Origin of the sequence: Bacillus sp. YBWC18, assembly GCF_002998775.1 — a bacterium.
Lineage (GTDB): Bacteria > Bacillota > Bacilli > Bacillales > Bacillaceae > Bacillus.
In genome coordinates this window covers 230,687-344,354 of the sequence record NZ_PVRI01000001.1, presented here as the reverse complement: position 1 = coordinate 344,354, position 113,668 = coordinate 230,687, and the positions used below count along the sequence as shown (strand labels likewise).

Sequence of the window (113,668 nt, the reverse complement as noted above, 5' to 3'; positions counted from 1 at the left end):
GGCATTGTGGGTGGTACGCTAGCATTAGGTGTCTACATCCTTACGCCATATGCCCAGCACGCATCAGACAACACAGCAAACAATTCAGCAGCAAAAACAGAAGCTGTATCGACAATTGATACAAGTGCCAAATCGTCAAAAACAACCGCCGTCCAAACATCACATTCATCAAGCAGCATCTCAAGCATGGTCGAAAATATATCATCAGCCATTGTCGGCATTACAAACTACCAAGCGCAAAGTCAAACAGACATGAGCTTTGGCGATTTCAATACGCCTTTTGATGAATCACAGCAAAACAAAAACAGTCAAGAGGAAAAAACAGGTACAGGCTCAGGAGTGATTTTCAAAAAATCCGGAAGTAAAGCCTATGTCTTAACAAACAACCACGTCATTGAAGGGGCAAATAGACTAACGGTCTCCTTGCACGATGGCAAAACCGTTGAAGGTAAATTAGTCGGAGCTGACCCGCTGACTGACCTAGCAGTTGTAGAAATTAGCAGCAATCATGTAACGAAGGTCGCGGCATTAGGCGATTCCTCCTCGCTGCGTGCTGGGGAAACCGTCATCGCAATTGGAAACCCGCTTGGTGAAGATCTATCAAGAACCGTGACACAAGGAATTGTCAGCGGTGTCGACCGAACAGTCTCTATGAATACATCAGCAGGCGAAAGCAGCATTAATGTCATTCAAACAGATGCAGCCATAAACCCAGGTAATAGCGGCGGCCCGCTTCTTACGACAGACGGAAAGGTTGTGGGGATCACGAGTATGAAAATCTCTGAAACAGGTGTTGAAGGCATTGGATTCGCACTTCCAATCAATGATGTCAAACCAATCGCCGATCAGCTTCTCGCAAAAGGAAAGATTGAGCGTCCATATATCGGCATCAGCATGCTGGATCTCGAACAAGTCCCAGATGTGTATCAGAAAGAAACACTCGGGCTCAAAAATAGTCAGCGGGATAAAGGTGTGTACGTCAAAGAAATCGCCGCAGGCTCACCTGCCGCCAAAGCTGGCTTTAAGTCAGAGGATGTCATTACCGCCATCGATGGGAAACAAATCAAAACCGGAAGTGAATTACGTCATGAGCTATACACGAATACAAAAGTAGGAGACACCGTGAGCATCACACTCATTCGAAACGGAAAAGAAGAAACAAAGAAGGTTACATTAATACAATCTGAATCTAAGCAGGTAAGTTCCTAAAGCAAAAAGCAGCTCATCATGAGCTGCCCAGATTGTTGACAAAGGGCTAAAATCATCTTGATTTTAGCCCTTTGTCTTCTTTTCAGCGTGATAGAAAACCTTTGCAGTCTAGGAAAGGCGAGCACCGGAACGGAGCGAATTGAACATTCGTGAGTACCGGAGCACAGCCCTGACAAAGAATGCGAGGGTTTGTCTACACGCTGAGCAGCTCTTGAATGAGCTGCTTTTTTTATGATGACTGAATTGGCGTTAATCTTTGTTCTATTTCTGCTCGTTTGTGCTCTAGAAATGGCGGAAGGGCTAATTGATCACCAAGCTCATCTACCCCTTCATCGACTGTAAACCCAGGGCCGTCTGTTGAAATTTCAAATAAGATACCATTCGGTTCTCTAAAGTAAAGGGCTTTAAAGTAGAAACGTTCCACAACACCAGAGTTCGTGAAGCCTGCTTTTGATATTTTGTCATACCATTTTTCCAGCTCCTCTGCATCTTCCACGCGAAAAGCTACGTGATGCACACTTCCTCTGCCGGAACGCTCAGAAGGTCCTTCATCTTTTTCGATCACATGAATTTCTGTTCCAGCACCGCCATTTCCTGACTCAAAAATGGTCACGATCTCACCTTCATTTGATTGTTCACGCGCTCTTTCAGTGAAGCCAAGGATGTCTGTTAAAACACGGATCGTTTTGTCCGCTTCTGCAACGGTTAATTCAACTGGACCCAAGCCTCTAATTGCAAACTCTGCCGGAATATCGTCATGCACTGGCGGTGAGCCCGCTTCTTGTGCGTTCGGTTCTACTGTTAAAAATAGCTGCTGCCCTTCTGGATCTTGAAAACGCAAGGCAGGTCTTCCGCCTCTCAAGGAAGCCGTTTCTTGCTGCACACCTGTCTCATCAAACCGCTTTTCCCAAAATGAAAGTGCTTCTTCAGAAGAAACGAGAAGGCCTGTGCTTGTGATGGCGTTTGTTCCTTTCAAACGACGGGCAAGCATTGGAATTTCAAAGAAGGTGAGCTCCGTACCCGGTGAAGCAACCTCATCTCCATAAAACAAATGATACATAGATGGGTCATCCTGATTGACAGTTTTCTTTACAAGTTTTAAGCCAAGAATCTGGCGGTAGAAATCAACATTTTTTTGAGCATTGGCTGTTAATGCAGATACGTGGTGAATCCCATTGATTTTCATTACGTTCACTCCTATTTCAAAATATCTCGAATTCAAGATAATACCCTTATGAATAAAATAGGTCATTTTTCAAGAAAAGTCAACCATTTGGCTAGAAGTTCGGTTTCTGACGATAAAATTAACATTAAATCAAAAATAATCTTTTATCGTTCGTTTTTAAAGCAACGTTCATCCTGATATCTCCAATAAACGAACACTTTTAAATACAAATGCGAAAATCAGAAAATTTTTTTAATTCTTGTTTTCCTAAAATCGTATTACAATGAACAAAATACATGTCACAGTAACGTACGAAAGTGATGCAGGAGGTCGTGTGTAATGAACAAAGAACAACCAGCGTTAAAACAGGACATCGGCTTATTTTTTGCCCTATCTCTTGTCATCGGGACCATTATCGGGTCCGGCGTCTTTATGAAGCCAGGCAACGTCCTTTCCTATTCAGGAAGCTCAGACATCGCCTTATTTGCTTGGCTGCTAGGTGGAATTTTAACCCTTGCAGGCGGACTGACTGTTGCTGAAATTGGTACACAAATCCCTCGGACTGGCGGATTGTATGCCTATCTTGAAGAAGTGTATGGTGAATTTTGGGGCTACTTATGCGGCTGGGTGCAGATTATCATTTACGGACCTGCCATCATTGGAGCGCTCGGTCTTTATTTTGGTTCATTATTAGCCAATTTATTTTCTCTTTCTTCTTTATGGTCGACAACAATTGGCATTATCACTGTTTTATTTTTATGTTTGATCAATATTATGGGAACGAAATACGGCGGTTTTGTACAAGGGCTGACCACCATCGGAAAGCTTGTCCCGATTGCCGCTATTATTGTGTTTGGCTTATGGAAAGGAAACGAAAATATCTTTATGGCTGTCAACGAGAGCATCGCTCAAATGAACTTCGGTGCAGCGATTTTGGCTACGTTGTTTGCCTATGATGGCTGGATATTGCTTGCAGCACTTGGCGGTGAAATGAAAAACCCAGAGAAGCTGCTTCCTCGTGCAATGGCAGGCGGGATTTTAATCGTCACGGCTTGTTATCTCTTTATTAATGTCGCTCTTTTGCACGTGTTACCAGCAGATCAAATCGTCCAGCTAGGTGAAAATGCGACAAGTACTGCTGCGACAATGCTCTTTGGACCAATCGGCGGTAAGATCATTAGTATCGGAATCATCATTAGTATCTTTGGCTGTTTGAACGGAAAGGTTCTTTCATTCCCACGTGTGATTTTCGCGATGGCTGAACGAAAGCAAATTCCTTTCGCAAACGCGATTTCGCGTATTCACCCTACCTTCAAAACACCTTGGATTGCTGTATTTGTGCAAATTTTGATCGCCATTGTGTTTATGATCGTCAGTAATCCAGAAAAACTGTCAGAGGTTTCGATCTTCATGATCTACATCTTTTATGTCATGGCCTTTTTCGCAGTCTTTAAGCTGAGAAAACAAAATAGCGGAATGGAGCGTGCTTATAGCGTACCACTTTACCCGCTCACACCGATCGTTGCGATTATCGGTTCTTTATTCGTCTTAATCAGCACCATGATCACCGACTGGAAAAGCTGTCTAATCTCCATGCTGATCGGGATTGCTGGACTGCCTATTTATTATTATATGAAAAAAGCACAAAAAAAAGCAGAGCGCTAAACAGTGCTCTGCTTTTTTTCCTTCTTCTCAGCGTGATAGAAAACCTTTGCAGCCCTAGGAAGGACGAGTACCGGAGCGGAGCGAATTTGACATTCGTGAGCACCGGCGCGCAGAACTGACAAAGAATGCGAGGGTTTATCCGCTGAAGAAGAGCGCTAAACAGCGCTCTTCTATTTTTTATATTGCTTGATCACTTTGTATGATTCGTTTAAATATCTCATGAGCCGGTATGGCTTACTAAGCACGCGGATTGGGAGTCTTGAGATAAATCCATTCAAATTCGCCTTATATTCCTGCGTCATCCGCTTCGGCTTTGTCGCAATTTTTTCGTATACTTCTTTGTAAAATTCCTTCATGATGTCGACTTGCACACTGATCTTCTGATGACACTCTGTACACTCAACGCTTTTCATCTGATCATTCACATAAACGATGCTGTGGAGGGTCTCTTCTTGGCACCGAGTACAATGTAGGTTTGCTTCCATTTCGGTTTTCTTCAAGATACACAGCTCCTTTCTCGTTTGATGTTGCTCTTTTTATACAATTCGATTGCTATCAGCCGTTTATTGGACGGAAGCTTCCTTTAAAATGGCTGCCGCCGTTAGTTCGTCTGTCACCAGCACTTGAATGAAGCCGCCATTTAAAGCCCCTAAAATACTTTCAGCTTTATGGGTTCCTTCTACAACAGCGATGACCGTTTTGACACTCTTTAACTGCTCCAGTGATAAACCAATGACCTTTTGGTTCAGTTCATCTTGGACAGGTTTGCCTTGACCGTCAAAGAAACGAAAGCCAATATCACCAACAGCCCCTGATTGCCTTAAACCAGATAAATCCTCTTCTTTTAAGTAACCAACTGTTTTTAACGTTGAACCTTTATGCGGGTTGCCAATACCGATGAGGGCAATATCTACATTTCTACCTTCTTCAAGCACAGCTTCTATATCCTGCATTGCCATAAGCCGCTCTTTTAATTCTTCTGTTTCTAAAATCGCCGGGGCATATAAATAGGAACACGTGCCATTCATTTTCTTTGCCAGCTCATATGCCAGCTGATTGGCATGAATGTCGACTGCCTGCCTGCCCATTCCGCCCTCTAATGGAATGACCTTCACATCGTTTCTTCGCTCAAACGGGTATTCCTTTACAAGCTCAGCCAGTGTGGTTCCCCATGAAATGCCGATTTTCTCCGCATCTTTCATGTTTTTAGATAGATAATAGGCGCCTGCTTGACCGACTGCCCGTTTCACCATCTCAGACATTGTCCCGACACTTGGGACAACGACAGCATCTGTTAATTGAAACGTTGTTTCTAACTGCTTTTCCAGCTCCACCGTATGAATACTTTCGTCTTTAATGTACACCTCAACGATTCCCACATCTTTTGCTTTTTGTAAGAGCTTTGAAATGACTGGTCTTGAGACATTGAGCTTTTTTGCGATTTCCTGCTGCGTCCACCCGTCTGTATAATAAAGATGAGCAACTTTGACGAGCTGTCGTCTTTCTTCCCAATTCAGCATGTGACATCATCCTTTTAATATACTATGGTTCCCAGTATACCAAACATTCGTTTCTAATTGGAACAATTGTTACGAAAATGACAAAAAGAGCGATTACCTCTCCGCTCTTTTTCCCTCCGTATATTTTGGCTGATATGTTCTCCCGCCGTCTAGCAGGATAATTTGTCCGTGCAAATAGCTTCCCTCGTCACTTGTGAGAAATAAAGTGAGTCCTGCGATATCCTCAGGTCTTCCTAATCTCCCGACAGGTATAAGCGATTGCAGCTGCCTTTTCTCCTCCTCAGTAGGATAGAGCGTATCAAGCATTTGAGATTCAATCACACGGGGTGCAATCACATTGATACGCACATGGTGTGCCCCTAATTCCTTTACAAGCGAACGCATCAGGCCAAAAGCACCTGCTTTTGAGGCGTAATACTGAATACCGCCGCCTGAGCCAGTTATAGCAGATCCTGATCCAATCATGACAATGCTTCCTTCTTGCCGCTCACATATATAAGGTGCCGACGCTTTGATGCAATAGTAAAGACCATACAAGTTCACAGAAAGTGTCTTTTTCCAAAGTGAAAAATCAACTTCTAAAAAAGGAAGTGATTTTGTCATCCCTGCTGAATACACAAGATGAGCAATGCCGCCGAGCTCCCTTTCAGCTGCTGAGATCATCTGCTGAACACTTTCCCACGATGAAACGTCAGCTTGAAATGTCAGCAGCTGAGAATGCTGTTTTTTTAAAAGCGAAAGTCCCTGTTCATCTATATCGGACACAGCGACTCTGTGCCCTTCTTTTAAAAAACGCTCGGCAATTTCCTTTCCAATCCCTTGGGCACCACCAACGATGAGAACTGGTTTTTGATCATTAGCCAGCACTCTCACCCCCATCAAGCATAATCGCTGCACCATCTGTAAAAGCGCCATATGATGTACTTAAAAAGACCGTCATATGGGCCACAGTCTCCTTGATTTGCTCTGTGTCAGGAACCAAATGGAGAGGAGGCGGCAATAGGGCGAGCACACGGATACCTTTGTCTTTAAATTCTCGCGCCAGCCCTTTTGTCATGGCATTCAGCATAGAATTCGATGTAGCATGTGAGATCCCGCCATCACCTGTGATACTGCCTGATGATGATATATTAATAATACAGCCTTGCTTCTGGTCCAACATGTGCCATACGGCGGCTTGACTGGAAAGAAAGACAGTATTCACAGCTGATTCCACTTCGTCCACCCATTTATCAGGATGAGCGGCATCAAGCTCCGCTTCTGCTCCTTGCGCTGCTTGATTGACCAAAATATCTAGTTTCCCGCTTGTATCGATCACTTGCCTCAGCATACGCGTGGCATCACGCGGCGTTTCTAGCGGGTTCATGATGATACTCGCCTGACCGCCCATTTTTTGAATGTCTTCATAAATGGATCTAGCCTTTGATTCATCATAAAATGTGTGTAAAAAAACATGTGCACCTGCCCGGGCTAAAGCCAGGCAGATGGCTTCTCCAAATCCATCTGTGCTACCTGTCACAAGTGCCGCTTTCTGATGAAGCTGGACGTGCACATGCATCTCCTCCCTATCCCTTGTTTGGCATTTATTTTCTCAGCTTACTCACGATATCAAGAGCTGCTTCATAAAAACCTTCTGAGATGGTCGGATGCGGATGAATCATTTTCGCCATCTCTTCTGCTGTTCCTTCTAAATACATAAAGGAGGAAGCTTCTGAAATCATCTCTGTGACGTGCGGACCAACCATCGTTGCACCGATCACTTCACCATATGCTGTATCGTACACCAATTTAATAAAGCCTGATTGAACACCTGCCGCTAACGCTTTACCGCTTGCCGCTAAATCAAATCGTTCTGTTTGTACGCTGAGCCCTTTGGCTTTTGCCTCTTTCTCTGTAAGACCGACACTTGCTACCTCTGGTAATGTATAAATACATCTAGGCATAATATCAGCATTCATTTTTTCAGGCACGCCGCAAATATTGCTGACTGCAACGGTTGCCTCTGCCATCGCCGCATGAGCCAGCTGATAGCCGCCGGCGACATCCCCAACTGCATATACACCTTCAGCACTTGTCTGCATCTGATCATTCACCTTGATAAACGGACCATCCAGTTGAAGATCAAGCTGGCTAACAGCTGATACATTCGGTCTTCTTCCAACGCAGACAAGCAGCCTTTCCGCTGTAAAGATGTGCGTCTCCCTTTTATCATCTGTTGCATGAACCGCTTTGACTCCTTCGCTTTCCGTTACCTCTGTCACAGTGGTTTTCTTCGCGATATGGATGCCCTTTTTCTTCAATTCTCTTTCTAGCAGCTTAGATGCTTCTTCATCCTCTTGCGGAATAATGGACGGTGCTGCTTCAATAATGGTGACTTTTGATTGAAGACTCTGGAAAATACAAGCAAGCTCAAGCCCAATGACACCTCCACCAATGATGACGACAGAAGCTGGGATATCTGGGATGTCGAAGATCGTATCACTTGTATCAAATTGAATGTCTCCAAGTCCAGGTATTGGCGGAATGGCTGGTGTAGATCCGGTGGCAATGATCAGTTCCTTTGTTTCAATCGATTCTGATCCACCTTGTTTTTCTATCTCTATCCGATGCTTTGTCACAGCTGTGCCTCTGCCGTTATACACATCAATCTTTCCTTGCTTTAATAAAAAGGCGATTCCGCCTCTGAGCTTTTCAATGACGTCATCTTTGCGCTTTCTCATTTTATCGAAGGAAAGGATCATGTCACCTGTTTCGATTCCCCAGCTTTTCGCCTTTTCAATGGATTCAATCACTTCTGCATGTTTCAGCAGGGTCTTTGAAGGGATACAGCCTCGATTTAAACAAGTACCGCCTAAAAAATCCTCTTCAATCAAAGCAACCTTCCGTCCGCGCTCAGCTGCTTGAAGGGCGGCAGTATACCCGCCAGGCCCTCCGCCAATGACTGTCAGATCATACGTTTTCGTCATCCGATTCATCTCCTACATTAGCAATTCAAATGGTTGTTCAAGCACTTTCTTAAGGTCTGTTAAAAAGGCAGCCGCTGGTGCGCCATCTACGACTCGGTGATCAAACGATAAACTGACCCCCATCATTGGCCGCACCTGAATTTCTCCATCCACTGCAACAGGTTTATCTTGAATCCGTCCTACACCTAAAATCGCCGCTTCTGGCTGATTAATAATCGGGGTAAAAGTATCAATGGCATACATGCCTAAGTTACTAATCGTAAAAGTGGACCCTTTCAGCTGGTCAGGAAGCAGTTTTTGATCGCGTGCGTTTCGGCCAATTTCTTTCGCTTCTTTTGTCAGTTGTTTTAATCCTTTTTGATTCGCATGAGAAATGACTGGTACCATCAAGCCGTCTTTCACTGCAACAGCAAGACCAATGTGTACATCCTCATGGAAATGGAGCTCATTTTGTTCAAATGTCATATTGATCTGCGGGTGGCGCGTGAGTACATGGCTGACCGCAAGAATGATGATTTCTGTAAACGACAAGCGGTAGCCTGTCTCTTTTTCAATCGCTGGCAGTAGCTGCTGACGCACTTCTTTTGCTTTCGTCATATCAATTTCACTTGTTAATGTGACGTGCGGTGCTGTAAAGGCACTTTGTGACATGCGATCAGCAATCACTTTTCTCATGCCAGCTAGTTTTTGTGTTTTCACAGGCGAAGCCTCTGCTGTTTGTGCTGCTGCTTTTACATCACTCTTCATGATTTTGCCATGAGCGCCAGATCCAGAAACTGCTGCTAAATCAATTCCTTCACGGGCAGCGATTTTTTCTGCAAGCGGTGAGACGCGCTGATCTTTCTCGCTAGAATGAACGACCGCCTCGACATCCCGCTTTTGGACTCTGCCTTTTGGCCCTGTGCCAGATACCTCATGAATCGCCACATGATGATCCTTTGCCGTTTTTCTCGCTGCGGGCGTGGCACGTACTTTTTCATCAGATGTTTTTGGGGCTTCAGTAGAACTGGATGAAGCCGTGTCTGGTGAAGACGATTCGCCGCTTTCTGAGGAATCTTCATCTGCCTGTGCTGGCGGCTCGCTTGGTACCTGTTCATTTGCCTCTCCGATATATCCAATGACAGCATTGACTGGAATTTGATCATCAGCTTCGTAGTATTTCTTTAGAAAAATGCCGTCATCATAGGCTTCCACCTCGATGTTGATCTTGTCTGTCATAATTTCAAAAAGAGGCTCACCGATTTCAACCGAATCTCCTTCTTCTTTAAACCATTGAAGCAAGGTTCCGATCTCCATCGTACTGCTTAGCTTCGGCATAAATATCTCTTTTGGCATGATCTTCTCCCCTTTATTTAAGAGCGCACAAGCTCTTTTGCTGCTTCAATAATATCTGGTACTTGTGGAATGACCGCTTTTTCCAGTGTCGGGTTGTATGGTATTGGGACTGCAAGACCGCCAAGTCGTTTAATCGGCGCATCTAAGTAGTCAAACGCTTCACTTTCCGCTATCATACTTGCAATCTCTCCGCCGTAGCCGCCTCGTTTGACCGCCTCATGAACCACGATACATTTACCTGTTTTCTTCACAGATTCGATTATGGTTTCTTCATCTAATGGGACGAGTGTTCTTGGATCAATGATTTCAACATCGATTCCCTCTGCTTCTAGTTCCTTCGCCGCTTCTAACGCTTTGTGTACCATAATCGCTGTTGCTACAATCGTGACGTCCTTCCCGCTTCTTTTCACATCAGCTTTCCCTAAAGGAATCGAATAAGGCTCTTCAGGCACTTCGCCGATTGTTTTATATAAAAGCTTATGCTCGTAGAAAATGACAGGGTTGTCATCATCCATTGCTGCTTTTAAAAGTCCTTTGGCATCATAAGCTGTTGAAGGCTGAACCACCTTTAGTCCCGGAATATGAGCCATCCACGCTTCTAAGCTTTGTGAATGCTGCGCTGCGGCACCCGTCCCTGATCCTGCTGGTGTTCTCACAACGAGCGGCACTTTTCCTTTTCCGCCAAACATGTATCGTGTTTTGGCCGCTTGGTTTACAAGCTGATCCATCGCGATTGTAATAAAGTCAGAGAATTGAAGTTCTAAAATCGGACGCATACCGGTCAAAGCCGCTCCGACTGCGCCTCCTGCGATGGCTGCCTCTGAGATCGGTGTATTACGTACACGCTCTGGACCGAATTCTTCAATCATGCCGCGCGTGACCCCAAAAGCACCGCCATATACGCCGATATCCTCACCTAAAATGAATACATCTTGGTTCTCTCTCATTTCCTGACTCATAGCCTCTCGAACGGCTTCTAAATATGAAATCTCTCTCACTGTTGTTTTTGTCACGTGATTCCCCTCCTAATTAGGCGTATACATCCTCTAATAGTGTATCGATTGACGGTTCTTTACTGTTTTTAGCGAATTCAACAGACGCTTCAATTTCCTGCTTCGCTTCTTCCTGTAAGACCGCTGCCTGCTCTTCTGTCAAAACATTTAGTTCAATCAAGAGAGACTTAAAGCGCTTGATTCCGTCTTTTTGTCTCCACTCTGTTTCTTCTTCACGTGTACGGTATTTTTTCGCATCACTCTTGGAGTGACCCTTCCAGCGATACGTTTTCATTTCAATAAGTGATGGACCTTCTCCAGCTCTTGCGCGGCTGACTGCTTCATCTACTGTGTTCATAATCTCGACCATGTCATTTCCATCAATCGATTTCCCTGGTATTCCGTAGCTTTCTGCTCTTGTTGAAATGTCTTCAATGTTGATCATTTCTTTCACAGGGCCAGACATGCCGTACTGGTTGTTTTCACAAATGAACACAACAGGCAGATCCCAAATGGATGCAAGGTTTAGCGCTTCATGGAAGCTGCCTTCATTTGTCGCACCATCTCCGAAGAAACAAAGAACAACAAAGCCTTCCTGTTTCATTTTAGATGTGAGCGCCGCGCCTGTTGCAAGCGGGATACCGCCGCCAACGATTCCATTTGCGCCAAGGTTCCCTTTTTCTAAATCAGCAATATGCATCGAGCCGCCTTTTCCTTTGCAATAGCCAGTCTCACGTCCGAATAGTTCTGCCATCATTTTATTGACCTCTGCACCTTTTGCAATACAGTGACCATGTCCACGGTGTGTGCTGACGATCTTATCTTCATTCTTTAATACGGCAATCGATCCAACAGCTGACGCTTCCTGTCCGACACATAAGTGAGTGGTTCCATGGATAAGTCCTTTGGCAAAGAATTGATCGACCTTTTCATCAAAATATCTCACTAACCACATTTGTTTATATAAATCTGCTAATCTCTCATGACTAATCTGTTCAGGCAAAGTGATTTGTTTTTGCATTTCTTCTCTCCCCTTTACATTTGTTCTTATATGTTACATTTGTAATTATCATACGTTTAAGTATCATTGAAGTCAAGCAATTCTCTTTCATTTTTAAGCGTTTTCATTTTTTGTCAGAAAAAAGAGAAAGGCAAGCCCTTTTCTAAAGAACTTCTCTTTCTCTTCCAATCTCCATGTTCTCATTCATCTGGATACATCATGATTTTGACACTTTCTCCTTCAGGGTGCCTTGCACATTCTATCGCCTGAAGCAGCTGACTTAACGGATAACGGTGCGTCACCATCTTTTCTGTGTTGACTACTTTTGCCCTTAGAAGCTCAAGGGCTTCGAGGTAGTGATAAGGATGCGAGGAATAGGCTCCTACGACTTTCACTTCATCATGGAAAAACCGATCAGCCGGAATGGAGACGTCTCCCTTTGGAAAATGAGCAAACACTAAAATCGTTCCACCTCTCGCTACCGCTTGAAACGCTTCTTTTAAAAGCGCACTGCTCCCAACAGATATCATGACGAGGTCTGCTCCCTTTCCATTTGTTTCTCTCATGACCCGTTCTTCCACCGGCTCAGAGGCTGGATGAAAAGCAACATCTGCACCTAAATTTCTCGCTTGCAGCAGCCGGTTCTCATTCACATCCGTTATCATCACTTTTCCAGCCAAGTAATGTTTGGCGAGCTGTAGTTGGATACAGCCAATTTGCCCTGCTCCAAGGATCAGCACAGAATCTCCTGGATGAACAGGTGCTCGTTCAAACCCGTGGAGGCAGCAGGCGACTGGCTCCACCATTGCCCCTTGCTCATATGAGACGTCCTTCGGGAGCTTGCCCATTGTGTGCTTGACATGCAATGCAGGTACGCGGATATACTCTGAAAACCCTCCTGGCTCTACATTAGTGGCTGCAAACTGCGGACACATTGTATAAAATCCCTTTTGACAAAAGTCACAGGTGAAGCAAGGTACATGGTGCGCAACATAAACCCTGTCTCCCGTTCGGATATTTGTCACATGCTTTCCGGTTTCAACAATATCACCAGCGATTTCGTGCCCTAGCACCGTTCCAGAGGGTACCGTCTCATGTGTTGCCTTGTAAATATCTGTGCCGCATAAGCCGCAGGCACGCATTCTTAATAGCACTTCATCATCACCAATCGCAGGCCGGTTCCGCTCCTCATACCGAATGTTCTCTGAAGAATAAAAGACAGCTGATTTCATGTAGCTGCATCCTCCTTTTCATCACCCTTCGCAAAATCCTGCAACGTTTGCACAAGCTGCTTGTACTCACTCATCTCACTTGATATCCAGTAACGTCCTCCGAATATGCGCGATGGGCCCACCCTGACATAGACTTTCCCGATATGAGGATATGGCTTGATAAAAAGTTTTCCTTTAATATCAGAGACCGCATATGTGTGCCATCTGCCAAAAGCGCCGATTTTCAGCTTATCTTCACTAATGATGACGTTTGTCGGCTGGTTCAGTCCAGTAATACTAGAAAGCATGAGGATAGGCAGCGTATAAACGCCTAACACAGCTAACGGCTCAGGTCCTGCTGACATTAACGTATAAAGAAACCAGAGGAAAAACAGACAGATGAGCACGACTGGAAGAAAAATAGACAACACTGCAGACGTTCGGCTATAAGCATGATGCTGCATGAGACGTCCTCCTTTCAGGTAAATGGAAGGAGCCGCGAAAGCTCCTCAATGAAATGAGTGTTTACTTAATATGATCTATGATTTTTTCAATATCATCTTCAATGCCAAATCCGGTTAAAAAGGATAATGTTTGAATCACAGGCGTTCCTTTTGTGTCACTCACTGGCGTGGTCGTCACGATTAAATCGGCGCCCTCCGCTTTTTGCGGGACTTCAGATGCCTTACACTGTTCCACCACGACATCATATCCTTTTTCCTTTAAAGTCTCTTCGACCTTTTTTGCAACAACCGTTGATGTGGCAACTGCTGTTCCGCATGAAACCAATATTTTCTTTGCCATGAGAATCCCTCCAGCTCGTTTATTGTTCTTTCTGATCTAAGCCCATTTCTTTCGCATACTGCTTTTTAATATCATTTCGCACCCAGTACCATAGAAGCGCATAAGCCAGAGCACAGATGATGGCTGCAATAAAGTATGGATTGCTCGGATCAAGAAGTCTCACCATGATCCAAGGAATGACATGGGAACCAAGGTCAATACCTGAAATCATGTTGGCCCCTTCTGGGAAATCAAAGCCGACTGCTTTCCCCATTGTTGTTGCAAGCGGTGCGAGATTCGTTGCGATAAAGAAGACAATCATTAATGTAAAAATGCTGTTAATAAGACCGCGAATAATATTTCCACGAGCCGCTGCTACTGCCCATACAACTGTAAATGGAAGAACCGATAAGTCTGCAAACGGGAGCATGCCATTGTAAGGCAGAACGACAGCAAGTAAAATCGTAATCGGCACCATGAGAAGGGCTACCGCCATATTCGCCGGATGACCAATCACAATCGCTGTATCTAAACCAATATAGACATTTTTCCCAGGGAAACGCTTTTGAATATAAGAACGAGCGCCCTCAGAGATTGGAATAAGACCTTCCATTAATAACGCAACCATTCTTGGCATTAGTACAAGAACTGCTGCCATTTGAATACCAAGCGTCATGACGCCTTTCGCATCATAGCCGCCTAGAAGACCAATAATGATACCAAGTATGAGACCCATCACAAGCGGTTCGCCAAAAATGCCAAAACGTTTCTTCAATGTTTCTGGATCAGCATGAATTTTGTTTAAGCCAGGGATCTTGTCAATGATACGGTTGGACGCATACATAAGCGGCGCGAAGTTGACCGTTTCAGCATGAGCCATCGATACGCCTTTTAATCCAAAATGGTGTTCGATTGTCGGTGCCGTCCAATCGGCTAATTTAAGCGTGATAGCAGAGACGATTAAACCAACAGCAAGGGCCAAGAACATATTATGATAAGCGTAGTAAGTCACAGAGGCTGCGAAAATCAAATGCCAGAAGTTCCAAATATCCACATTCAGCGTTTTCGTAAAGTTAACGGACAATAAGATGACATTTAACAAAAGCACAAGAGGAATCATCAAAGGGGCAACGGGTGTACCAAAGGATATAGCAGCTCCAATCGGCCATCCAACATCCAAAATATCGAGCTTTAGCCCAAGGGAATTAACCATGGCTTTTGCTGCTGGCCCAAGGCCGCTCACAAGCAAATTAATGACAAGATTGACACCGACAAAGCCAATGCCGATCGTAATACCGGCTCGGAAGGATTTCTTAAAGCCTTGCCTTAAAATCATACCGAAAATCGTCATAATAATCGGGAGCATAATAGTTGGCCCAAGGTCTAATATAAAATCGACAGCTTGCTTGATCATACATCCACCTCCTGGATTTTTCAGATAAAGCGCTTACATTTTTTTGTGAAAGGCTATTGGTTTAATTCTTGCTCAAGCACGTCAACCGCTTCTTCATACGATGTCATGTGAGACAGCCTCGTCATCACTTCTTCTTTTCTAAAAAGTGTCATGAGCTTCTCTAACATCACGAGCTGCTTACTAGGTTCAGAGATTGCTAGGACGAACACAATTTTGGCTAGCACAGTTTCATCAGGGCTCCCCATCTTGTGAAACATAACAGGTTCCTTTAAAGTGGCTACACTAATCGCAGGTTTGTTCACATGCTCAGGATCTGTATGTGGAATCGCTACCCCAAAGGTCGCAAGTGGAAGGCCTGTAGGATATGTTTTTTCTCTTTCAAGCACGGCAGGTAAAAAGCTCGATTTAATGTATCCTCCCGCTTCTAATCGTTCTGCTAAATATGTGGTCACCTCCTCTCTCGAAGATGCATCGTACTGCAGCTTGATCAGCTGTTCATCTAACTCAAACAAGTTGTTCAAACAACCACCCCTTTCATTTGGCATAAATATGAACACATGTAACAAAAAGAAAGAACATTTTGGAATAGAACCTTTTATAAAGCGCTTACAAATATAATTACTGAAAATTGTTCAATGTTGTTACCTTTGTAAAGATATTATAATATTCTAAATTATAAGTCAATGTTCCTAGGAAAAATTTTATAAAAAAAGATGCAGTCTTTTTTGCATCTTTCTTCAACTATGCTCTACTTCTTATTAAATGTGACTTCCTCTCTCTAAAAGCTCATGTACTTGCTCTTTGATGTCAGCAACAACCTTGTCATTCATACGCAAAAAAGGCCCTTAGCCAATACATCACAGTCCTGTACTTCAAATGGCCAAGAGCCTTCGGTTGTCTGATCAGCTATGTATGATTCAAACTATTCTCAGTTTTCTACTGTTTTCCTTATATTTAGACAAAAAAGAAACGCCATCCTCAAGAGGCGCTTCTTTTCCCGGGAAATGTTCTTATTGGGCAGAGAGCTTTAAATTGACGCCAACAGCAGTCCCGTTTCTCGAGGAGTCAGCCACTCCAGTAAAGGTTCCTGCTTTTCGATCAATGAGTAGAGCTTGAACATTTCCTATATCAATAGGCGAGTTGCCAAAACGATGCCCCATATCATTAAGCTTTGTTCTCACATCGAGAGGGACACCTACTTCATAACGATAAGAAGTTGGGCTGTTTGTATAAATCCTTGGTTCTTCAACTGCATCCTGAAGCTCCATGTCATATTCAAGCAAATTCAATATGGTTTGTGAAACAGAAGCAATGATGGTCGTTCCTCCCGGTGAACCTACTGTCATGACAGGCTCGTTATCTTTGAATATGATGGTCGGTGTCATACTGGATAATGGACGTTTATTCGGCTGAACTTCATTTGCTCCGCCAGGTCTTGCATCAAAATCTGTTAGTTCATTGTTTAAGAAAAATCCATATTCCGGGACGAGAATCCCTGTACCAAATAACTGTTCAATGGTTGTTGTGAATGACACAACATTTCCCCACTGATCGGCAACAGTAAAATGTGTGGTCTCACCAATGGTTTTATCTTCTGGCTGCGGGACAATAGGGGATGGGGTTTTTTCATCCTCATACGCCCATGGATCTCCTTCTTTCGGGTTACGATTCATTTGATCTAATTCAATAAGAGAGGCTCTTTCTGAAATGTAATCATCGTCTAATAGTCCTTTTAGTGGAACATCTACGAATTCGGGGTCGCCGGCATATGCAGCACGGTCAGCATAGGAGAGATGCATCGTTTCAGCAAGCAGCTGATATTTTTCGAATGATTTGGGGTCATATTGAGATAGGTTAAAGTGATCAAGTATTTTGAGCATTTGCAGCATAAACACCCCGCCTGAGCTTGGTGGAGGCATACTTGCAAGCTGATATCCTTTATAGTCTCCCCAGATAGGCTTGTCAGTCTTGACCTCATAACGATCAATGTCATCAGTTGTCATCGTTCCGCCAAAATCTTGGACTGTATTTGCAAGTGCCTTTGCTACTTTTCCTTCATAAAATGCTTTGCTTCCTTTTTTCGCAATGAGCTTAAATGTTTTTGCAAGACCTGGCTGAACTAGGAGGTCCCCTTCTTTGAGCGGCTGATCATCTGGAAGAAAGATTGGCGCTGCGGCCGTTTTTTTCAATTTTCCTTGATGATCATCAATGGCTTTTGCCAGGACAGAATCGATTTCAAATCCATCCTCTGCAAGCTGAATGGAAGGCTTAATCAATTCCTTCATCGAGCGGGTCCCCCACTTATCTAATGCCGCCTCAAGACCTTTTACAGTCCCTGGAACACCAACAGCATTACCGTGTGTGGATCGCTCAGCGAACGGGATGACTTCCCCCTCATCTGTTAAAAACATGTCTGGTGTTGCGCCTTGTGGTGCTCTTTCTCGACTATTGATGATGGATGTTTCTTTAGTCTTCCCATCATAAACCATCATAAATCCTCCGCCGCCAATTCCAGACATCATTGGCTCTGTCACATTCAGTGCGTACTGGATGGCAACAGCAGCGTCAACAGCGTTTCCACCTTTCTTTAATACATCTGCCCCCACTTCTGATGCGAGCGGATGGGCAGTAGCCACCATGCCATCTTTCCCAACAGCTACTTTATTCCCATGAGTTTCGGTTGCAGTGACCTGACTGACAGGCAGAAAAAACGAGAAAACCAACAGACATATGGACAAAATAGTTAGAGAAATGCGTTTCATACACAACACCCCTTCCATATTCTTACTTTGACCTTACCGACTTCTTGACCAGAATACAATAGATTATTCTAAAATTTCTAAATTTTTCATTCTATCATCCTATATTCATCAAATATAAAGCGGATTTTCAAAACATATGACATACTTACTCAGTAGGGATAAAGACACTATACTTCCATGTATTTGATTTCACGGTATAATAAACACATCACAAAGGGGGAAGAATGATGAATCAGAAAAGCACCTTATTTTGGGAAACATATTGGGAAGAAAAATCAGAAAGTGCACCAATTGACGCGTCTGTTTCCGCTTGGGCATTTGGAGCAGACCCAGATCATTTGCTTGACCTTGTTCTGCGAGGGAAAAAAACAGCGACTTGTTCTGGACACCTTTTTTACGAAAAGGAACAGGAGCCGCTTCCAAAGGCAGGACAATATGCGGTCATTTTGGACAGCCATGACGAACCAAAAGCCATCATAGAGATCACGCATGTAGATGTCATGCCAATGAATGAGGTTCCAGAATCATTTGCACAAGCAGAAGGTGAAGGCGATCTTTCATATAACTATTGGTACAGAGCCCATCAAGAATTTTTTACAGAAGCACTCAAACCGTACGGATTAGAATTTAAAGAAGACATGCTCCTTGTTTGCGAGCGATTTAAACTTGTTTATTCAGCTTCTTAAGCTTTAAGCGGCGCCAAAAATGGACCGCTTTTTTCATTTCTTTTCTCCTTTCTGAAAAAGGTGTGTTGAGAACACATCTTTAGGTCAGAATAAGATCAAATAGAAAAAGTGAAGAAATTTTCGACTACACCTGTTTTTTTTCGACAAAAGAATATATAATTATTTGATGTGTGCATTGTCTCATTTATACAATGGAGGGTTTTTACATGTTAAAAAGGAAAAAAGACAAGTTTTCCGTCTTGTTAACGGAAATTGCTAAAAATTTAGATGAAACTGCTGAGTATTTTGTTAGCTATAAAGTAACAAATCAAACCACTCTGAAAGAATTTTCTGACACATTGAAGGAATATGAGACAAAAGGTGATAATCATGTTCATACTATGATTAAAGAGCTGAACAAAGCCTTTATTACACCGATTGAACGTGAAGACATTCTTCAATTGACGAATAGCCTCGACGATGTTTTAGATGGAATTGAGCATTTTTCAGCGACAATGGAAATTTATTCAATGACAAGCTCTGACGAACATATCGACAAATTCAGCCACTACATCAGAGAATGTGCAAAGGAAATTTTAATTACAATTGATTTACTGGCTGAAAATCGCTTAAAAGATATTCAACCACACGCAATCAAAATCAAAGAGATCGAGCATAATTGTGACAATCTTTATCGTAAATCACTAAAGAACTTGTTTGGAAAAGAGACTGATCCAATCAAGGTCATTCAATACAAAGAAATTTACGAAACACTTGAAGAAATCGCTGATTCCTGTCAAAGTGTTGCCAACAATCTAGAAACAATCATTATGAAGAATGCGTAACGGGGTTAGTTAAACATGGACACATTACTCATCCTTACCATATTTATTGTCATTTGTGCACTTGCTTTTGATTTCATCAACGGATTTCACGATACAGCAAATGCCATTGCCACTTCGGTTTCAACAAAGGCGTTAAAGCCTAGACATGCTATTATTATGGCAGCGTTCATGAACTTCTTAGGAGCAATGACATTTACAGGTGTGGCAAAGTCCATCACAAAAGACATCGCAGATCCTTTTACACTTCAAAACGGTTCTGTCGTCATTTTGGCTGCTTTAATTGCGGCCATTACTTGGAACTTGCTTACTTGGTATTACGGGATTCCGAGTAGTTCTTCACATGCACTGATCGGATCAATTGCAGGAGCTGTTATTGCCTCTGCTGGTTTTGGCGCTTTAAACTATTCGGGATTCATTAAAATCATTCAAGCACTATTGCTTTCACCTATCCTAGCTTTCGTATTGGGATATATCGTGTATACCATTATCAAATTTGTATTCAGAAACAACAATCTCGCAAAAACAAATAAACAATTCCGACGTGTTCAAATTTTAACTGCTGCACTGCAATCGTATACCCACGGAACAAACGATGCGCAAAAAGCGATGGGAATTATTACGATGGCTTTAATTGCAGGTAATTTGCATACAACAGACGACATTCCATTCTGGGTACAATTCTCTTGTGCGCTTGCAATGGGACTAGGTACTTCTATTGGCGGCTGGAAGATTATTAAAACAGTCGGCGGTAAAATTATGAAAATTCGTCCAGTAAACGGAGTATCTGCCGATTTAACGGGTGCAGCGATTATCTTCGGTGCGACATTTATTCACTTACCTGTTAGTACCACTCACGTGATCTCATCTTCTATTCTAGGTGTAGGTTCTGCACACAGAGTAAAAGGAGTAAACTGGGGTACGGCAAAACGCATGCTTGTCACTTGGGTGATCACATTACCGATTTCAGGAACTCTAGGGGCTCTTATATACTTTGTGTTAAATGCGATTATCTAATATCAAAGACCTGTCTGACAGGTCTTTTTTTATTTGCCCGCACACTTCAACACCTTGTTCCTACAAGCCATTTTTTCATGAAGCAGGGTTTCCAATCATATCCATAGAAATAAATAAGTATCCATCTGTCTATGGGAGAGAAGAACATGCTATTATTTTTTCAATTGACCGTGTGGTTATTGCTAGGTGCCCTTGCTGTATATGTATTTGCCGTATGGCGTTTTGAACAAAAAGTAAAAGAAAAGATGTTTGCCATTCGAAAAACGTGGTATTGGATTTATGTAGCTGGTGCTGTTGTGTACTGGACAAATGACCCTTCTTCAATCTTCACCGATTGGATGCACTACTTGATTATTGCTGTTTTTTTTGCATTAACCGATGCATTCATCTTTCTCAGCTCCTATATTAAAAAACTCGGAAATCACGAACTAGAAACCGACACCCACCAACTCCTAGAACAAAATAACGATCTACTTCATTCTTACCTCAACAAACTAAAAACGTACCAATACCTATTGAAAAACGAACCGATCCATGTATATTATGGAAGTGTAGAGGCATATATAGAGGGAATTGAACGGCTCATTTATTCTTTTGCCGACAAGATGAATATTCAAGCGGTTCTTTGTCCATACGATACGCAGGAACAAAAAGATGACCTGCTGCGGACACTTGACCAGCGAGCTCTTATTCAGGCGAAGCTTGACAGGCAGGAAGTCTATTACGATGATTTCGGCAAATTGGTGCTCATCCCGTTTTCTGTAGCAGATGATCACTTCGTCATTAAGCTTACCTCTGATGACATTGTCACTGAGTTCGACTATTTATTAATGACGTCACTTACAACAATTTATGACCTAATCTTGCCTGATGAAGAGGAAGGTGATGAAGATGGACCACGCACTTCAAGGGGATAACAACAATCGCAAGAAAAACCCTTTTAAGATTTTAAAGAAAAAGCAACATATCAGTATGGCGGATTACAAGGTAAGCCCCCATACAGAGCGTATTTTTAAAAAGAATGAACAGCTATTGGATGAGTATAAAAATAAAAGGGCTTGATTACACTAAAGGACGCGGAACAAAATCCGCGTCCTGCTTCCATTTTTACATAGACTTGCATACAATAATCTATACGTTGCAACGATTGAGGTGCCAATAAATGAAAAAGAAAATCAAACAATTGAGATATGTTCAGTTTGCTGAATATAAGTCGTCGCCTTATATGCGTCGATTAAATGAGCAAAGTGAAGCAGTCATCCAATCATACAAACAGAAACACTCACTTACTTAACAGCTTCAGAAGTTTTTCCTTCGTTTTAGGTCCGTATACTCCATCACTTGTCAGACCATTTACCAGCTGAAAACGCGCTACGGCGTTCGCCGTTTTTTCTCCGTAAACTCCGTCTATTCCTTTATTTGCAGCTGATTTATCAGGATAAAAATAAACAGCAGCAAGCGCCTGTTGGACGAGGCGTACGTGCTCTCCCTTTGTCAATGGAGACGTCACCTTTAAAACCCCATCTGGCAGCTCATACGTGCTCTTTGCATCGTTACGATAAATTTTGAGAACCTGTCCAATTTGAATCTTATTCGGATCACTAATGTCATTCCACTTCTGTAAATCTTGAACTGTGACCCCATGAGCTTTCGCAATACTCGTTAACGTATCTCCGCTTTTCACGACATACGTGATGACCGGCTCCGGATCTTCTGCCGTTTCAATCCCTTTTTTAAATTCATCCCATGTAGAAAGAAGCTGGCGTGGACATGCTTTTCCAGACCAGTACTGATGTGTGACCACGTTTGCTAGCGGAATGTGATGTTCTTTTAATAGCTTTTGAATAAGCCATTGTGCATGTTTGACCGCTTGCTGAAAATTTCCATCTTCATTCTCACAAATTTCAATTCCGATCGACTTCCGGTTACCATTCCCATGTCCATCCCCTGCATGCCAGCCATTTTCATTTAACGGCAGATGCTGAAAGATTTCATGATCATCCACTGTAAAATGCCAGCTCACCTCTGTCGTTGGGCGTTTTACATAGGCCGCATGACTTTTCGCATCCGCTCCCTTTGACGTGTTTGCTGTGTTATGCACCGTCACATACTCCGGTGTCATCGCATATCCTGGGCGGTTTCCGTTTCCAACTGGAATAAAATCTTGATAAATTTGTACCATGTTCTGCACTCCCTTTTGCTAGATTGAATTGATCTTTCTCATCAATCGGTGGCGTTCGTAAGACAATACTTGTTTGTTTTCATGAGAAGACTATGGTAAAATTTGAATTCAATCACTCTTTTTAGTAGTGGAAAGTGCAAAAATACAGAAAAAAACAGGAATTACTTCCATTTTTCCTTGAATTTATGTTAAAATTGTTAAAAATAAGCCGATATAAAAAGTAAGTAATAGTTCAATTAGCTATTTAGTCCTATATGGACTTTTCTTTTACGCCAAAAATAGAACATACGTTTGTATGGAGGTTTTTTAAATGACTGGTTTTTTAACCCATTTAGAAGAAGATATTAAGCGGTTATATGCTCAATTACAAATAAGCGGTCCTGCTTATAGAGAGATGCAAAGGATCGCTTCTGAATTTCATGTATGGGTCCACTACGAGGAGACTGGCAGCATGATGATCCAACATCAAGGTCTTTACAGTATTATATTAAACAGATCCCTATCACCTGAAGAACAATGGCAGGATTTTGCCCACGAGCTTTGTCATGTGCTAAAGCATACAGGCAATCATTTCAAAATGAACAAACTTTTTCGAGAACTGCAGGAGTTTCAGGCAAAACAATTCATGTATCACTTTTGTGTTCCAACCTTTATGCTGCTGCAAATGAAGCTTCCAACCCTTCGGCAGCAAGCCATTTTGCATATTGCTCAAACGTTTCACGTCACCAGAGCTTTTGCTGAAAAGCGGCTTGCCTTATTCGAACAGCGAAAAGCAGGCATTCGCTTTCAACAGGAGTTTACGTCTTATTTAATGAAAGCAGAAAGGGTCGCAGAAAAAGAAGCCGTTTATCAAACGTAAATACTCGGACATAAAACGATAAAAGTTTATTCATAAAGAGCTAATACTTGTTTGAGTACATTTGTGTACCGGTAAAATTGTTCAGTTTGTGTATCACGCCGATAGCGACGCCTAAAGTCTTGAAAAAATGCTCTTCTTTGCGCCTGACTAATTTCAAGTTGTACACTTTTTCCCGTCAGACATTGGTTATTAATATTATCAGGATGTGTTCCAGAAAAACGATCAGATTCAGATAGCAGCAATGCGTGAAAGCCATTTAGCGTTAAACGTTTCACAGTTTCTGCCGCTCTTTCTCTGTCCGTACCTCCCACTAACGTTTGAAGCACCTCTGTTTCTCCGTAGCCATGGAGTGCAAACGTATAATGATGGTTATGCACATAAGAAAGGCAAACCGGCTCATCAAAACGTGTACTTGTAATATGAAGAACATGATTGCCTTTTACTTTAAGGCCTTCAAATAAATACATAGAATAATCACTAGCTATTTCATGAATGAGCTCACTCACGCCGGATTCAATTCCTCCGGCATGAGGCGACAAAACCAGAAGCTGGTCACCTTTCCGCTCGTGAAGAATTCGATAATCAATTCCTATTCTTTCATGAGCGGAAAGCTCTTCATAACTTTGATACGTATCGATGATTTGTCTCATGTCATCTGCCCCATTTCTCTATATGAGCATAAGTCTACTGATCCCTTATTCTTTTGTAAAGAGGTTTCGAATCAAATACACCACTTGAATTCTTCCTTAAATTTTCCTTACATTTACGGCTTTCTGTTGAATTTTGAGAAAAAATGACCGATAATTGAAATGAATAGAACTTTTGGACTATATGAATCTTTTTGTATTCTCTCTCATAAATTAGAAATATTGTGATCTACATCTGGAGGAATTTTTCATGTTAAAAAAGAAAACCACCCTCATCCTTATCATCTTACTCCTTAGCTTCGCTGGCATTATTTATTGGAAATGCTTCTCTCTTCAAGGCGTGTCTCACGGAACATTCATCCGCTCGATGTCATCACCTGACGGAATGTACATCATCAACACCTATCAGCATAGCGGAGGAAAGCTAAAGGAAAACGCAGTTAGAGCAGAAATTGAAAACAAACTGACCCACCGTAAGAAGACGATTTACTGGAAATACCCAGACAAAGACCCTCTCATCAAATGGAAAAACGGACAGCTTGTTCAAATTGGACATGAGTTTTTAAATGTGGTGAAGGGCGACACGTATGATTATCGCTTTGATCAGAACAAGAGAAAATAGCGCATCAAAAAAACGAATCCCTCTTGGATTCGTTTTTTACGTTGACATCACATGCTGCATGAATTCTTTCATTTCTTTACTTACGATCGTCAATCGTTCCACAATTTCGCTAAACTCTGTTACAAGTAAAGCCTGTTCCGATGAAGAACCTTTCATGTGGTCCATACTTTCAAGTAATGTATGTATATTGGAGGAAATTCCTTGTAATGAGCTTTCGATGTTTCCTGTTGCACGTGAAGTTTCACTTGAAAGCTTTTGAACCTCACTTGCTACAACACTAAAACCAGCTCCCTCTTTTCCTGCCCTGGCCGCTTCAATTGACGCATTCAATCCTAGCAAACTCGTTTGTTTCGAGATGCCTTTAATCATTTTTGTAATATCGGCTGTTTGTTTCGAGCTTTCAAGTGTTTGCTGATATGACTTGGGAAGGCGTCGAATTAAAAGGAGAAACAGCCATCCCCCATTTGACGTTCGTACAAGGATTCTTAAATCGCTACGTACAATACGCCATAGTAACAAAACAGCCTGAACGTCTTGAAGCGTATCACCGGATGCATTCTTTCTTAACAGAATCGAAAGACATCATCAACTTAGAACAGCTGCATGTCATGATTCAAGCCGACACTTCTGGAGAAACTGCTGAATGGTGGAGTCAGTGGGATAAAGAGGATGATGAAAGCAATCGAGCTTTTTTCCATGAAGCGGTTCCTGACTTTCGTTTGCAGCACCTGCTTTCATTAGATTGAAACAAAAAAAGCCCCTTAGTGGGGCTTTTTCATTAACGTAATAATTGAAGAACGTTTTGCGGCTGTTGGTTTGCTTGAGCTAGCATCGCTTGAGACGCTTGAGAAAGAATGTTGTTCTTTGTGAACTCACTCATTTCTTTCGCCATGTCCACGTCACGAATACGAGACTCAGCAGCTGTTAAGTTTTCAGCAGAAGCACCAAGGTTGTTGATTGTGTGCTCTAGACGGTTTTGTACAGCACCAAGTTTAGAACGCTGGTCTGAAACCTGTTTGATGGCTCCATCAATGATTGCTAATTGGTCGTTAAACCCACCTTCTTCATCTGCTGCAATTTCGGCGAAATCAGTTACTTTAATAGTAGAAACTGTTTTATCCTCAACTCCAAGTTTATCAGCAGACATTGCTTCAATATGAACTGACAATTGCTGCGCACCGTTAGCTCCAATTTGGAAAGTAAGTTTTTTCGGTTCTCCGTCTTCTGGTTCAGCAGCAAAAGTTCCATCAAGAAGTTTCTTTCCGTTGAATTCAGTACGGTCAGAAATACCGTTCTTATCCGTACCGTTCCCAATTTCCTGAACTAGTGCATCAATTTCCTCTTGAATTGCACCAAGGTCTGTTTCATCTTGTGTACCAGTGTTTCCAGCTTGAACGACTAGTTCACGTACACGTTGAAGGATTGAGTGAGTTTCAGTCAATGCACCCTCAGCTGTTTGAATAAGAGAGATACCGTCTTGAGCATTTTTCGTCGCCATTTCTAATCCGCGGATCTGACCACGCATTTTTTCAGAGATGGCAAGACCTGCTGCATCATCTCCTGCACGGTTAATTTTAAGACCAGAAGAAAGCTTCTCCATGTTCTTTTGCCCTGCTCCATTGTTTGCAGACAAACGGTTCAGTGTGTTAAGTGCTGCGATATTGTGGTTAATTCTCATGTTTAATGACCTCCATGTGTTTGAACCAATTAGACATCCTTGTCCAAAAGTTCTAAATTAGAATTTTTTTGTAAGCCTTACAATCCATTTATCGAACTTTAATGGAATTTGTTTAACAAAAAAGGAACAAATAAGGAATAAGTCTCATTCACTATGATCATTTCGCTAGAGTATGCCAAATTTAAAGGTCATTTTTCATGATTTATCAGAGGGATTTAAGAATCATAAGACTGGAGGAAATTTGGAGAAAAAACAACATAAAAAAAAGCCCCATAAAGGGGCCTGTCATTAACGTAGTAATTGAAGTACGTTTTGTGGCTGTTGGTTCGCTTGTGCAAGCATTGCTTGAGACGCTTGAGAAAGAATGTTGTTCTTAGTGAACTCACTCATTTCTTTCGCCATGTCAACGTCACGGATACGAGACTCAGCAGCTGTTAAGTTTTCACCAGAAGCACCAAGGTTGTTGATTGTGTGCTCTAGACGGTTTTGGACCGCACCAAGTTTAGAACGTTGGTTAGATACTTGTTTGATAGCTCCATCAACGATATCTAATTGGTCATCAAAAGAAAGTGCGCCAGTAGCAGTCGGATCAGCAAATTGGGTTACATCGATGTTAGCAACTGCATGGTCTGCTTTAAGAGTTCCGTCAGCTTCTAATGCACCAAGTGCTGTAGAAGACATTGCTTCGATGTTCACATCTAATTTTTGTGCTTTATTTGCACCGATTTGGAAAGTTAATGATTTTGGTGTAGCAGCAGTTGCGCTGAAAGAACCGTCAAGTAGTTTCTTTCCGTTAAATTCTGTACGGTCAGAGATACCGTTTTTGCCAGAACCGTCACCAATTTCTTCAACTAGGTTAGCGATTTCTTCTTGGATAGCACCAAGGTCTGTACCATCTTGTGTACCAGTGTTTCCAGCTTGAACTACAAGCTCACGTACACGTTGAAGGATTGAGTGAGTTTCAGTCAATGCACCTTCAGCTGTTTGGATAAGTGAGATACCGTCTTGTGCGTTTTTAGTAGCCATTTCTAATCCGCGGATTTGTCCACGCATTTTTTCAGAGATTGCAAGACCTGCTGCGTCATCTCCTGCACGGTTGATTTTAAGACCAGAAGAAAGTTTCTCCATGTTCTTTTGGCTCGCACCGTTGTTTGCAGACAAACGGTTCAATGTGTTAAGTGCTGCGATATTGTGGTTAATTCTCATTTCCTATTACCTCCATGTATGTGGGACCTGACAGACGTCCTTGTCTGAAAAAAGTCCTTTATTCTAGGGCTTATCAACCCTGACAATTCTATTATCGGATGTTGTTATAGGATGTTTAGCAGATTTTTAAAAAAATATCGCATTTTTCTCATGACGTTAATCCTAATTTTAACAATCCTATAAAAACAAAAGCTGCTGATCTATCATCAGCAGCTTTACAATTTTATGAATATCAGTATTGCTTGATATCAAACATTAAGATATTTTGGTACACCACGTAATCTTTCTTACTAGTGAATGGTTCTTTATTATGTTCATCATTGATTTCATAGAAGTTCATACCAATTCCAAAGCTTCTCTCTTTATACCAGTTTAGAAAATCGTTGATTTCTTTCATTGAGAGCAAATAATCCTTTTGCAGCCCGTTTATCATGGTAATTGAAAGTATACCTTTTGTTGCTTCTTCACCAGGTTTTGTTCCGTCTTGATCCTTCGGTTCTTCTGTTGATCCATCCCCAGGCTTAGTCCCGTCCTGATCTTTCGGTTCTTCTGTTGACCCATCACCAGGTTTTGTTCCGTCTTGGTCTTTTGGATCTTCTGTTGTGCCATCATCTGGCTTTGTTCCGTCTTGATCCTTTGGGTCTTCTGCTGTCCCATCATCCGGCTTTGTTTCATCTTCAGTCACTTGTAAGTCTTTTAATGAAATAGAAATCACTGATCTGTAATCACTTTTTACAGAAAGATGTCTCATATGATACGAGTAGTCACGTCCGCCAATGACATATAATTGTTCATCAACAATTGCTGCAACAGCTGATGCTCTTCCTTCTGGCAATTCATAAGCTGAATTTTTAAAATGTCCATCTTCAGGGTTGAAAATTTGAACTTTCTTCATTATTTCACTTGAATCATCACCAGTCCGCTGTCCACCAATAACGAAGAATTTCCCATTATATGTTTCGTAGGCTGGTTCAAATACAGTTGAAGTTAAGTCACTATCTTTTAATTTACTCCATTTATCTGTTGAAATATCATACTGGAATAAAGATTTTTCTCTACTATGCCCAATCGAATTTTCTCCACCGGCAACATATATTTTGCCGTCAATTGCAGAAATGGCTCTCCCATTTCGAGATGGTAAAGCCGATGAGTTCAAGCTCTTCCATTCACCAGAGGCTGTATTGTATTGATAGACATTATTCTTATAAGAGTTTTTTGAAGATACAATATATATATCCTCTTTCACTGCAACTGCGTACAAAGTTCCTTTGTTATAAGTTGAAAATACAGGGTCTCTTGGAATTTGAATCGGTTCTTCTGCCCACTGATCAAGTTCTGTATCATATATATCAATCGTGTTATAAGCTGTTTTTGTCTCTTCGTTTATTCCACCTATTAGATATATTTTCTTACCTACTGTAGCATATGTACCGCCTGTTCTATTTCTCGGCATGCTCGTTTTTTCTTCCCAAACATCTTTCTTAGGGTCATACATAAATGTTTGATTATTTAACTTATTTTTTTCACTTGCTCCACCAAATAAATAAATCTTTCCATCTACCACTCCTACACCGGCATTAATACGTTCTTCTGGTAAATCAGCTCGTTTCGTCCATCCAGTTGATTTTGTTTCTGCATCTGCTTTAAATGGACTAAGGGTACTTATTAAAAGAAGTACCATGATAAATAGTAAAAATTTCTTTTTCATTTTTCTTCCCCCACATCATTATATTCCCTCCTTTTATCGATCCAATATTTGCAAAGTTTACAATTTAATGGTTTTTTAAATAAACTTTTTATAATAAAATCCTCATACATACATCACCGGTGTCGATATTTTAATAATCTTCCCGCCTCGACGATAAAATCTTGGGACGCGGCGGCTTAAGGTGGCGATGACTTCGTAGTTGATCGTATTGAGCATTTCGGCGATTTCATCGACAGAAATTTCTCCGCCCTTTTGACGACCGTAAATGACGACTTCCTCGCCTTGCTTTGCTTTCATTTCTCCTAAACTGATCATCGTCATATCCATTGTGACTCGGCCAGCAATCGGCATTCGTTTGCCGCGGAAAAGCATAAATCCCCGATTTGATAAAGCACGTGAGTACCCATCTGCGTAACCGATCGGTATGGTGGCAATGATTTCATCAGGTTTTGCTACATAAGTTGCACCATAGCTGACGGTCCTTGGCTCTGTCACCATTTCCTTCACGAACGCAATCCTTGCTTTTAAACTGAGAGCGGGCTCTAGCTGAACAGCGTCTAAGCTTTCAATGTATTGCGAGGGATACAGCCCATATAGCCCGATGCCCAGCCGAATCATATCGGCGCTAAATTCAGGGAACGCGATGGCAGCCGCTGTATTGTTCAAATGTACGGTCGGCAGCTTAATTCCTTGTTTTTTCAAAAACCGAAGAAAATCAATAAAAATGCTGTGCTGCAGCTGCGTGAAATCAGGGTCAGGCTCATCTGCTGTGGAGAAATGAGTAAAAATTCCGTCCCATCTAAGGTTTTTACTCTTTTCAAGGGCTTCCACCACTCCTAACAGCTCTTCCTTCGTTCGTACACCTAATCGCCCCATCCCTGTGTCGACATTGACATGAATCCCAAGCCGGCGCTGACTATCTTCTTCCGCTAAGATCTCATTTGCTTCAACAATCCAGTCTTCTCGAAGGCCGGAGAGGTCAATTCTCCAGGCCGCAGCCCTTTTCACACAATCTAGCGGGGTAAATCCAAGAACCAAAATCGGCGCTTCAATTTTTGCTCTTCGCAATACAATGCCTTCCTCCAAACTAGCAACTGCGAGCTCCGTCGCACCGCTTTCCAGTGCCTGCCGCGCTACCTCCACTGAACCGTGTCCATAAGCATTCGCCTTCACGACAGCCATGATCTTACTTTTCCTCGGAATATGCGCTTGAATGGCCCCGATATTTCTTTTAATCGCGTCAAGGTTGACTTCGATCCAGACTTCCCTGCAAAGCTTTTGCATTTATGTTTCCTCCTCATCACATGAGTCATTTCAATATCAATGCTCGTTTTCGTGTCTAGTCTATCTTTATTCATTTTTGAGAAAAACATTCAACTACAATGACTGGACCTGCTTTGTCTTGTTGCACATAAAAAAAGAAACCACATCAACTGTGATTTCTTCTCTATGAGCGATGATATTCAATTTCATCCGCAGATTTCATCATTGCATCAATATCATGATAAATCTCCTGCAAATTTTCCCGTTCAGTTAAGTATTGAGCATTGCTCTTACGAACAGGCACATCAAATTGCAGGAAGTTGATTGTAATCGTGGATGATTCTTGGTCATTCATTGTTAACCTTAATTCAAGCGTCGAGACCTCTTCTTTATCATCACTCTCAGCTGAATAATCAATCGGCACACCATCTTCTAATATCTCAACTTGTTTCAAATCTTTCAAGGAAAGCTCAGTGACTGCAAATCTATATTTTCTAGATGACCCGCCAGGTTGATGTTCAATAAAGCGCATTTTCTTTAACTCATCATCAATCGCAAATCCCTTATCAACTTGCTCTGAAAAGATATATGTAGATGCCTGAAATCCATCTTCGTGAAAAAACATCATCATCTTATCTAATAATATGTTGGGATCATTCTGTTCTTTTCGTCTTTGTAATCTACCGGCTATGAATAAAATGACCAGTCCTCCGATGATGCTGAGAGCCGTCCCCAGTCCATTTCCTACTTCTACGAAAACAGTAAAACCTAAAATAGCAATCATAAAAGCAATGACAATGCCTATGATGAATATCACACAATGCTCCTCCTATCATGACCCTTCATTTATGGTTTAGCCTTAGTATAGCATTTGAAGCAACAAGTCCTAGATGATTTAACCATAAAAACAGACCATAAAGGTCTGTTTTCATTGACGTTCGATAAATTGTCTAAAAGATAGGCAGTAAGAATTCACACACCTTATCTTCGCCTTCCTCTTCTCTATATCGCTCTATAGTAGGTGCCTGACGCATGTTCAATTGATTGTTCTGAATATAGTCAGGTAATTGACTCCAAAACAAATTCACTTTTTCAGATGTATGCCTCATTGTAAAAACAGCATACTTTCCCCCTTCAAAATGACCAGTCTGAACCATTTGATCATTAGAGAAATCTCTATTTGTCATGATCATGAGGTCATATCTGCATTTTTCAGGTAAAGTCCTTGCAGGATCATCTTGAGGAACACCGTATATGCCATGTTTCTTTAATTCATCATTTAATTGATGTTGGTTGATCCATATTTTAAAATGCTTCATCATCTCTATATTCTTTTTGCTTCCATATGGTCCTATATTTCTCATATACACCATCTTCATATTGCTTAATATTTCAATTTTGCAATTCATGATTTCCCTCCAACTCTTATTGGAAGATTGGCCAATCATTCCTTACATACAACGGTAACATCCTTTAAAATATAATACAGCAGGTGATTAAAAATAATTGAATGTATGATGGAAAAACATAATAAGATTTCAATCTTTTAAAACAAAAAAGAACGGACATTGTCCGCCTAGTTGCTTTTTCTGAAGACTTAACATTGAGAAAAGCGACAATTAAATAAAAAAAGCCATTGAACAGGCTTTTTAAGTTTAAGCAAAATAACCGATACTTGATGTATGTCCTCTTTGGGCTTCATTATGGATATCGTTTGATGAAACATAACTAAAAGCACCTAACACACTGACAATTATTAATACGGTTGCTACTGACTTAAATTTCATAAAGACAGTCTCCCCTTTTAATTTGGTGTTGGAAATATAGAATCTTCTCATAAAATTCGTTTGAGCGTTCTATATCTCCTGCTTTATTATAATGCTTCACTGCATCTTTCGCTAAATCTTCAAGATTTGCAAAAAAAGACTTTGATTCCAAATAAGCCATTGACTCTTTTATACGATTTTCATTGTTATCAATATAAAGTGATCTCAACATAACGAATGTATTGATAAAAATATCATCCTTTAATTTTTCAGCTAATTCAAGTCCATAGTTTAATGCATATAAACCTAAATCTCTCTGATCATTTTTAAAATATGATTTTGTCAACATGACCATCGGATCAAGAATTTTATTTAAATGCTCATATCCCTGTTCTTTAAACGAATGAATAGATTCATTAAAATATTTAATTGCAGTTGAAAGATCATTGTTATGAAAATAACTCAACCCTAAATTATAAAGTGCTGATCCTTTTAATCGTTTTGTTGAGTTGTCGGCGGCTTTTTCTAGTGCGTGTTGAAAATGGGGTATTGCTTTTTCGGGGCAGCCCATATCTATATAGTTTAATCCAATGACAAAAGAACATTGGATTTCTCTTACTGTGTATGTATCTTTTTCTCGATAACATTCTATTGCCTGTGCGATATGGTGCATCGACATATGGGTTTGTTTCATGTGGTAATAGATTTCTGCCATCTTGTAATTGAACTCGGCACGTTCAATATCGTCGCTGACAAGAGACAGCTTTTTTTCTGCCCGCTTATAGAAGGTAATCGCATTGAGGTATTCGTAGTTTTCAAATTCGTACATGCCGTAGAAAAAATTGAAGTAATACTCGAGCAATCCTGTTAATTTCTCTTGATCCCTTTTGATCTTCATTGCGAGTTCCCTAAAGTTCGCCCGCTCTTTCCCATTTTCTAAAGGATTCAAATAATCAAGCATTAATTTATGTCTGAACTCCATAAGTGAGAAATACAATAATAAATCCTGATTCTCTTCCATATGATCAAGCATTGATTTGATTTCTTCTTTATATGCCTCGGCGTCCGGTACGTTAAATCTTTGAATATGATAATACCATTCATTGATTTTCAAGCCGACGTGAGAAGAAAGCACTTTCTCCATCCGTCCTTACCCCTCCCTCTATTTTCCCTATAATGACATATATTATCATTTTGTGAATCGTCCGACACCGAAAAGAAACCGCAAAAATAAGAAAAAAAGCTCCTGTAAAGAAGCCATGTGAGTGATCGTAATTTTGATAAGAAGGAATAACTGGGCTCGAATCAGCGCCCCCTGTTCTCTCTAAAATAAGATGATACAATCAAGTTTAGTTCTAACGAAATATGTACATCGTATATCCTTCACGTCATACTTGTTTTAATCGTTTCCATTTACGAATTTGAGTACGGAAATTTTTAAAAGGAGCAACGGTATTCACATGAATAAATTTATAAACTGGCCAAACAGCCTTTGCTGTCGCATCATCCGCCCATTTTCGTTGATGAGGTTCAAACACTTCTTCTTCACTCATACGATCCAACATATCACAAATAGTTAAAACATTCTGTTTGAGCTGAGCTCTTAATGCGACTAGTGATTGGCAGGCATACTTCTCATTAAAAAGAGAATATAATGTGCCAAGCTGATTCCATTTATAACCTTCTGCTGGCGTATGGACAACCTTTCCTTCAGTTTCGTGTTGCTCCCATTGAAGCAGCAGGGTTGTCCAACCAACTTGATAGGCCAAATTTTCTGCAGGAGTTCGGCTTACATCCTCTATTCGATCATCTTTCATTTCTTCTCGAATCATATTGAATTCTTCATCGTATTGATTGTACGTCTTCATGATTGCTTGCTTTAAAATGTCTTTCGACTCATAGGTTGTCATATTATTCACCTCTAGTTCTTTTTGTGCAAATTTTTCTCGGAACATATCTTGCAAAAGTACAAAAAAATTCACTGGAGCTCACGATACTGAATTATTCTATCGTCTTCTGTTTTACAGTCTCTATTATAATCAAACTCTTAATCGAGCAAAAAAGCAATAGCATTTCTGGTTAAATGAAAGTATCACTGGTGTTTACTCCTAAAACAACAAAAGAGAGACAATACTTGCCTCCTTTAGGTGACTCTATTATTTTGTGAAATATTCCATTATTGCGCAAACTCAATAAAGAAAAGCTATAAAAGCGGCTGCGAAAAATGAAGACATTCCTTACGTTCCATCATAAACAAGCACCCAGTATCTCTCCCAAGGCTCCCCTTCTTAAGCAATAAAACCTCCCCGTTTTGATTGAAATGTGAAGCTGCATGATTTAACTCGACACTTCTTCCTCTTTTCTACCTAATTTCATTGATAACTGAACGCCAATCATCAATGAGACAATGACGAGCATTGCAACAATGGAAGCTTGAAAATGTCCGCTTAGATCGAAAACCAAGCCAATGAAAAACGGACCAAACCCGCCCATGATGTATCCGCCCATCTGCGACATAGCGGACCATGTACCAGCCTCCTCCGGTGTACGCGTCTCAATAATGGGCAGCATAAGTGCTAAGGGAAATAATCCACCTGCCCCAATCCCTAGAAAAATGACGGCTGGCAAAATAGGCATTGGAAGTAGAAGGAAAATAAGGCCGATCAGCTCTGACACGCTGCATAAAATCAGAAATAATTTCGGTTTTCCTAAGCGAGTGACGACTCCTGGAACGAGTAGTGCCACCGGAATCTGAATCAGTGTAAATATCGTCAGCAGCATGGCGGCATACTGTGGACTATTTCCAAAACTAAGGGCGATGGGTGAAATCCATGCTGTTAACGAATAGAACATGCTGGACATAAAGCCAAAGAACAAGGTGAATTGAATGGCTTTTTTGTTTCGCAGCGGCAGCCTTAGCGGCAAGGCCGTATGATCAGCCTGTTGTTTTTTCCGAGCCAGCCCTAGCCATAAGATTAATGCGATCATCCCTAAAACCGCCCAGCAAGACAAGGCGAGCGGAAGGTTATGCTCACTGCGAAGATATATCGGAATGGTGAAGCCAGAAGCAAGTGCTGCCCCAATCGTCATCGAAATAGAATAGACACTCACAATCCCCGGGCTTTTCGGAAAATACTTTTTGATAAAACTAGACAATAAAGGTCCTGCAAAGCTAATCCCAACGCCTCCTGCAAATGCAGTGATGAGAAGGACGGCAACCGTTTGACTCGTCCCACGTAGTCCAGTAGCGATTGTGATGAGAAGAATCGAGAAAAAAAGCGTTCTCTCTAAACCAAAACGGCGGCTTAGTTTAGTTGCTACAGGTGCAAACACCCCCATGCACAAGACCGGTAAAGTGGTTAGAAGACTTGCTGTCAGCGCACTGACTCCAAGGTCTGTTTGGATCATGCTCATCATAGAAGCCACGGACGTAATGATTGGGCGCAAGTTTAATGCAGCTAAAAATAAAGCGGCTAAATAAAATATTTTTTTCATCAATGCTCTTCTTCCTCTCTCATCTTGTTGAAGTTACTTTGAGTATAAATCTGCCGCATTCATTGATCAATACAATAATTCGTATTATGATGATAGTAAAAAACTATTATTTATGAAAGGATGACAAATGGATACTCGTCATATTACATATTTCATGGCTGTATTCGACCATTTACATTTCACAAAAGCTGCTGAGCAATTAGGGATATCACAGCCTACATTAAGCCAGCAGATCCGGCTGCTTGAAGCTGAAGTTGGGATGCCGCTCTTTGATCGAATCGGTAAAAAAGTCGTTGCAACTGAAGCGGGTTCTCTGCTTTATCAATATGGTATGAAAATGCTTCAAGCTGAAAGAGATGCGAAAAATGCGATGAAAGAACTGTTATCTGAAAAACGAGGAAACGTTCGACTTGCAGTACTCCCCTCCGATCTTGACTTTCAGCTTGTTCCGCTATTTGTAGAATTTAAAACACTTTATCCTGAAACCAATCTGAAAGCATATTCAACGATCTACGTTCGTGAAGAAGTACTGTCGCATAAAGTGGATCTCGGCATCGGGCTGCGAGGGCCTGCGGATAAGCGTCTCGTTCAAATTCCACTTGGAAGTGAGCCCTACGAATTATTTGTTCATTCAGAAAGTGATCTAGCCCAAAAGAGTGAAGTGACATTGGAAGAGCTGATGCAGCATGCTTTGGTCATGTATCCGAAGGGATATCTAGGAAGGGATTTAGTAGATGACGTATGTAAAGAACAGGGTGTTGAACTAGACACTGTCATGGAGGTTGGGTCCGCATCTTCATTATTGCAGCTGGTTGAAGCCGGCATCGGTGCAACCATTCAGCCGCGAGGATTGCTGCAATACCATTCGACGTGGCCCAATATTGTTTCGATTCCTATTGCTGATCCGGCACCTGTTCGTCACTTGGAATTAACTTATTATGCAGATCGATTTGTCAGTAAAGCACAGCAGCAGCTATCTGAATGGCTGATAGACTTTTTCAAATCAAAAACAAACTAAAAAATGAGGGTAAAACATGAAGAATGCAAACAGCATATTCACAAGGACACACCGGGTTGTTATTCGCCAATTTCAATCAGAGTGGGCCGCTAAGCGCCATTAAAAGACGCTTTTGATAAACCTTCTATATACATATAGAACTTTTCTATAACGATCACCATGCTTTCTTTTTTTATAATAGAAAAAAAAGAAATGTGGTGGCGTATATGTCTATAACGATCGGAATTATGGGCGGGATGGGTCCTTTAGCAACGATAGATCTGATGAAAAAAATCATTTCACATACTCCAGCGATAAAAGATCAGGATCATCTCCATGTGATTGCTGATAATTATCCTCAAATCCCTGATAGAACCAATGCCATATTTGGGAAAGGCGAAGATCCTACAGATGATATGATTGCATCAGCTAAGAGATTAGAACGTGCAGGAGCGGACTTTATTCTCATTGCATGCAATACCGCTCACTTCTTTTTAGAAAACGTACGACATTCCACTCATATCCCTATCATGAATATGCCATTAGAAACCGCAAATTACCTGAACAAACATCACTATACATCTGTGGGCTTACTATGTACTGATGGAACATTAAAAACCCAGCTCTATCAAAAGGCTTGTGCTCATCACAATATTGACGTCATGACTCCTAGTGAAAATCTTCAGAAAAACGTTATGAATGGGATATATGCGGTGAAAGCAGGAAAATTAAGTAAAGGCGAAAGTGAATTGGCGTTAGCTGCAGAAATTTTAATCAATCAAGGGGCAGAAGCCATCATAGCCGGCTGTACAGAAATCCCCTTAGTCCTAAGGTCAACTAAAGATGTGAAAATGATTGACCCTACTGTCATTTTGGCGAAAGAAGCTGTAAAATTAGTGTATGAGCTTGAAAAGCTAAACATTTAAAGAACGCAACATAAGGGGATAAAATGAATATTGAGAATATAGAAGCGTTTATTTATGTATGCCAGCTAGGCAGTATCAATAAAGCTGCGGAAGTACTGTATTTAACCCAGCCTTCTGTTTCGGCACGTATTCAATCGTTAGAAAAAGAATTAGACCTGAAATTATTTGATAGGCAGAGAAATAAGCTGTCTCTGACGGAAAAAGGTGAACAGTTTTACCCGCATGCCAAAAAGATCCTCCATTCTTATCAAGAAGCAAAGCATAGTCTCAAACAAACGATGATCCCTTATGAATTGACGATTGGATGCGCATCCTCTATTTCCAATAATCTATTGCCTAACATATTGCCTGCCCTGAAAGAAAAATACGAAAACCTGAAAGTGAAAATTGTAACAGGACATTCAAAGGATGTTGTTCAAAAAGTCATCAACAATCAAGTGGACTTTGGGATTGTCAGGACTGAAACACATCCTCAAATTGAATCGATCCCTATTTTCAGTGATCCTATCGGGCTGTTCGTCCCAACTCATCACCCGCTTGCCAGCCTTGACAACATCAATATGAAAGAACTAGAAGAACAGCCTTTTATTTTCTTTGACTATGGGTCATTTGATTGGCTGATGCTCCACCGATTATTTCAAAAGAACAACATCACACCGAACATTTCCATTGAGGTTGATCATATGGAAACCGCAAAAAATTTAGTGCTGCAAGGAATGGGGCTATCGTTTCTACCTCATCATTGCGTTAGAAATGAGGTAGAACAAGGAACATTAAAACAAATTTCAATCGATCCATCCATCAATTTCAACATCAATATCGAGTTCATTTATAAAAAGGGAAAATCCAAATCAGTTTTCATTGATCAGCTCAAACAGTTTTTTCATGAATTAGATTAAAAAAAGCCCTTTTCAGGGCTTTTTTTGGATACGTTCTGATTGATTATCTTTCGTTTGCCAACATGTATGCTGCAGTTTCATGCATATCTTTCAATCCTGATCTCTGTGCGTACTCGGCCACAGTGATCGCACTTGTAGTCAGAAGCTCTTTTATATGTTCATCCATTCTTGACCAAGTTCTCCCGCCTGCTTTTTCATACGCATGGATAAGTTTTGTTAATCCTTCTTTCCCAAAGAGAAGTTGATGCGACAAAAAGTCTGCAGATACATCACCAACCCCCACTTCAGACCAATCAATAACACCCGTAACACATTGATTTTCATCAATCAGAATGTGGCCAGGATGTAAATCTCCATGCTTCACCCCCACGAAAGGCGGCCATAAAGAATCTTTAGCTAGCCATGCTTGCCAGCGCTCCCATAAACCGCTGTTAATGGTGTATTGCGATTTGACACGTTCCATTCGCTGTTTCATTGATGCTCTTAATTCATGAGCACTGAGCATCTCCACTCCGATCGTTTTAAAAGGCTGTTGATCTAAGGTATGTACATTCGCTAAAACTCTTCCTAATGATTCATAATAAGCTTGCGGTACATTCGTTTGATCAAAACTCCACACATAAGATTGCTGTTCCACATCAATACTAGCCGCCGGTACACCCTCTAATTGTTTATAAGCAATCAGACTTTCTGTAAAAATAGACCACTTAGGGACCTGAAAGTGAACCTGCTTACTAATGTGATCTAATGTCTTTTTTCTTGTAAGGCATGTTTCATTGATTCAGGTCTGCGAGGCATTCTTAATATCTATTGATCACCATGTAAATCTTCGACATGTGCGACACGGAAATCAACACCTTGTTCATTTATTTTATTCTCTAAAATTTCTAATCCGTGATGATTGGCTAACTGCTTTAATTCCAGTCTATTCATATTCATTCCTCCAATTGCTCATTTAGTCATGATCAATAGGCATCAAGAATATCATCACAAAAAACCACAAACAGGCTACTTTATGTGGTCAGAGTAAACAAAGCTAGACTTATGCCTTTCTTTGTATTATAAAAACATACAAAAAAGACTGAACGATTATCTGCCTGTCTTCTAGTGAAATTGCATACTTTCCCGCTGAAGATCATTAAAAATGTGCAGAATACCCCGTTTACTCCGTTTGATGAAAACAGAGCCTTTGAACATATGAAATTACTGATTGTTCAAAGTTTGCTGGCGTAATCTTCCTGCATGCATCATCTTTAACCATCCTCCTCTTTGTAATATAAAATAACTATACTTAATTTAAATATAACTTTCAATAAGATCACAAAAAGAGGGATTTAAAATCATCAAATACCCCACCCAATTACATAAAATGAAATAATTGTATTTATTCATGTTATGATATGGTTATTGATTCTTTTGTCTAATAATTTATTAAACTCAAATGTAGCTAAGTCATTTAAAAGGAGAATTGGTATGACTCATTTAGAATTCGCATTCGGCTTGCTTCCAGTCAGTATGATTATCGCCTCTTTTATCGTCACATTGATTGTACAAAAGGTTTATTTCATGCCAGTTGTGAGCTTTATCATTTTACTCATCCTGACATTTACACTTTTTAATGTCTCCTTCTTAGGCTGGGCAGTTGTTTACACTTTTGGCTCATTCATTGCTTCATATATAGCATTATTCATCATGAAAATTTTAAATAAAAAGAGGTCTTAAACTACATTTAAAAAGCCCTTTACAGGGGCTTTTCTTCTTTCACTATCGTTTTTTCACTGGATGAATGTCTTCTCCCAAAAAGGCGGTATTAGGCTCTCCACTCTTTTCTAGAAACTCAGCAATTTCTTGCAGCTCTTGATTGATACGGTCATTCCTTGGCATAACCGGGTTTAACAGAAAGATGGAGTGAATCGTTGTGGCTGCTTCATACAAGACATGTTGATCATTTATCTGTTGAATGCACTTTTTCATACGATCGAAAAACCATTCGATCTCTTCAATTTCTTCCATCGGATAATGTGCCATTTTGAAGAGATTCTGCTAACGAAGGTCCTGCCTCTCATATATGAGTTCAAGCTCTTCTTTACTGACGTACAAATCCGAAGATTCCTCCTCAATCTCTACTACTTCGACCATCGCATCTTCAGCTGTATATAACTTCTCAATAAAAACATCGAAAGTATCTGCCAGCTTAAAATCTACTTCCAGTTCTAAATCAAAATAGTAAATAGGAGGATGTTTCTTCGTTTCTCGATAATCCATTGCGATCCATGTATCTTCTTCTCCGCTGATGATCACAAGTCCCTCAGGCAGATCCAATTCATCACTTAACTGGGGACTATTCATGATGCCATCATCTTTGGCGATTCCTCTTAGATGGTCAAATTGAACATGATCCTCAGCCCATGAATTCGGCTGTTCAGTTGGAAAAGCATTACGAACTGTAAAGCCGCCATTCCATTCTAAAATGAGCTTTTGTATGTATCAGGTAAAGTGACTCCAAGTGTTCCCTCTGCTTCACGAATTTGTTCCTCATCTATGTTTTTTAACGTAAAAGGACTCTCTTCTTCTTTCTCCCAGAATGATTTCAAAGTGGGTGCCTCCTCGTATCTATTGAGATAAGTATAACATTGATCAACGATTCATTTGCTCATTTTATACACTTACTGTCACTTTGAAATTGATATAATAAATAGAAAGATCACAGGTTCATTTAACAGTGGACTCTCTATCATTATGTTAAAAACGAATCTAAGGAGCGACAAATGATGAAAAAGGTGTTTTTTCTTCTATTAGATGAGTATGCTGATTGGGAAGGTGCTTATTTGGCCTCTTCATTAAATCAAAAGGAAGATTGGTCAGTTTATACTATTTCTTTAGAGCAAATTGTTCGTTCAATAGGTGGCTTTAAAACAACTGTCGATTACATCATAGGATCAGAACCTGACCATTTTGATTTGCTCGTGATGATTGGTGGGAACTCCTGGGGTGATGACAGTAAAAAGCTTTTACATTTCGTTGAAAATACATTTCGTCAAAACATTCCGGTAGCGGCGATATGCGGAGCGGTGGATTATTTAGCAAAAAACGGATTGTTGAATCATCATAGCCATACGGGGAATTCTGCTGATTTATGGAGAGATGACGAACATTATGAACCGACCTGTGAGTTCATAGAGAAACAGGCGGTAAGAGATAAACAATTGGTCACCGCAAATGGAACTGCCCCGATTGAATTTACTAGTTTAACTTTAGAAATGATAGAATTTGATACTCCTGAGAACATTGAAAAAATAATATTTATGAATCGTTATGGTTTTTATGAATATTGTCATAAGTATGGAAATCTTTATGCTTAATAAAGGTAGAAGATATCTGTGAAGGTTTTATTATAGGCCTTGTTGTTTTAACATGTTTCCCAAAAAGAAAACAGACCTTCTTAAGGTCTGTTTTATTTTCATCTATACGTTTTGAGATGCTGTGTTTCGATCGATTTTTTGTGGAATGAAAATTGTATTTCTATTCGAATCTTCCATTGTTGTATTTCGATTTGATGCTGGTTTTATCGTACTAGATGCTTCATATACACCTGCACCTAGAAAGATTATAGAGCTTATAACAATCATTTTTTTAATACTCATAAAGACACTCTCCTTTTTGAATATTTTGTTGGGCTTGAAATGCCATCCTGTAATATTCTGTTGCTTTCTCAAACTTTCCTCTTTTTTCATGAATAACTGCAAGATTTTTAGTGAATTCTTCTACGAAAACAAACAACTGCTTTTCTTCAAATGTCTGAAGCATAGCTTGAATCTTATCCTCATCATTACTTTCATATGTAGTTCTTATAGAACGTATTAATAGAATTTCGTGCGGGTTCTCTTTATGAGAGATCAGTTTCAAAGCTTTATCCACTAATTTGGATGCTTCATCAGTTTCTCCTGTCTTATATAGCGCCCAACAAAGGTTAACATATATGACCGATTTTACATCGTCCATACCATCTTCTGATATTTCAAGGGACTCTCGATAATATTGGATAGCCTTTGCATAATCTTGTTTTTTTTCATAATTGTTTCCTATATTTAAAAGTACCTTGGCAATCAACCTTTTATCCGCTATTTTTTCAGCGATGGAACAGGCTTTATTCAGGTGTATTAATGATTTTTCATACTGCTTAAAATCATCATAATTTCCTGCTATTACAAATAAACATTGAACTTTTCTAATCTTGTATAACTCATACTGATCGTAAATTTCAAGTGCCTTAATAATGTGATGCATGGAAACATGGGTTTGTTTCATAATATAGTAGGCTTCAGCCACCTTGAAGTGAAACTCCGCTTGCTCAATATCATCTACAACCAGTGCGAGCTGCCTCTCAGCGATCTTGTAATATTGAATGGCCTGTACATATTCTTTTATACTGAACTCATACATGCCACGAAAAAATGCGTTATAATAATGCAGCATGCCGGATAATTTATGATTTGAATTTTCGATTTTATCCACTAGGTCTGTAATGGATAAAGACCGTTGCTCTGAAGGTTTGATATAATCAAGCATAAGCTGATGTCGAAAGCACATCAATTGATAATAAATGAGTAAATCTTGATCCTCTTCCATCCGTTCAATTTCTTTTTCTACTTCAGCTTTCAAAATCTCTGCATCAGGTACACTGAATTGCCGAATCATTTTATACCATTCATTTATTTTCACACCTACATGTGAAGAAAGAACTTTCTCCATCCCTTATTCCCCTTCCACTAAACTCCCTTATATTACATTTATTATCACATACAATAATTTACAAAGTACCGAAAAGAAACCGCAAAAAGAACAAATGTAGCATCGTAAACCTTTGGCACATTTCATGATCATCACAAAACAAAAAGGCAGACTCATTTCAGTCTGCCTTCATCTTCTAGATTTCCATGAGAACACCTTTTGTCTTCAGGTAATCTGCAATGAATCATTTAACCACTCTTCACAATGTTTTATAAGCCATCTCAAATATTCCACATATTGACCTACATGATAGCCATCACAAACAGCATGATGTACTTGAATGGCGACTGGCAGGATGATTTTTTCTTCTTTCATCTTAAATTGACCTAACGTAAATATTGGCAGTAAATAAGTTTCATCTGTAGATATATTAAGATGAAAAGAAGTGAAATCAATCCACGGCAGACTTGAAATATTGAACATGTTTTTTGGCATATGAGGTTTTGGAAATAGTTTGCTGCTTTCGCTAAATGTTTCAATGTCCGCTGCACAGCTTTTATAAAACTGAGCAAAGTTTTCGTCATAAGGCGTCCAAATACTTGAAAATGTCTTTGTTTCTTTATTTAGAATCGTATAACTAGGATGGAGAATATTCCAGTAACCAAGTTCATCGTTGACTTGATCCATCCGAAATTCCGGTATTTTCTGAACAGCTCTTGCTAACAAATAAATTTGCACAGGATATACTTTTAGCTTTTTTTCTTTTAATATTGCATGCAATGTCGTGATGTCTAGATCGATCACCAGGCTATATGAGCATCGGGTTAACGTCATATAATGATGAAAGTGCTCTTTTCTCGGATAATTTTCGTCTATTTGTTTAAACATTTTTTATCTCCTCCTGAATGTGATTTCATGTATTCAGGAGGAGACTTTATCTGATTTCACCACCACAATCATCCTTTCAAGAGATATGTCATGTTTCTGTCTATCACAACTATGAGTTATAACGGTTTCATTCAAAGGCTACCATAAGCTTAACCTACGATAAAGCCTCCAGCAACTCTTGGTAAGTAATCTTGCCCAACGTGAACTTTTCTAGTGCTATGTATTTTTTCTCCGCTGAGGTATTCATTCTATTATGACATTCATTGACTAACTCATTTTCATTTGGTAATGGCTCATGTATATGTTCTTTTTTTCGAAAAGCTTCATAGTATCTTATACCAAATATTCTCTGGGACATCGCATTGATGTGAATTCCGTCTGGGTTAGATATAAGACCTTTCGCAGTAACATAATAACAATTTTCATTATGATGTGCATATTTTTGTAGTTCCTCATTAATACGTTGATATTCCACACACCCTGCGCCAAATGCCACCTTTCCCAAGTAATCGCCCAAACCTCCTATTAAAAGCGGAATGTTAGGTACAGATAATTCAGTTCTTAGTTCATGAAATAATCTTAGTATTTTTTCATAGTATTCTTTGTATTTCCCATCTTGGCTGTCACTTTCTCCTTGATGCCATAATATCCCGACCAATTCGCTATTTTCCTTTGCAAATTTAGCTTCATTTATTGCATGACGAAATAATGCTCCGTCTAGCGACCACTCATCAATGGAACTGCCACCTTCGGCACATGGAATAAGACCAATCTTCTCTCCTTCATGATCCTTGCACCAAGCCTCCGCAAAGGAAGCCGCCAGTCCTACACCAGCTACCGGCCTATCAAAATGAATGGGTTCAGTCATCATTTGCCATCTACCATTTCGCAACATCATGATTCTTTCATTATAAATCGGAGGCACTTCATGCTTGAAGCCGCGCCCCGCCATATTTGATTGTCCAATTAGTAAAAGTGACTTCATATCTTTCTCCCCTCCACTGAATATTTTATCAAATGTGTATTCTCCTGAACGTTATCAGTTTACCCTTCCACTGTTATTTCTAGAATTTAAACAATCTCTTGAAATTCCCTTTTTAGATTCATGTTTGTCTATTTTTGTCTAAAGGATAGTAAAAAGGAATTACTTATTGTAAGATCCTTATGCATCTATAAATCAGGAGGATCTACTATGAAGAAATATTTTATATTATTTTTTACTTGTTTATTATTGTTAACAGCTTGCAGCAGTGCAGCATCTACTAAAAAACAGCTCACCACAAACAATCTTATTGAAGCTTTCAAAAGTGCTGGGCTTGAAGCAGAAAAACCAACTGATCTTAAACAAAAAGAGTTTGGCAATATAAGAGAAGAAGGAAAAAGGATTCTCATTCCCTCTTTAGGCGAAAATGCTGGTGGGAGAATTTTTAAATTTGGAAATGAAACTGATCTTAAACAGGCCAAATCTTATTATGATGAGTTGGGCAATGCTGGATCTATGTTCTTCTCTCACACATATTCAAAAGGGAACTTCCTATTACAAATGAATGGAGAAATGAAAGATTCTGAGTTTCAAAAATATAAGAAAGTGATGGATGAGGAAATAGACTAGTTTTATTTTTCTTTTACTTATTGCTTTCTAATCTTTAAAAAGAAGGATTCTTTACGCTGGTCACTAATTCAGCTGGCGGCGAACAGTTATTCGGATTCAGAAAAACTCTCCCCCCTTGTTGCAACTGGCTCGAACCATCTACCTCTATCCAGTCAAGGTAGAGGTATAGAATTTTGTCATTACCAGTGACGCCCTCTAATTCACTTCTACCGTTGCTACAGAATCTTTTTATCCTCTCGTATTCCATCGTTTTTTAAGAACAAAAAATATTACCTTTTTATTTTTAATCTTTGCTATTTATGTTTTTTCATAATTAATATACCTGCATATTGTACCGTTCAAACCCCATAACAAATAACCTATTTACTTCATTTATTTACAAATGATAACATTCATTAGAGTAGGAGGAATATTTCTAACAGCTAAAACAAAATATTGCATTACTAAATAAGCCTAATTTCTAAAATATATTCAAAATAGGAGTTTATTATGGAAAAACTAAGTTCTTCTAAAGGTTTAATATTATCAGGGGTTGCAGGAATTTCTGTGTTTATATTCACACCTTTTGCAGAAGCAACTGCTACTAAAGCTCTCGAAAAAGAACAGTCCTCTTCTTATTCATCTGTAAAATCTTCATTTGATCTATCAAAAGAGCCTACAATAGATGAGATTACACAGTATTGGAATCTCAATGAAGAAGAAACAGCAAAGTTCAAAAAAGCAATAAAAGAAGCTCAATCAAAAACAAACGGAGAAACTGCTCTACATGGTAAATTCACTTCGGCTATAAAAGCAATTACCAACAAAACTGAAAGTAATGATAGGCGGTGTTACAGGGTTAGAAACAATTCTAATCACTCTAGAGCATTATACAGGCGCTCTTGAACATGGTATTTATTTAGGCGCTCTTAAAGTGACTGGAAGTGAAAATGCAGCATGGTGGGTTGCCAAAACCATCATGTTGTTCGTTTTTTAAATGAACTAAAACACACCTAAATGCTGAAACAACAAGGAGGTGCTTGGTTAGTGACACAGGAAAATAAGGCATCCAAAGGTTTATTAATTACTTTACCGGTCTCTATTATAGCTATTGTATTGATTTTAGGGAAAATTGATACACCTGTAACAAATATTTTGTTTTATATAGTAGCTTTCGGTGTAATGGGTTTAACTGTTTCAAGCTTAATAAAAGACTACAAAAAAAAGAAAGATTGATTACTTGTCCAGGGAGCTAATTTATGTAGCTGTAAAAAACAGGATAATGAACCCTTCAATAGAGGAAACAGGCGTTACCAAAATACGGTTTCATGATCTTAGACCACTGTAAGAAATTATTTTATTGTTAAATGGCGCACCTGTCGTAAATTAAATTGACACACTGAAAAAAATACAGTGTGGTTTTTAATTTTGCTAATGTTTTCTTTTATTTTAGAAATACAAAAGCTGCTATTAACCCGTATAAAAAGGTCTTGAAATGACTTGGCGCTTCATAGACCTCTAAAAGCTGGGACGGGGGAATAATGAAGCTCATGCATGCAGTAATAGAGATACACAGCCTCTTTGTTCCCGGCCTTTATTAGTTTTTTGCTTCTGTTTCAAGGTTCTCAATTTCATCTTCATACCCGTTGACCTCAATAGTTTTGTTTAACCAGTTCGCATATTCACCGCCGACAGATAGGACACGCTTTGCCACTTCGACTGGATCTTGTGTGCTGTATGCCTCACGCAATTCCTTTGATTTGAAATCAGGGTAAATGGTTGATTCAACCGCAATACGTGCATAGAAGCGTTGAGAATCCAAATCTTTCACACGTCCACGACCTTTGACATTCTTGTAAGTCGTGTTTTCTTTCTCCAGTTCATCGATGCGCTCCGTTGTGATCGCTTTGAATACGAATGGAATCACTTTACCTTCTTTATCAACGAAACGCTTTGAAATGATTGATTTGACCTCTTCCGCTTCTGTTGTTTGTCCTGGCATAAAGAATGAAAGATCATATACGTTGTTTGTTTGTTTTTCGCTCATGTTTAAAAACTCCCTTTGATTTGTTTTTTTGAATGCAAAAAAGCACATCCATTTTTGAATGTGCTTTCCAATCCTTTCATGTATAATATAAATCGTACATATGAACGGCTTATAAGGGCGGCCTGGCTCACCCCATATGAAAGGGGGTGATGCTCATGTCAACGTTCCAAGCGATTTCCCTAATGCTTTTATTTGGGATGTTTATCCTTGCCTTGTTGACGTATATAAACAAAAAATAGGCCTCCCTTGACCGTGGAAAGTTTTCGGGATAACCTATTTCCTGCTTAGCTTCACCATGTAATTAAGCCAGCCCTCTTGTGGGCCTCATTGTACATTGCCGGGATGTTACAGCATCCTGGCTTCTTTTTATTTTATGCAAATTGTTTTGCATGTAAACGAATTTTTTTCTTGAAAGGTAAATGGGTTAATTTTTATCCCTTTTATCCCAATCATTTAACAAAAGTATATCATATCGAGGACTGAAATAAAAATAACATATATTTTAGTCATGCCTAAAGCCTTTTCTGAAATTAAAAATTGTCCTTCAGCTTCTCAGGAAGATCAAAGTCCTCAAACATGAAAGGAACCTCTTCTTCTAACGCCTCTAAATCGTCATCCAATCCAGCAATTTTAGCTGAATCAAAGTTCACATCAAACAATGTGACGCGTTCTGTGCCTCGGCCAGATGATTTGTCATCCAGTACAGCTTGGCAAACGTCACGATCTTCATTTAAAGCGATCATGATGTCGATTTCAGAATCAAAGCCTGTAATGCCGCTTCCATCTTGGAGCTGCGTGAGATATTGCGTGATGAGTGTTTTCACCAGCTGCTCTCTTTAGAAACAGAATGCCTGATCTTCATTTCACTCGCTCCTTGCCGAATAAGCACCACCTTACGCTATTCGCTTAAATAGATTTTTGAATGATGACTACACTCCGAGAGGATGCCAAGTACAGTTCATCATCATAAAATGAAAAACTGTCCTCGATACGGCTGCCGCAGACCAGCTGCTATCCAGGCTCAGAATATCCCTCTCGTATGGCCACATTCCTCATCACCTTTGTTCCGTATCCAGATACGCCATTGATAAGGGAAAGGCGCGTCTCCCAATAAAAAAAGCGGACACCAATCAAGGCACATAGAGTGCTCAATGATCAGCGTCCGCAGGTTCTTCCTTCTGGACAAAATATTCACGTTCGTTTTGCTTGTTTCTATCATACGATGATCCACTCAGGAAAAAAAGTCCTCTTTTTCTCGACTTACAGCCAAATAAACACAAAAAAACCTTGAAAGCCAGTGGCCAATCAAGGTTTTAAACCATTTTCTAGATACTATTTATTACTTCATCTACAGATTTACTAAACATATCAGGGTCTTCATTCTTTATTTCAATTAATAGATCTTTAATATTATCTACTATGGATGGATCCTGTTTTGATAGTACATTGCGATAAACTAATCTCACTTCAGGATGGTTAAGAATCCTGTAATGTAGAATTTCAACCCATTCTGCAGCTTGGTTAAGAATCTGGGGAATCGCCTTAGCAATGTAAGTGAGCCCTTCTTCTGTATTATTTTTATATAACCTTTCTATTCCATGAACTAAACCAAACATAACTTCAAATTGTTCAGTATCGTCATCAAAAACCAAACATAAATCCGGGATAACCGAAACACTTCCATAATCAAGTACTTTTGCCAAAGACTCTTCAAACTCTTGTACTTTATTTTCGTTTTCTAAAAGTCGATTATCGTATAAGCTTTTTAATTCTTGCTTAAGATCCAAAGGAATTCAACCCTTCCATATTTACTTATTGAACAAATTAGGATACTGTTCTCTATTTTTATTCATTACGGTTTTTAAACCTTGTCTTATCTCAGAATTGTATAAACCATCTTTTATATATATTTTCCGGGCATCCCAAATATCATAAGCTAATGCATCGCGATAATTAAGTTCTAGATAATCCTTCAATTTTTGCCCCGATAAACCATATGTATATGTTTCACGGTGTCTACCACCAGTACCAGGATGTGGTTGTTCCATATTCATACTAATACCATTGTTTCTTTTTATACCCGACTGTTTCATTTTTGCATCGGCCGGCATATGATGAGGAGTAATATTATCAAAAGCGGTTCCTTGCTTAACCAGTTCTTTATACGTTCCAACTTTCCCTTCGTTAGGAAGCAGAGTTTTCCCAGTATCCTTAACCCCCATCTTACCATGAAACCCTTTTGTTCCAAACGGTAAAATCATTCCAAGCGCTTCATTCATACTCGCTTCCTGCTGTTCTTTCGAGACCTTATTTCCAAACATATCTCGCCCCGTAATCGCTTCGCTGAAACCGTTGGTGGCGGTGATGCCATATAAACCTTTTTGTGATGTTTTTAAGGCGTCAAAGGACTTTTGTGACGTCTTGTAGACGTCGACTGCCTTGACTGCGGCTGATGTGGCTTGAGTCGTTTTATAGACAGCCTTTCCGCCTTTGAAAATGCGCCCTGCCCAGCCGACTATTGGAATGTAGCCTGCCGCTGCCATGCCGCCTGCGGCGACCCGCTGTCCTGCGGTGAGTTCTTCCCCTGTGATTGGATCAACGCCAGTTGCGGCACGTTTTGCATCGTTCACACCTGTCAGCTCATTCACGATGTTCCCGCCATAGTCGAGTGCTTTTTCATACCAAGGACGGTTTGCGAGGGTTTCTTGTTCCTTTGCGATCTCGCGGGCTTCTTCTTGTTCTTTTTTGATTTTGAGATATTCAGAAGTTTGCTTCTCAATATCGCTTTTTGCCTTGTAGATTTCGCTATTTTGATACGCTTTCTTGTCAAAATTCATAGGCGAAATCGCTTTTCCGTCATTTGTGGCATTCATCATTTCTGCGTACAATGCCAATGTAGCCTGCTGCTCCGTCTCTGACAAAGCATATTCATCTTTTAAATTTTGATCAAGCTCTCTTAGGTCTTTTACTGTCTTTTTTCGCTCGTCTTCCGCATCTGCAATCTTTTCATCAAAGCTTTGACTATCAAATACTTCTAGAGAGATGAGGTCGTCGATGTCTTGAAAAATCGTTTTAAGCGCCTTTTTTTGATCCTTCACAATGCTTTTGGCATTTTTGATGCCCATATGTACAGCGTTGTCTAAAAAGTGTTCTTCTACAAAGGTATCGCCGCCAAAGCTTGTATCATCTAGTATCCCAGAAACACCTTCATGGAACGCTTTTTGCTTATCAATGAAGCTGATAAACATGTCCACATTTCCAGCCAGCTCTTTGTAGAAGCTTTTAATGTTATCGGCACCTTTTCCTGTGAAATCATCACCGAGGTTTGCCATGCCTTGAAGTGTCTTTTTTAAATCTACCATTTGTTCGCGGAGTTCCTGGTAGTGTTTTACCCTTGTGTCCATGGCACTTGTTAGTGCTTTTGCATCTAGTATCTTCCCCAGCAGAATTCACTCCTTCTTATTCATTGACAAGGTCAATTTTACCAACACACAATTTGTCATTAAATAGGAATAAAGATACAAAACTTCACTCAGATGATTCAGAGTAATGTTGAAAGGGTTATATACTCCTGAATCGACGCTTTGGAGAAAAGAGGTATTTTATGATGAAAATGAAAGATAGTAGACTGATTGAATGCTTTATATGAGCGCAAGAAACCTTACTTTAGAAAAATTGAAAAATCTTGTTTTAGATTTAACAATCTATCACCATTGTTATTATAAGGAAATATAAGAGTGATTGCATGATTAGAAAACTAAGTTTAACTATTTTTGTTTCATCAGTCGTTTTATTTTCTTTACTGTTCGCCCCTTTGTCGTCTTTGGCCACCACGAATGAAGATCCTAATTGGATTGATTTAACCACCAAGAGTTCTATTGTTAACGGGAAAAAAGTAGAATATCAAAAAGCAAAGATTCGAGTACGGACGGACCAACTAAATTGCAGCAAATTGCAAAGGAAAACGGACTAGAGGTTGAAGCTTCTTACGAGAGTTACATAGCCTACGATGAAGATGGTAAACAAACTTCTTCCGGTGTAATTACTTCTAAAAGTCAGAAAAATTCATTAGAGAAACAAGCAGCAAACATTGTGTATCTCGCCTATACTTTTCTTGGGGGAAAAGTGAATAAGGTCTTGCATGGTGTTGAAGTAACAAAAGTGGTAGGTACTCCTCCCGCTACACTTGAAGTACAACAAACATTGTGTCAAAGTGGATACTACAATAAACAATTCACCTGTCCGCATGTAATTAAAAAAACTTTTTTGGGATTACAAATTAAAAAAGGCGCAGAAGTCCATCAGTTTATTAAAGTAGATAAAACTAAGTTTTGGAAATATTCAGGGTGGGGAATTGCAACATGGGCTGGTAAGCCACCTTCAATAAAAACATTAAAGTGGGATGAAGGCCTATATCTAACAAACAAGAAGGGTATGTTTTTTCCAAACTATACTGACAAACAGTCTGGTTTGAATTTGCAAGCTCCTCCGAACGCTTTTATAAAAAAAGTTCCAAAAGAGAAAAGAGTTAAATGGGGAAATAAAGAGCGCACAACTTATAGAAATTGGTATGAAAAGAAGTATGGCGGAAAAACATGGGTAAAATTTGAAATTCACCATCAACTACCTAGAGAATATGGTGGAGGAAATATGACAAAGAATTTAATTCCGGTTGAAAAATCATTCCATAGGCAAGAAATTAATCCTTGGTGGGCATCATATTAAAAAAGACTCCTTTTGGAGTCTTTTTTAAATATTTTCGTAATAACCTTTGACATCTCGATTTATTTCCCAATACTTAACACCATTTGAGCTTAGCAGACGGTCAAACCATATTTCAAAATTCGATCCTAAATTTTCGGCTTCTTCAAATGAATCTATTGAATCTAAAAAGAACATATAATCTAATCCATTACTATATCTGTTTGTATCAATTACATATCGTCCATCAAAATGATACCCAATTAATATACACTTTTCAGGAAGATCTTGAGCCTCATTATATTTAATGACATCATTTGTACTAAGTATTTCAATACCGTCAATTATGTCGATTCCATTATGTAATCTAAGAAATTCCTTGTAATCATTAGGGAATTTAACCTTAAAGAAATTTTCTAAATCTGCAATTTCCTTCTCAGTTGCGGGATCATTAAAATGAAAATAGGGGTCTTCTAAAACAAAACCACCAGGCTGTATCAATGGAAATGCCCCATGACTGTCAAGAATTTTTTTTAATCCTTCAAGAGTCTGCTTAATCAAGTCACCCTCTCTAATTTTCGCCAACTCCCCTCATAATTGTTAAATCTATTATATAAGCTTTCTTGAAAAATGGATATTAATTTAAAATCAGGGGAGAGGTTTTTTTACTTCACCAGCACTCATATGATTCCAAGTGCTGTGGAAAGGTTAAACGTCGCTTGCTTCTTCAATTTGTAATACCGGTCTTTTTTCAGACCCAGTTCTTCACACACCTCCAAATCCTTCACCGCACGTGATGTCAAGTTTTTCATCCGAATGATGTCTTGCTCAATTTCATCTAGGCTGTTTTCTAGCGCTCTTTCTATCTGCCGGACCTTCAGTTCATTTAAAACTTCCTGGTTCCTGAGAGAAGGAAAAGGCCTGTCGCACCGTTTGGCTCCTGTTCCTTTCTGTTTTCCTCCCTCACTTTCAAGGATGTATAAACCTTCAGCCTTGAACAGAGCATTTCGGACTTGCTTCTCATCGATCCCTGGCAGTAAACACAATTGTTCAGATTTCATCCTACCACTCCTTGAAAGTTCATATTAAAATTTTCTTATAATCTATCTAACTCTGAAAACCGTTCGTATTTTTACAAAAATATCCTTGAATTTTTTATAAAATATAGGATAATTAGGTGTGTCAAAATAAACAAGGGAGTGTTTTAAATGAGATTAAAAAAAGTTTTAACTTGTTCCGCTTTATCCTTTGCTTTACTTGTTTCTGCATCTCCTGCATTCGCTTCAACTTCTAATGCAGACAGCAACATTAGTCAAAAGGTAATAACTCCTCAAGCTGAGCTGAAAACTATTCATCTAAAAGCCAATACACAAGCAGGATCTTTCTTATGTTTCATATCTAAAAGAAAATGCTTCAACAGAAGATGATGGTACTTGGACAGGCAAATATCAAGGTTGGTATTAAAAATGAGATAGGAGGGTGACTGTAACCCCCCTATCTCATTTTTAATTAGCTAACTTTAAAATATATAGCTGCCATCACTATGCCTGTTTTAATAATTTCAGAATCATTAGCAATTAACTTATTTTTGACTGTTCCCTGCAGGTGGAAGCTCCTGCTATTTTATTTTGTGTGAACTCGAGTAATTTAAATTTGTGAACTGGCCGTCGCGTGTAGTGATTTCCGTTTTCCCGTAAATAGATGCTGCAGCTAAAAACGCTTCGTTGGAATAGCCATCTAGGATAATGACTTTCACATCTCCTTTGGTCATATAGTTACCAATGAAGATGCTAGAGTCTATATGTTTGTAAGGATTATTCATGCGCACAAGGCCTCCCATGTTAAAATGAATTGTCGAGATTCATTAGAATGGAAATGAGATAATCACTAATATTTATTTCATAATGACTTTGGTGATTCTTTTTATTACACAACCTCTACTTCCAAATGCTCTAAAATCAAAAACAAACACAAATTAAAAAACACTCGACTACATGATTTAAGACATACAATGATCGGGGGCTGGTGAGAGCAGTAAAGCCGGACTAGTGCTAAAACAATCTTACATATTTATGGTCATGTCACAAACAAATTAGAATTTAACACTGCAGAACACTTTAATCGTTTTAATCCTAAAAATACTGAGAAACAATCTGGTGGATAAAGTTCGTCCCCAATTCATCCCCTCTCAAAAGAAATAAAACAAATATCCGTTGTCAAAATAACAAAAAACCCTTGCTAGGCAAGGGTTTCAACGATGATTCCGACTGGGCTCGAACCAGCGACCTCTACCCTGTCAAGGTAGCGCTCTCCCAGCTGAGCTACGGAATCGGGTTATGTATCAGTTCTGGGCTTTCTGTTACTGACAGTCTCTATTATATAACCATAACGATAAGACGTCAATGGTTTTGTTCAAAAAAGGTCAAAAAGCCGGCAGCCGGACCGGCTTTTTTCTCTCTTTTATGATTGGTTTACAAGAACAGGCTTAAGTTGATCTAGTGCTTGTTTGAAGTCGCGTTTGAGGTCTTCTCCGTTTTCTACTCCTACACTTAATCGAAGCAGGCCGTCCGTAATCCCTCTTTTTTCTCTTTCTTCTTTTGGCATAGCAGCATGTGACATTTTGGCTGGGTATGACAGAATGGATTCGACGGCGCCAAGGCTGACGGCGAATACAGGTAATGTGACAGCATCCACTAATTCTTTGACCGCTGCTTGGTTTTCTAATTCAAATGAGAGGACTGCTCCAGCTCCGCTTGCTTGCTTTCGCTGAATGTCCGCCCCTGGATGGTCATCTAAGCCTGGATAGTACACTTTTTTCACCGCAGGATGCTCTTTGAGAAATGAGGCCAGTTCGAAGGCCGTTTGGCTTGCTTTTTCTAATCTGACCTGAAGGGTTTTTAACCCTCTTAACACAAGCCAGCAATCCTGCACGCCAAGCACCGCACCGAAGGAGTTTTGCAGCGAATAGAGTTCTTCTCCCAGCTTCTCGTCTTTCACGACAGCTAAGCCTGACAGTACATCACTGTGACCGCTCAAAAATTTCGTTGCGCTGTGCAGGACTACGTCAACGCCAAGGTCCAGCGGACGCTGAAGAGCAGGTGTTAAAAATGTATTATCTAAGAATGTCAGACAGTCATGTTCTTTGGCAAGCTGGACGACGCTCCCAATATCCGTAATACCTAGAGTCGGGTTGGACGGTGTTTCCATGTAAATGACTTTTGTATTCGATTGAATGCCTCTTTTGACTTCATTCAAATCGGTCATGTCCACAAAAGTATGCTCGATGCCAAATCGCGAAAGAACTTGGGTGATCATTCGAAATGTACCACCGTACACATCTCTTGTGACAAGGACATGATCGCCCTTTGATAATAGAAGAAAAGCAGTTGAGATGGCTGCCATGCCTGATGCAAAAGCAAGCCCTCTTGTTCCTCCTTCTAGCGCCGCAATCGTATCCTCTAATGCTTGACGTGTAGGAGTCCCCGATCTTGAGTAGTCATATTGACCAAATTCATCGAAGCTGCTTTGATGGAATGTGGATGCATGCTGAATTGGCACACTGACTGCACCTGTTGAACGATCTGTTTTAAACGCATTATGAACGAGTTGGGTTTCGAGTGTCCAATCGTGTGTGGTCATTTGGCGTGTACCTCCTCTTTCACTTGTGATAGTGCCTGTTTCAGGTCTGCTTTCAGGTCATCTACGTGCTCAATGCCAACGGAGAAACGGAGCAGTTTGTTACAAACGCCATTTGCAATGCGAATTTCCTCAGGAATATCCATGTGCGTTTGCGTCGCAGGATACGTAATAAAGCTTTCGATTCCGCCAAGACTTTCAGCAAAACAGATCGTTTTCAGCTGCTTCAAAAATGGATTGACCCAGTCCTCCTTGGCTACACGGAATGACAGCATTCCTCCCTTGCCTGGGTAAAGGACATCTTGAATTTCTGGCTGTTTCTTTAAAAACTCTGCCAGCTCCTTCGCATTTGCCTCGTGCTGGCGCATTCTAAGAGCCAGTGTTTTCATTCCTCTCATTAAAAGCCATGAGTCAAACGGAGATAAAACGGCTCCAATTGCGTTTTGATGCTGGAACATGTCTTCAGACAGCTGCTCTCCTTTTGTCACCATAAGACCGGCAAGGACGTCATTGTGTCCGCCTAAATATTTGGTTGCGCTATGGATGACAATGTCCGCTCCAAGTGTAATCGGCTTTTGCAAAACGGGTGTGTAAAAGGTGTTATCGACAATGACCAAAGCGCCATATTCTTTTGCAATCTTTGCTATTTTTTGAATATCTGCTTCCTGCATAAGTGGATTTGTCGGCGTTTCAATAAAGACCGCTTTTGTGTTTGGCGTGATTTTAGAACGTAAACAGTCTTCATCTGAAAAATCATCGTAAAGAAAACGTAAGCCGTACTTTTTCCATTCGTTTTCAAACAAACGGTATGTACCGCCATATAGGTCTGATGAGACGATGAGTTCATCTCCGCTTTCAAATAATGCCATGATCGTTTGGATCGCAGCCATTCCCGAACTGAAGGCAAAGCCGGCCGTCCCTTCTTCGAGTGAAGCAATCGCATCCTCTACAAGCTGCCTTGTTGGGTTTTTCGTTCGAATGTAATCAAATCCGGTTGATTCCCCTATGCCTCTATGTCTGTATGCTGTTGAAAGATAAACGGGGGGACTGACCGTGCCAGTCGCCTCTTCGCTGCGGTTTCCAATTTGCGCTAATGTCGTTTCCACATGTTCTGTCATTTGACACCATCCTAAGTAAAAATCTGATTTCAAAACAGAAAACCCCTTCTTCATAAGAAGAAGGGGTTTTAATCGCTTCCTCTTATCTTCCAAGCAAAAAAGCTGCTTGCTGGATTTAGCACCTTGGTACATCACATGAAGTGATGCATACCGGTTGCTGAGGTTTCAAAGGGCCAGTCCCTCCACCTCTCACGATAAGAATGTGTTGTCTGTCTGTTCTAATTCTTAATACTGTAACGCATTAAATCTCATTTTTCAAGAGGAATCGAACCAATTAATTAAAATTTTCTGTATTTTATAACAGATTCGATGTCAACTGAATGGATTGCATGTTAGCATATAGGAACAACGCTGTTTTTCATGTTACAATGAATGGAAACGTTTCACTTTGTGATGAAATTGGTTAGCTGGAGGAATGGATTATGGTGAAGAAAACAGGCATTATTCAAGAAGAAACCTTACATTCAAAAGAACTTGGGGCGGATATGACCCTTTTGATCTATTTGCCAGTCAATTACTCCCCCCTTTATACATATCATGTCATCATTGCCCAAGATGGTCATGATTATTTCCGCTTAGGCAAAATAGGCAGACAGGCGGAAGAATTGATGCAAAACAAAGAAATGGAACGCTCGATTATCATTGGTGTCCCTTATGAAAATGTCTCGGAAAGACGGAATACGTATCATCCAGATGGCACAAAGTTTGAAGCGTATAAACGCTTTTTAGCAAATGAACTTGTCCCTTATATTGATACGCACTATCCAACCTATCAAATTGGCTCAGGACGCACGTTTATTGGTGATTCGCTAGGTGCTACGATTTCCCTTATGACAGCGATTGATTATCCTTCTTTATTTGGCGGGCTGATTTTGCAGTCTCCTTACGTTGATGATTCAGTCCTAGAAGCCGTTAAACAGTCGACATCCCTTTCCCCTTATGCCATTATCCATCAAATTGGGCTGGAAGAAACGGCTGTGAAAACGACAGATGGCCAAGTGCTTGATTTTATTCAGCCGAATGAAGATTTAAAGGCGCTTCTTGAACAGTCAGGTGCGGATTATTTATTTGAGACATTCGAAGGGGATCATAAATGGACGTTTTGGCAGCCGCTCATTGCGCCTTCGTTAAAAAGAATGCTCCCATATTCGTTAATCAACTGAATTTTGTTATAATAAACAATAATAAATACTTTCTTAATCAGGAGGGAACACGATGAAATACGGAGTTGTTATATTTCCATCAAAAAAATTGCAAGATATTGCGAACTCTTACCGGAAGCGTTATGATCCGAACTATGCACTTATACCGCCTCATTTAACATTAAGAACACCTTTTGAATTAACGGATCTAGAAGCGGCTGAGGTCGTCTCAACGTTAAGAGAGTATGCAAAAAATGCTTCTCCTATTACGTTACGTATTAAAAAATTCAGTTCATTCGCTCCTGTAAACAACGTCATTTATATGAAAGTAGAACCGAACGAGGAAATCATGGCGCTCAATGAAAGGTTGTACGCAGATCCACTTGCTGGCACACCTGAATATGCTTTTGTTCCGCATGTGACAGTAGCTCAAAAACTATCAGATGATGAGCATTCAGACGTACTTGGTACATTAAAGCTGAGAAAGATTGACCATGAAGAAACCGTGGATCGCTTCCACCTTTTATATCAGTTAGAGAACGGATCTTGGACCGTCTATGAAACATTTATTTTAGGAGAAGAGGGTTAAAGACATTTGAAAACAGTCATCGCAACAGCACAAACACAACGAGAAGATGCATACTACGTTCGAAAAGAAGTGTTCGTAAAAGAACAAGAAGTCCCATTAGAGATTGAAATAGATGAACTAGAGGACGAGGCCATTCATTTTGTCATTTATAATGATGAAATGAAGCCTCAAGCAGCCGCTAGACTGCGGATCATTGAAGGGCCAAAGGCAAAGCTTGAACGAATTTGTGTGTTAAAAGAGGCGCGCGCTTTCGGCCTTGGCCACAAACTATTAGAAGCGCTGGAAACAGAAGCCATTGCTAATGGAGCAAAGGAAGCGGTTATGCACGCACAAGTCCAAGCTCTTCCTTTCTACGAAAAGAAAGGCTACAAAGCCGTTTCTGAACCGTTTGAAGAAGCAGGGATCACACATGTCAAAATGACAAAAACACTATCTGTTTGACCAAAAGAAAAAGCCAGAGCATCCATGATGCCCTGGCTTTTCTTTATCATCGTTCGTCAAGGTAAGAAAGCGTAATCATTTATATATATGCATTAATATGAACGCCTTTGCCTTCTTCCATAAACATATCTCGTACAAAACGTTCCCGCTTTTTTTGCTGTACTTTCGTTTCTGCTTCTGTCACTAAGTCCTCTTTTTTCTCCAGCTCTCTGTATACCTTGTCATGAAAGGTGCGAGTAACCTTTGTTACTTTCGCGTAGTCTTCTTTATCCTGAGGAGCAGGACGATTGATATATTGAAAATACAGATCCGGCTGAATCGGGGCTATATATCCCATCAAGAACGCCTCCTTTGCTTCTCTTCTACTCTACTATTCCCTAATTATGACTGTTTGAAACACGTCTCATTTGATATGATTAGATGTGTTTCTTTTTAAGATTGATTAACTATTGGAGGACTAGCTTTGAAATGCGCACGACGACATGATCGAACGATCTCATTACATACGTATTCGAGAGAACATTATCAATTCCTCCATGACGAGGGAAAAAAAGGGCACTTATCCTGCCCATATTGCGGACAACCAGTCTTTTTCAGATTAAATATACATGAAGAACCTGCCTTTATTCATAAACATATGACTCAGCAAGAGATGTGTGAACAAGCAGAAGAACAAGAAGATCAGAAAAAAAATGCAGAGCAAGAGGAAAGTGCTTCCTATAAAGAACTTGGGGGCTTCCGTTTTCCAACAGGTAAACAGATCATCTCGCAAACGAATGAATCATATGACTGGCAGGAACCAAGGTCGATTCAATTTAGCGATGCGTTACATTTAGAAGAGAATGAACAAGCACATACCATCGATCTCTTTCCGCATATTACCTTTAGCACACCGCAGCTTCAAGCTGTCACACATAAAGACGGTCCAATGCTGGTGCTGGCTGGCGCTGGCAGCGGAAAAACAAGAGTCTTGACAGCTAGAGCGGCATATCTCATGTCACATCATCATATTCCTGCTCACCATATCTTACTCGTGACTTTCACCACAAAAGCCAGCAGTGAAATGAAAGAAAGACTGCGCAAGCAATACCAGCTTCACCCATCACAAGCAAGCCAAGTGGTGACAGGCACCTTCCACAGTCTTTTTTATAAAATGCTGCTTCATGACGATGCAAGCAAATGGAACGGCCAGCACCTGATCAAGTTTGACTGGCAGAAGGAACAGTACATTCGGAAAGCCATCATAAATGAAGGACTTGATGAAAAAGACTACCCTACCGATCAAGTACTGCAATCGATCGGCTTTTGGAAAAATGCTTTTTTACCAGGCGAGCTTCCTGATTTGAAGGATGAAAAGGAAAAACACATGTGGACGATCTATCAATCTTATGAACAGCAAAAACGAGACAATCAGCAATTTGACTTTGATGACATGGCAATCGCCTGCTTGCACATGCTGACAGAACAGCCTGAACTGCTGAAACGATATCAAGAACGGTTCAAGTATATTTTAGTGGATGAATTTCAGGATATTAATCCAGTTCAATATCAATTGATTCAGCTTTTAGCTGGAGAATCTGAGCAGCTATTTTGTGTAGGTGATGATGATCAAGCCATTTATGCCTTTAGGGGCAGCAATCCTGCTTTCATTCTTGAATTCAAACGGGACTATCCTTCGGCTCAAATCGTCCATTTACATGCGAATTACCGGTCGCATCATACGATTGTCGCAAGTGCGGATGCCATTATTAAGAAAAATCAACATCGTTATGAAAAAACGTTAAAAGCCGTCCGTGCGGAGACAATCCCGCCTACGCTCTTTTATCCATATGACGAGGAAGAGGAAGCGACCATGATCGTGGCAGATATTCAGGAGAAAATTAAAAACGGCACAAAGCCGAATGATATCTGCGTGCTCTTTCGCACCAATACAGGAGGCCGCGCGATTTATGAGCGTCTGCATCAATCCGCGATTCCGTATGAGACGGAGGCTGGTGTCAAAGCCTTCTACAGCAGACGAATTGTTCGGGTTCTTCTCGCCTTTCTCTCTTTAAGTCAGGATGCCGACGATGTGGCTGCTATGAAACAGCTGCTTCCGGTTTTCTTTTTAAAGCAGCAGACCTTGAACACGATGAAGGCACTGACCATCACGGAAGATTGTTCAATGATAGACGCACTCGGAAAACTAACAGATATTCAGCCGTTTCAACGGAAAAAGCTGCAATCCATTGTTCCTCTGTTCCGCACGTTACGAACGTTAAAGCCGTCTGACGCTGTGGCGTTTATTGAACAAAAGATGGGACTTGGTGATTACTTAAAAAAACGAGTGAACGATACGAATGTGCTTGAAAAAGGGGCGGATGATGTACGAGATGTAAAAACCGCCGCCAAACGCTTTGAAACGATTGAAGCCTTTCTCGCACATGCCGAACATATGAAATCTGCCGAAAAGGAAAAAACAGATGAACCAGGTGTTCAGCTCATGACGATTCACCGCGCAAAGGGACTTGAATTCCAAACGGTGTACATCACTTGTGTGGTCGACGGAGCACTGCCTCATGATTTCTCACTCGATGAACTAAGAAACGGTGATGAAGAAGCCCTAGAAGAAGAACGCCGTTTATTATACGTGGCCATGACAAGAGCTGAACAATCTCTTTATCTATCTGTTCCATCATTTAGACGAGGAAAAACCGCTCATCGCTCGCGCTTTTTGTATCCCCTACTAAAGAAAAACCGAGAATTATTCACAGAAAAACAACAGGCCCCCCTTTAAGCGGAGAGCCTGTTGTTTATTTTTTGTTGTTCATCATTTTAGCGATTGTATTGAAATCAAGCTTTTCTTTTCCACTTGTTATCGATTGAACGATTTTGTCTTCCATTTCTTTAGGTACACGCTTATTCGCAAGCTGCGCTACTTTTTTAATGACGCCTCGAACCGTTGCTTCATCTTTAAAGTTGGCATTTTGCAAAGAACCTGCAAGCTTAAAAACATCGTTCATATTCACACCCGTTTTATTTTCAACGCTTTTAAAGAATTTATTATCCATTCATTTGCCTCCTCTTTGTGGAGTAATCACCTTACTATATGAAAATAGGCGAGATATGTGCCTATCCTAAAGCCTTGTTTGCCCAAAGAGAAAGGAAAGCAAAAGGCTCCCCCCATTGCTTCCCTCACCTTCTTACTGTTTAGTTAAAGAAAGAAGCACCAACGATGATTAGAAGGATGAAAAGCACGACGACAAGAACAAATGTTGATCCATATCCGCCGCCATAACCTCCGCCGTAGCCGCCGCAAGAACCGCCACCGTAACCGTAACAACTCATATATAAGCACCTCCTCTTCTCCCTTACAAAATATGAAAAATACTACAAATGGTTTGGACGATCACATAAAAAATTGCGGAATTTTTATTTCTGCTGTTTAAAGACGTAATCTGCCTCTCCATGACGCATCATGAATGCTTCTGTTTCTTTCGCAAAAGCATCCATCTTCTCGCCAAATACCTTTAAGTGCTGCTCAAGATCATTCGCTTTATCCGCTAGATCCATTTCACCCTTTTCGTGCGCTTGTTCTTTTCCATCATGAGGTTTAGTGAACAAGGAGCCGATTAATTGTTCGAATGCATCCATTCTGGTCACCCCTTCTCTCTTACATATGCATCACTCAAAAAAAGGGCAACAAAAAAACCGGATAAATCCGGCTTTTGTTTTCTGTTCTATTGAGGTTTCTTTTTCTTTCCACAGCCGCAATCTGCTTTTTTGATTTTCTTCGTATAAACAGATTGTTGATTTGACTGCGCTGGATAACCTTGAAGCATATGTGACGGTGTTTCAGTTGGTTTCATCGCAACCCTTCCTTTCCTATTCCATGATAGTATATGCATTTTTTGAAAGCGTGTCTGATCAGTATGCCTGTTTATTTCACCAGCTTTGAGACGATCGCTTCAATAATGCCTGCTGCCGCGGCAATTGCTAATAGTAAATTAAGCCACATGCTGATGACAGGAAATAGTATGTATATCAGAAGTAAAGCAGCAGTGCACCACATGCCAGTACACCAATAACAGCTTAACAGCTCTCCTACCCAAGACCGCAGCCCTTTACCTTTAATGATGATATATGTCTCCACTTCACCTTGTTCATTGACCTCTTCCTGTTCTTCATGAAATAAACGGCGGAAAGGAGCAGTAATGGTATCAAACACAATCAGCCTCGTCAGTCTAAAGGATGCGAGGGCAAACACGACAAATGACAAAGCACCACTCAGGAGCCTCCACCTCCTTTTTTCTTCTTTTTTGCGTCCTTTCTTTATATATGCAAAAAGAAAGACCGCCATGATGAATCGATCGGAAATAAAATTGGGTTGTACTTTTTCACGCTTTCCGATTCCACCTTGAGCCTCTGCTGCATTAAATAATGTATAGATAAGAAAGGAGTGAAAGTATTGTCTATTGAAGAAAGTGCTGATTTATTATACACACAACTGTTAAACGAATTAATCAGCAGTTATGATGATTTCATTGAGATCAAAGATTCCGAAAATGTCACAATTCATAAAACAGATGTAACAGCTGCACTCTCCCTTCAAGCGACCGTAACGACAATCATTACTCTTTTAATTCAACTTCTTGTACCAGACGATGAATTGGCTGCAGACATCACAGATCAGCTTTTATCCACACAACAAGTGACAGTCCAAAAGAAAACTGTGATTCAAATCATCAACTGCTATAACATTACGATTACATTATCAGATGCATCCATTATGAACTCCGTCCAAATTCTCACTCAAACATTGAATGTACTCTTAGTTGAAGCCGGCATTCTTTGACCCTTTCTTTTCTAACATGACGTATGAAAGAGGTGAAATCATCGTGGCTGAAGAGAACGAAAAAAAGGAGTTTCAAATCAATACTGATGTTGATCCATTAACGAGTCTTCTTGTAAGTGATGTGTTAAACAAAAACAATATCACAGATGATCAGAAAGCAAATATCTCAGATGATCAAAGAAGAATGATTTTGAAATTAGTGGAGGACTTGCAAAAGAAAGCAAATGATTTCGTAGAACAGCAGCAGGAGAAAAAAAGGCAGGCTGAGGCAGCAAAACATCCGGAAGAAGTACAGCCTGAACCAAAAGTACGTCCAAAACGAAATTCACTTCGAGATCGTATTCAGCAGCGCCGTGATGCGCAGCGTAATAACGATTAAATAAAAATGGGTTGCCTGCTAGGGTAAATGCCCGAGACAAAACCACGCATTCCAGCATTTAATAAAGTAAACGGAAGGAGGAATAGAAATGGATTCTAAACCATATTCTTGGGTCGCTCTAGATCGTAACTGTACACACCACGGACACCACGGACACCACGGACACCACGGCGATTACAACTATGAAAGAAAAGCAGTTTGTGATGGCCACTATTATGATGATGAAGATGTCTTACAAGAATTTGATCAAGTAAGCTTCACAAAGCAGACATCTGAGGAAGTCATTATCGTCAGAGACTCTTGTGACATTAACGTCTCTTCTGTTGATGCACAGGTTGCAGCATCTATCCAAGTAGCTGTTCAAACAGCGATCATCACCATTACAAATATCTCAATCGCAGACGGTGATCTGGCTGACCGCGTCACACAAGATCTTTTACAAGCCGCTACTCACAAACAAACAAACCGCCAGAAACTTGTCATCGAAAATTCAAGAAACGTTACAGTATCGACAATCGATGCGGATATCTCGATCGCGATTCAAACACTTACTCAAACTCTTGTTGCGACAATCGTTGCAATTGGTATCCTCTAATGTCCAAAAGCAGAGCGAAAAGCTCTGCTTTTCCTTTTATAAAAATACAACAAATATAAATAGTCATTTACCCACACCAACTAGAGGGCGCATACATATGTTGTTAAGGACTAAAGTCAAATACCTTGTTAAAGGAGCTGAAATCCATGAGCTGCGGAAAACACCATGGCCGACATGATGAAAACTGTGTATGCGATGCGGTTGATAAGATTTTAGCAGAGCAGGAAGCTGTAGAAGATAAGTGTCCTACGAGCTGCTACAGTAATTTATTAAGCCCGACAGTTTCTGGAAAAGATACAATTCCGTTTTTAATTTTTGATAAAAAGGGCGGATTGTTTTCTACTTTCGGAAACATTGGAGGATTTGTTGACGATTGCCAATGCTTCGAATCCATTTTCTTCCGGGTTGAAAAATTACACGACTGCTGTGCTACGTTATCTGTATTAAGACCTGTTGATGTACACGGACATACGCTAAGCGTGTGTCACCCTTGTGACCCTGACTTCTTTGGTCTAGAAAAAACGGACTTTTGTATTGAGGTTGATCTAAACTGCTTCTGTGCGATCCAATGTTTAAACCCAGAGCTTGTCGACAGAGTCATGCCATCGAAAGATAAAAAGCATCATCACCACGGCTAAACCAATCGTCCGTTGACCTAACTTGTCATGAGTCAAAGCATCCCCTTCCTTACGAATGACAGCCAATCATGCGGAGCAGTCAGCATAAGAGCTGCCGCTTCCGCATTGATTGAAAGTAGAAGTATCAACCGGCAAAACAAAAAAGCTTGTAGATGATGACAGTGCTCAAACACTCAAACAAATTTCCTAGTATAGGAGGGTTGAATATGAGCCGCAAACATTCATGGAGCTGTGTAGCAGAGGCTGTTGAAAATATTAACGACTTACAAAATGCCGTCGAAGAAGATTGCCCGACCAGCTGTTACAGCAATCTCCTTTCTCCATCACATTCATTAGGTGACACTGTCCCGTTTGTTCTCTTTACATCCAAATCAAAACCATTCGTCGCATTCGGAAACGTCGGAGAAGTAGATGCAGGTCCTTGCTTCAGCACTGCATTTTTCAGAGTCGAACACATCTCTGATCACTGCGCAACACTCAGCTTGCTTATCGCATTTGACAAAGACCGTCATATTTTAGATTTTACAGATAAAGATTCCGTATGTGATGTGTTCCGATTAGAAAAATCGAAGTACTGCATTGAAGTAGATCTTGACTGCTTCTGCGCAATCGAGTGCTTAAATCCACGACTCATCAACCGTAACTGCTAACAAAAAAAGTCCCTCTATGGGACTTTTTTTATTCGTTAAAAGCCAAGCGGATGAATCGAGGAAATTTCATCTATTGCTAATTCAACTGGATTTCCCCCGCCCGCTGTTCGAATGACCACTAGATCTTCTTTTCGATCCATGATAATCCCTCTATATGTTTTACCATCAGCTTCAATCAGGCAAAGGGCTCTTGGCATATTATGAGGCAGGCTTGTGAGAAAATCGACTTTTTCGTCAATACTCATCTGACTTAAAGGCTTTTTCACTCGTTTTCTTCTAGGTTCTTCTTTTGTTTCATGAAATACACCTTCTGGCGGCTTTTCCTCTTTTCGCTGGGGTTTTCGTTCTTGTATAAGTTCTGGTTCTTGTGTGATGTCTTGTTCTTGTGTAAGCTCTGCTTCTTGTGTGATGTCTTGTTCTTGTGCAAGTTCTGCTTCTTGTGTGATGTCTTGTTCTTGTACAAGTTCTGCTTCTTGTGTGATGTCTTGTTCTTGCTGAAGTTCAGGCGGCCCGACTTCTTTTTTCTTCTCTATTTCTTGAGCCACGGGTTCCTCGTGCGTGCTTTCTTCGATCACGTCTTTTGCACTCTGATGACTTTCTTGCGGTTTTTCTGATTTCTTTCGCTTTCTCACGATATTTTGCATGGCCGGCATTGATTCATCATAGCTCGGCTGAACAATATACATAAGCGGCTTCTGGTTCTCATCACCTTTATTTGACATACTAATCCCTCCCGAATGATTCATTCCTTATATATATGAGCAGATGTCTCAAATCAGAAGAAAAATAAAAAACAGCATACCATCTTTGGTATGCTGCAAGTCAATAATTCGTTTAGCGGGCAATGATATGGAAGCCAGAATCAACATGCAGATTCTCACCTGTCATGCCGCGTGATAGATCACTGAATAAGAATAGAGCTGTATCGCCAACTTCTTCAGGAGTCGTTGTACGGCGAAGCGGTGCACGTTCTTCAATATCCTTCAGGATTGTATTAAAGCCGCTGATGCCTTTTGCAGACAGCGTACGAATTGGACCAGCAGAAATACTGTTCACACGGATACCTTCTGCGCCTAAATCAGCTGCTAAGTATTTCACACTTGCTTCAAGTGCTGCTTTCGCTACACCCATTACGTTGTAGTTAGATACCACACGCTCTCCTCCTAGGTATGTAAGCGTGACGATGCTTCCACCTTCTGTCATCAATGGACGTGCTGCTTTTGCTACAGCTGTTAATGAGTATGCACTAATGTTGTGCGCCAAAAGGAAACCTTCACGGTTCGTGTTTAAGTATTCACCGACAAGCTCTTCTTTGTTTGCAAATGCAATCGCATGCGCAACGCCATGAATGACTTGTACTTTTTCTTTAATTGTAGCGAAACATTTTTCAATCTCTTCGTCACTTGTCACGTCACATGGAAGAATGATTGAATCATTGCGCTCAAGTGTGCTTGCAAGTTCTTTTACAGATTCAGCAAGACGATCTCCAACATAAGTAAAAATCAAACGAGCTCCAGCTTCGTGAAGTGAGCGGGCAATTCCCCAAGCGATGCTTCGTTTATTGGCAACACCCATCACCACGATATTACGGCCTTCTAAAGAAAAGTTCATATGTAATAAAGCCTCCTATTTTTTCAAGACATAGTATTAGTACCTGATCATAATATTATCACAGATCATGAGAGAATGACAATTTCCGCTGAAAGAAAGTTTCTTTTTCATCAAAAAACCGTCCTCGCAAGTGAAGACGGTTCGATTCTCTTATCGTTTGAGCCTGTTTTGCTGATAAGCAAAATGGTTGGTAGGTCCATGTCCAGCTCCAATATTCAAAGGGAATTTGATGGCTTCATGGACAAAGGTTTCTGCTGTTTCAAAAGCCTCTCTCATGGAGTATCCTTTCGCAATTTCAGCTGTTAATGCCGCTGCAAACGTGCAGCCTGTGCCATGTGTATGTGGGGTATCAATATGTTCGTTTGTGACTTCTATAAAGCCTTTTCCATCATACAACAGATCTGTTATCATACCGCCAGAGGGGCCGTGTCCCCCTTTGATCACGACATGTTTCGTACCAAGCTCATATAGACGTTCCGCTGCTAGATAGCGATCCTCTTTTGTCTGAATGCGCATGCCTGTCAGCACTTCTGCCTCAGGAAGATTCGGCGTTACGGCATAGCTGACAGGCAGCAAGTGTGTTTTCAACGCAGAGACCGCATCTTCATTTAATAAAGAAGCCCCTCCCTTTGCGATCATGACTGGATCGACAATCAGCTTCATCTCATATTGAACCGTTTTTTCAGCAACCGTATTGATCATTTCGGCACTCCACAGCATTCCTGTTTTGACGGCATCTGGCCGTAAATCTTCTGCCACTGCATCTATTTGGCGCTCTAACGCCTCGATTGAAAGTGGATATATCCCGTGAACGCCAAGTGTGTTTTGCGCTGTAATCGCTGTAATCGCAGACATTCCATATACACCGAGCTCCTGAAAGGTTTTCAAATCTGCCTGAATGCCAGCTCCGCCGCCCGAATCAGAACCCGCGATTGTGAATGCTTTTTTGATCGTCATTTCATCACACCTCTCATTAGCCAATCCATTGATGATAAATGGTTCTTGCTTTGGCCATATCATTTGTACCATGTACAAGTGCTCTGCCATCTTTAAATAAAACAAGCTTATATTCATCCTTTTGACAAGAAAGTAAATACGGATTTTCAAGCACATCCATTCCTGCTTTCTTTAAGCGAATAGCCACTTCGTGTAATGGCGGCGGGATTTCAGCAGCACTGCGGATTTGTACCGTATTGCGGCCGCATAGTACATCTGCCTTCGCTCTCTTGTCATAGGAGAGAAAAGGATATGTCTTCAGCCCACAGCTTGGACATTGCTTCTTCTTTAAGGAACTGGCTGATCGGATGTCAGATCGTTCATTGGTCCATAAATCAAAGGATCTTAAAATTGGCGTCACTTGATGGCCTGTTAAATATTTAAGGGCATCTGCCACTTGATATGCCGCCACCTGCTGCACCACTGGACTAATGATACCGGCTGTATCACAGGTCATGCCTTGTGCGGGTAAATGTTCAAGCAGGCAGTGTAAACATGGCGTCTCACCAGGAATCACAGTGAATTGAATACCGTAGCTGGCTACACAGGCTCCGTAAAGGAACGGAATTTGATGTTTGACAGCAGCATCATTTGCAATCATCCTCACCTCAAAATTATCCGCTGCATCCACGATAATCGAAGCCCCGCTGACAAGTTCATCAATATGTTGAGCGGTCACATCGATGACAATTCCTTTGACATGCACGTCACTGTTCACCTGCTTGAGTCTTTTTTCAGCCGCCACAGCCTTTGGCAGCCGATCATGCACATCTTGCTCCGTGTAAAGCTGCTGTCGCTGAAGGTTGCTCCATTCAATATAATCTCGATCCAAAATGGTGACAGATCCAACGCCAGCACGAACGAGCATTTCAGCACTAGCTGTTCCAAGTGCCCCTGCACCAATAATGACAGCCTTTGAGTCTTTTAACCGCTTTTGCCCCTCTGTGCCGATTGGCTGAAAGAGCTCTTGGCGCGAATAACGTGTGCTCAAAATGCCGGCATTCCTTCCTGCGGACTGCTTGCTGTCCCATAGTTTTTCAAAGGAATCCGTCCTGCCTCGAAGCCTAGTCTTCCTGATTCAATCGCCAGTTTCATGGCTTTTGCCATTTTCACAGGGTCCTTTGCACCAGACACAGCTGTGTTCAGTAATACAGCGTCAGCCCCTAGCTCCATCGCATAAGCTGCATCCTTTGGAGAGCCTACACCAGCATCAATAATCACCGGTACCTTCGCCTGCTCAATAATAAATGAGAGATTCAGAGGGTTTAGTAAGCCTTGCCCTGAACCAATCGGAGAAGCACCCGGCATGATGGCATGGACACCGAGCTCTTCTAATTTTCTCGCCAGCACCACATCATCAGATGTATATGGCAGCACGATAAACCCTTCTTCCAATAGCCTTTCAGATGCTTTTAACGTTTCGACTGGATCTGGCAGAAGAGACCTTGAGCAGCCAATGACTTCTACCTTGATCATGTCACACAGTCCAGAAGCCTTCGCTAAACGAGCAATACGAACTGCCTCTTCCGCAGTACTTGCACCAGCTGTATTCGGAAGCAGCGTATATTTTGATAAATCAAGCTGCTCCAAAAAATTAGGCTGAGATGCTTCGAAAATGTTCATTCTTCTCACAGCAAAGGTTAAAATTTCTGCTTCTGATACGTTCACGGCTTCTTTTTGAACTTCAAATGATGGATACTTCCCTGTACCAAGTAATAATCTTGATGTGAATGTTTTTCCGCCAATGTGCAGCATGTTGTCATCCTCCTCCTACAAAGTGAACGATTTCAATCGTGTCATTAGATTGAATTTTTACTTGTTGAAACGCTTCTTTGTCAATAATTTCTTGGTTCTTTTCCACGATCACTACTCTATTTTCAAGCTGATAGGCTGATAGCAGATCATAGATCGTTCCATTCTCTTGATCGAAATCAACGATTCTGCCATTCAATTGAATTTTCATACAAACAGTGCCTCCTTTCGGCCAATACGAAACGCGTGAAACCATTCCTTTTTGACCGGTTCACCCAATATCAGGTCGCGAATGATCTCTCCAGTAATCGGGGCAAGTAAAATGCCATTTCTGTAATGCCCTGCAGCAAAAAGAATACGCTGATCTTCTGGGTGTCTTCCAATGTAGGGATGCCGGTCGCTTGTCGCCGGGCGAAGACCAGCCCAGCACTGATCAATCGGCATCTCCTTGATCGAAGGCATAAGCTGAGACGCCTTTTGAATCACAGCTTCGATGCCGCCAAGCGTTGGAACAGCCTGCCATTCGTTTGGCTTCATCGTTGCACCAACGACCAGTTTGCCGCTATCTCGTTGAACGATATAACAATGATCATGGTAAATGGTGTGCGCGAGTGCTGGACCATTATTCCATACAGACACACACTCCCCCTTTACTGGATAAAGAGAATGAGTTAATCCAAGCTCTTCAAAAAAACGGCCAGACCATACACCACTCGCTACAGTCAGATCATCACATGTGAATGTTCCCTTCGTTGTTCTAATCGCTAACGCTTCTTTCTCCCGCTTCACTTCGATCACGGGTGTACATTCTTTCACATCTGCCCCGAACCTTACCGCCGCCTGCCAAAATGCCCGGCATACCGCATAAGGTTCGACATGAACATCCTCTTTAATCAAACCTGCTCCTAAGATGTTATCTGCCATTTGAGGCATGCATTTTTTTACGCTGCTTGCGTCCAGCCAATCAAATGTAGACAAATACTGCATCCGGCAAAGTGCTTGTTTCTCTTCTTCTGTAAAGGCTACCTTCATGATACCGCCCGCTGATGTCCGAATATCAATGCCAGATTCATGCTGTAGATCGACTTTTAACTTCTCGTACAATGCCTGGCTTGCTCTGCCTGCTTGAAAAAAAATATCCTCATGACCCTCTCCTTCAGCATGTGCACCGAGCATCCCAGCAGCCGCACTTGTCGTTTGCTTCCCTACCTCATTCGCCTCAAGTAAGACGACATGCTTTCCTGCTTTTGCAAGGTGATAGGCAATGGACATCCCTATGATTCCACCACCAATGATTGCAACGTCATAATGCTTCTTCATAAGGATGCTCCTTTACCTGTTTAGAAAATGCTTGTGCCATCATGCGCGGCTGATGATGAGTAAAAATTCCAGACATGACAGCAATCCCTTTCACATTCGCGTGTTTCAATTCTGGAATGCGGTCAGGTGTCAATCCACCGATCGCCACCACTGGAATAGACAGTGCAGATGTCAGTTCTTTCACAAGCTGTACGCCTCTTGCCTGAAGTCCTGGTTTACAAGTGGTGTCATATACGTGCCCAAACATGACATACTCTGCTCCATTTTTCTCCGCTGCTTTCGCTTCTTCTATCGAATGAACAGAGACACCCGCATGAAGGTGAGGGAATTTTTGCCGCAGCTCTTTTGGCGAAAAGCTATGGCCTGGGAGATGTACCCGGTGAATATTGGTGAGCAGTGCAACGTCTACTCTGTCGTTGATGATGAGCTTCTCTTTCGGTACACCTTCTAAAAAGAGTCTTTTCACGAGATCAACAAGCTCACTTGCTGTTTTAGACCGTTCCCGGATATGAATAAAATCCACTTCAGGTGCGATGGCTTTTATTTGTTTGATCAGTTCATCCACAGGAAGCGAATCATTTGTCACTGCGTGGAGTTCCATTTGCACCAACCCCATCTAAGCATGCTGTTTGCCATGTTTCTTTTTGATACGCCATTTCCCAGAAATGGTACTCGTAATAGCTTGAAATCACAAAATTTTCTTTCATATTGGCCCGTACTTGTTCTGACGCTTTTTCGGCTAGTTCATCAAAGCGGTTGACCTGTTCAAAGACGAGCTCCTTAAACCAATCCCCTCCATATGTCAAAATCCATTCCTGATAAATCGGATGGTCAGGTGTGGTTTGTTTCAGCTTTTCACCCACCTCATAATATAGCCAGTAGCACGGCAATAACGCGGCTAAAATCTCTTCAAATCGCCCGCTTTTCACAGATCGGTACATATGAGAGGTATACGCATAAGCAGTGGGAGAAGGCTTAAAGTTCTCGATGGCTTCATCTGAAATCTGCAAAAGCTCTGTGAACTTTCTATGCAGCGACAGCTCTGCTTCATACGTACCCTGCGCATGATACGCCATTCTGCCCGTCGTATGTAAGTCCTCACTAATCGCTGCGCCATATGCTTGCACCTTTGCAAAATGAGTTAAATAATATGAATCCTGCATCACATAATACGTGAAACGATCGAGTGAAAGCGTGCCATCTCCAATCCCTTTGACAAATGGGTGTGTGAAGCTTCCATTCCACCATGTTGCTGCTGCTTCTTTACATTCAGTTGAAAACGTCATGTTTCTCTCCTCCTGTTTTTCCATATAAAAAAGCCACTTTCCGCGTGGAAAGTGGCTTGGAATTTGTAAAAAGCATAGTCAAAAACCGCACCACTTCCCTACGCAGGTATGAACCTGTTCAGGTAATGAGGGTCTAAAAGTCGACACTTTTATCTCAGCCCTTTTAAAGGACTCCCCTAGTGGATCAAATATATGATGTTGTACTTCTATCTTAATCAGGAATTGTTCATTGGTCAAGGGTTCATTCTTACTCTAATTGGGCTCTTAGTCCTGCCACATACTCACGAGAGCCTGACACAAGCACACGGTCGCCGCTTTTAAGCGTCGTATCTCCATGTGGTACTAAGCTGTCTACCCCTCTGAAAATACGGACAAAGACCAAATCACCGGTAAACGGAAATTCCCTCAGCATGACATTGTGATAACGATGATTGTTCATTTGAATTTGATACAAAGAAGTATCCTCATTTGTTAATAATCGAATCGCATCCGGTGCTTCAATCAAGGCTCTTAGCACCGTTTTAGATGATAGGAAATTAGAAAACGTATCAATGCCTGCTTCCTTCAATGTCAGCTCTGTCTCAGCTTTGTTGACACTAGCAATGACTTGTTTCGCTCCTTCTTCCTTTGCAAATAAAGCAATTTCCTTATTTTTCGTCTCACTGCCTGTTGCGACGACGAGGACATCCTCCTGGCCAACGCCTGCCTTTCGCAGCGTCTCATCGTCGTACTCTTCAATCGATTCGACTTCAAAGATGGAGTCAGCAAGCAGCGCTTCTTTATTTTCTTGAAAGACATGTAAAATCCGAATATCATATTCATTCTGATGTAAATCAAGTGTGACAGGTAAGGTCAGCTGATTTGCACCAATAAAGGTCACACGTTTTTTATGGCTCGCAGCTTGTTCTTTTTTAAACAGCGCTTTAAACCAAACAGGCGTTAAAATACTCGTCAGTACCGCGACTAGAATCAGCGCTCCAGACATTTTATGGTCAATGACTCCGAGCCGCTCCCCTATCGTCGCAGCTGCAATGACGAGTGATAGCGTCGATGTTAATAAAAAGCCAGAACCGATCACTTTTTTCATGTCATACCATTTTTTCAAATAAAGAATCGGGATGAGCTTACTAACCAGTAATGCAATAAACAGCAGCGGGATCATGATCATAATGGTTGGGTCCTTGAACAGTGCCCATATATTTAAATCCACTCCGACCATCACAAAGAAGATGGGGATCAAAAATCCGTAGCCAAATGAATCCAGCTGCTGGACAAGCTCTTTATTCGGCGAAAGAAGGGACACAAGTACGCCCGCTAAAAACGCCCCAAGAATATTTTCAGCACCGAGTGATTCAGATAAGGCAACTAAGACTATAATGAGAGTAAAGATCGCCCTTGTCCCAATTTGCACGGTCCCTTTTGACATGGACTGAAAAATCGACTTTGTCTTAAATACGCGGCCAAATAAATAAAGCAGAATGCCCGCAGCAAATAATAAGAGCAGAAGCCACATATTCCCTGTACCATCGCCATAAATGGAGGAAAACACAGCAAGTAAAATCATCGTCACCAAATCAGCAATGACGGCGACAAGCAAGATGATTTGACCGATATTCGTCTGCATTAACTTTTCCTCTTTTAAGGTGGGAACCACGACCCCTAATGAGATGGTCGATATAATGAGTGTCATTAAAAAGGCATTTTGGATAAACCCTGCAAGTACAAACGCATAGGACAGGATAAAAGAAATACTAAATACGCCAAGAAAAATAATCGTGGCTGCCTTAAACGTATTTGGTTCTTTTAGACCATTTGGCAGTTCTCGTGCTTTCTTCTTTGACTCAAAAGAAGAAAAATCTATTTCAAGTCCACTTAAAAACATCAGAAAAATAAAACCGAGCATGGATAACGTGTCTAACCATGCATCATGTTCAACTACCAGTTGAAGACCGCTTTTTCCAATGATGAGCCCCATGATGATTTCAGCAACAACGACCGGAATGGTCAGCTTAAATCGGTGCAATAAAAGTGGGGTGAAAAAGGCGACAATAATAACGACAACGAGTGATGAAACAGATGTATGCTCCATTGGCTAAAGCCTCCTAACATTGATGTTTAATCTTTTAAGTTTTACGTTAAAGCATTGATTCTAACAATTGCCTAAATGAAAAGAAAGCCATTCGTTATATGTTCTAAAATTCAAACTTCTTTAACCCCGGTGAATGGATGAGAAAGATCAGGAGGAAATCTTATGAAATTTGATATCATTGGAGATATCCACGGCTGCTACGAAGAGCTGCTTACCCTCATACACAAACTAGGATACGAGCTCAAACATGGATTACCCGTCCATCCTGATAAGAGAACGCTAGCCCTTGTCGGTGATTTAACAGATCGAGGCCCTCAGTCAGTAGATGTGATGCGATTTGTCATTCATGCCTACGCACACGGCGCGATCCGCTACGTACCTGGCAACCATTGCTTTAAGCTTTATCGCTATTTGAAAGGAAATCCCGTGAAATTACTTCATGGCATCGAAACCACAGTGAACGAAATAAAAAAGCTGCCCCTTCATGAACAAACCAAATTGTCACATGAATTTAAGCAGCTATTTGAGAAGGCTCCGCTTTACGATGTACTCATTCCTGATGAACTGATTATTGCTCACGCAGCGATGAAGGAAAAGGACATTGGAAGAAAGCCGAACAAACAGATGCGATCCTATCTATTATTTGGCGCGGTCACAGGAGAAACATGGCCAGATGGACGACCTGTGCGGAAGGATTGGGCAAAGGAATATCGCGGAAAACCGTGGATTGTATACGGACATACACCAGTGAAAGAACCCCGATTCGTTGGCAGAACCGTCAATATTGATACAGGCTGCGTATTTGGCCACCGGCTGTCTGCCCTCACATATCCTGAGCTTGAAACGGTCTCTGTTCCTTCCTCTATGCCTTATGACGATTCAAGGTTTCAGCAATTCACATCATAAAAAAACCCGGTCCTGCGCTTGCAGGTAGCCGGGTTTCTCTATTTAAAGCAGCATGATTTCATGTCTTCAGGAAGCGGAGCCGAGAATGTCATTTCCTCCCCAGTCATCGGATGAGGAAAGACAAGAGTCTCACTATGCAGTGCCTGACGGTCCATCCGCTCACTCGTTCCGCCATATAGCGTATCTCCGATGAGCGGGTGACCAAGATACTTCATATGAACACGAATTTGATGTGTTCTCCCAGTTTCAAGTGATAGAGCCACATCTGACATGTTCAACTCAGCGTCCACCGCTCGCAATGTAAAATGCGTCACTGCTTCCTGTCCAGTATCATCGACCATTCGCTCGATGATACTATCTCCTTTTCGGGCAATTTTTGCACGAATGGTTCCATACTTTTCCGAGATCATGCCATGTGTAAACGCTCTGTATGTTCGTTTGACCGCTCCACTTTTTTGCGCCTTTGATAAAAGGCTGTGGGCAAAGCGATGCTTGGCCACGAGCATGACGCCCGATGTATCACGATCAAGGCGGTTCACCAAATGAACCGTCAGCCGAACAGACTGCTCTGCATAATGGTGCAGCAATCCATTCGCAATACTGTGCTCTGGGTGTTCCCGAGAAGGAATGGACGGGATATATGGCTTTTTATTCAGCACAAGGACATGCTCATCCTCAAATAAAATATCAAGCGGAATCGGAGCAGGCTTCAGCCCTTCACTCACTTTTTCCTCTGGGAATAAAATGGTGAGCCTGTCTCCGTTATGCAGCTTGTATCTCACAGTCACATGCTCTCCATTAATGAGGAGATCACCGCCATCAAATTTAATATCCGTCAGCATCCTTTTCGAAATGCCAAGATCTATTAAATAATCCTTTAAAAGCAGCCCTTCTTCTTTGGCTGTCATGGTTTTGTTTAGCGTAAAGTATTCCAGCGAGAACGACCTCTTTCTTATTCTCCTTTTCCGATAAAGGAATCTTGCACCCTTTTCCAAAACGGAAATGGTCTAAATCGGGCAAAACGGACATTCTCATCGGCTACCCGGCATTGAATGGATTTGACGTCCTTATGTAGCAGCGTCAAATGATCAATGGTTACTTGAAAATCGACATCATTCATCGGTTTAATGACACAAGTATGGTGGTCTGGCAAAATAAGCGGTGAACCGACCGTTCGAAACACTCTGTTGTTGATTGAAGCCATTTCTGCCAGCTGAATGGCTCTAATGGAAGGATGAATAATGGCGCCTCCAAGTGCTTTATTATAGGCTGTACTGCCAGACGGTGTAGACAGACAAAGACCGTCACCTCTGAATGTTTCAAACAGCTGACCCCTAATTTCAACATCTGCCACAAGCGTCCCTTCCATACTTTTAATCGTACATTCATTCATTGCTAAATATTTCTCTTCTCTGCCGCCGTCGTTGTATCTGACAATGACTTCTAAGATCGGATATTCCACAATGTGATAAGGCGTTTTCGCAATAGCTAAGACGAGTTTTTCAATTTCACTTGGCACCCAGTCAGCATAAAAACCAAGATGACCTGTATGAACACCGACAAAAGCTGTTTCATTCAGACGGTCGCTATAACGGTGAAACGCATAAAGAAGGGTGCCGTCTCCACCAACCGTAATGACAAGATCCGGTTCCTCTTCGTTGAGTTCCATCCCGAAATCCAATAAGTAGGTCTGAATTTTATTTTTGAGTGTGTCAGATACAGAATTCCCTTTCGAAGAAACTGCAAATTTCATGAATTCTTCTCCTTTTCCACCTTGCTGCTATGAGAGGGCAGCATCATATTTGATCAAGCTCAGGTCAGCTGTCATTTTTCTTTTTCCGGGAAAATGCCACTTGTGCTTCTTGAATTTCCCCTCTAATTTCAGACATCTCATCATCAAGAAGAGATGCTGCCTCAGAAGCTCTTTGAAGGCGCAGCTTGACTTTCTCCGGGATATTCCCGCTATATTTATAATTCAGAGAATGCTCAATGGTCGCCCAAAAGTTCATCGCAAGTGTACGAATTTGGATTTCGACGAGGAGCTGCTTCTCTCCGCTGATCGTTTGCAGCGGATATAACACAACAAGGTGGTACGAACGGTATCCGCTTTCTTTATGTTCTGCAATATAGTCGCGTTTATCAACAACCACAAAGTCTTTTCGTGACTGGAGCATTTTTTTCACCACTTGTATGTCTTCTACAAACTGGCACATAATGCGAAGCCCAGCAATATCCTGCATCGTTTCAATTTCATGCATCGGGATGTTTTTACGCTTTGCCTTTTCTAATATGCTGGCAACAGGTTTCACTCGGCCTGTGACAAATTCTACTGGTGAATGGTCATCCTCGAATTCATACAGCTTTCGAATGCCTTTTAGTTTCACTTTTAATTCTTCGACTGCTTGTTTATACGGTGCGAGGAATTGATCCCATTGTTTTTTGTCCATGAAACTTCCCCCAATTCCATATACCTAATTATTTCAGAGGAATGTGCTCTTCACTTTCTCTTCCATATCTCCGTAATTGGCATTGTCTTTAATATTGTCGATTAAATAATGTAATTCTTGATGAAGCTGAATGAGTTCTAACGAATGTTCTCCCGCTGCCAAATAGACAGGGATGTCAAGATTCATTGCTTCTTTTAATGGAGCCCATGTATGTTCCCCTAAGATAAGATACGAAAAGGACTCCTCGTTTTCAAGTATGTAAACGAACGCAAAGTGATCAGAATCAACAAGCATTTGTCCTGATGCTTTTGCTTTTTGGATTTGCTCTTCTGACGTGGTCGTCAAAATTAGCCTGTCTTCTTTTAAAGTTGCTTCTGTGATTTCAATTCGGTTTTGCATCATGATCTCCTTTACAACAAAGTACAGCTTTATTTTATCATATCAAGTTCAATATTGATAAACCGAACTTTTTGAGAAAATCCTATTTTCTTCTTATAAATGATCCTTTCACATGATTCTCCATTTATTTTGGCACATGTGGAAAGAGAAATAAGAGATAAAAACAGTCTTTTACATGATGAACACACTTCGTGTACAATAATCATATTTCCTCTAAATGAAAGGTTGATGTCAAAATGGCACAGGAAATTGAAATAGAGCTAAAGCAATTGTTAATGAAAGAAGAATTTGAACAGCTGAAACAACATTTTCAATTGAAGGATTCGGATTTTCACACACAAACCAACTATTACTTTGATACACCTCAATTTGATATAAAATCTCAATTCGCTGCACTAAGAATGAGAGAAAAAGACGGTCAGTGGGTTCTCACGTTAAAGGAACCACACGAAATAGGCTTGCTCGAAACCCACCAAACGATCTCTCCTCCTTCAAGCCTTGACGATTTTCAGCTGCCAGAAGGTGAAGTAGCTGACAGGTTAGACCATCTGAACATTCAAAAGGATCAAATTGTGTATTTTGGTTCACTTGAAACATCAAGAGCTGAAAAAATGATCAAAGAAGGCTTAATTGTTTTGGATCACAGCCGATATTTAACAGTAGAGGACTATGAACTTGAATTTGAAGTGAGCGACCTGGAAATCGGACAAGCCGCATTCTCCGCATTGCTCCAAAAATTCCAAATCCCTGTACGAAACACGAAAAACAAAGTCGTACGTTTTTATGAAGAGAAAATGAAAACACAGAATAGATGAATTCCTTGAAGGAGGAACATGATGAACGTCAATCAACTTCAATCCTTTATGCAGCTTCAAGCGCTTAAAACGTTACAATTAGACCCTGGACAAACACAAATACCGGCCGGCCAAGAATCGAATGCACAAGCTTCATTTCAGTCGCTGCTGCAAGATTTTTTAGGCGGATCAGAATTATCACGCCTGCCGCTTTCTATTTCTGCGTTTATGGGAACGGACCCATCAACGGCTCCGAACACGCAATACGCGCGTACAAACCCATACTTGTCTGCTATCGCTGGCAGTGAGCAGCTTCAATCTCCATCTTCATATGCGAATGACGCTCAATTGAATACAGCGAACGGCATTGGTAATGTCTTAAACAACAGCTACACGCCGCCGCTTCAAAAGGCTGTTTCAAACGGCTCATCATCAAAAGAAATTAATCAAATCGTGTCACAAATGGCTCAAAAGCATGGCGTTCCAGAGAAGCTGATTCATGCGGTCATCAAGCAAGAATCCGGCTATCGTACGAATGCGGTCAGTCATGCAGGCGCACTTGGCCTCATGCAGCTTATGCCATCTACTGCTAAGTCACTTGGTGTGAATAATGCCTTTGATGCGGCCCAAAATATCGAAGGCGGCACGAAGTATATAAAACAAATGCTTCAGAAATATAATGGAAATGTCTCACTTGCCTTAGCTGCTTATAATGCAGGCTCAGGAAATGTTGATAAATACGGTGGCATACCACCATTTAAAGAAACACAAAATTATGTAAAGAAAATCACAGCGCAATATTTCGCTTAAACCGAAGAGAATAACCTCTTCGGTTTTTTGTATGTCGCTTTTCACCCTTTTTTGACTGAATGTGTTATGATATGGTCAATTGATCACGGAACCCGCCTCACCCCTTATTTCCAATAGACCAAAGCGGTTTGTTTGTGGAATTGAGTTGAGGTTGTTAAAATAAGTATACAAGAATAGAAACAATAAAATAGAACAAACTGAATATCACTTTTGAAATAAATGAATTCACAATAGGGCGCTTCATCCTATTAACTACGAGTAAAAGGAGTAGTCAACATGGTACAATCGTTTAACGCACCTTACGAAGCGGTTGGAGAGGAACTTCTATCGCAACTTGTTGATACTTTTTATGAAAATGTAAAGTGTCATCCTTTGCTTCATCCTATTTTCCCGGATGACTTAAAAGAAACAGCAAGAAAACAAAAACAGTTTTTAACTCAATATTTAGGCGGACCCCCGCTTTATACAGAGGAGCATGGCCACCCTATGCTGCGGGCGAGACATCTCCCTTTTCCGATTACTGAGGAGCGGGCTGACGCATGGCTTGAATGCATGGAGGATGCGATGGATCAAGTAGGATTAACCGGCGATATTCGTGACTTTTTATTTGAGCGGCTTTCTCTAACGGCTCGTCATATGGTCAATCAAACACCTGAAAAGGATGGACGATCTTGAGCTGCAATACGCACGATCAATATTTCTCACACTGTCACGGACATCCTCAAAAGCCGATTGAAATCTATGTATTCATTGACCCTCTAAGTCCAGACTGCTGGTTATTAGAGCCATCCATTAAAAAATTGAAAATGAAGTACGGCCGTTTTTTCACTTTACGAACGGTGACAAGTTCTAGTATTAATGCATTGAATCGAAAACGAAAAAAGCATTTACTGACCGAAGCATGGGGGAAATTTGCTACCAAAACTCAGACCAAAAAAGAACAAATGCTGTCCGAACAAATTGTGACTTCACCCTACCTCGCCTCGCTTGCATTAAAAGCGGCTGAGCTTCAAGGCAGAAAATGCGGAATGAAGTTTCTGCGTCTCATTCAAGAATCACTTTTTTGCCATCAGCAAGATGTGACAAGTGAACATGTGCTGCTAGAAAATGCAAAAAGTGCTGGACTGGACATCGAGGAATTCCAGCGCGATATTCATTCTCAAAGTGCTGTTAAAGCACTACAATGTGATATGAAAATTGCAGCTGAAATGGACGTATCTGAGCTTCCGACCTTTGCCTTTTTTAATACAGTAAACGGGGATGAAGGATTAAAAATTTCAGGTGCGTACTCTTATGATGTATACGAGGAAATCCTTTTTGAAATGATTGGTGAAAAACCAACACCTTCAGAACGGCCTCCAATTGAATGGTTTATTGCTTACTTTCAATTTGCATCTGCAAAAGAGATTGCTGTCGTTTATGACCTGACACTTGAAGAAGTTGAACGAGAAATGAAAAAGCTGGCTTTCGCTAAAAAGGTAGAACGTGTACAAGTACATCAAGAAATGTTTTGGCGCTATAAAGTAGATGATCATCATTCAGATCTTGATCTCTACCGCTGTGAGAATGAACATGGGTGCTGACCCATGTTTTTTCTTCACCCTAAAAAGGAACATCCGTTCTATTTTTAGGCACGAAGAAACCGCGCCGGGATAAGCGCGGTTTCACTATGTCTTAACGACAACAAAGGGGATGGGAGAAATTTTTCACGGTCAAACAAAGGGGTAATGTTTGTATGTGATTAATTTCACATCTGTAGTATATCAAATTTTGTCGACTTATGACAACAGATATACTATAAGTTCATATTTTTGTCACAAAACATAAGAGGGTTGTCACTTTCATATAGTGAAAGTAACGAAAAAATGGAGGGATCTGCATGCGCAGCACAACCATTGGACTTGTTTCCATTGGCTTATGTTTCTTTTTAAATATATTAGGCTTAATGAAAATGCTTCCTCTTTATCTAACATCCCCACTCTTATTTGCTTCTATTCTTTTTACACTTTATCGAATGAACCACCGGAAGACCTTTAAGGGATTTAAAGGTTGATGATAAGGAACGGCCTCTACATGCGAAGAGGTCTTTTTTTATGAGAAAAAAACTCCTGTCAAAAGATGAGTTTGCACTCACACGTCTGACAGAAGTCTTTTCATCACTCACCCGTTTTAGAGATGAGCTCTTCCATTTCTTTCAGCTTTTCTTCGAACAATTGACATGCTGCTTTGATTGGTTCTTTGGAAGCCATATCAACACCTGCTTTTTTCAACACATTAATTGGATAATCAGAGCTTCCTGCTTTAAGGAAGTCTGTGTAGCGCTCCACCGCAGGTTTTCCTTCTTCTAATATTTGCTTGCTTAATGCCTGTGCAGCACTATAGCCTGTTGCATATTGATATACATAATAGTTGTAATAGAAGTGAGGAATTCTCGTCCATTCTAATCCGATTTCTTTATCCACAACCATGCCGTCTCCAAAATACTTCTTATTCAGGTCGTAATAAAGGTTCGTCATGAATTCTGGCGTTAAAGCCTCTCCTTCTTGTGCTTTCACATGAATCAGATGCTCAAACTCAGCAAACATCGTCTGTCTGAATACCGTTCCTCTAAATCCTTCTAATAAGTGATTTAGCACATACAAACGCTGCTTTTTATCATCTAGATGATTCAGCAGGTATTCGCCAAGTAACGCTTCATTTGTCGTAGAAGCCACTTCAGCTACAAAGATACTATAGTTTCCATACGGATATGGCTGATGCTTTCTTGTATAGTAGCTGTGGACAGAGTGCCCAAATTCATGAGCCAGTGTAAATAAATTATCAATATTATTTTGCCAGTTCATGAGGATATATGGATTTGTACCATAGCTTCCAGATGAATACGCACCGCTGCGTTTCCCTTTATTCTCATAAACGTCTACCCAGCGATTGCTCAGTCCCTCTTTTAACACGGACACATATTCTTCTCCTAATGGCGCTAACCCTTTTAGCATATAATCTTTTGCTTCATCGTAGGTTAGCTTCATACCAGCATCTTTTACAAGTGGTGTATACAAGTCATAATTGTGCACTTCATCAAGCTTTAATACCTTTTTACGCAATTCAATATAACGGTGTAATAACGGTAAATATTGATGAACTGTATCAATCAGATTGTCATATACTTCTTCTGGAATACTGTTCCGAGATAGTGCCGCTTCTCTTGCTGATTTATAATTTCGTACTTTTGCATAAAAATTATCCTTTTTAATCGAACCGCTCAGTGTCGAAGCAAGCGTGTTTTTATACTGATCATACGTTTTATACACAGCTTTAAAGGCATTCTTTCTCACTTCACGGTCATCACTGTTTAAAAATGTGATAAAGTTGCCGTGGGTAATCTTCTTTTCTTCCCCATTTTCATCCTTTACAGAAGGGAACGAAATATCAGCATTGTTAAACATACTAAAAGTAGTAGATGAAGTTGAGAGTGGTTCAGAGGCCTCAGCTAATAAAGCTTCTTGCTCCTCACTTAAAATATGTGGACGCTCTTTATTAATTTCTTCGAGAGCATGGGAATACAGTTTTAATTCTTCTTTTTCCAGAATAAACTGCTGCAATTTATCTTCTTGAATCGATAAAATCTCTGGAACAATATAAGCAGAAGTACTAGAGAGCTGTGTAAATAAATTCGATGCTTTATCATTCAGCGCTTGAAATGATGAGTTAGTTGTATCCTCATCGTATTTCATGTGCGCATATGTATAAAGCTTACCAAGCTTTTCAGAAAGCTGATCCTGAAAGGTTAGGGCTTCATACAGTACATCAGCAGAATGGGCCAGCTTGCCTTTAAATTGGGCTAGCTTAGGAATTTCTTTTTTGACAGCTTCGAATTCCTTGTTCCATGCATCAACGCTTTCGAAAATATCTTCAAGACGCCATTTGTTTTCTTCTTTTACTTCGCTTCTGTCTGGTAAATGGTTATTTTTGCTTTGTGAAGTCATATGAATCCCCCTTGCATAAGTTGTGTTGAACCAACCTTTCGGAAAGTGAAAGAAATTGGTGTTGTATTTATCTTCTTTGTTTTGAACTATATTTGTCAAATCATATGCAGAAATAAATACCAAACAGACTAAAAAAATGAGAAAAAAGCGTTTCTTTCTATTCAATCGCAGCACCACCTTTTTCTTATCATGATCAAAGTGGGCATGAAACATGCTAATGAAATAAGAAAGCATCTCGTTTGAACGCTTCATCTACTGTTCGTATCGGCATTTGATTCGACGCTACTTCATAATTACCCTCTTTCGTCATGTGTAAAAACCCTTGTCTGACAAGCGCCTTAACATATGCAGTGATGACCTCTTGTATTTCTTCTATAGAAACATCACTGTATCGGAGCTTTACTTCTTTCATCTGGACACACCGCTTGATTTCTTTCATCAGCAGTTGAACCGTTACTGGACTGCTTCCTTTTTTCCTCATCATCCAATCATACAGACACCCCTGCCAGACATAAACAGGACTTGTAAAAATATACGTTTCTTTCAGCGGGATAAATAATTCAGTTGGCAGAAAAGGGAAAGCCATTTGATGATGCTCATAGAAAATGTCTCTCAACCGTTTGCTTTCATTTGATAAAATGCGGGGAGGCCGCTGCCTAAATTGCTGTATACATCTAAGCCATTGCTTGTAGACTGGACGCTTGCTTGAGGGCTGAGATAGGAGCGCCGAAAGTTCGCGGTATGCTGTTGGCGGTCTGACAGTCATGGCGGCACATATTTTCGTTGGTTGAAATACGAGAAGTTGAGCAAGATGGATGAATCTATTCTGGAGCGGACAGTAAAAAATCAGACTCCCTTTCTGTGATTCCCTTAACATTCCCCAATGAATGGAGGAGAAGGAAAAGAGCTGGGCAGATATTCGCTTTAAACGATTTGCCCCTATTACCCATATAGGGATGAGCCCCGCTTCACGGAGTCCTGCCGTTCTTTTACGCAGCTCTTGCCGGGAAATATTTGAACATTGATATTCAATTGCATAGCTTGTTCCTCCAATAGAGACGGCCACGTCAGGACGCTGATGAACTTTTGACACATACTTTTCAAGCACCGGTTTATGTCCCAGCTGCTGAAGCCAATTCATGATGGCTTCTTTCCCCGCCTGATGATAAGCCGTTTCGCCTGAGGCTAGTGGACATGCTGTCAGCTGTTTATGTGCAAAATGATACACACGTTGTTCACCAAGCTTTAATTGCACCTCCTCCCTGCAATCAGGACAATAAAATTTGCATGTCGTTCTTACATGCTCCAGCCGGTTTTTCGATAAATGAAGTGTAATTCGAATAAGCTTTCCATTATCCATGATCGCTGTATTCATTCAGCTCGCCCCTTACTCTTTGATGACCGTATTATAGCTTGTTCGTCTATTAAGAAGCGAATAGGCAAAATGAACTTTTATCATGTCAAAACATGATTTTACTGATGTTTTCCTGAGGAAAATAAAAAAATCCCCTGATAAAAAGGGGGAAAATACAATCTTTATAGTAATGGTGATAATAATCTTGCTGTGGATTCAAACAGTCTTACCCTTAACGGTCTCTTTGCAAATTCTTCTGGGACAATTTCATGCGACTGCTCTAAATCACCTAAGAAGTCGTTCACGAGCTTCTCTGTGCTTTTCGTTTTATATAGGAAGGCATTCACTTCAAAATTCAAATGAAAGCTTCTCATATCCATGTTGGCCGTTCCTATCGAAGCCAGCTCGCTGTCCACAATGATAAATTTACTATGCATAAAGCCTTGATCATACTCATACACCTTTGCTCCTGCTTCTAAAAGCTCTGGGAAGTATGAACGGGACGCATGGAAGACGATCCGTTTATCTGGATTCTTCGGAGCAATAATCCGTACGTCTACTCCGCTTAATGCAGCAATTTTCAATGCAGACAAAATATCATCATCCGGCACAAAATACGGTGAAGCGATCCAAATAGACTTTTTGGCAGAGATAATCATGGAGAAAAAGAGATTTTTAATGACCTCCCACTGTTTATCAGGACCGCCAGCAATCATTTGTACGCCTTCTGTTGTGCTCTCAAGGTGGCTGAAATCTTTGAAGTAGTCCACACCTGCGCATCTCTCATTCGTCATATAGTACCAATCCTGCATGAAAATCTGCTGCAGGTCACGAACAGCTTCCCCCTTAATCATCAAATGCGTGTCACGCCAAAATCCATATTGTCTGCTTCTGCCCATATATTCGTCTCCAATGTTCAGCCCGCCGACAAATCCGGCTTCTCCATCAATCACGACAATTTTTCGGTGATTTCGGAAATTGATTTTATTATTTAACAGGGGGAGCCTGACTGGTAAAAACGGAACGATCTGAACGCCAGCCTTTTCGAGGTCAGCAATATATTGACGAGAGAGCTTTAAGCTTCCTACATCGTCATATAAAAAGCGGACAATCACGCCATTTTTCGCTTTATCAATTAGAATATCCTTTAATTCTTGCCCAAGGTCATCGTGGCGGAGAATATAATATTCTAGATGAATGTGATGTGTCGCTTTTTTGATTTCTTCAAAAATATGAGAGAATGTTTCTTCTCCATTGGTCAGGACTTTAGAGGACGTGCGATACGTAATAGGGGTATGTCCAAGTCTGTGGGCCAGCTTAAATAAGAGCTGCTGATGATCACCCATATGCGTCATTTTCTCAATCGCTTCTCTATGAATATGTTCATCTTCCTGGATTAACTGTTCGTCCAGGATGGCTTTCTTTTCAAACAGCCGGCGCTTTTTGATATTGCGTCCAAAGAAAATGTAGAACAAAAAGCCGAATAACGGAAAGCTGCCAAGCAGGACAAGCCACGTAATCGTTTGAGATGGATTCCGGTTCTCCAAGAATATGACAAACCCGATGAAGATAATCGATAAAGTGAATAGAACACTGACAGAGCTTAATACACTTACCGCTAAATCACCGGCAATTATTTGAATGACTAAATAAGCACCTATCGTAATGATAAGAAAAAATAGAACTTTGACTAAATTTCTCATTTCATTTTCTCCTTGCCGATCTCTTTATTTACCTATTCATTCAGATAAAAAAGCCGATTCCTCTATAGAAATCGACTTTTGTTGGTTACGAGAAGTGCTGTTGAATCGTTTCAAGGGCGTTTCCTTCGATAATCAGCTGACCGTATTCTTTCAGTCTGTAAATGCTGACCACTGATTCATGAGCATATTCAAGCAAAATGCTGAGCTTATTCTCCACTTGCTCATCTGACAAATCCTCGTGGAAGTCAACATATAGATAATAACGGTTTTCAAACGAATATAAACTTGTGGTAAAATCCTGCATATTTAATTGAGAAAGTGCAATCAAATCTTCAAAGTCATCCATTTTCAACACAAATTGAAGTTGAAGTTTTTTGTCTTTCTCATTATGGTCTTCTTGATCCTGCTCTTCTTTTTGAAAATCATCAAGCAGTGCGTCTAGACTTTCTTCATCTGTTTGATCTTTTTTATCTTCTGGAATCGGCAATTCGAGCTTTTGTCCATCTTTAGAAAGTTGGGCTTTCGTCACGACAATTTCAAGACCTTTGTCAAGTGCCTGCACTTGAATCCAAAGCGGTCCCTCTACTGCAAATTCTTCTTCTTCGTGCACTTCGTCCATTACTTCCCAAAACAGCTCTTCACTGCGTTCACGATTATACCAAATCTCTTCACGGTCAAATCCGCGATCTTCAATATCACCGTAGGAAATATAAAATTTCACTGTATGTTCATTAATTCTTTCAATTTCCATTTTGCCAACCTTCCCTTCTATATAAGATGTTGAAGGGACATACAAGCTCCCAATTAATAGTACTTTACTACACTTTACCCGTTCCGTCTACATGCTAACCGTTTAAAGAATTGAGGTATTACTTCGTACTATCTATTTTATGATAAAACATGAATAAAAGAAATAAAAACGCATTTTTTGCAGAGAAAACTTGCAGAAACATATATTTGAATTGTCTTCATATATTGGTTGTACGAGCTCTATTAGACATGAGGTGAAATGGATGGAAACAGAGTGGATCGTATCCTTACTAATGATTATTGGCATAGATCTGATTTTAGGCGGGGATAACGCGTTGATCATTGCGATGGCTAGCCGCAGCTTGTCAAATGACAAACGCAATAAAGCCATATGGATCGGCACACTTTTGGCAGTGCTGATGAGAATTATGATGACGGGTGCCGCAGTTTATTTATTGACCATCCCTTATTTGCAATTTATCGGCGGGCTTTTTCTCCTTTATATAGGATACAATTTGTTAATTGAACAAAAGAAAGAATCGATTCGCATTAAAAGCAGCGGCTCCCTTTGGCGTGCGGTTCAGACCATTGTGATTGCAGATCTCTTTATGTCACTTGATAATGTGATTGCAGTTGCAGGTGCGGCAAAAGGCAACATGCTGCTGACCGCTTTCGGCCTTATGATTTCAGTACCGATTATTATTTGGGGAAGTAAACTGATTCATGCCGCTTTAACCAAATTCCCGTTTCTTTTATACGGAGGAAGTGCTCTTTTGGCTTTTACTGGCGGTGAAATGATTGTTCGTGATGTGAAATTGAATGAATTTATGGCTCAGCATGCGACTCTCGAATTTATGCTTCCGTTTTTAACGGTCGTAATGGTCATTTTAGCCAGCCTATTTTACGAACAAACAGCTGAAAACAAATAAAAAAAGCTGCCAAATGATCGGCAGCTTTTCAATTTTCTATTAGTTAGCAAGTCGCTGAGCTTCTCTTAGTTGGAATGTACGAACCGTTCTTGGAAGGAAACGTCTAATTTCATCTTCATTGTAGCCAACTTGTAGTCTTTTTTCATCCAAGATGATTGGACGTCTTAAAAGACCTGGATGCTCATTGATCAGTTTATACAATTGTTGAAGCGGCATTGTCTCAACATTCACATTTAGCTTTTGGAATACTTTTGAACGTGTTGAGATAATTTCATCTGTACCGTCTTCAGTCATTCGAAGAATTTCTTTGATTTCATCGATTGAAAGAGGCTCAGAAAAGATGTTTCTCTCTTGATACGGGATATTGTGCTCTTCTAACCACGCTCTTGCTTTTCTACATGATGTACAGCTTGGTGATGTGTATAATGTTACCATAAATCTTCACTCCTCAATTTGTAGAATGAATATTGATCTGTATTCTTAAATTAAAATTGTTCTAAATAAGTAATCTTTATAGTGATTATACTATAAAAAAGTAAGTGTGAACAGATTTTCTTGCAATTTTTGTGACAAAAACTAGACAATTTCATTCATTTTGTGGTGCCGTTTGATGTCTGAACATTCTCATTTAGTCGAGATGATCGAAAATATTTTTTTGTTTTCTATTTTCAATGACCTTCAATACATCATCAACATCCTCATACGACTGCCCATACCATTCTTCATCTTTATACGTATGGATTCGTTCATAGGTCTTCCTCATAGCCTCCATCATTTCTTCCTCATTATCTGTAAGAGGCGACCAATAAAGGATTTCCATGCGGTTCACTTCATTTGTTGCAAGTGACCTGCGTTTATAACCGATTGATTCTGCGTGCTTGAAGTGCTCTCTTTGGTAAAACTTTAGGCGTTTTGCAGTATCTGCATCATCTTCATCTACAGGCTCGACCTCAAGCAAGATCGGTTTCTTTTTTTCCTTCAGCTTATGAATGAGCTTTGATCCGAGGCCTTCACCTCTTGCATCTCTGGAAACAAATAAATAATCAATAAAGATGAAAGAATCAAATTCGGCGTACATCATCACATGATGAGGTCCTTCCTCCTTATGATAAACATCACTTCTTTCCTTTAATAAAGCTTCCATATGCTCTTTTGACTTCATTTCTTCTATCGGGAAGTATTCACTGAGCTTTTCATACCAATTCATGGATCCGCTCCTTATGATATCGTTAAGAACCACTTCCTTAGATATTCCCGATTTCCTATTATTTAAACGCCTGTACTAGTAAGACGCAGCAAAGTCTTCACTAGTTTCACTTTTTTTCAAACAACAGAAAAAAGTTTTATATCGAACGGTCCATGAGTAGTTGAAAACAAACAAAGAGGATAAGTGTCATCGCTATTTGAAACATAATGAAATAAAGATACTTCATGCGCCGTGCTTCTTGCTTCTGATTGCTTGTCTTTCGGTTAAGCATATATTCCACCGAAAAAGACACAATGCCAATGAGCACCATAAACACGAGCATCCACTGTCCCCCATTTGGTTTCCTCAAAAAAGACGTTGAAAAAAGCATGAATACAATTAGAAAGTGAAATAATGAGTAGCGAAACGTCTTCCATATGGACATCTGATTTCCTCCTAGAACCTGCTTGTTGTTAACTAGAAATCACCATCATATCGTTTTTTTGTAAAATAAAAAAGAAGCACTGACATAGCAGCGCTTCTTTCTTCTTATGATTGTTTAGCTTGAAGCTCTTTGAATTCTTCCTCTGTGCAGCTCACAAAGTGACCCGGCTTCACTTCACGGAACTGTGTGTTTGTTCCTTTGTGAACAGATGGATCATACTTGATTCGTTTGCGGTTACGCTCATAATCTGGATCTGGGAGCGGAATCGCAGATAGTAATGATTTTGTATATGGATGAAGCGGATTTTCGTATAATTCATTCGCTGGTGCCAGCTCAACCAATTTTCCGAAATACATCACGCCAATACGATCGCTGATGTATTTTACCATAGACAGGTCATGGGCAATGAATAAGTACGTTAAGCCTTTTTCTTCTTGAAGTTCTTTCATTAAGTTGACAACCTGTGCTTGGATCGACACATCTAATGCAGAGATTGGTTCATCGGCAATGATGAAATCTGGTTCAACTGCTAATGCACGGGCAATTCCGATACGCTGCCTTTGACCACCTGAGAATTCATGCGGGTATCTGTTTGCATGCTCTTTGTTCAATCCAACGGTTTCAAGCAATTGGTATACACGCTCTTTACGTGCTTGCTTTGTTTTCGCAAGGCCATGAATGTCGATGCCTTCTGCAATGATATCAAGCACTGTCATTCTAGGGTTGAGTGAGGCATATGGATCTTGGAAGATCATCTGCATTTGACGGTTGAACTCAAGCATTTTTTGTCTTGATTTCTTCCCGTGTACACTTTCCCCTTTATAAAGAACCTCACCATCTGTCGCATCATAAAGTCTAATGATGGAGCGGCCCGTAGTGGATTTACCACAACCAGACTCCCCTACAAGGCCAAGTGTTTCACCTTTATAAATATCAAATGAAACTCCGTCAACTGCTTTCACAGTCCCTCTTGCTGTATGGAAATGCTGCTTCAAATTTTTGATTTCTAACAGTTTTTCTGCCATGCTATTCACCCTCTTTTACTAATACAGGTTTTTCGTAGCTACCTTCTAGTTCACGCATTCTCGCCTTTACAGAAGCAGGCGGTTCAACTTTAGGTGCATTTGGATGAAGTAGCCATGATTTCACATAATGCGTATCTGATACTTTGAACATTGGCGGTTCTTGTTCAAAGTCAATTTTCATTGCATAATCGCTTCGGAGTGCAAATGCATCTCCTTTCGGCGGGTTTGTCAGATCTGGTGGTGTTCCTGGGATTGCAGTCAGCTTTCCTTCATCTCCGCCATCTGTGTCAAGGCTCGGCATTGATGCTAAAAGTCCCCACGTATATGGATGTTTTGGATTGTAGAAAATTTCATCAACAGTCCCTGTCTCCACAATCTGTCCTGCATACATAACGGCTACACGATCAGCGACGTTGGCGACAACACCTAGATCATGCGTAATAAAGATAATAGATGTTTCCACCTTTTGCTGAATTTCTTTCATTAATTCTAAAATTTGCGCCTGAATCGTTACATCTAGTGCTGTCGTCGGCTCATCGGCAATCAATAGCTTTGGATCTGCTGCGAGCGCCATCGCGATGACAACCCTTTGTCTCATCCCGCCACTAAATTCGTGCGGGTATTGCTTGATTCTTTTTTCAGGCATTGCAATTCCAACAAGTTCCAGTAATTCAATAGCTCTTTTTTCAGCCGCTTCTTTTGAAATTTGTTCGTGCTTGAACAGTACTTCTGTAATTTGCTTCCCGACTTTCATCGTTGGATTCAAAGAAGTCATCGGATCCTGGAAGATCATTGAGATGTCTTTTCCTCGAATGGTCTGCATTTGTTTTTCTGTTTTCTTGACGATATCTTGCCCATCAAACAGGATCTGTCCGCGCTTGAAATAACCCGGCGGCATCGGTATTAATCTCATGATGGCCTGTGATGTCACACTTTTACCAGAGCCAGATTCACCTACAATAGCAAGTGTCTCGCCTTTATTTAAGTGGAAGTTCACACCACGAATGGCTTGAACCTCTCCACCATATGTTTTAAATGAGATTGCAAGGTCTTTCACCTCTAGAATACGTTCACGTTCCATCCTAATCACTCCTTATTTACGCAACTTCGGATCTAAAGCGTCTCTTAGTCCGTCTCCAACCACGTTAAAACCAAACATTGTTATACAGATAAATGCGGCTGGGAACCATAATCTCCAAGGATAGTACGTCATGGCCGGAATTCCGTCAGACGCCATTGTTCCCCAGCTCGCTAATGGAGCCGGTACACCAAGTCCTAGATAGCTTAAGAATGCCTCCGTGAAAATAGCTGAAGGAATGGTGAGTGTCATTGTGACAAGAATTGGTCCCATTGAGTTTGGAATTAAGTGTTTAAATAAAAGTCTAGATGTTTTCGCACCTAATGTTTGTGCAGCAAGAACGTACTCTTGACTCTTTAATTGTAGAACCTGTCCCCGAACGATACGTGCCATGTTTATCCAGCCTACGACTGTCATGGCGAGGATAATTGTTAATAATCCTTTTGGCAGAACAACCATCATTAAGATAACCATTAATAGTGTTGGAATTGCCCATAAAACGTCTGCGATACGCATCATGACTTCATCTGTACGGCCGCCTTTGAACGCAGCAATACTTCCCCAGATAATACCGATGATCACGTCAAGGACCGCTGCAGCAAGACCGATGAAGATCGAAATTCTTGCCCCGACCCATGTACGGACAAACATGTCACGTCCTAAATCATCTGTACCGAACCAGTGCTCTTTTGAAGGTGGCTGGTCTGCATTCAGTAAATCGGTCGTCGAGTAATCATATTTAGAAAAAATCGGAACAAAGATGGCCAGCATCACAATAATAAAAATGATTGAAAGGCCAACCATTGCAAGTTTATTTGCACGGAAGCGAAGCATAGCATCCTTCCATAAAGATAGACTAGGTTTAGAAATTTTTTCAGATTCTGCTGCGTCAGCTGTCGCAGGAACAAATAAATCTTTTCTCATCTCTTCCATGTGTTAGACCCCTTTCTTCGCCTTCGTCAGTTTAATTCTAGGATCGATAATACCGTAGAGGACGTCAACGACTAGAATACTGATTAATAGAATAATACTGTAGAAGACTGTGACACCCATGATGACGGTGTAATCACGGTTTGTAATACTTGTGACAAAGTGAGAGCCTAATCCAGGAATACCGAAAATCTTCTCCACGACAAAACTACCTGTTAACACTGAAGCAGCCATTGGTCCCATATATGTAATGACAGGTAACAATGCGTTTCGAATTGCGTGTTTAATCGTCACAGCTGATTTCGTTAATCCTTTCGCTCTAGCCGTTCTAATGTAATCACTGTTTAGAACTTCAAGCATACTTGACCGTGCAAGTCTAGCGATAAATGCCATAGGCATGAAGGAAAGTGCAATAGAAGGTAGTACGGTGCTGGCCCAAGACTCCCATCCTGCAACTGGGAAAATCGCTATAACGCTTGCCTCAGATGCAAATACATATTGTAGCAGCGCAGCTAAAATGAAACTTGGAACTGAAATTCCAAAGATCGTTAAAATGGCAATCGTATAGTCCTGCCACTTGTTATGATAGAGCGCTGCAAGGACCCCAAACAATACACCAAATGCTAATGCGAGGAGAATTGCCTCAATTCCGAGGGTAAAGGAAACGGGGAATCCAGAACTGATTAAGTCATTTACAGTTTGTCCTTTATATTTAAATGAGGGACCAAAATCTAATTTTGCAACTGAACCTAAGTAGTTTACATATTGAACAAATAAGGGCTTGTCCAACCCGTAGTGCTCGTTTAGGTTTGCTTCAATTTCAGCAGGAAGTTTCTTCTCACCAGAGAATGGACCACCCGGTGCTGCCTGCATGAGAAAGAAAGTTGCAGTTACAATAACAAACAGTGTGATTAAAATATATATTAATCGCTTACCGATATATTTAAGCAATGGAATTGCACCTCCATGATTTTACAACATTTTCTCTAATCAGCAAGAAAGGTATATGGAGAGACATCCTCCATATACCTTAAGATCCTTGCCGTAGATCTCTTACACTATAATTCTTATTTTTCGAAATGTGCCCATTTGTATTGAACATCACCTAGTCCAGATACAACCACACCTTTTAGTTTTGGATCTTGTACCCAAAGCTGAGTGTAGAAGTAAATTGGTGCTATAGGCATATCGTTGATGATGATTTCTTCTGCTTTTTTCAGCATTTCTTCACGCTTCGTTTTATCTGTTTCTTTAGCAGAATCATTCAACAATTGTTTGTATTCTTTGCTTTCCCAACCAGTGTCGTTGTTTCCACCGTCTTTATCTTTGTAAAGCTCAAGGAAGTTCACTGGATCGTTGAAGTCACCTAACCAGCCCATACGTCCGATTTGGTAATCTCCACTGTGGATTTTGTCGATGTATACGTTCCACTCAGAGTTATCTAGTTCAACTTTCACGCCTAAATCCTTTTTCCACATTTCTTGAATTGCTTGAGCAATCTTTTGGTGGCCTTCATCTGTGTTGTAAGAAAGTTTCAATGCTGGAAGATCAGAAACTGACTTATAACCTAATTCTTTCACACCTTTTTCAAGAAATTCTTTAGCAGTTGCTACATCGTGATCTTTGAAGTAGCCCGTTTTGTTATCAGTGAATCCTTCCATTGTTGGAGGAACGATTGCCATAGCTGGCACTTGCTCACCTTGCGTAATTTTGTCAACGATCGCTTGACGGTTGATTGAGTATGCAAGGGCCTTACGGATGTTTGCATTGTTTAAAGGTTTTACTTCTGTGTTGAATTTGTAGTTATAGATACCAGCGATCGTTTGGATTTTAAGACCGCCTTCTTTTTTCAATGTTTTTAACGACTCAGTTGGAAGGCTTCCAGTTGGTGAACCAGCCCAGTCAAGCTCGCCTTTTTTGAACATGCTAAGCTCAGTGTTTGTATCTTTGATCATAGACATGTTGATCTTTTTCAATTTCACAGTATCTTTATCCCAGTATTCATTGTTCTTTTCAAGCGTGATAGAACCGCCATGTTTCCATTTAGAAAGAACGAATGGTCCGTTAGATACGTAGTTTTCACCAGCATTTGTGAACCAGTTTTTATTCTTTTCAGCCACTTTTTTGTTGACTGGCATATACGTATAGAATGCAGTTAGTTCAGTAAAGAACGGTGTTGGGTTCTCTAGCTCAACTACAAGCGTTTTGTCGTCTTTAGCTTTAATGCCAACATCAGCAACTTTCGCTTTCCCTTTGTTCGCTGCTTCAGCACCTTTAATATAGTAAAGCTGGTAAGCATATTGAGATTCATTTTTAGGATCTAATGCCCATTTCCAAGCATATTCGAAATCTTTAGCTGTGACAGGGTCACCATTAGACCATTTTGCATCACGAAGTGTGAATGTGTATGTTTTACCATCAGCACTTGTTTTGATATCAGAAGCCATTGCATTTTCTGGCTTACCTTCAGCGTTAATTCTTGTTAATCCCTCAAAAGTCTGTCGGATGACACTTCCTGAAGTTGAATCATTTGCCAATCCCGGATGTAGAGAAAAAGGCTCTGTGGAGATATTCACATTTAATGTTGTTTTAGCCTCTCCAGAACTGCTCGTGCTGTCGCCTGATTTGTTTCCGCTGAAACCACAAGCGCTTAATACAAGTGTGAAAATAAGCATTAAAGTAACAACAGACCAACGCTTTTTCAACTGTATTCCCCCTTATAATATGTTTTAGTTCAAAGGTCTCGATAGAAGATGAGATTCAGATTTAAGAAATAGCGTAAAAAAGTCCCTAAATAGCTTACTTTCTATTTCTTTTGTTTTTTCTGAATTTTCACTATGTATAGAGCCTAGCACAAACGTGTGAACAAATTAATTATAATGAATAGAATAATTTATTGCAATATCAATTTCATATATTTTTAAAAAACGTAAATGGGGATAAAGAGGGATTTTTATAAACTAAAGTCTCAATCACTTCAACAAATTAAAGCGTAAATTGATTAAAATAATTTAACAAATTCAGCAGGAATAATGTTTTATACATATAATTAATCATCCTTTTTTAAAAAATTCTGACAGATAGTTGATTTTTTATCTAAAATTTTAAGTGTCAAACGGCATGATGAGAAGGTCACATGAGGGCTTCGTGACTTTTTTATGGTCATCCTTTATAATAGATAGACATACTGTTGCGATGAAAAAGAAGAGTACATATATTCACCATTTACAGAGAGTCTGCGGCTGGTGCGAGCAGATAATGGCATGTATGGAATGGGCTTTGGAGCAGCTAACCGAACACTTTTGAAAGTTAGTAGGCTTAGACGGAGCAGTCTCCGATATCAACGTCTTGAGTGATTTCTTTGTGAAATAACAAGGGTGGTACCACGGTTCATTCGTCCCTTTTCTGTTGAAAAGTGACGGGTGGGCCTTTTTATATTGAAGAAAAGAGGTTTTAGTATGACAAAGAAGACAATTTTTTCAGGCATTCAGCCGAGCGGTTCTGTGACTTTAGGGAACTATATTGGAGCAATGAAGCAATTTGTCGATTTGCAGCATGATTATCATGGCTATTTTTGTGTAGTCGATCAACATGCGATTACAGTGAGTCAGGACCGGCTAGCTCTTCGCCAAAATATTAGAAGCTTAGCAGCTCTTTATTTAGCAGTTGGACTTGATCCAGAGAAGGCGACATTGTTTATCCAATCAGAGGTACCTGCACACGCCCAGGCAGGATGGATGCTGCAATGTGTTGCTTATATTGGGGAATTAGAAAGAATGACCCAATTTAAGGATAAATCCGCTGGTAAGGAAGCGGTTGTTTCAGGCCTATTAACGTATCCCCCATTAATGGCTGGCGATATCTTATTATATGGTACTGATTTAGTCCCTGTTGGAGAAGACCAAAAGCAGCATCTTGAATTGACTAGAACGCTTGCTGAACGTTTTAATCGAAAATACAATGACATCTTCACTGTACCTGAAGTGAAAATTCCAAAAGAAGGCGCTCGGATTATGTCTTTAACAGATCCAACGAAAAAGATGAGCAAATCCGATCCGAACCAAAAATCCTTCATTACCTTATTAGATGAACCAAAGCAGCTAGAAAAGAAAATCAAAAGTGCTGTGACGGATTCAGAAGGCATCGTCAAATACGACAAAGAGAACAAGCCTGGTATTGCCAACTTGCTGACGATTTATTCTGTATTAGGTAACGTATCGATTTCAGAGCTGGAACAAAAGTACGAAGGCAAAGGGTATGGTGAGTTTAAAGGAGATCTTGCGAACGTAGTCGTTGATGCTTTAAAACCAATACAAGATCGATACTATGAACTCATTGAGTCAGACGAGCTTGACCGCATTCTTGACGAAGGTGCTGAAAAAGCAAACCGCGCAGCAAACAAAATGCTGAAAAAAATGGAGAATGCGATGGGTCTTGGCAGAAAGCGCAAATAAAAAAAGCTTGCAGCACATCACGCTGCAAGCTTTTTCTAATTCACCTTTGATTCGTTTTCCATTTCCCAAAGCTTTTCAAAAAACGGCTGTCCTTTAATCATTTTTTCACAGAATGCTAAATGATTCTCTGACCACCCATCAATGGTTTCATTGTAAAGCATGTTCCAAATCTCTTCGAATGACATCCGTTTGATTTGGTTGTACATGCGCGGGTTCCATTCCGTATACCAATACGCAATCTCCGCCCTGTTTTGAAGTCCTTTTAATTGATCGAGCGCCATAAACATGAGCTGCTTCAGCTGTCTTTCTTTTCTCGTTAATCCACTGATGTGCTGCGGCGGCAATGACAAAATATGATACTCCTTCGCCGACTCAAGGCTGCCCTCAGAGAATTCATATTCCTCAGCCTTCACATCTTTCACCATTTCATACACCAATTGCTCCTGCCTTGGGATTAAGCGGCTTTTCCTCACAGGAATGGAATACCCAATCGTATCCACAGCAATGATACGAATGCCGTCCGTGACCACAAAGCAATATTCTAATTTACGCCGTTCATGATTTTTTCGAATATATGATTTCTCAAATACAGATTCTAGCAGCGTCTTTGGCAGCTCTGAAAGATCATTCTCTATGTAATCAAACAAAGGACTCTGCACCTTGAGTAAAGGCACTTGATCTAACAGCTCAACACTGTCCTCCTTGCGCCACTCATGAAAATGACACACATTGTAGCCATTTTCTTCCCCTTCAAACCAATTCACCCATACGTCATGAAGAAATAACATAACCAATCCCTCACTTTTTAAAAACTGTTGTCCACAGTATGGGCAAGGGAGAGAGAAATTATTCCAACTTTATTAAACTTCAAGCAGAGCGAATGTTGGCGTGCATTTTTTTATTTTTATAAAGAAATCAAAGTGCGTGTCGCAGAGTCCCTTTCATCTTGTCATAAAAAATGAGGCATTACTTTAGCTTTTTAGGATCAAGCGCATCTCTCAGACCATCTCCTAAGAAATTAAAGCATAAAACGGTCAGCAATATCAGTAAACCTGGGAAGAGCGGATACCACCACGCTTGCACCATAATCGAGAAGTTTTGTGCATCTTGCAGCATGTTGCCCCAGCTTGCTGTTGGCGGCTGTATGCCAAACCCTAGATAGCTCAGCGTTGATTCGGCTAAAATGACGGAACCTACTTTTAGTGTAGCTGACACAATAATAGGACCGATACAGTTCGGTAAAATATGCGAAAAGATGATGACATGGTTTTTCGTTCCAATGGTTCTTGCCGCAAGTACGAATTCTCTTGTTCGTAGTGATAAGAATTCACTGCGGATCAGTCTCGCGGTTGTGGTCCAGCCGGTCAAAGCAAAGATTAATATCAATTTATCAATGCCCGGTTTGAAAATGGTAACAAGCGTGATCAATAGAAAAATGTCAGGAATCGACAATACCACATCAACAAATCTCATTAAGATAGAATCAACAAATCCTTTGAAATACCCTGCTACCGCTCCAACGACGGTGCCAATGGTGATCGCCCCGACCACTGAGACGAAGCCAACTAGCAGAGAGACCCTCGCTCCATAAAGCACCCTTGAGAAAATATCTCGGCCAAACTTGTCAGTTCCCATCAAATGCTCAGCACTTGGCGGCTGGAGCCGCTTCAATAAATCTTGCTGCTCTGGTGCATAAGGGGCAATCACTGGAGCGAAAATGGCTGAAAAGATAATGACCAATAAGATCACGGAGCCGGCAACCGCCAGTTTATTTTTGAAAAATTTCTCACAAAATAAACGCAGCATCGTCTCTGGCTTTGGCGGAAGACCCTCTTTTAATTTGAGATCAACAGGAGGTGTTCCCATATTAGGCTGTGCCAATTGTGCTTCAGCTCCCTTCTAATATTCAATACGCGGATCAACGATCGCATATAGAATATCCGCTATTAAATTTCCAACCACCACGAGCACTGCGGAAATAACAGTCATCGCCATAATGACCGGATAATCTCTCGAAAAGGCAGAATCGATGAACAGCTTTCCAAGCCCTGGCCAAGTGAAAATTTGTTCCACCACGACTGCGCCGCCAATAAAGGATGGAACCATCAATCCGAAAATCGTAATGACAGGCATAAGACCGTTTCTTAACCCATGCTTGAAAATGACTTTGTTTTCTCGAAAGCCTTTCGCTCTTGCGGTGCGAATATAATCCTGCCTCATGACATCAAGCATACTCGACCTTGTGTACCGGGTGAGCCCTGCCATATCAGCAGTTGCTAAAACAAAAGCTGGTAAAATGATGTGATGGAGCCGGTCAAACACATTAAAATCGGCATTTAAGGTAGAAACACCGCCTGTCGGGAACCATCCTAGATTCACAGATAAAACCATAATCAGAATGAGTCCAAACCAAAAGTTCGGAATAGCCAGTCCGATAAAAGATGTAACCGTAATGCCATAGTCAAGCTTTGTATATGGACGTTTTGCTGAAAGAACACCAAATGGGATGGCGATAATCAGTGCGACTAATGTAGAAAAGATCATGAGGATGAGGGTATTTGGCAGCCGGGCAAAAATCAAATCAGCCACGGGCGTTCCCTTTTTAACAATGGAGGTGCCAAAGTCACCTTGAAGCATATTGCCAAGCCATTTCATATATTGCACATATTCAGGTTCGTTCAAGCCGTACTTATCAATAAAGGCTTCCCGGTCTGCGGCACTAATGGTCGGGTCCATCATGAGTGACATCGGATCGCCTGGTGCTGCTTTCATAATGGCGAAGGACAAAATGGTAATCCCAAATAAGATGGGAATGGAAAGCAGTGTCCTTCTAATGATATATGTAACCATATGCACAACTCCTTTTTCATCGGATCGCCATACTGTGAAGAAAAAGGGCTAAAATAGTCTTTACTTTAGCCCTCTGTCTTCTTTGCAGCGTGATAAGAGAACCCTTTAAATCTAACTGGTGCTTGGTGAATGAAATCACCGTGAGCACCAGCGCGCCGGACTGACACCGAATAGAAAGGTTTGTCTTCACACTGAAAGGGGAGAACCCTCCCCTTCTTCAATAGCTGCCTACTGTTCAATCCACCATTTCTCGATTTTGTAATACTCATCTTTCGGGTGGTAAGAGTAGCCTTGGAGATTAGATGGCATCGCGCGATGTGAGTTGGCATAATAAAGGAACGTATATGGCTGATCTTCTGCGATCAGTTCATAAATTTTTTCATATGCCTTTGAATATTCTTTTCGATCGCTTAAGTTCTTAGCATCCACTAACAGCTTATCGACCTCTTCATTTTTATACCAGATGTTATTCAAGCCTTTTTCTGACTGGCTTGAGTGGAAGATGCTGAATTGATCAGGGAATGTGGCAAGGCTCCAGCCGAGCAGCAGCGCATCGTAATCCCATTTAGGCGGTGTCGTCTGCTCAATGAGTGCACTGAATTCCACAATTTGCGGCTTCGCTTCAACACCAATTTCTTTGAGCTGCTGCTGGACAACGACAGCGATGTCTTCACGGACTTTGTTTCCTTGGTTGGTCTTTAAGGCAAAGGAGAATTTTTTGCCGTCCTTATCAAGATAGCCATCTCCATCTGTATCCTCCCAGCCCTCTTCTTTCAGCATCTTTTTCGCTTTTTCTTGATCAAACTCAAATACTGGAACACGATCATTCTTCGGATAGTTCCATGACAGCGGACTTTCTGGAATGTTGGCTACTTTGCCGTCTCCATCTAACACTTGATCGACAATCGTTTGACGATCAATGGCATGTGTCAGCGCTTGGCGGACCTTTTTACTTTTAAAGAGATCATTTTTCTGGTTCCAGCCAATGTATGAATAATTGAGCCCTAGATCAGATTCAATTTTAATGTTGCTGACTTTTTCAGCTGTTTGCAGCTCTGCTCCCGGTACAGCAAAGAAATCAATATCGCCTGCTGACAGCTGGGCAATCGCTGCATTCTGATCAGGAATGGTTTTAATCGTGACGGTATCAAGGTATGGACGTCCATCCCAATAATCGTCAAAGGCTTCTAGTTTCACGTAGTCTCCTTCTTTCCACTCGGCAAATTTAAATGGACCTGAACCAATTGGATTTTTTCGGTTAAATTCATTTTCACCGAGATCCTTTACAGGCACATCACCTAAAATATGCTTAGGCAAAATGCCATAGCTTCCTAGTGTGACATTATAGAAATAGGGATCTTTTTTATTGAGCTTGAATTCGATTGAGTAATCCCCTGTCTTTTTAACTGAATCTAATACTTCAAAGCCTGATCCGCGCTCTCCATTGTAGTCCTTATTGATCGGAATGCTGTATGTAAACACAACATCATCAGCCGTCAGTTCTTCACCATCATGAAACTTTACGCCTTTTTTAATGGTCACATCAAACTGCTTGCCGTCATCAGATTCTTTAATATCCTCTGCCAGTGATAGCTGAGGATTCAGCTTTCCGTCCGTTTGAAGTAAGAAGCTGTAGATTCTTTCCTCAATATCAGAGCTTGCCACGTCTGTTGAATACAGCGAATTAAATAATGTTGGTTCTGCAATGGAACCGATGACAAGGTCTCCGCCTTGTACAGGTTTTCCAGTTGATTTCTTTTCACTATCTCCAGAGGTTTTATTTCCACTAGAGCATGCCGCAAGCATGAGTGTAAAGATCAGCAGTAAACTGATCAAAATGGACTTTCTATTTCTACCTTTCATATACAATTCCCCCTATCTTTTTTAGAAATGATACAGATGCCGCTTCTTCCCCCCTCTCAAAGAAGAAATCATCCAAGCTGATTAAGCGTCGTAGAGGTGGCAGGCAACGAAGTGGTTTGTTTTTAATTCCTGAAATGCTGGTATTTTTTCTTTACAGATTTCCTTCGCAAACGGGCATCTTGTGTGAAATACGCAGCCTTTTGGCGGATTTGCAGGACTTGGCAGATCGCCTTGAAGCATGATCCGTTCTCTTTTGATCTGACCCTTTTTACGGGTAACAGGAACAGAAGACAGCAGTGCCTGTGTATATGGATGGAGCGGTTCATCGTACAGGCTGTGCTTATCGGCAAGCTCCATCATTTTGCCAAGATACATCACGCCGACTCTATCACTAATGTGCCTGACCACACTTAAATCGTGAGAGATAAATAGATATGTCAGGTCAAATTCCTCCTGAAGCTCCTCCATCAGATTAATCACCTGCGCCTGAATGGATACATCAAGTGCTGATACCGGCTCATCTGCGATGATCATTTCTGGATTCATGGCAAGCGCACGAGCGATGCCGATTCGCTGCCTCTGCCCGCCAGAAAATTCGTGAGGGTAACGATTTGCAAAGCTTGGATGAAGGCCCACCTTTGATAAAAGCTGTTCTACTTTTTCATTTCTTTCTTTTAAGGAATATAAGTGATGTGTTTTGTAGGGTTCTTTGATGATGCTTCGAAGAGTTTTTCTAGGGTTGAGTGATGCAAAGGGATCTTGAAAAACCATTTGGATGTTTTTTCGTGTTGATTGTCTTAGCTTTGATTCTGATACGCGGGAGATGTCTTGCCCTTTAAAAAGGATTTGACCGTCAGTTGGCTCATATAAGCGAATCATTGTCCGGCCTAGTGTAGATTTACCGCATCCTGACTCCCCCACAATGCCTAATGTTTCACCTTTATAAATCTTCAAGTCTATGCCGTCAACAGCTTTGACTGCACCGACTTTCTTCTGAAAGACGCCCGCTTTAATCGGAAAATGTTTTCGAATATGTTTCAGTTCAAGGATGGTTTCTTTCTCTGTTAGATCTGTTGGCTGTGGTTGATTTTGAGCAAGGGTCATGTATGGTCTGCCTCCTCATATAAGAAGCATCTGACGCTTCTGCCATTCTCAAATGTCCTCAGCTTAGGCAGCTCTCCTAGGCAGCGCTCCTTCACTTGCGGGCATCTAGGAGCAAAGCGGCAGCCAGCCGGAAGCTGATCTGGCGCAGGGACATTCCCTTTGATCGCCGTTAACGGCTGTATGTCTCCGTCAATGACAGGAATCGATTCAAGCAGCCCTTCTGTGTAAGGATGAAGCGGCTGATCAAATAATTCTTCGACGGTCCCATTTTCAACAACCTGTCCGCAGTACATGACAATGACTCGATCTGCCACTTCAGACACGACACCTAGATCATGAGTAATGAGAAGAATAGATGTACCAAATGTCGTGCATAAATCTTTCATCAATGTGAGCACCTGGGCTTGAATCGTTACATCTAGGGCAGTTGTCGGTTCATCTGCAATGAGAAGCTTCGGATCGCAGCTTAGCGCAATGGCAATCATCACTCTTTGCCGCATGCCGCCTGATAAACGGTGCGGGTAATCTTTGATGATTTGTTCCGGTCTGGAAAAACCAACAATCTTCAGCAGATCAATCGCTTTTTTCGTCGCTTCTTTTTTTGAAAGTTTTTTGTGATAGATGAGGATTTCTGTTATTTGTTCCCCGATGGTTAGGACGGGATTAAGTGAGGTCATGGGTTCCTGAAAGATCATAGATACGTCATTACCACGAATGCTGCATAATTCCTTTTCTCCATATGTAACTAGGTCCTTGCCCTCAAGCTTGATGGAACCGTCCATAATTTTTCCACCAGTGCCGTTAATCAACCCCATAATGGATAAGGACGTAATACTTTTACCAGATCCAGACTCACCGACTAACGCGACAGTTTCTCCTCTGTTGATGCTGAAATCAACGCCATCAACAGCAGGTATCGGTTCTTTTTTTCGAAAAAAATAGGTTTTTAAGTTTTGCACTTCAAGCAGCTTGGTCATTCATTCGCCCCTTTCTCCATAGACAATAGAAATGAATAAAAATTCTGTCTTTTTTGAATAAAAAGAATTATCAAAATTTATATTTGTATATTATTACATTGTCATGACGAAATCAAGAAGAATTTAGTAAATTTGTAATATGTCTCTTTTTATGTCAATCATTCACTCTATGAGTCTACCGCCTTTAAAAAAGTTTCGGACGGCTCTGCAATCATAGACTCCTCGCTGATTCGGTGCTCACTGAAATACTTTTTCACGATATAAAACCCGGTGGCGTAACCAAGCATTTTGGGGTAGTTCCCTTTTCCATAAAGGAGGTTCTGTATCAGTCTTTCGTCGTCCTGCACTTTTTGATCAAGATGACTGGATACCCATTTCTTATACAAGTGCTGAAGCTGCGTTTCGTCATAGAGAGTGGTCCATTTGGCTGTATAGCTTTCTCCGTATCTATGATACACAGCATATTCAGCGAGCCCCTCCATCATGATTGTATCAAGGAATGTAAAATCTTTTTCTTCTTTCGTGAGAAAATGCAACCTGCATACATGGTGATATTCATGAGTCAGCAATGTACCGATACGTTCTTTCGGAGTATTTGGCGACAAAAAGAGAAAGACCTTGTCGTCAAATGCCATGCCGGATTGATAATAAAATTGTTCTCTAATTTCTTTGCTGCTCTCATTAACTGGCAAAATAAAGACAGGAATGTCAGGGCCTTTCCACTGCTTTTGCAGCGTTTGGTATTCTTTCATGACGAGCTGGAAGTACCCTTTTTCTTTGAGCTTGTCGATCATGTCTTTGCATGATCTAAAAGACCGAATCATTCCGTGATGCTGCAGGTGGGAGAGAATGGAGGACCATTCTTTTTCCTCTGCCCCTTTAAAATAAGGAATAAAGCGCGATGCCAGCTCCTGAAATGATGATGATTGATGAATGAGATATTGTGTATTGACTAGACCCATACCGCTAAACACCTCCATTTTCATCATATGCAAAAAAGCGGCGATCTGTTTATAGATCGCCGCCTTCTTAGGAAATATTACGCTTCGTATTTTTTAAAGATAATTGTCGCATTATGTCCGCCAAAGCCAAGTGAGTTACTTAGAGCCACTTGTACTTCTTTTGAACGTGCTTCATTTGCCACATAATCAAGATCACATTCTTCATCCGGTGTTTCAAGGTTAATGGTTGGAGGAATGACGCTGTCTTTAATCGCAAGAACAGAGAAAATAGCTTCTACTCCGCCTGCTGCGCCAAGTAAGTGACCTGTCATTGATTTTGTCGAACTGATTGCAAGCTGATTCGCATGCTCTCCGAACACTTCTTTAATGGCCATTGTTTCAAATTTATCATTGTAAGGTGTGCTTGTTCCGTGGGCATTGATATAATCAATTTCTTCCACAGACAAACCAGCATCTCGAATCGCTTCTTTCATTGCGCGGACGCCGCCTTCTCCGTTTGGAGCTGGTGCTGTAATATGATACGCATCTCCAGTTGAACCATATCCAACAATTTCTGCATAAATTGTCGCACCGCGTTTTAACGCATGCTCGAGTTCTTCAAGAACAATAATCCCTGCACCCTCACCCATAACAAATCCGTCACGGTTTTTGTCAAATGGACGGCTTGCTGTCTCTGGATCAGGATTTGTCGAAAGAGCTTTGTTCGCACAGAAACCAGCAAACGACATTTTTGTTAACGGCGCTTCTGTTCCGCCTGTGATCATCGCATCTGCATCTCCGCGCTGAATGACTTTAAATGCATCACCAATTGAGTTTGTCCCTGTTGCACATGCTGTTACAGTACAAGAGTTAACCCCTTTTGCGCCAAGTGCAATTGAAATTTGGCCTGTTGCCATATCTGGAATCATCATTGGAACGAAGAATGGGCTTACGCGTCTTGCCCCTTTATTTGAATACACTTCAAACTGCTCTTCAAATGTTTCAAGTCCGCCAATACCAGACCCAACCCATACACCAACACGCGGTGCGATTTCATCTGTGATTTCAAGACGTGAATCTTCTAGCGCCTTTTGAGCAGCAACGACTGCATATTGCGTGAAGCGTGCCATTTTTCGCGCTTCTTTTTTCTCCATGTAATCTTCAATGTTAAAATCTTTTAATTCTGCTGCTACTTTTGCGGTATATTCACTTGAATCGACACGTGTGATTGGTCCAACTCCTGATACACCTGCTACAGCATTTTTCCATGTTGACTCTACATCGTTGCCAAGAGGTGTCAAAGCACCTAATCCTGTAACAACTACTCGTTTTTTATCCATTAATTTGTGCACCTCACTCTTTTATCGGCCCCATCGCATAGCGATTGCGCCCCACGTTAATCCGCCACCAAAACCAACCATTACAATCACATCGCCGTCATGAATTTTTCCGGCTTCGATTTCTTCACATAGTGAAATTGGAATAGATGCTGCTGATGTGTTTCCATATTTATGGACTGTCTTCGACATTTTTTCAACTGGCAGCTCTAGGCGTTCGCGGGCTGCTTCCATAATGCGAATATTTGCTTGATGCGGGATCAAGAAGTCAACGTCTTCTTTTGATAGTCCAGCTTTTTCGATGACGTTTACGCTTGACTCGCCCATTTGTCTTACAGCAAATTTAAATACTTCTCGTCCATTCATGATTGTATGATCTTTTTCATCTAAGTACAAGTGCTTCCCGCCTCTTCCATCGGCTCCAAGCTCAAATGAGAGAATTCCTTTACCTTCGCTGACCTCTCCTAACACAGCAGCACCTGCTCCATCTCCAAACAGAACAGCAGTATTGCGGTCATCCCAGTCGGTAATGCGAGAAAGCTTTTCAACGCCAACGACGAGCACGTGCTTGAAAGTTCCTGATTCGATAAATTGTTTTCCAGTAACAAGCCCATACATAAAGCCAGCACACGCAGCGCTAATATCCATTGCACATGCTTTATGTGCACCGAGCTGCTCTTGAATCATACAAGCGACTGTCGGAAATGCTTGATCTGGCGTGACTGTCGCCACAAGAATCATATCGATATCTTCTGCAGCTACATTTGCGTCAGCTAATGCTTTTTTTGCAGCAGCAAGCGCCATATGTGATGTATTGACATCATCAGAAGCAATTCTTCTTTCTTCTATACCTGTTCTAGTACGAATCCATTCGTCAGAAGTTTCAACCATTTTTTCTAAATCAAGATTTGTTAACACTTTTTCAGGTATATAGCGGCCAAGGCCAATAATTCCAGCATTCATTGAATAAGACTCCTTTTACTCATACGAGCATGTGATATTGTGATCTTATATTAGTATCTGGTACTAATTTTACCTTATTTTTTTCTCCTTGGCAATACAAACGTCTAACCTTTCCTCTCACTTTTTTCATAGATTATTGATATACCGATAGTAGAAAGGAGCATGTGATATGGCGCAAAAAGATATTTTTTCGGCTATGATGTTTGGCCAGCCGCTTGAAAAGGAGAAAAGCAAGACAGAAGCAAAGGAGGAACGTGAGGAGACATCTCCAAGTGAAGACTCAATTGATTACATGCATGTCATGAATCAAATTGGGAACATTATGAACTCCATCGATGAACTGAAGCCTGTGTTTAAAGATGTTGGCCCTATGATTAGTGCCTTCAAGAAAAAATTATCATAAAAAAAGCCACTATTCTGTGGCTTTTTCTGATTCTGCATCTGCTTTCCCAAGCTCATATGCCTCTTGCATGACAGATGTAAACAATGATAAAAGCGGCTGAAGAGCTTCGGGCTCAAGCTGAATACCCGCTTTATCTAATTCTTCTTTTGCCTGCGGAAAATACTTCATGGCAATTTGTAAAAACTCCATCGATTTTTCGTGCTGCATCGTCGTATCCTCACTTTTCATTTGGCAGTTTGCCAGTTTTTTTGTAAGTCGCAATATCACTTTCAATATCTTTCACAAAAGCACGGTCAATGGTGGAACTAAATTTCCCCATTTCGATCACTCCTTCTTTAAAATCAAAGGAGTAGTCACCTTGTTCGTTTAGCTTGCCTTCATTAAATTTCTTCGCAATAATAGTGTACGCTTTATCCACATGCTGGACTGTGCTTGTTAAGACGGTATGACTGCCAAGGTTGGATTGATCAGTGACATATCCGATCGCTGATAAATTATCGGCTTTGATTTGTTCAATGACAGGGATATTATAACCATCGCCTGCTGGATATACAACATCTACGCCCTGCTTTTTCAATTTTTGATAGAGCTCCACGGCTTTGTCAGCATCATCCCAGTTTTCGACAAACTCGGCAAGCACTTGTACATGTTCATCTTGATATTTTGCACCTTTGATAAAGCCATCTACTTCGCTTTGCCAATCATATGTAGCAAGAATACCAATCTTTTTTGATTTTGACATATGTGCTGCTGTCATGCCTCCGAAAAAGCCCATCGCTTCACCTTTAAACGTCACATTCGCGACATTATCCGCCTGAGGCTTGTTTCCATTTACCGTAATAAATTGTGTTTTCGGATAATCTTCACTAATTAAGTTGAAAATTTCGCTGTATTCATTGCCATGGCCAATAATCAAATTGACTCCTTTTTTGTGAAATTCTTCAATGGCATCAACGATTTTCTCTTTGTCGACCATTCCTTCCTTATAATAAACATCTACACCAAATGTTGATTGAATATTTAATAAGCCTTTATAACCTTTCGTTCCCCAAACTTGATCATTAATTGTATCGGGGACGAGTAAACCCACCTTCTCAATCTGTCCTTTTAAAGGTGCCTGTGAGCAGGCAGATAATAGGAGAAGGAACGAAAAGATCATGACAAGCCGCTGATACTTCATGCCATGTTCAACTCCCTTTGCCACATGCAGGCATGAACCTGTATGTTAAATATAGGTTTATTTTATACTGAAAAAAGATAAGATGGAAGATCATTCTTGCTTTTTGTCGAAAAATGTTGAGTTTTGTCTTTTCCATTCTACCATCATTTCTTCTGCTTGTTTGTCATCCGTTTGTCTTTCTACCTTCAATTCATGTGTTTCCTGTCTTTGTTCAGTGCCCGATGCCCACTTGAACAAATCCCTTGCCACATCTTCTACAAAAAATGCTTCATCACGCTTAGTTCTTTCTTTATTAAGTGCCCATGGTCCGAACATGCGAGGGAGAATAACAGCCGGCACATTCTGATTGGACGATTCGTCTTCGGGTTTTTCGTATAGAACCCGGTACATGCCATGCTTCGCTTTCATGTCTTTGTGTCGTTTATCTGATTCCTCTGATTGAATAAAGATGAGGTCATACGTGTCTTTTCCATCCTGAAGGTCAATGACACGGAAGAGATCATTTCTGCCGAGCCACATCATTCGCTCTTCTAATAACATCTTTTGCTCTTCTGTATGATCATGAGGACATGTGATATCCACTTGAATGCCCTCTTTCATCATATATTCACACAGCGCTAGACCAAAAAATTCATCTGCCCCTATGATCAGTCCTGTTTCCATGTTCATGTCCCCTTTTTTAGCTTATCGAATAAAAAGAAGAGCCCTTTCCATGAAGGGCTGTTATCATCCTATTCATCACAATTCTCTTTCATGCGATTTATAAAACTTGTGAATGGATTGAAAGATTCTTCTCGGATGATCAAACATATGCAAGGTGAGATCGATCTGACAATGCTCTGGATTCTTCATATGCTGATCTATAAAAGGCTTTGCATGCAGTTCATATGCATACGGTGCGCCGTTTAGTCTTTGCCATATGTGAATCGGTACATGAGCAGAATGAACAGGGCAAGCAGGGAGCGGGTACGTTTCCGCTTCCTTTTCAGAGCAGCCGTAGCTTTTCGCTAATTCTTTGATCAGCTGTTTATAAAAGAATTTGTGTTCCTTTTCTCTTTCTCGTTGTGCATAGAGATGCAGACATGGATTCACGAGCGCAATGGACCTTAGCACTTCTGGCATCTCTTCAGCAAGGCTCATGGCAACGAGTGCGCCCATCCCCTCTGCCAGCACATGAATTTCCCGGTTTAATATTTCTTGTTTTAATGTGTGATGAACGAGCTGCTTTGCACTAAAAACAGCATCTTCGCATCCCCAGTGATTCCCATGAAGATGACTATTAAACAATGTATATCCTTCATCCTTTAAGGCAGTTAAAAGCTGGTTTCTTCCATAGTGCTGAAGCCAGAATGATGTATTTTCCTGCACAAAGTGATTTCGGTCACCGAGGATAAGAATGCCAAAGCCATTTGGTTTTTGAGGAAGGTGAATGACGTTCCACTGGGAACCAAGCTGGAAAAACCGTTCGCTTACACCCATATGGCCAGCCTCCTTTCAGTGATTCTGCTTTCTATGATATGAACAACAACTCTTGTAGGAATAAGGAAATCCCCTAAAGAGAGAAGAATTCTTTTTATTTTTATAGCAGAAGGTCTTAAAATGGTCACATAAAGGCTAAAACAGTCTTTTCCCCTCACTCGTATCTATGGTATGATAATCAATAGATTGTTACATAAAGGACGGTGGGATTATGCATTATATTATCACCCTCATTTGGACTTTTCTGCTGACACATATGGCTGGTTACATCGTTGCCTCGATGAATGGCGCTGCTTATGACTTTACTTTGACTTCTATTCTTGCAGTGGTGTTTACGGTTATTTTATTCATCTTTGCTGAAGTAAGTCCAATGAAAGAAACGGAAAGTTCAACAAAACACTCTTAATACGTAAGACTTGATTGCTGAGGAAGAGCTAAAATGATGTTGATTTTAGCTCTTTTTCTTTTTGATTGAAAAGCGGTACGCTAAAACCCCCTGCAGCCACAGGGGGTTTTTTTATCGATTACACCTCGACGGTTTCGGACTTCTGTTTGTCTGCTGTCAAATGGCTTTTCGCAAGCCCTGTAAACAGGAAGATCGCGATACCAGATAAAATTTCAAGGACCCCACCGCCAGCAATGACAGGTCCTGCTCCAAACCTTTCTGCCAGAACACCTGATACGACAGCTGCAAGCGGGAGAAAAACATTTGATGAAGCATTGATCACGGCGTATACTTGCGGCTGATCGTCTTGGTCGACAGACGTTTGAATAATGACCATTTCCGGTACATTGATCGCACTAACGGCGGCACCGAATATAAAGGATGCAAGTAGAACGACCGGCAGCCATGTACTCATCCCTGTGATAAAGAACGCAGCTCCTTCAATCATACCAGCGACAATAAAGAACAAACCAAATCTCTTAATTTTCACTTTCGCTAGAGCAAAGCCCATCATAAACGCGCCGACTGCGGCAACACCTCTTAAAATGGAATACACCATGGAATCACTTTGCAGTGCTTCTGCTACGTATACAGCAGATAGTGCCTGCCACGGTGCTGCGGCGACATTCATTAAAATACAATACAGCGTCAGTGCAAATAAAATGTGATGATTTTTGACGACAAGAAAACCTCTTTTTAAGTTATACAAATATGTATTCTTTGCTTGTTTAATGCCTGCTGCTTTTTCTTCATCGGTTTTCTTTAGTTTGACGCCGATAATAAACAGGCCGGATATGATGAATAAGGCAGTGGTGATGAGCAGGGTATCTGCAGGTCCGATTAATTTAACCAAGAGACCAGCCACCATGACTGCTGCAAGTGCGACAATCTCAAAAGAAGATTGCAGGATGGCATTTGCTTTTTGAATCAGATGCTTCGGAACAATCTGCGGTAAAATGGCCACAGAGGCTGGATTATATGCTGCACCTGTTGCCGATTGAATAACCATTAATGAGATCAATAACCATAAAGGCAATAGATGCGAAAAATGCAGAAGCGGAATAATGAGTACAATTGTTGCTCGAACGACGTCTGAAGCGAACAT

At 40.8% G+C, this 113,668-nt stretch carries 123 protein-coding genes, 1 tRNA gene, 8 pseudogenes, 2 riboswitches and 1 other annotated feature (2 of these 135 cut by a window edge); of the genes and pseudogenes, 40 read left to right on the top strand and 92 right to left on the bottom strand.

Annotation, left to right across the window (positions count from 1 at the left end; genetic code table 11):
• A protein-coding gene (locus tag C6348_RS01850; protein ID WP_106041653.1) for a S1C family serine protease crosses the window boundary here: on the top strand, positions 1-1,209 show its 3' portion. It extends 108 nt beyond the left edge of the window; 1,209 of the gene's 1,317 nt are visible here — the last part of the coding sequence; the start codon falls outside the window, past its left edge; its stop codon occupies positions 1,207-1,209.
• A 229-nt stretch (positions 1,210-1,438) separates the two neighbouring features.
• On the opposite strand, the gene C6348_RS01840 is transcribed toward C6348_RS01850, so the two are convergent.
• A complete protein-coding gene (locus C6348_RS01840; protein WP_106041651.1) occupies positions 1,439-2,395 on the bottom strand; it encodes a ring-cleaving dioxygenase in 957 nt (318 codons plus the stop codon).
• A 318-nt stretch (positions 2,396-2,713) separates the two neighbouring features.
• On the opposite strand from C6348_RS01840, the gene C6348_RS01835 reads away from it, so the two are divergent.
• On the top strand, positions 2,714-4,039 hold the full coding sequence (locus C6348_RS01835) for an APC family permease (protein ID WP_034663056.1): 1,326 nt from the start codon (positions 2,714-2,716) through the stop codon (positions 4,037-4,039).
• A gap of 170 nt (positions 4,040-4,209) precedes the next feature.
• Here the strand turns inward: C6348_RS01835 and C6348_RS01830 are convergent, their stop codons facing one another.
• From C6348_RS01830 to ggt, 14 genes are all read right to left on the bottom strand, one after another.
• A complete protein-coding gene (locus C6348_RS01830) occupies positions 4,210-4,539 on the bottom strand; it encodes a hypothetical protein (protein ID WP_008358910.1) in 330 nt (109 codons plus the stop codon).
• 63 nt (positions 4,540-4,602) lie between these two features.
• The gene (locus C6348_RS01825) at positions 4,603-5,559 is read right to left on the bottom strand and encodes a sugar-binding transcriptional regulator (protein ID WP_034663059.1); all 957 of its coding nucleotides are present in this window, start codon (positions 5,557-5,559) and stop codon (positions 4,603-4,605) included.
• Positions 5,560-5,652: 93 nt separating this feature from the next.
• A complete protein-coding gene (locus C6348_RS01820; protein WP_106041649.1) occupies positions 5,653-6,438 on the bottom strand; it encodes an SDR family NAD(P)-dependent oxidoreductase in 786 nt (261 codons plus the stop codon).
• Positions 6,416-7,117, bottom strand: a complete 702-nt coding sequence (locus C6348_RS01815; RefSeq protein WP_223251506.1) for an SDR family NAD(P)-dependent oxidoreductase — start codon at positions 7,115-7,117, stop codon at positions 6,416-6,418. Before C6348_RS01815 ends, C6348_RS01820 begins: the two co-directional genes overlap by 23 nt.
• A 25-nt stretch (positions 7,118-7,142) precedes the next feature.
• Positions 7,143-8,525 (bottom strand): dihydrolipoyl dehydrogenase, encoded by a 1,383-nt coding sequence (gene lpdA, locus C6348_RS01810; RefSeq protein WP_106041645.1) that lies wholly within the window; start codon positions 8,523-8,525, stop codon positions 7,143-7,145.
• A gap of 12 nt (positions 8,526-8,537) precedes the next feature.
• Positions 8,538-9,860 carry a dihydrolipoamide acetyltransferase family protein gene (locus C6348_RS01805; protein WP_106037832.1) on the bottom strand — a complete coding sequence of 441 codons (1,323 nt, stop codon included), beginning with the start codon at positions 9,858-9,860 and terminating at the stop codon, positions 8,538-8,540.
• Positions 9,861-9,877: 17 nt separating this feature from the next.
• On the bottom strand, positions 9,878-10,858 hold the full coding sequence (locus tag C6348_RS01800; RefSeq protein WP_034620051.1) for an alpha-ketoacid dehydrogenase subunit beta: 981 nt from the start codon (positions 10,856-10,858) through the stop codon (positions 9,878-9,880).
• A gap of 31 nt (positions 10,859-10,889) precedes the next feature.
• On the bottom strand, positions 10,890-11,873 hold the full coding sequence (gene pdhA, locus C6348_RS01795) for a pyruvate dehydrogenase (acetyl-transferring) E1 component subunit alpha (RefSeq protein ID WP_106041643.1): 984 nt from the start codon (positions 11,871-11,873) through the stop codon (positions 10,890-10,892).
• 179 nt (positions 11,874-12,052) lie between these two features.
• The gene (locus tag C6348_RS01790; protein WP_106041641.1) at positions 12,053-13,084 is read right to left on the bottom strand and encodes an alcohol dehydrogenase catalytic domain-containing protein; all 1,032 of its coding nucleotides are present in this window, start codon (positions 13,082-13,084) and stop codon (positions 12,053-12,055) included.
• Entirely contained in the window at positions 13,081-13,527 is a 447-nt protein-coding gene (locus tag C6348_RS01785; RefSeq protein ID WP_106041639.1) for a hypothetical protein, read from the bottom strand. Before C6348_RS01785 ends, C6348_RS01790 begins: the two co-directional genes overlap by 4 nt.
• 61 nt (positions 13,528-13,588) lie before the next feature.
• Complete coding sequence (locus C6348_RS01780; protein WP_003212259.1) at positions 13,589-13,867, bottom strand: PTS sugar transporter subunit IIB; 279 nt, start codon at positions 13,865-13,867, stop codon at positions 13,589-13,591.
• 19 nt (positions 13,868-13,886) lie between these two features.
• Complete coding sequence (locus C6348_RS01775; protein ID WP_095285043.1) at positions 13,887-15,260, bottom strand: PTS galactitol transporter subunit IIC; 1,374 nt, start codon at positions 15,258-15,260, stop codon at positions 13,887-13,889.
• A 53-nt stretch (positions 15,261-15,313) separates the two neighbouring features.
• Complete coding sequence (locus tag C6348_RS01770; protein ID WP_095285042.1) at positions 15,314-15,781, bottom strand: PTS sugar transporter subunit IIA; 468 nt, start codon at positions 15,779-15,781, stop codon at positions 15,314-15,316.
• Between the two features lie 489 nt (positions 15,782-16,270).
• Positions 16,271-18,022 carry a gamma-glutamyltransferase gene (gene ggt / locus C6348_RS01765; RefSeq protein WP_106041637.1) on the bottom strand — a complete coding sequence of 584 codons (1,752 nt, stop codon included), beginning with the start codon at positions 18,020-18,022 and terminating at the stop codon, positions 16,271-16,273.
• 227 nt (positions 18,023-18,249) lie between these two features.
• Here ggt and C6348_RS01760 point away from each other — a divergent pair, with 227 nt between their 5' ends.
• The 5 genes from C6348_RS01760 (at position 18,250) to C6348_RS01740 (ending at position 21,608) form a co-directional block, all read left to right on the top strand.
• Positions 18,250-18,708, top strand: coding sequence for an ASCH domain-containing protein (locus C6348_RS01760; RefSeq protein WP_060596067.1), 459 nt, complete (start codon positions 18,250-18,252; stop codon positions 18,706-18,708).
• A 206-nt stretch (positions 18,709-18,914) separates the two neighbouring features.
• Positions 18,915-19,532: a DUF47 domain-containing protein gene (locus C6348_RS01755; RefSeq protein WP_003212390.1), complete on the top strand. Its 618-nt coding sequence runs from the start codon at positions 18,915-18,917 to the stop codon at positions 19,530-19,532.
• Between the two features lie 15 nt (positions 19,533-19,547).
• Positions 19,548-20,546: an inorganic phosphate transporter gene (locus C6348_RS01750; protein WP_034663089.1), complete on the top strand. Its 999-nt coding sequence runs from the start codon at positions 19,548-19,550 to the stop codon at positions 20,544-20,546.
• Between the two features lie 146 nt (positions 20,547-20,692).
• Positions 20,693-21,463, top strand: coding sequence for a type II toxin-antitoxin system SpoIISA family toxin (locus C6348_RS01745; RefSeq protein WP_003211137.1), 771 nt, complete (start codon positions 20,693-20,695; stop codon positions 21,461-21,463).
• Positions 21,417-21,608 (top strand): type II toxin-antitoxin system SpoIISB family antitoxin, encoded by a 192-nt coding sequence (locus C6348_RS01740; RefSeq protein WP_411265992.1) that lies wholly within the window; start codon positions 21,417-21,419, stop codon positions 21,606-21,608. Before C6348_RS01745 ends, C6348_RS01740 begins: the two co-directional genes overlap by 47 nt.
• Positions 21,609-21,828: 220 nt before the next feature.
• On the opposite strand, the gene C6348_RS01735 is transcribed toward C6348_RS01740, so the two are convergent.
• The gene (locus tag C6348_RS01735; RefSeq protein ID WP_106041635.1) at positions 21,829-22,728 is read right to left on the bottom strand and encodes an N-acetylmuramoyl-L-alanine amidase; all 900 of its coding nucleotides are present in this window, start codon (positions 22,726-22,728) and stop codon (positions 21,829-21,831) included.
• Positions 22,729-23,038: 310 nt separating this feature from the next.
• Here C6348_RS01735 and C6348_RS01730 point away from each other — a divergent pair, with 310 nt between their 5' ends.
• The gene (locus C6348_RS01730) at positions 23,039-23,587 is read left to right on the top strand and encodes an ImmA/IrrE family metallo-endopeptidase (RefSeq protein WP_034663097.1); all 549 of its coding nucleotides are present in this window, start codon (positions 23,039-23,041) and stop codon (positions 23,585-23,587) included.
• A 26-nt stretch (positions 23,588-23,613) separates the two neighbouring features.
• On the opposite strand, the gene C6348_RS01725 is transcribed toward C6348_RS01730, so the two are convergent.
• On the bottom strand, positions 23,614-24,237 hold the full coding sequence (locus C6348_RS01725) for a poly-gamma-glutamate hydrolase family protein (protein WP_106041633.1): 624 nt from the start codon (positions 24,235-24,237) through the stop codon (positions 23,614-23,616).
• A 247-nt stretch (positions 24,238-24,484) separates the two neighbouring features.
• Here C6348_RS01725 and C6348_RS01720 point away from each other — a divergent pair, with 247 nt between their 5' ends.
• Positions 24,485-24,856: a DUF5412 domain-containing protein gene (locus C6348_RS01720; RefSeq protein ID WP_034663103.1), complete on the top strand. Its 372-nt coding sequence runs from the start codon at positions 24,485-24,487 to the stop codon at positions 24,854-24,856.
• Between the two features lie 36 nt (positions 24,857-24,892).
• On the opposite strand, the gene C6348_RS01715 is transcribed toward C6348_RS01720, so the two are convergent.
• Complete coding sequence (locus C6348_RS01715) at positions 24,893-25,225, bottom strand: methyl-accepting chemotaxis protein (protein ID WP_262982718.1); 333 nt, start codon at positions 25,223-25,225, stop codon at positions 24,893-24,895.
• A 47-nt stretch (positions 25,226-25,272) separates the two neighbouring features.
• Between C6348_RS01715 and C6348_RS01710 the strand changes: the two genes are divergently transcribed.
• Entirely contained in the window at positions 25,273-25,602 is a 330-nt protein-coding gene (locus C6348_RS01710) for a hypothetical protein (RefSeq protein ID WP_223251534.1), read from the top strand.
• A gap of 32 nt (positions 25,603-25,634) precedes the next feature.
• Here the strand turns inward: C6348_RS01710 and hag (C6348_RS01705) are convergent, their stop codons facing one another.
• From hag (C6348_RS01705) to C6348_RS01665, 9 genes are all read right to left on the bottom strand, one after another.
• A complete protein-coding gene (hag, locus tag C6348_RS01705; RefSeq protein WP_003211802.1) occupies positions 25,635-26,534 on the bottom strand; it encodes a flagellin Hag in 900 nt (299 codons plus the stop codon).
• Positions 26,535-26,822: 288 nt separating this feature from the next.
• The gene (gene hag, locus C6348_RS01700) at positions 26,823-27,740 is read right to left on the bottom strand and encodes a flagellin Hag (protein WP_106041630.1); all 918 of its coding nucleotides are present in this window, start codon (positions 27,738-27,740) and stop codon (positions 26,823-26,825) included.
• A gap of 232 nt (positions 27,741-27,972) precedes the next feature.
• Complete coding sequence (locus C6348_RS01695) at positions 27,973-29,448, bottom strand: Kelch repeat-containing protein (protein ID WP_106041628.1); 1,476 nt, start codon at positions 29,446-29,448, stop codon at positions 27,973-27,975.
• A gap of 102 nt (positions 29,449-29,550) precedes the next feature.
• Positions 29,551-30,732 carry an alanine racemase gene (alr, locus tag C6348_RS01690; RefSeq protein ID WP_066031012.1) on the bottom strand — a complete coding sequence of 394 codons (1,182 nt, stop codon included), beginning with the start codon at positions 30,730-30,732 and terminating at the stop codon, positions 29,551-29,553.
• A gap of 163 nt (positions 30,733-30,895) precedes the next feature.
• The gene (locus tag C6348_RS01685) at positions 30,896-31,528 is read right to left on the bottom strand and encodes a hypothetical protein (protein ID WP_106041626.1); all 633 of its coding nucleotides are present in this window, start codon (positions 31,526-31,528) and stop codon (positions 30,896-30,898) included.
• Positions 31,529-31,661: 133 nt separating this feature from the next.
• Positions 31,662-32,120: an AraC family transcriptional regulator gene (locus tag C6348_RS01680; RefSeq protein WP_106041624.1), complete on the bottom strand. Its 459-nt coding sequence runs from the start codon at positions 32,118-32,120 to the stop codon at positions 31,662-31,664.
• Between the two features lie 367 nt (positions 32,121-32,487).
• A complete protein-coding gene (locus C6348_RS01675) occupies positions 32,488-33,621 on the bottom strand; it encodes a Rap family tetratricopeptide repeat protein (RefSeq protein ID WP_106041622.1) in 1,134 nt (377 codons plus the stop codon).
• Between the two features lie 244 nt (positions 33,622-33,865).
• On the bottom strand, positions 33,866-34,387 hold the full coding sequence (locus tag C6348_RS01670) for a ClbS/DfsB family four-helix bundle protein (protein ID WP_095285050.1): 522 nt from the start codon (positions 34,385-34,387) through the stop codon (positions 33,866-33,868).
• A gap of 427 nt (positions 34,388-34,814) precedes the next feature.
• Complete coding sequence (locus C6348_RS01665) at positions 34,815-35,972, bottom strand: MFS transporter (protein ID WP_095285031.1); 1,158 nt, start codon at positions 35,970-35,972, stop codon at positions 34,815-34,817.
• Between the two features lie 127 nt (positions 35,973-36,099).
• Between C6348_RS01665 and C6348_RS01660 the strand changes: the two genes are divergently transcribed.
• From C6348_RS01660 to C6348_RS01650, 3 genes are all read left to right on the top strand, one after another.
• Positions 36,100-36,990 carry a LysR family transcriptional regulator gene (locus C6348_RS01660; RefSeq protein ID WP_106041620.1) on the top strand — a complete coding sequence of 297 codons (891 nt, stop codon included), beginning with the start codon at positions 36,100-36,102 and terminating at the stop codon, positions 36,988-36,990.
• A 206-nt stretch (positions 36,991-37,196) separates the two neighbouring features.
• Entirely contained in the window at positions 37,197-37,895 is a 699-nt protein-coding gene (gene cuyB / locus C6348_RS01655; protein WP_034663141.1) for a cysteate racemase, read from the top strand.
• Between the two features lie 23 nt (positions 37,896-37,918).
• Positions 37,919-38,794 (top strand): LysR family transcriptional regulator, encoded by an 876-nt coding sequence (locus C6348_RS01650; RefSeq protein ID WP_106041618.1) that lies wholly within the window; start codon positions 37,919-37,921, stop codon positions 38,792-38,794.
• Between the two features lie 43 nt (positions 38,795-38,837).
• Here the strand turns inward: C6348_RS01650 and C6348_RS01645 are convergent.
• Positions 38,838-39,727: pseudogene (locus C6348_RS01645) on the bottom strand (macrolide 2'-phosphotransferase).
• A 540-nt stretch (positions 39,728-40,267) separates the two neighbouring features.
• Here C6348_RS01645 and C6348_RS01640 point away from each other — a divergent pair.
• Positions 40,268-40,516, top strand: coding sequence for a DUF2651 family protein (locus C6348_RS01640; protein ID WP_003211793.1), 249 nt, complete (start codon positions 40,268-40,270; stop codon positions 40,514-40,516).
• Between the two features lie 42 nt (positions 40,517-40,558).
• On the opposite strand, the pseudogene C6348_RS01635 reads toward C6348_RS01640, so the two are convergent.
• Positions 40,559-41,388: pseudogene (locus tag C6348_RS01635) on the bottom strand (SMI1/KNR4 family protein).
• 177 nt (positions 41,389-41,565) lie between these two features.
• On the opposite strand from C6348_RS01635, the gene C6348_RS01630 reads away from it, so the two are divergent.
• Positions 41,566-42,156, top strand: coding sequence for a type 1 glutamine amidotransferase family protein (locus C6348_RS01630; RefSeq protein ID WP_106041616.1), 591 nt, complete (start codon positions 41,566-41,568; stop codon positions 42,154-42,156).
• 102 nt (positions 42,157-42,258) lie between these two features.
• On the opposite strand, the gene C6348_RS01625 is transcribed toward C6348_RS01630, so the two are convergent.
• The 4 genes from C6348_RS01625 to C6348_RS01610 form a co-directional block, all read right to left on the bottom strand.
• Positions 42,259-42,438: a RapH phosphatase inhibitor gene (locus C6348_RS01625; RefSeq protein WP_106041614.1), complete on the bottom strand. Its 180-nt coding sequence runs from the start codon at positions 42,436-42,438 to the stop codon at positions 42,259-42,261.
• Complete coding sequence (locus C6348_RS01620; protein ID WP_106041612.1) at positions 42,428-43,546, bottom strand: response regulator aspartate phosphatase; 1,119 nt, start codon at positions 43,544-43,546, stop codon at positions 42,428-42,430. Before C6348_RS01620 ends, C6348_RS01625 begins: the two co-directional genes overlap by 11 nt.
• Before the next feature lie 204 nt (positions 43,547-43,750).
• Positions 43,751-44,413: a type A chloramphenicol O-acetyltransferase gene (gene catA, locus C6348_RS01615; RefSeq protein ID WP_106041610.1), complete on the bottom strand. Its 663-nt coding sequence runs from the start codon at positions 44,411-44,413 to the stop codon at positions 43,751-43,753.
• 154 nt (positions 44,414-44,567) lie between these two features.
• Positions 44,568-45,398, bottom strand: a complete 831-nt coding sequence (locus C6348_RS01610) for a sialate O-acetylesterase (RefSeq protein WP_106041608.1) — start codon at positions 45,396-45,398, stop codon at positions 44,568-44,570.
• A 207-nt stretch (positions 45,399-45,605) separates the two neighbouring features.
• Between C6348_RS01610 and C6348_RS01605 the strand changes: the two genes are divergently transcribed.
• The 3 genes from C6348_RS01605 (at position 45,606) to C6348_RS01595 (ending at position 47,240) form a co-directional block, all read left to right on the top strand.
• Positions 45,606-46,025 carry a stress protein gene (locus tag C6348_RS01605; protein ID WP_106041606.1) on the top strand — a complete coding sequence of 140 codons (420 nt, stop codon included), beginning with the start codon at positions 45,606-45,608 and terminating at the stop codon, positions 46,023-46,025.
• A gap of 489 nt (positions 46,026-46,514) precedes the next feature.
• Entirely contained in the window at positions 46,515-46,910 is a 396-nt protein-coding gene (locus C6348_RS01600) for a hypothetical protein (protein WP_223251504.1), read from the top strand.
• A 141-nt stretch (positions 46,911-47,051) separates the two neighbouring features.
• The gene (locus tag C6348_RS01595; protein WP_034663164.1) at positions 47,052-47,240 is read left to right on the top strand and encodes a hypothetical protein; all 189 of its coding nucleotides are present in this window, start codon (positions 47,052-47,054) and stop codon (positions 47,238-47,240) included.
• A 208-nt stretch (positions 47,241-47,448) separates the two neighbouring features.
• On the opposite strand, the pseudogene C6348_RS19010 reads toward C6348_RS01595, so the two are convergent.
• Together C6348_RS19010 and C6348_RS01590 are read right to left on the bottom strand one after the other, a co-directional pair.
• Positions 47,449-47,560: pseudogene (locus C6348_RS19010) on the bottom strand (hypothetical protein).
• A 41-nt stretch (positions 47,561-47,601) separates the two neighbouring features.
• Positions 47,602-48,051, bottom strand: a complete 450-nt coding sequence (locus C6348_RS01590) for a phage tail assembly chaperone (RefSeq protein ID WP_106041604.1) — start codon at positions 48,049-48,051, stop codon at positions 47,602-47,604.
• Positions 48,052-48,200: 149 nt separating this feature from the next.
• Between C6348_RS01590 and C6348_RS19215 the strand changes: the two genes are divergently transcribed.
• Positions 48,201-48,290 (top strand): putative holin-like toxin, encoded by a 90-nt coding sequence (locus C6348_RS19215; RefSeq protein WP_074041930.1) that lies wholly within the window; start codon positions 48,201-48,203, stop codon positions 48,288-48,290.
• A 291-nt stretch (positions 48,291-48,581) separates the two neighbouring features.
• Here the strand turns inward: C6348_RS19215 and C6348_RS01585 are convergent.
• The 4 genes and pseudogenes from C6348_RS01585 to C6348_RS01575 all read right to left on the bottom strand — a co-directional run.
• Positions 48,582-48,761: pseudogene (locus tag C6348_RS01585) on the bottom strand (phage tail tube protein); the annotation flags it as partial.
• 6 nt (positions 48,762-48,767) lie between these two features.
• Positions 48,768-48,881, bottom strand: a pseudogene (locus C6348_RS19005) (hypothetical protein); the annotation flags it as partial.
• Between the two features lie 495 nt (positions 48,882-49,376).
• Positions 49,377-49,838, bottom strand: coding sequence for an Imm30 family immunity protein (locus C6348_RS01580; protein ID WP_106041602.1), 462 nt, complete (start codon positions 49,836-49,838; stop codon positions 49,377-49,379).
• 21 nt (positions 49,839-49,859) lie between these two features.
• Complete coding sequence (locus C6348_RS01575) at positions 49,860-51,455, bottom strand: ribonuclease YeeF family protein (protein WP_411266097.1); 1,596 nt, start codon at positions 51,453-51,455, stop codon at positions 49,860-49,862.
• A 538-nt stretch (positions 51,456-51,993) separates the two neighbouring features.
• On the opposite strand from C6348_RS01575, the gene C6348_RS01570 reads away from it, so the two are divergent.
• Complete coding sequence (locus C6348_RS01570) at positions 51,994-52,776, top strand: hypothetical protein (protein ID WP_223251503.1); 783 nt, start codon at positions 51,994-51,996, stop codon at positions 52,774-52,776.
• A gap of 24 nt (positions 52,777-52,800) precedes the next feature.
• Here the strand turns inward: C6348_RS01570 and C6348_RS01565 are convergent, their stop codons facing one another.
• Both C6348_RS01565 and C6348_RS01560 read right to left on the bottom strand, forming a co-directional pair.
• The gene (locus C6348_RS01565; RefSeq protein WP_106039795.1) at positions 52,801-53,328 is read right to left on the bottom strand and encodes an SMI1/KNR4 family protein; all 528 of its coding nucleotides are present in this window, start codon (positions 53,326-53,328) and stop codon (positions 52,801-52,803) included.
• A 104-nt stretch (positions 53,329-53,432) separates the two neighbouring features.
• A pseudogene (locus C6348_RS01560) lies at positions 53,433-53,813 on the bottom strand (ArpU family phage packaging/lysis transcriptional regulator).
• 147 nt (positions 53,814-53,960) lie between these two features.
• Here C6348_RS01560 and C6348_RS01555 point away from each other — a divergent pair.
• Positions 53,961-54,216 (top strand): annotated as a pseudogene (locus C6348_RS01555) (LCI family antimicrobial peptide).
• Positions 54,217-54,370: 154 nt separating this feature from the next.
• On the opposite strand, the gene C6348_RS19000 reads toward C6348_RS01555, so the two are convergent.
• From C6348_RS19000 to C6348_RS01530, 4 genes are all read right to left on the bottom strand, one after another.
• On the bottom strand, positions 54,371-54,574 hold the full coding sequence (locus tag C6348_RS19000; RefSeq protein WP_106041600.1) for an XtrA/YqaO family protein: 204 nt from the start codon (positions 54,572-54,574) through the stop codon (positions 54,371-54,373).
• 436 nt (positions 54,575-55,010) lie between these two features.
• A tRNA-Val gene (locus C6348_RS01540) sits at positions 55,011-55,083 on the bottom strand.
• A gap of 129 nt (positions 55,084-55,212) precedes the next feature.
• Positions 55,213-56,391 carry a cystathionine beta-lyase gene (gene metC, locus C6348_RS01535; RefSeq protein WP_066031025.1) on the bottom strand — a complete coding sequence of 393 codons (1,179 nt, stop codon included), beginning with the start codon at positions 56,389-56,391 and terminating at the stop codon, positions 55,213-55,215.
• Positions 56,388-57,506 (bottom strand): methionine biosynthesis PLP-dependent protein, encoded by a 1,119-nt coding sequence (locus C6348_RS01530; protein WP_106041598.1) that lies wholly within the window; start codon positions 57,504-57,506, stop codon positions 56,388-56,390. The genes metC and C6348_RS01530 overlap by 4 nt, the downstream gene beginning before the upstream one ends.
• 79 nt (positions 57,507-57,585) lie before the next feature.
• Positions 57,586-57,707: riboswitch (SAM riboswitch) on the bottom strand.
• Between the two features lie 221 nt (positions 57,708-57,928).
• Here C6348_RS01530 and C6348_RS01525 point away from each other — a divergent pair.
• From C6348_RS01525 to C6348_RS01515, 3 genes are read left to right on the top strand one after another with little or no spacing between them, the layout of a single operon-like run.
• Positions 57,929-58,669: an alpha/beta hydrolase gene (locus C6348_RS01525; protein WP_106041596.1), complete on the top strand. Its 741-nt coding sequence runs from the start codon at positions 57,929-57,931 to the stop codon at positions 58,667-58,669.
• A 52-nt stretch (positions 58,670-58,721) separates the two neighbouring features.
• Positions 58,722-59,237: a YjcG family protein gene (locus C6348_RS01520; RefSeq protein WP_034663172.1), complete on the top strand. Its 516-nt coding sequence runs from the start codon at positions 58,722-58,724 to the stop codon at positions 59,235-59,237.
• A gap of 6 nt (positions 59,238-59,243) precedes the next feature.
• On the top strand, positions 59,244-59,678 hold the full coding sequence (locus tag C6348_RS01515; RefSeq protein WP_058014269.1) for a GNAT family N-acetyltransferase: 435 nt from the start codon (positions 59,244-59,246) through the stop codon (positions 59,676-59,678).
• A gap of 79 nt (positions 59,679-59,757) precedes the next feature.
• On the opposite strand, the gene C6348_RS01510 is transcribed toward C6348_RS01515, so the two are convergent.
• Complete coding sequence (locus tag C6348_RS01510) at positions 59,758-60,015, bottom strand: hypothetical protein (protein WP_034663177.1); 258 nt, start codon at positions 60,013-60,015, stop codon at positions 59,758-59,760.
• Between the two features lie 126 nt (positions 60,016-60,141).
• Here C6348_RS01510 and C6348_RS01505 point away from each other — a divergent pair, with 126 nt between their 5' ends.
• Positions 60,142-62,454 (top strand): UvrD-helicase domain-containing protein, encoded by a 2,313-nt coding sequence (locus tag C6348_RS01505; RefSeq protein ID WP_106041594.1) that lies wholly within the window; start codon positions 60,142-60,144, stop codon positions 62,452-62,454.
• Between the two features lie 16 nt (positions 62,455-62,470).
• Here C6348_RS01505 and spoVIF read toward each other — a convergent pair whose 3' ends face one another.
• The 5 genes from spoVIF to C6348_RS01485 all read right to left on the bottom strand — a co-directional run bounded on the left by spoVIF (position 62,471) and on the right by C6348_RS01485 (position 63,948).
• Complete coding sequence (gene spoVIF / locus C6348_RS01500) at positions 62,471-62,728, bottom strand: sporulation-specific transcription regulator SpoVIF (RefSeq protein ID WP_003212292.1); 258 nt, start codon at positions 62,726-62,728, stop codon at positions 62,471-62,473.
• A gap of 139 nt (positions 62,729-62,867) precedes the next feature.
• A complete protein-coding gene (locus C6348_RS01495) occupies positions 62,868-63,005 on the bottom strand; it encodes a YjcZ family sporulation protein (RefSeq protein WP_003212017.1) in 138 nt (45 codons plus the stop codon).
• Between the two features lie 84 nt (positions 63,006-63,089).
• Positions 63,090-63,311, bottom strand: a complete 222-nt coding sequence (locus C6348_RS01490; protein WP_060596024.1) for a hypothetical protein — start codon at positions 63,309-63,311, stop codon at positions 63,090-63,092.
• An 86-nt stretch (positions 63,312-63,397) separates the two neighbouring features.
• Entirely contained in the window at positions 63,398-63,526 is a 129-nt protein-coding gene (locus C6348_RS19135; protein WP_258182060.1) for a hypothetical protein, read from the bottom strand.
• 71 nt (positions 63,527-63,597) lie between these two features.
• Positions 63,598-63,948, bottom strand: a complete 351-nt coding sequence (locus C6348_RS01485) for a DUF1360 domain-containing protein (protein ID WP_034620057.1) — start codon at positions 63,946-63,948, stop codon at positions 63,598-63,600.
• A 177-nt stretch (positions 63,949-64,125) separates the two neighbouring features.
• Here C6348_RS01485 and C6348_RS01480 point away from each other — a divergent pair, with 177 nt between their 5' ends.
• The 5 genes from C6348_RS01480 (at position 64,126) to C6348_RS01460 (ending at position 66,774) form a co-directional block, all read left to right on the top strand.
• Positions 64,126-64,512, top strand: a complete 387-nt coding sequence (locus C6348_RS01480; protein WP_106031516.1) for a spore coat protein — start codon at positions 64,126-64,128, stop codon at positions 64,510-64,512.
• Positions 64,513-64,555: 43 nt separating this feature from the next.
• Positions 64,556-64,891: a spore coat protein gene (locus C6348_RS01475; protein ID WP_066031768.1), complete on the top strand. Its 336-nt coding sequence runs from the start codon at positions 64,556-64,558 to the stop codon at positions 64,889-64,891.
• Between the two features lie 88 nt (positions 64,892-64,979).
• Complete coding sequence (locus tag C6348_RS01470) at positions 64,980-65,486, top strand: spore coat protein (protein WP_066031028.1); 507 nt, start codon at positions 64,980-64,982, stop codon at positions 65,484-65,486.
• Between the two features lie 146 nt (positions 65,487-65,632).
• Positions 65,633-66,124 (top strand): CotY/CotZ family spore coat protein, encoded by a 492-nt coding sequence (locus C6348_RS01465; RefSeq protein WP_034663191.1) that lies wholly within the window; start codon positions 65,633-65,635, stop codon positions 66,122-66,124.
• A 206-nt stretch (positions 66,125-66,330) separates the two neighbouring features.
• Positions 66,331-66,774: a CotY/CotZ family spore coat protein gene (locus C6348_RS01460; protein ID WP_106041592.1), complete on the top strand. Its 444-nt coding sequence runs from the start codon at positions 66,331-66,333 to the stop codon at positions 66,772-66,774.
• A gap of 35 nt (positions 66,775-66,809) precedes the next feature.
• Here the strand turns inward: C6348_RS01460 and C6348_RS01455 are convergent, their stop codons facing one another.
• The 10 genes from C6348_RS01455 to C6348_RS01410 all read right to left on the bottom strand — a co-directional run bounded on the left by C6348_RS01455 (position 66,810) and on the right by C6348_RS01410 (position 75,828).
• Positions 66,810-67,496: a CotO family spore coat protein gene (locus tag C6348_RS01455; RefSeq protein ID WP_106036701.1), complete on the bottom strand. Its 687-nt coding sequence runs from the start codon at positions 67,494-67,496 to the stop codon at positions 66,810-66,812.
• A gap of 112 nt (positions 67,497-67,608) precedes the next feature.
• A complete protein-coding gene (fabI, locus tag C6348_RS01450) occupies positions 67,609-68,385 on the bottom strand; it encodes an enoyl-ACP reductase FabI (protein ID WP_034663198.1) in 777 nt (258 codons plus the stop codon).
• Between the two features lie 150 nt (positions 68,386-68,535).
• Positions 68,536-69,342, bottom strand: coding sequence for a bifunctional hydroxymethylpyrimidine kinase/phosphomethylpyrimidine kinase (gene thiD, locus C6348_RS01445; RefSeq protein ID WP_034663200.1), 807 nt, complete (start codon positions 69,340-69,342; stop codon positions 68,536-68,538).
• A gap of 16 nt (positions 69,343-69,358) precedes the next feature.
• The gene (locus C6348_RS01440) at positions 69,359-70,372 is read right to left on the bottom strand and encodes a thiazole biosynthesis adenylyltransferase ThiF (protein WP_034663202.1); all 1,014 of its coding nucleotides are present in this window, start codon (positions 70,370-70,372) and stop codon (positions 69,359-69,361) included.
• Positions 70,369-71,136 carry a thiazole synthase gene (locus C6348_RS01435; protein WP_066031031.1) on the bottom strand — a complete coding sequence of 256 codons (768 nt, stop codon included), beginning with the start codon at positions 71,134-71,136 and terminating at the stop codon, positions 70,369-70,371. Before C6348_RS01435 ends, C6348_RS01440 begins: the two co-directional genes overlap by 4 nt.
• A 4-nt stretch (positions 71,137-71,140) precedes the next feature.
• Entirely contained in the window at positions 71,141-71,344 is a 204-nt protein-coding gene (gene thiS / locus C6348_RS01430; RefSeq protein ID WP_034663206.1) for a sulfur carrier protein ThiS, read from the bottom strand.
• Positions 71,341-72,453 carry a glycine oxidase ThiO gene (gene thiO / locus C6348_RS01425; RefSeq protein WP_106041590.1) on the bottom strand — a complete coding sequence of 371 codons (1,113 nt, stop codon included), beginning with the start codon at positions 72,451-72,453 and terminating at the stop codon, positions 71,341-71,343. The genes thiS and thiO overlap by 4 nt, the downstream gene beginning before the upstream one ends.
• Entirely contained in the window at positions 72,437-73,054 is a 618-nt protein-coding gene (tenI, locus tag C6348_RS01420; RefSeq protein ID WP_034663211.1) for a thiazole tautomerase TenI, read from the bottom strand. The genes thiO and tenI overlap by 17 nt, the downstream gene beginning before the upstream one ends.
• Positions 73,029-73,739: a thiaminase II gene (tenA, locus tag C6348_RS01415; protein ID WP_066031032.1), complete on the bottom strand. Its 711-nt coding sequence runs from the start codon at positions 73,737-73,739 to the stop codon at positions 73,029-73,031. Before tenA ends, tenI begins: the two co-directional genes overlap by 26 nt.
• Positions 73,740-73,817: 78 nt before the next feature.
• Positions 73,818-73,927: riboswitch (TPP riboswitch) on the bottom strand.
• Positions 73,928-73,986: 59 nt separating this feature from the next.
• Positions 73,987-75,828 carry a monovalent cation:proton antiporter family protein gene (locus C6348_RS01410; protein WP_106041588.1) on the bottom strand — a complete coding sequence of 614 codons (1,842 nt, stop codon included), beginning with the start codon at positions 75,826-75,828 and terminating at the stop codon, positions 73,987-73,989.
• A gap of 162 nt (positions 75,829-75,990) precedes the next feature.
• Here C6348_RS01410 and prpE point away from each other — a divergent pair, with 162 nt between their 5' ends.
• The gene (gene prpE, locus C6348_RS01405; RefSeq protein ID WP_066031034.1) at positions 75,991-76,734 is read left to right on the top strand and encodes a bis(5'-nucleosyl)-tetraphosphatase PrpE; all 744 of its coding nucleotides are present in this window, start codon (positions 75,991-75,993) and stop codon (positions 76,732-76,734) included.
• 38 nt (positions 76,735-76,772) lie between these two features.
• Here prpE and C6348_RS01400 read toward each other — a convergent pair whose 3' ends face one another.
• The 4 genes from C6348_RS01400 to C6348_RS01385 form a co-directional block, all read right to left on the bottom strand.
• On the bottom strand, positions 76,773-77,642 hold the full coding sequence (locus tag C6348_RS01400; RefSeq protein ID WP_066031035.1) for an RluA family pseudouridine synthase: 870 nt from the start codon (positions 77,640-77,642) through the stop codon (positions 76,773-76,775).
• A 44-nt stretch (positions 77,643-77,686) separates the two neighbouring features.
• On the bottom strand, positions 77,687-78,487 hold the full coding sequence (locus tag C6348_RS01395; protein WP_060596013.1) for an NAD kinase: 801 nt from the start codon (positions 78,485-78,487) through the stop codon (positions 77,687-77,689).
• A gap of 64 nt (positions 78,488-78,551) precedes the next feature.
• Complete coding sequence (yjbM, locus tag C6348_RS01390; RefSeq protein WP_034663227.1) at positions 78,552-79,181, bottom strand: GTP diphosphokinase; 630 nt, start codon at positions 79,179-79,181, stop codon at positions 78,552-78,554.
• 33 nt (positions 79,182-79,214) lie between these two features.
• Positions 79,215-79,580: a UPF0738 family protein gene (locus tag C6348_RS01385; protein ID WP_034663228.1), complete on the bottom strand. Its 366-nt coding sequence runs from the start codon at positions 79,578-79,580 to the stop codon at positions 79,215-79,217.
• A 236-nt stretch (positions 79,581-79,816) separates the two neighbouring features.
• Here C6348_RS01385 and C6348_RS01380 point away from each other — a divergent pair, with 236 nt between their 5' ends.
• From C6348_RS01380 to C6348_RS18995, 5 genes are all read left to right on the top strand, one after another.
• Positions 79,817-80,395 (top strand): CYTH domain-containing protein, encoded by a 579-nt coding sequence (locus tag C6348_RS01380; RefSeq protein WP_106041586.1) that lies wholly within the window; start codon positions 79,817-79,819, stop codon positions 80,393-80,395.
• 21 nt (positions 80,396-80,416) lie between these two features.
• Positions 80,417-81,184 (top strand): lytic transglycosylase domain-containing protein, encoded by a 768-nt coding sequence (locus C6348_RS01375; RefSeq protein ID WP_066031036.1) that lies wholly within the window; start codon positions 80,417-80,419, stop codon positions 81,182-81,184.
• Between the two features lie 276 nt (positions 81,185-81,460).
• A complete protein-coding gene (locus C6348_RS01370; protein ID WP_008355333.1) occupies positions 81,461-81,859 on the top strand; it encodes a globin domain-containing protein in 399 nt (132 codons plus the stop codon).
• The gene (locus C6348_RS01365) at positions 81,856-82,767 is read left to right on the top strand and encodes a ClpXP adapter SpxH family protein (RefSeq protein WP_034663234.1); all 912 of its coding nucleotides are present in this window, start codon (positions 81,856-81,858) and stop codon (positions 82,765-82,767) included. The genes C6348_RS01370 and C6348_RS01365 overlap by 4 nt, the downstream gene beginning before the upstream one ends.
• A 296-nt stretch (positions 82,768-83,063) precedes the next feature.
• Entirely contained in the window at positions 83,064-83,237 is a 174-nt protein-coding gene (locus C6348_RS18995; protein WP_034663238.1) for a hypothetical protein, read from the top strand.
• Positions 83,238-83,340: 103 nt separating this feature from the next.
• On the opposite strand, the gene pepF is transcribed toward C6348_RS18995, so the two are convergent.
• The 5 genes and pseudogenes from pepF to C6348_RS19255 all read right to left on the bottom strand — a co-directional run.
• On the bottom strand, positions 83,341-85,167 hold the full coding sequence (gene pepF / locus C6348_RS01360) for an oligoendopeptidase F (protein ID WP_282067363.1): 1,827 nt from the start codon (positions 85,165-85,167) through the stop codon (positions 83,341-83,343).
• 214 nt (positions 85,168-85,381) lie between these two features.
• Positions 85,382-86,542 carry a competence protein CoiA gene (locus C6348_RS01355; protein WP_106041584.1) on the bottom strand — a complete coding sequence of 387 codons (1,161 nt, stop codon included), beginning with the start codon at positions 86,540-86,542 and terminating at the stop codon, positions 85,382-85,384.
• A 161-nt stretch (positions 86,543-86,703) separates the two neighbouring features.
• Positions 86,704-88,224 carry a cardiolipin synthase gene (gene cls, locus C6348_RS01350; protein ID WP_106037857.1) on the bottom strand — a complete coding sequence of 507 codons (1,521 nt, stop codon included), beginning with the start codon at positions 88,222-88,224 and terminating at the stop codon, positions 86,704-86,706.
• 85 nt (positions 88,225-88,309) lie between these two features.
• A complete protein-coding gene (gene mecA, locus C6348_RS01345; protein WP_012009573.1) occupies positions 88,310-88,975 on the bottom strand; it encodes an adaptor protein MecA in 666 nt (221 codons plus the stop codon).
• Positions 88,942-89,062, bottom strand: a pseudogene (locus C6348_RS19255) (hypothetical protein); the annotation flags it as partial. The gene mecA and the pseudogene C6348_RS19255, both read right to left, overlap by 34 nt.
• 175 nt (positions 89,063-89,237) lie before the next feature.
• On the opposite strand from C6348_RS19255, the gene C6348_RS01340 reads away from it, so the two are divergent.
• Positions 89,238-89,903, top strand: a complete 666-nt coding sequence (locus C6348_RS01340; protein WP_034663251.1) for a TerC family protein — start codon at positions 89,238-89,240, stop codon at positions 89,901-89,903.
• Positions 89,904-89,942: 39 nt separating this feature from the next.
• Here C6348_RS01340 and spxA read toward each other — a convergent pair whose 3' ends face one another.
• The 8 genes from spxA to C6348_RS01300 all read right to left on the bottom strand — a co-directional run bounded on the left by spxA (position 89,943) and on the right by C6348_RS01300 (position 97,272).
• Entirely contained in the window at positions 89,943-90,338 is a 396-nt protein-coding gene (gene spxA, locus C6348_RS01335) for a transcriptional regulator SpxA (protein WP_003211421.1), read from the bottom strand.
• A gap of 193 nt (positions 90,339-90,531) precedes the next feature.
• Positions 90,532-91,110, bottom strand: coding sequence for a GNAT family N-acetyltransferase (locus C6348_RS01330; RefSeq protein ID WP_060596005.1), 579 nt, complete (start codon positions 91,108-91,110; stop codon positions 90,532-90,534).
• 136 nt (positions 91,111-91,246) lie between these two features.
• Entirely contained in the window at positions 91,247-91,534 is a 288-nt protein-coding gene (locus tag C6348_RS01325) for a hypothetical protein (protein WP_106031502.1), read from the bottom strand.
• Positions 91,535-91,638: 104 nt separating this feature from the next.
• Positions 91,639-92,559, bottom strand: a complete 921-nt coding sequence (locus C6348_RS01320; RefSeq protein WP_106041582.1) for an ABC transporter ATP-binding protein — start codon at positions 92,557-92,559, stop codon at positions 91,639-91,641.
• Position 92,560: 1 nt separating this feature from the next.
• Positions 92,561-93,640, bottom strand: coding sequence for an ABC transporter ATP-binding protein (locus C6348_RS01315; RefSeq protein WP_034663262.1), 1,080 nt, complete (start codon positions 93,638-93,640; stop codon positions 92,561-92,563).
• A 12-nt stretch (positions 93,641-93,652) separates the two neighbouring features.
• A complete protein-coding gene (locus C6348_RS01310) occupies positions 93,653-94,570 on the bottom strand; it encodes an ABC transporter permease (RefSeq protein WP_034663265.1) in 918 nt (305 codons plus the stop codon).
• 3 nt (positions 94,571-94,573) lie between these two features.
• On the bottom strand, positions 94,574-95,518 hold the full coding sequence (locus tag C6348_RS01305) for an ABC transporter permease (RefSeq protein ID WP_034663268.1): 945 nt from the start codon (positions 95,516-95,518) through the stop codon (positions 94,574-94,576).
• 116 nt (positions 95,519-95,634) lie between these two features.
• Positions 95,635-97,272: a peptide ABC transporter substrate-binding protein gene (locus tag C6348_RS01300; protein WP_034666712.1), complete on the bottom strand. Its 1,638-nt coding sequence runs from the start codon at positions 97,270-97,272 to the stop codon at positions 95,635-95,637.
• Between the two features lie 481 nt (positions 97,273-97,753).
• Positions 97,754-97,972 (top strand) — a binding site (T-box leader).
• Positions 97,973-98,025: 53 nt separating this feature from the next.
• On the opposite strand from C6348_RS01300, the gene trpS reads away from it, so the two are divergent.
• Positions 98,026-99,021, top strand: coding sequence for a tryptophan--tRNA ligase (gene trpS, locus C6348_RS01295; RefSeq protein WP_034663275.1), 996 nt, complete (start codon positions 98,026-98,028; stop codon positions 99,019-99,021).
• 35 nt (positions 99,022-99,056) lie between these two features.
• On the opposite strand, the gene C6348_RS01290 is transcribed toward trpS, so the two are convergent.
• The 9 genes from C6348_RS01290 to C6348_RS01250 form a co-directional block, all read right to left on the bottom strand.
• Positions 99,057-99,809, bottom strand: a complete 753-nt coding sequence (locus tag C6348_RS01290) for a YjbA family protein (protein WP_106041580.1) — start codon at positions 99,807-99,809, stop codon at positions 99,057-99,059.
• Between the two features lie 178 nt (positions 99,810-99,987).
• On the bottom strand, positions 99,988-100,887 hold the full coding sequence (gene opp4C, locus C6348_RS01285; RefSeq protein WP_081311422.1) for an oligopeptide ABC transporter permease: 900 nt from the start codon (positions 100,885-100,887) through the stop codon (positions 99,988-99,990).
• 33 nt (positions 100,888-100,920) lie between these two features.
• On the bottom strand, positions 100,921-101,871 hold the full coding sequence (locus tag C6348_RS01280; RefSeq protein ID WP_106041578.1) for an ABC transporter permease: 951 nt from the start codon (positions 101,869-101,871) through the stop codon (positions 100,921-100,923).
• 228 nt (positions 101,872-102,099) lie between these two features.
• On the bottom strand, positions 102,100-103,734 hold the full coding sequence (locus tag C6348_RS01275; protein WP_106041576.1) for a peptide-binding protein: 1,635 nt from the start codon (positions 103,732-103,734) through the stop codon (positions 102,100-102,102).
• An 81-nt stretch (positions 103,735-103,815) separates the two neighbouring features.
• On the bottom strand, positions 103,816-104,838 hold the full coding sequence (locus C6348_RS01270) for an ABC transporter ATP-binding protein (RefSeq protein ID WP_106041574.1): 1,023 nt from the start codon (positions 104,836-104,838) through the stop codon (positions 103,816-103,818).
• Positions 104,835-105,815 (bottom strand): ABC transporter ATP-binding protein, encoded by a 981-nt coding sequence (locus C6348_RS01265; RefSeq protein ID WP_106041572.1) that lies wholly within the window; start codon positions 105,813-105,815, stop codon positions 104,835-104,837. The genes C6348_RS01270 and C6348_RS01265 overlap by 4 nt, the downstream gene beginning before the upstream one ends.
• 167 nt (positions 105,816-105,982) lie before the next feature.
• Positions 105,983-106,777 (bottom strand): DUF2268 domain-containing putative Zn-dependent protease, encoded by a 795-nt coding sequence (locus C6348_RS01260; RefSeq protein WP_034663290.1) that lies wholly within the window; start codon positions 106,775-106,777, stop codon positions 105,983-105,985.
• A 77-nt stretch (positions 106,778-106,854) separates the two neighbouring features.
• Complete coding sequence (gene fabF / locus C6348_RS01255) at positions 106,855-108,096, bottom strand: beta-ketoacyl-ACP synthase II (protein ID WP_034663293.1); 1,242 nt, start codon at positions 108,094-108,096, stop codon at positions 106,855-106,857.
• Between the two features lie 21 nt (positions 108,097-108,117).
• Positions 108,118-109,056 carry a beta-ketoacyl-ACP synthase III gene (locus C6348_RS01250; RefSeq protein WP_106041570.1) on the bottom strand — a complete coding sequence of 313 codons (939 nt, stop codon included), beginning with the start codon at positions 109,054-109,056 and terminating at the stop codon, positions 108,118-108,120.
• Between the two features lie 169 nt (positions 109,057-109,225).
• Between C6348_RS01250 and C6348_RS01245 the strand changes: the two genes are divergently transcribed.
• On the top strand, positions 109,226-109,459 hold the full coding sequence (locus tag C6348_RS01245) for a hypothetical protein (RefSeq protein WP_034663296.1): 234 nt from the start codon (positions 109,226-109,228) through the stop codon (positions 109,457-109,459).
• A gap of 9 nt (positions 109,460-109,468) precedes the next feature.
• Here C6348_RS01245 and C6348_RS01240 read toward each other — a convergent pair whose 3' ends face one another.
• From C6348_RS01240 to C6348_RS01225, 4 genes are all read right to left on the bottom strand, one after another.
• The gene (locus C6348_RS01240; protein WP_003211983.1) at positions 109,469-109,666 is read right to left on the bottom strand and encodes a ComZ family protein; all 198 of its coding nucleotides are present in this window, start codon (positions 109,664-109,666) and stop codon (positions 109,469-109,471) included.
• 10 nt (positions 109,667-109,676) lie between these two features.
• Positions 109,677-110,639, bottom strand: coding sequence for a BMP family ABC transporter substrate-binding protein (locus C6348_RS01235; protein WP_034663299.1), 963 nt, complete (start codon positions 110,637-110,639; stop codon positions 109,677-109,679).
• Positions 110,640-110,729: 90 nt separating this feature from the next.
• Positions 110,730-111,302 (bottom strand): nad binding enzyme, encoded by a 573-nt coding sequence (locus tag C6348_RS01230; RefSeq protein WP_106041568.1) that lies wholly within the window; start codon positions 111,300-111,302, stop codon positions 110,730-110,732.
• Positions 111,303-111,377: 75 nt separating this feature from the next.
• A complete protein-coding gene (locus C6348_RS01225) occupies positions 111,378-112,118 on the bottom strand; it encodes an alpha/beta fold hydrolase (protein WP_060595993.1) in 741 nt (246 codons plus the stop codon).
• A gap of 211 nt (positions 112,119-112,329) precedes the next feature.
• Between C6348_RS01225 and C6348_RS01220 the strand changes: the two genes are divergently transcribed.
• Complete coding sequence (locus tag C6348_RS01220; protein ID WP_003211779.1) at positions 112,330-112,524, top strand: YjzD family protein; 195 nt, start codon at positions 112,330-112,332, stop codon at positions 112,522-112,524.
• 118 nt (positions 112,525-112,642) lie between these two features.
• Here C6348_RS01220 and C6348_RS01215 read toward each other — a convergent pair whose 3' ends face one another.
• A protein-coding gene (locus C6348_RS01215) for an MFS transporter (protein ID WP_034663308.1) crosses the window boundary here: on the bottom strand, positions 112,643-113,668 show its 3' portion. 240 nt of this gene lie beyond the right edge of the window; the window shows 1,026 of its 1,266 coding nt (coding positions 241-1,266); its start codon lies off the right edge, out of view; its stop codon occupies positions 112,643-112,645.

What these genes read in the sequence shown, in the direction of transcription:
- C6348_RS01840 (WP_106041651.1), bottom strand. Translation starts at nt 2,395, where the DNA reads ATGAAAATCAATGGGATTCACCACGTATCTGCATTAACAGCCAATGCT.
- C6348_RS01835 (WP_034663056.1), top strand. Translation starts at nt 2,714, where the DNA reads ATGAACAAAGAACAACCAGCGTTAAAACAGGACATCGGCTTATTTTTT.
- C6348_RS01825 (WP_034663059.1), bottom strand. Translation starts at nt 5,559, where the DNA reads ATGCTGAATTGGGAAGAAAGACGACAGCTCGTCAAAGTTGCTCATCTT.
- C6348_RS01820 (WP_106041649.1), bottom strand. Translation starts at nt 6,438, where the DNA reads ATGGGGGTGAGAGTGCTGGCTAATGATCAAAAACCAGTTCTCATCGTT.
- C6348_RS01815 (WP_223251506.1), bottom strand. Translation starts at nt 7,117, where the DNA reads ATGCATGTGCACGTCCAGCTTCATCAGAAAGCGGCACTTGTGACAGGT.
- lpdA (WP_106041645.1), bottom strand. Translation starts at nt 8,525, where the DNA reads ATGACGAAAACGTATGATCTGACAGTCATTGGCGGAGGGCCTGGCGGG.
- C6348_RS01805 (WP_106037832.1), bottom strand. Translation starts at nt 9,860, where the DNA reads ATGCCAAAAGAGATATTTATGCCGAAGCTAAGCAGTACGATGGAGATC.
- pdhA (WP_106041643.1), bottom strand. Translation starts at nt 11,873, where the DNA reads ATGCAAAAACAAATCACTTTGCCTGAACAGATTAGTCATGAGAGATTA.
- C6348_RS01790 (WP_106041641.1), bottom strand. Translation starts at nt 13,084, where the DNA reads ATGAAATCAGCTGTCTTTTATTCTTCAGAGAACATTCGGTATGAGGAG.
- C6348_RS01785 (WP_106041639.1), bottom strand. Translation starts at nt 13,527, where the DNA reads ATGCAGCATCATGCTTATAGCCGAACGTCTGCAGTGTTGTCTATTTTT.
- C6348_RS01780 (WP_003212259.1), bottom strand. Translation starts at nt 13,867, where the DNA reads ATGGCAAAGAAAATATTGGTTTCATGCGGAACAGCAGTTGCCACATCA.
- C6348_RS01775 (WP_095285043.1), bottom strand. Translation starts at nt 15,260, where the DNA reads ATGATCAAGCAAGCTGTCGATTTTATATTAGACCTTGGGCCAACTATT.
- ggt (WP_106041637.1), bottom strand. Translation starts at nt 18,022, where the DNA reads ATGAAACGCATTTCTCTAACTATTTTGTCCATATGTCTGTTGGTTTTC.
- C6348_RS01760 (WP_060596067.1), top strand. Translation starts at nt 18,250, where the DNA reads ATGAATCAGAAAAGCACCTTATTTTGGGAAACATATTGGGAAGAAAAA.
- C6348_RS01755 (WP_003212390.1), top strand. Translation starts at nt 18,915, where the DNA reads ATGTTAAAAAGGAAAAAAGACAAGTTTTCCGTCTTGTTAACGGAAATT.
- C6348_RS01750 (WP_034663089.1), top strand. Translation starts at nt 19,548, where the DNA reads ATGGACACATTACTCATCCTTACCATATTTATTGTCATTTGTGCACTT.
- C6348_RS01745 (WP_003211137.1), top strand. Translation starts at nt 20,693, where the DNA reads ATGCTATTATTTTTTCAATTGACCGTGTGGTTATTGCTAGGTGCCCTT.
- C6348_RS01740 (WP_411265992.1), top strand. Translation starts at nt 21,417, where the DNA reads ATGAAGAGGAAGGTGATGAAGATGGACCACGCACTTCAAGGGGATAAC.
- C6348_RS01735 (WP_106041635.1), bottom strand. Translation starts at nt 22,728, where the DNA reads ATGGTACAAATTTATCAAGATTTTATTCCAGTTGGAAACGGAAACCGC.
- C6348_RS01730 (WP_034663097.1), top strand. Translation starts at nt 23,039, where the DNA reads ATGACTGGTTTTTTAACCCATTTAGAAGAAGATATTAAGCGGTTATAT.
- C6348_RS01725 (WP_106041633.1), bottom strand. Translation starts at nt 24,237, where the DNA reads ATGAGACAAATCATCGATACGTATCAAAGTTATGAAGAGCTTTCCGCT.
- C6348_RS01720 (WP_034663103.1), top strand. Translation starts at nt 24,485, where the DNA reads ATGTTAAAAAAGAAAACCACCCTCATCCTTATCATCTTACTCCTTAGC.
- C6348_RS01715 (WP_262982718.1), bottom strand. Translation starts at nt 25,225, where the DNA reads ATGATTAAAGGCATCTCGAAACAAACGAGTTTGCTAGGATTGAATGCG.
- C6348_RS01710 (WP_223251534.1), top strand. Translation starts at nt 25,273, where the DNA reads ATGACTTGGGAAGGCGTCGAATTAAAAGGAGAAACAGCCATCCCCCAT.
- hag (WP_003211802.1), bottom strand. Translation starts at nt 26,534, where the DNA reads ATGAGAATTAACCACAATATCGCAGCACTTAACACACTGAACCGTTTG.
- hag (WP_106041630.1), bottom strand. Translation starts at nt 27,740, where the DNA reads ATGAGAATTAACCACAATATCGCAGCACTTAACACATTGAACCGTTTG.
- C6348_RS01695 (WP_106041628.1), bottom strand. Translation starts at nt 29,448, where the DNA reads ATGAAAAAGAAATTTTTACTATTTATCATGGTACTTCTTTTAATAAGT.
- alr (WP_066031012.1), bottom strand. Translation starts at nt 30,732, where the DNA reads ATGCAAAAGCTTTGCAGGGAAGTCTGGATCGAAGTCAACCTTGACGCG.
- C6348_RS01680 (WP_106041624.1), bottom strand. Translation starts at nt 32,120, where the DNA reads ATGAATTGCAAAATTGAAATATTAAGCAATATGAAGATGGTGTATATG.
- C6348_RS01675 (WP_106041622.1), bottom strand. Translation starts at nt 33,621, where the DNA reads ATGGAGAAAGTGCTTTCTTCTCACGTCGGCTTGAAAATCAATGAATGG.
- C6348_RS01670 (WP_095285050.1), bottom strand. Translation starts at nt 34,387, where the DNA reads ATGACAACCTATGAGTCGAAAGACATTTTAAAGCAAGCAATCATGAAG.
- C6348_RS01665 (WP_095285031.1), bottom strand. Translation starts at nt 35,972, where the DNA reads ATGAAAAAAATATTTTATTTAGCCGCTTTATTTTTAGCTGCATTAAAC.
- C6348_RS01660 (WP_106041620.1), top strand. Translation starts at nt 36,100, where the DNA reads ATGGATACTCGTCATATTACATATTTCATGGCTGTATTCGACCATTTA.
- cuyB (WP_034663141.1), top strand. Translation starts at nt 37,197, where the DNA reads ATGTCTATAACGATCGGAATTATGGGCGGGATGGGTCCTTTAGCAACG.
- C6348_RS01650 (WP_106041618.1), top strand. Translation starts at nt 37,919, where the DNA reads ATGAATATTGAGAATATAGAAGCGTTTATTTATGTATGCCAGCTAGGC.
- C6348_RS01640 (WP_003211793.1), top strand. Translation starts at nt 40,268, where the DNA reads ATGACTCATTTAGAATTCGCATTCGGCTTGCTTCCAGTCAGTATGATT.
- C6348_RS01630 (WP_106041616.1), top strand. Translation starts at nt 41,566, where the DNA reads ATGAAAAAGGTGTTTTTTCTTCTATTAGATGAGTATGCTGATTGGGAA.
- C6348_RS01625 (WP_106041614.1), bottom strand. Translation starts at nt 42,438, where the DNA reads ATGAGTATTAAAAAAATGATTGTTATAAGCTCTATAATCTTTCTAGGT.
- C6348_RS01620 (WP_106041612.1), bottom strand. Translation starts at nt 43,546, where the DNA reads ATGGAGAAAGTTCTTTCTTCACATGTAGGTGTGAAAATAAATGAATGG.
- catA (WP_106041610.1), bottom strand. Translation starts at nt 44,413, where the DNA reads ATGTTTAAACAAATAGACGAAAATTATCCGAGAAAAGAGCACTTTCAT.
- C6348_RS01610 (WP_106041608.1), bottom strand. Translation starts at nt 45,398, where the DNA reads ATGAAGTCACTTTTACTAATTGGACAATCAAATATGGCGGGGCGCGGC.
- C6348_RS01605 (WP_106041606.1), top strand. Translation starts at nt 45,606, where the DNA reads ATGAAGAAATATTTTATATTATTTTTTACTTGTTTATTATTGTTAACA.
- C6348_RS01600 (WP_223251504.1), top strand. Translation starts at nt 46,515, where the DNA reads ATGGAAAAACTAAGTTCTTCTAAAGGTTTAATATTATCAGGGGTTGCA.
- C6348_RS01590 (WP_106041604.1), bottom strand. Translation starts at nt 48,051, where the DNA reads ATGAGCGAAAAACAAACAAACAACGTATATGATCTTTCATTCTTTATG.
- C6348_RS19215 (WP_074041930.1), top strand. Translation starts at nt 48,201, where the DNA reads ATGCTCATGTCAACGTTCCAAGCGATTTCCCTAATGCTTTTATTTGGG.
- C6348_RS01575 (WP_411266097.1), bottom strand. Translation starts at nt 51,455, where the DNA reads ATGGACACAAGGGTAAAACACTACCAGGAACTCCGCGAACAAATGGTA.
- C6348_RS19000 (WP_106041600.1), bottom strand. Translation starts at nt 54,574, where the DNA reads ATGAATAATCCTTACAAACATATAGACTCTAGCATCTTCATTGGTAAC.
- metC (WP_066031025.1), bottom strand. Translation starts at nt 56,391, where the DNA reads ATGACCACACACGATTGGACACTCGAAACCCAACTCGTTCATAATGCG.
- C6348_RS01530 (WP_106041598.1), bottom strand. Translation starts at nt 57,506, where the DNA reads ATGACAGAACATGTGGAAACGACATTAGCGCAAATTGGAAACCGCAGC.
- C6348_RS01525 (WP_106041596.1), top strand. Translation starts at nt 57,929, where the DNA reads ATGGTGAAGAAAACAGGCATTATTCAAGAAGAAACCTTACATTCAAAA.
- C6348_RS01520 (WP_034663172.1), top strand. Translation starts at nt 58,722, where the DNA reads ATGAAATACGGAGTTGTTATATTTCCATCAAAAAAATTGCAAGATATT.
- C6348_RS01510 (WP_034663177.1), bottom strand. Translation starts at nt 60,015, where the DNA reads ATGGGATATATAGCCCCGATTCAGCCGGATCTGTATTTTCAATATATC.
- spoVIF (WP_003212292.1), bottom strand. Translation starts at nt 62,728, where the DNA reads ATGGATAATAAATTCTTTAAAAGCGTTGAAAATAAAACGGGTGTGAAT.
- C6348_RS01495 (WP_003212017.1), bottom strand. Translation starts at nt 63,005, where the DNA reads ATGAGTTGTTACGGTTACGGTGGCGGTTCTTGCGGCGGCTACGGCGGA.
- C6348_RS01490 (WP_060596024.1), bottom strand. Translation starts at nt 63,311, where the DNA reads ATGGATGCATTCGAACAATTAATCGGCTCCTTGTTCACTAAACCTCAT.
- C6348_RS19135 (WP_258182060.1), bottom strand. Translation starts at nt 63,526, where the DNA reads ATGAAACCAACTGAAACACCGTCACATATGCTTCAAGGTTATCCAGCG.
- C6348_RS01470 (WP_066031028.1), top strand. Translation starts at nt 64,980, where the DNA reads ATGGATTCTAAACCATATTCTTGGGTCGCTCTAGATCGTAACTGTACA.
- C6348_RS01465 (WP_034663191.1), top strand. Translation starts at nt 65,633, where the DNA reads ATGAGCTGCGGAAAACACCATGGCCGACATGATGAAAACTGTGTATGC.
- C6348_RS01460 (WP_106041592.1), top strand. Translation starts at nt 66,331, where the DNA reads ATGAGCCGCAAACATTCATGGAGCTGTGTAGCAGAGGCTGTTGAAAAT.
- C6348_RS01455 (WP_106036701.1), bottom strand. Translation starts at nt 67,496, where the DNA reads ATGTCAAATAAAGGTGATGAGAACCAGAAGCCGCTTATGTATATTGTT.
- fabI (WP_034663198.1), bottom strand. Translation starts at nt 68,385, where the DNA reads ATGAACTTTTCTTTAGAAGGCCGTAATATCGTGGTGATGGGTGTTGCC.
- thiD (WP_034663200.1), bottom strand. Translation starts at nt 69,342, where the DNA reads ATGACGATCAAAAAAGCATTCACAATCGCGGGTTCTGATTCGGGCGGC.
- C6348_RS01435 (WP_066031031.1), bottom strand. Translation starts at nt 71,136, where the DNA reads ATGCTGCACATTGGCGGAAAAACATTCACATCAAGATTATTACTTGGT.
- thiS (WP_034663206.1), bottom strand. Translation starts at nt 71,344, where the DNA reads ATGAAAATTCAATTGAATGGCAGAATCGTTGATTTCGATCAAGAGAAT.
- thiO (WP_106041590.1), bottom strand. Translation starts at nt 72,453, where the DNA reads ATGAAGAAGCATTATGACGTTGCAATCATTGGTGGTGGAATCATAGGG.
- tenI (WP_034663211.1), bottom strand. Translation starts at nt 73,054, where the DNA reads ATGGAACTCCACGCAGTGACAAATGATTCGCTTCCTGTGGATGAACTG.
- tenA (WP_066031032.1), bottom strand. Translation starts at nt 73,739, where the DNA reads ATGACGTTTTCAACTGAATGTAAAGAAGCAGCAGCAACATGGTGGAAT.
- C6348_RS01410 (WP_106041588.1), bottom strand. Translation starts at nt 75,828, where the DNA reads ATGGAGCATACATCTGTTTCATCACTCGTTGTCGTTATTATTGTCGCC.
- prpE (WP_066031034.1), top strand. Translation starts at nt 75,991, where the DNA reads ATGAAATTTGATATCATTGGAGATATCCACGGCTGCTACGAAGAGCTG.
- C6348_RS01400 (WP_066031035.1), bottom strand. Translation starts at nt 77,642, where the DNA reads ATGACAGCCAAAGAAGAAGGGCTGCTTTTAAAGGATTATTTAATAGAT.
- C6348_RS01395 (WP_060596013.1), bottom strand. Translation starts at nt 78,487, where the DNA reads ATGAAATTTGCAGTTTCTTCGAAAGGGAATTCTGTATCTGACACACTC.
- yjbM (WP_034663227.1), bottom strand. Translation starts at nt 79,181, where the DNA reads ATGGACAAAAAACAATGGGATCAATTCCTCGCACCGTATAAACAAGCA.
- C6348_RS01385 (WP_034663228.1), bottom strand. Translation starts at nt 79,580, where the DNA reads ATGCAAAACCGAATTGAAATCACAGAAGCAACTTTAAAAGAAGACAGG.
- C6348_RS01380 (WP_106041586.1), top strand. Translation starts at nt 79,817, where the DNA reads ATGGCACAGGAAATTGAAATAGAGCTAAAGCAATTGTTAATGAAAGAA.
- C6348_RS01375 (WP_066031036.1), top strand. Translation starts at nt 80,417, where the DNA reads ATGAACGTCAATCAACTTCAATCCTTTATGCAGCTTCAAGCGCTTAAA.
- C6348_RS01370 (WP_008355333.1), top strand. Translation starts at nt 81,461, where the DNA reads ATGGTACAATCGTTTAACGCACCTTACGAAGCGGTTGGAGAGGAACTT.
- C6348_RS18995 (WP_034663238.1), top strand. Translation starts at nt 83,064, where the DNA reads ATGCGCAGCACAACCATTGGACTTGTTTCCATTGGCTTATGTTTCTTT.
- pepF (WP_282067363.1), bottom strand. Translation starts at nt 85,167, where the DNA reads ATGACTTCACAAAGCAAAAATAACCATTTACCAGACAGAAGCGAAGTA.
- C6348_RS01355 (WP_106041584.1), bottom strand. Translation starts at nt 86,542, where the DNA reads ATGAATACAGCGATCATGGATAATGGAAAGCTTATTCGAATTACACTT.
- cls (WP_106037857.1), bottom strand. Translation starts at nt 88,224, where the DNA reads ATGAGAAATTTAGTCAAAGTTCTATTTTTTCTTATCATTACGATAGGT.
- mecA (WP_012009573.1), bottom strand. Translation starts at nt 88,975, where the DNA reads ATGGAAATTGAAAGAATTAATGAACATACAGTGAAATTTTATATTTCC.
- C6348_RS01340 (WP_034663251.1), top strand. Translation starts at nt 89,238, where the DNA reads ATGGAAACAGAGTGGATCGTATCCTTACTAATGATTATTGGCATAGAT.
- spxA (WP_003211421.1), bottom strand. Translation starts at nt 90,338, where the DNA reads ATGGTAACATTATACACATCACCAAGCTGTACATCATGTAGAAAAGCA.
- C6348_RS01330 (WP_060596005.1), bottom strand. Translation starts at nt 91,110, where the DNA reads ATGAATTGGTATGAAAAGCTCAGTGAATACTTCCCGATAGAAGAAATG.
- C6348_RS01325 (WP_106031502.1), bottom strand. Translation starts at nt 91,534, where the DNA reads ATGTCCATATGGAAGACGTTTCGCTACTCATTATTTCACTTTCTAATT.
- C6348_RS01320 (WP_106041582.1), bottom strand. Translation starts at nt 92,559, where the DNA reads ATGGCAGAAAAACTGTTAGAAATCAAAAATTTGAAGCAGCATTTCCAT.
- C6348_RS01315 (WP_034663262.1), bottom strand. Translation starts at nt 93,640, where the DNA reads ATGGAACGTGAACGTATTCTAGAGGTGAAAGACCTTGCAATCTCATTT.
- C6348_RS01310 (WP_034663265.1), bottom strand. Translation starts at nt 94,570, where the DNA reads ATGGAAGAGATGAGAAAAGATTTATTTGTTCCTGCGACAGCTGACGCA.
- trpS (WP_034663275.1), top strand. Translation starts at nt 98,026, where the DNA reads ATGACAAAGAAGACAATTTTTTCAGGCATTCAGCCGAGCGGTTCTGTG.
- C6348_RS01290 (WP_106041580.1), bottom strand. Translation starts at nt 99,809, where the DNA reads ATGTTATTTCTTCATGACGTATGGGTGAATTGGTTTGAAGGGGAAGAA.
- opp4C (WP_081311422.1), bottom strand. Translation starts at nt 100,887, where the DNA reads ATGGGAACACCTCCTGTTGATCTCAAATTAAAAGAGGGTCTTCCGCCA.
- C6348_RS01280 (WP_106041578.1), bottom strand. Translation starts at nt 101,871, where the DNA reads ATGGTTACATATATCATTAGAAGGACACTGCTTTCCATTCCCATCTTA.
- C6348_RS01275 (WP_106041576.1), bottom strand. Translation starts at nt 103,734, where the DNA reads ATGAAAGGTAGAAATAGAAAGTCCATTTTGATCAGTTTACTGCTGATC.
- C6348_RS01270 (WP_106041574.1), bottom strand. Translation starts at nt 104,838, where the DNA reads ATGACCCTTGCTCAAAATCAACCACAGCCAACAGATCTAACAGAGAAA.
- C6348_RS01265 (WP_106041572.1), bottom strand. Translation starts at nt 105,815, where the DNA reads ATGACCAAGCTGCTTGAAGTGCAAAACTTAAAAACCTATTTTTTTCGA.
- C6348_RS01260 (WP_034663290.1), bottom strand. Translation starts at nt 106,777, where the DNA reads ATGGGTCTAGTCAATACACAATATCTCATTCATCAATCATCATCATTT.
- fabF (WP_034663293.1), bottom strand. Translation starts at nt 108,096, where the DNA reads ATGGATAAAAAACGAGTAGTTGTTACAGGATTAGGTGCTTTGACACCT.
- C6348_RS01250 (WP_106041570.1), bottom strand. Translation starts at nt 109,056, where the DNA reads ATGAATGCTGGAATTATTGGCCTTGGCCGCTATATACCTGAAAAAGTG.
- C6348_RS01245 (WP_034663296.1), top strand. Translation starts at nt 109,226, where the DNA reads ATGGCGCAAAAAGATATTTTTTCGGCTATGATGTTTGGCCAGCCGCTT.
- C6348_RS01240 (WP_003211983.1), bottom strand. Translation starts at nt 109,666, where the DNA reads ATGCAGCACGAAAAATCGATGGAGTTTTTACAAATTGCCATGAAGTAT.
- C6348_RS01235 (WP_034663299.1), bottom strand. Translation starts at nt 110,639, where the DNA reads ATGAAGTATCAGCGGCTTGTCATGATCTTTTCGTTCCTTCTCCTATTA.
- C6348_RS01230 (WP_106041568.1), bottom strand. Translation starts at nt 111,302, where the DNA reads ATGGAAACAGGACTGATCATAGGGGCAGATGAATTTTTTGGTCTAGCG.
- C6348_RS01225 (WP_060595993.1), bottom strand. Translation starts at nt 112,118, where the DNA reads ATGGGTGTAAGCGAACGGTTTTTCCAGCTTGGTTCCCAGTGGAACGTC.
- C6348_RS01220 (WP_003211779.1), top strand. Translation starts at nt 112,330, where the DNA reads ATGCATTATATTATCACCCTCATTTGGACTTTTCTGCTGACACATATG.